Below are 115,343 nucleotides of genomic sequence, written 5' to 3'. Positions count from 1 at the left end.
TAGAAAGTGATATGTTTGTTTCGTGTTATTACTCCTCATCAGAGGCTTTCATGTTTGTAAAGACATTTTGCACATCTTCATCTTCTTCCAGCTTCTCTATAAGCTTATCCAGTTGCTCGCGTTGTTCCGGAGTAACTTCCTTTTCATCGTTAGGAATACGAGTAAACTCTGCGGAAGTGATCTCAAAGCCTTTTTCTTCCAAGAACTTTTGTATTGCACTGTTTTGGGCAAACTCTCCGTAGATGATTACTTCTCCCTCATCTTCTTCCAGCTCTTCCACGCCGTAGTCTATAAGTTCAAGCTCAAGTTCTTCAAGATCGAGTCCGTCCGGCTTATTCACATGGAATACACACTTGTGGTCAAACAAAAACTCCAAGCTACCTGTTGTTCCGAGACTGCCTCCAAACTTATTGAAATAGCTTCTTACGTTTGCCACGGTACGTGTTGTGTTATCGGTAGCGGTTTCTACGAAGATGGCTATACCGAAAGGTCCGTATCCCTCATAGTTCATCTCCTTATAGTCTGTAAAGTCTTTGGATGATGCTTTCTTGATAGCCCTGTCCACATTTTCCTTAGGCATGTTCTCTTTCTTTGCTGTTTGCACGAGAACACGCAGGCGAGGATTGGTTTCGGGATCAGGTCCGCCGGCTTTCACGGCAATAGTGATCTCTTTTCCCAATTTCGTAAAGACGCGAGCCATATTGCCCCATCTCTTCATTTTTCTCGCCTTTCTGTATTCAAAAGCTCTTCCCATGATTTTATTTGTATGATATAAGTTTTACGTTTTTCTTATCTGAGTGATGCACCCAACTCCTTAACCAATGCAGCATGTATGCGTTCCATTGCCGACTCTATAGCTTTATCGCTAAGAGTCTTTTCTTCATCCTGCAGTTCAAAAGCAACGGCATAAGACTTCTTTCCCGGAGGAAGATGTTTGGGATCTTCATAAACATCAAACAGAGTAATGCCTTTCAAAAGTTTCTTCTCCGCTTTGTAGGCCACTCTCTCTATATCCACCAAAGAGACACCATTGTCTATCAGTAAAGCAAAGTCTCTACGGACGGCAGGGAATTTGGAGATACTCTTCATCTTGATCCCCGACGAATGCGCAATCTTATACAGCTTGTCCCAGTAGAGTTCGGCATAGAACACCGGGAAAGCTATGTCCGCATCGGACAACACTGCTTTGGATAGACGACCCCATCTCGCCAAAAGCTCGCCTTTAACATCTCGGATCTCCTCGCATACAGCAAACAGAGGACTATCACTCTTGCTCTCATAGCGGACATGATAAGGAGCAATCCCCAAACGTCTCATGATATTATAGACATAAGCCTTAAGATGGAATACGGTAGAGACACTATCGTTATTGGTTGCCCAGTGATCGTTCCACTTGTCTCCGCTTATCCACAAAGCCAGCATGCTGTCTTCTCTGTATCCCTTCGTAGGGCTTTCCAGCTGCTGATCTATTCGATGATAAACAGAACCGTACTCATACAGAGACAGAGGCCCGCTCTTTCTCTTGGAGTTGAAGTCTATCACTTCCAATCCTCCTTTTACCATGCTCGGACGCATCACGTTAAGATCCGAAGAGAGCGGATTCACAAGCGTTACTATCTCATCTTCTCCCACGAGAGAGTGGTCAAGGAAAAACTTGGATGAGGTCAAAGAGTTGTTCAAAATCTCTGCAAACCCTGCGCCTGTGAGCATTTCGGCTATGATGCGTTGTGCTTCGACACTCTTGTCCGTCTCGGTAACATGGTTGAGAGAAGCCTTAAGGGTATAGGACATGGGGATATTGTTGTATCCGAATATTCTCATCACCTCCTCTATCACATCTATCTCTCTGGTAACATCCACACGATAACGAGGGACATCCAAAGCCCATATCCCATTGCTTTCTTTTGCAATGTTGATGTCCAAGTATTTCAATACGGTACGTACCGTAGCTTCGGGTATTTCGTATCCGGCGGTGGATGTGAGCTTTTGGAGAGAAAAATCAACCCGATAAGGCTCTTTCTTTTCCGGATAATAGTCCGTAAGCGGAGAAGCTATCTCACCTCCGGCGATCTCTTTGAGAAGCTCTGCCGCCATGACAAGAGCCGGCAGAGTGGCTTCCGGATCCAATCCACGCTCGAAGCGGAAAGAGGAGTCCGTATTGAGTGCATACCTGCGTGCGGTCTTCCTGACGCAAGTGGGGTTAAAGTTGGCACTCTCCAAAAAGATTCGAGTGGTGGATTCGGATACGCCCGAATCTTCTCCTCCCATCACGCCACCCAAACAGAGCGGACGCTCTGCATCTGCAATGACCACATCTTGAGGCACAAGTTCGTGTTCTGCTCCGCTAAGGAGAAGCAGCTTCTCCCCTGCCTTGGCACTGCGAACGGATATGGTATGTTGGGACAGCTTGTCGAGGTCGAAAGCGTGAAGCGGCTGACCGATGCTGTGAAGCACATAGTTGGTAACATCCACCACGTTATTGATCGGCTTTTGCCCTATTGCTTCCAATGCTTTTCGGAGCCATTCGGGGCTTTCTGCCACTTTCAGATTATCTATTACAATGCCGGAATATCTCACCACGGCACTCTCCTTATCTATCGTTACGGTAACAGGATTTTTCATACTTTGCTTCTCGTGAAGAAGCTCCACACTCTTCATCGGAGGAGTGAACGATACAATCTTCTCCGGTGCATGGGTTTTCAGATAGGCATGAAGCTCTCTTGCCACACCATAATGGCTTGTGGCATCCACCCTGTTGGGCGTTATGTCCACCTCTATGATATAATCGCTTTTGAGGTCAAAAAGTTCGGCTGCCGGCGTACCTGCTTTCACATCGTCTGCCAACACCATTATCCCATCCGAATCTTGCCCTACCTGAATCTCTTTAGCCGAGCAGATCATTCCGAAAGACTCTTCACCACGTATTTTGGACTTCTTTATGGTAAAGCTGTCCTCTCCGGAGTAGAGAGTTGTTCCCAATGTGGCTACCACAACAGTCTGTCCGGCAGCAATATTGGGAGCACCGCAAACGATTTGTGTAGGCACTCCATCGCCCAGATCAACCGTTGTGATATGAAGGTGATCGGAGTTCGGGTGGTCTATACAAGTAAGTACCTTTCCCACGACCAAGCCTTTGAGGCCGCCGCGAACCGACTCATGCTCCTCCACTCCGCCTACTTCGAGACCGATGGAGGTGAGTATTTCAGACACTTCCTGTACATCCAATGTACTCTGGATATAGTTATTTAGCCATGCTAACGAGATGTTCATAATACTTTATATGTGTTATATCTATTTTCTGACCTACAAAATTACGATTTTTTCCCCATTCATTACTTGAGTTATCATTCTCCACTCTCTGCCCTCTCTTTTTTCACTCTCTTTTGTATCGGTTTCATCTGAAAAACAACCCGATGGAGATCTCAAAATAAACCTGTTCACAACTTCTCTTTAACACGTTCGGAAAAAGCTTTGATGCCTTATAAAATATCAAATCAAGGCTTGAACCTCACAAACCGGGTCTTAATCTTTAAGAATCAAAGCTTGATTTCCATACATAAAGGCTTGATTTTTAATTTTTAATACGTTTGGCAAAAGATACAAAGCTATTCGGAGCATCTTTCTAACAGGTTCGCAAAGCTTTTGCTGCTTTCAAACAGAGAGACTCTATCTTGAAGGCAGACTTAAACGACTCTTTTGCCGATTATCTTGACCTCCACTCCCTTAAATATCTTAAACTTTGCAGATACTGCACAAAAGGGGTTTCTCATCTCGTTACAATTGGTTATCTTTGCATGCTAATAGTATTATATACTCTGTAGAACAGTCATGCACAAAACATATAAAATAGTACTTGCTTCCCTTCTAAGCATCTTTCTACTCTCTTCTTGCGGAGAGTATGTTCGGGTACAAAAGAGCAATGACATCATGGAAAAGCTCTCGTATGCCAAGAAGTACTATAACACAAAAAAATATAGCCGCACCATAGAGTTGTTGGAGGAGATTACCCCCTATTTCAAAGGGCGTAATGAAGCGGAACAGGTGGATTATCTGCTTGCGGATTCTTACTTCCAATCCAAGAACTACGACTTTGCGCACCAGTATTTCAAGAAATACTACTCCTCTCATCCCACGGGCGAATATCAGGAGTATGCCAGATACATGAGCGGCTATGCACTTTTCCTGCACTCTCCGGATGTGCGTCTGGATCAGGCGATGAGCTTGGAGGCGATTAACGAACTGCAACTCTATCTGGACTACTATCCTACGGGGACTTATGCCGATGAGGCTAAGAAGATACTTTTCGAACTGCAAGAAAAACTTGCACAAAAGGAGCTTCTTGCTGCCAAACTCTATTACAACCTCGGCAACTACCTATTCAACAACTACCTTTCGTGCATCATCACCTCCCGTAATGCCATAAAGGACTATCCCTACTCCAAGTACAAGGAGGAGTTTAGCTACCTCATACTGGCTTCTCTGTACGAAACGGCTTACAACAGTATCGAGTCGAAGAAAGGAGAACGTGTGAGAGAACTTCGGGACGAATATTACAGCTATCTGAACGAATACCCGGATGGAGCATTCTTGAAGCAGACCGTCAAGTTCAAAAACTTTATAGACAAGATGCTTCCTCAGGATGAAGATCTGGTGGAGACAGAAGAAACAACTAAAGAAGATACCGCCGAAGAAAAGGCGTAACAAGAATATAAAAGTACAAACCAATAAATATCAGGTTCTTTCATAATGGACTATAAGAAAATCAATGCCCCTCTGACTACGGCAACACGCGATGTGGTAGAACTCTCTAAGCCTACCGGCAATATCTATGAGACGGTAATGGTGATATCCAAACGTGCCAATCAGATCTCTCAAGAGATGAAGAAAGATTTGGAAACAAAGTTGCAAGGCTTTGCTGCCGTATCCGACAGCTTGGAAGAGGTCTTTGAGAACAGAGAGCAGATAGAGATCTCTCGTTACTATGAAAAGCTTCCTAAGGCATCTCTCATAGCAACAAAAGAGTTTGAAACAGGCAGTCTCTATTTCCGCAACCCGGTTAGAGAAGCAGAGACAGCAATAGAGAGAGACGACGATTGATGTTCACCCCTTGTGGATAAAAGGGAAAACAGACAACAAAGCACTCTTTACAACCTTATACAGTCATGATTCAACGTATTCAGACCATATATCTGCTGGTAGCCTCTATCCTTATGGCGATGTTGTCGTTCATACCTGTGGCTACCGTTAATCTCTCAGGAGATATTTTCTTACTTGACGGAACAGGATTTATGTCCCTTGACGAGTCTCTGTTTGAAGCCAAGTGGGGATTGTTGTTTCTTCTGATTCTTTCTGCTCTCATTCCGATGATTGCAATATTTCTCTACAACAGAAGAGTATTGCAGATGCGCTTGACAATGTTCTCCGCGCTTATCACATTGGGCATGATCGGGGCATTCCTGTTCTATGGCTACCAAGCTTTGGGCGGAACATTGGAAGGATTCAAACCGACATACGCCTTCTCATTTCCGATCGTAGCGGTTATCTTGGAGCTTCTTGCCTATCGAGGCATAGCAATAGACCATAGAACCATAAAGTATGCAGACAGATTGAGATAATATCTAAGCAACTCCTCCGAAACATCATAAAAAAAAGATTCGCATATTTCTATGCGAATCTTTTTTTATTTCTCTGCAACTGTATTGCCCACGGATCTACATGGATCTGTCCGACAAATGCAGTAAAAACCACTTCCCATCCTTACAGATAAAGACGGCTTCAAGGTTTATGCCATTGTTTACACCTTGAAAGTGTACTATCGTAGTATCTTTCCGTTCTATAATCTCCCTGTCGTAAGCATCGGTTTCTCGTGTTTTATAGGATGGATCCCAACTTAGATCCACTTCCTCCCACTCCTCTTCCGGTATCTCTTGAAGCATCAAAGAGTCCGTTTCAATATCATACCCCTCGTATTTAAGAGGAAAAATCACCCGGCTTTTTTGAAACGAAAGATCCTCGTTGAACTGTTTCATGAAGAGGTCAAACTCCTCCACATTGTTTTTATTACAAGCCGCAAAGAGAATAGACAGAAATAACCCGAAGAATAAAAAATGTCTCATAAATAGAAATGTTTGATAGAAAGCCAAAGTTACAAATTACAAGAAAAATGAAGTAAAGAGAATATGGTTACTCCCAAACAATCTGCGCACCGAGATAAAAAATAAAAACAAAAAAGCCTAAAGCAGTAAAACAAATACCATAAAGGAAGCATCCGCCATAAAGCTCTTATACTCTATAGACGGATGCTGCAATTCTTTGAAAACACGCACTATTTGACAACTATTCCATTCGCTTCATAACTTTCGATGTAAGAGTCTCCTCAAAATATCGGACTCTCTCAGAAGGATTCTTGCGTTAGCTATTCATTATTCAAAGCTCGATAGCTCTTGAAGCCGACCTTAATAATTGACTTGTTTTTACACTACAAATGTAGATCTTTAGCCGGCTTCGACTCTTCACTATATCTGCACACTTCTACATTTTCAGGGCATTAACAGTTGTGCCTATCTGTACTATTCAAGCATAAAAAGCATATAAAACACTTACTGCCAATAAAATAAAAATATAGACAAAGAAGAGAAAATAAAACAAGGAAATCGTGTAAGAATAGATGACTTCCTTGTTTTTTATTGAAGAATATGCTTTTTACATACTATGTGTCAAGCGTCATTTTCTGATATTGAGAGGGAGGAACACCCACTTCCTTCTTGAAAACACGAGAGAAATAGTTCGGATCGGAAAATCCGCAAGCATCGGAAATCTCTACGATGGAGAGAGATTCTTCTCTCAGCATCTTCTTTGCTTTGGAGAGTCTGATCTGAAGAACATAAGATATTGTAGAGTATTCGGTCAAGGCATTCAGCTTTCGATTCAGTTGAGAGGGGCTCATAGCCATCTTGTCTGCCAAGTATGAAGCATTCATTTCAGGATTTCTCAACTGAGAATATATGAGATCGGTAACTTTCTGTAAAAACTTCAAATCTCTATCGTTAAGCTCTCGAAGCTCGGATCCGTTCTCTTTATCTATAACCTCCTTATACTTCTGTTTCAAAAGACGTCTGTTTTCAAGGATATTCCGCATCCTTATCCGAAGCTCTTCCGGGCTGAATGGTTTATGCAGATATGCCTCTACACCCAAGTTCAAAGCCTTTAATCGATCCGGATCGGAAGCTTTTGCCGTAAGCACTATAATGGGAATATGATTGAGTAACATACTCTCCTTCATCTTTTTACAAAATTCAAATCCATCCATGACAGGCATCATAATATCCGTTATAACAATGTCGGGAATATGCTTTTCTGCCAACTCCAATCCCTCTTCCCCATTCTGAGCAAACAACAGATTGTAATGCTCTCTTAGCATAGACTTAAGATAGAGAGAGACATCATTGTTATCCTCGACAATAAGAATCATCGGCTGTATGCTGTTAAGCTCCGAAGACTCTACCGGATCGCTTTCCCTATGATCTGCAATAACAATATCCGATGGAGCCGGAAGAGAGTGGGAAGTCTCATCAACGGCTATCGCCTTAAATGGAGTCTTACTCTTCACAGGAAGAGATACCGTAAACGTAGAGCCTTTACCCGGCTCGCTCTGAACGGAAATCTCTCCATTCATTTTTTCTACCATCATTTTACAGAAAGAGAGACCTATTCCGGAGCCGGTCTCATTCTTGGTATTGGGACTCTGATAAAAGACTTCAAAAACCTTATCCAGCTCTTCTTGCGGGATCCCTTCGCCTGTATCCGACACTTGTAATTGGATATTTTTCTCTTTTCGTCCCTTAGTAAGCACAACGTTAATGAATCCTCCCGGCGGAGTATGCTTGATGGCATTGGAAAGAAGATTGCTGAAGATCTTGTCTATATAGAATGGAATAAAATCCATTTCAAGGACATAAGCCCTGTTGTAGAAGTTGAGCGTAACTCCTTTATCCGCTGCGTATAGCTTGAAAGTCTCTACTATCATCTGAAGATAAGAGACAATATCTCCTCTTCTCCAATCCGGCTCATATCCTCCACTTCTCAGCTTCGCAATATCAAGTAGCTGATTCACCAGCTTTAACAAGTTGCTCCCCTGCCTGTCTATGGCTGAGTGATAGACTTGTCTCTCTTTCTCGGACAGATTTCTTGCTTCTGCAAGTTGTCTGTTCAGCCCTTTTATGACCGTCAAAGGTGTCCGAAGTTCATGCGTAATATTGGTAAAAAACTCCGTCCGACGACTTTCAATCTCTTTCAGAAGTCTATTACTCCGAGTCCGTTGCCTGTATGCGTAGTAAAAAAGAGCCGAGGTCATGAGAGCCACTAAAATCACTGCCCACAGCGTATATATGGCTCTCTCTTTTTCGGTTTTCTTCTTTTTCACCTCAGTTTCTATCTCTTGAAGTTGGCGAAAAGCCTGTTCGCGTTCGTAGTTTACCTTCAGTTCTATATACCGATCTGCCTTCTGAACACTCAAGATACTGTCTTTAATGACCTGACCTTTCTTGTAATGGTTGAGAGCGGAATAAAAATTTCCATCCTGAAAATCCCGCTCATGCCTCAACATATATATGGTTGAGAGGTGCTCCGGAGCATTTATCTCCAAAGCCGTTTGCTCTGCTTGGCATATGTAGCGTTCAAATTCGGACTTATTACCAACAAGATGATTGATCTCGGCAATAGATATACAGGAAGTAAGCCAATGGAATCTATCGCTGTGCTCCTGCATTATATCATAAGACTGTCGGTAGTATTCCTTGGCTTGTTCGTAGCGTTTCTGCTTCTTATAGATATCTCCCAAATAGGAGAGACAAAGCCCTTCCCCAACATAGGATTTGCCCAGCCGATTCTGTTCCAAAGATTTCTCGTAATACTCTTGAGCAGCATCATACTCTTTCCGAGCCTCATATACTGCTCCCAGATTAGCCAAGTTGATCGCCTGCCCGATATTATTTTCAAGTAAGACTTCCCCCTCCAATGCTTGCTTAAAATACTTTTCAGCCTCATCGTAATGTCCAAGAGTCAGAGAGATGTTCCCGATACCATTCATGGAGGAAATCTTACCTTTCAATCCTTCGGGAGTGTCTACTTTAGAAAATGCTTCGGAATAGACCAATGCCCGGTAGTGATACTCCGATGCTTGAGAAAGTGCTCCTATACGACGGAAATCGGTACCAAGATTATTCAATCCCTGTACAATAAAAATAGTATCGCTTAATTTAAGGGACATCTCAAGTTCTTTTCCATGAAACTCTATTGCTTCCGAAAAGGAGGAGTTTGCTCTATGAAGATTTCCAAGAGTCTTATAACATAACATTGCCGCTCTGTCATCTCCTCTATCCAAACTTCTATTCAGTAAATAGAGAAGAGAGTCTTTGTTTTTTCTATTTCGAAACAGCTCTTTTGAGATAGCATGAGAAGAGAAAGAGCTACGTGCATCTTTACTCTTACGAGAACAGGATACTAAAAAAGACATACCCCAAAACAGCACCATTAAGAGCAGATAAAATCGGAGAGGTCTATATGTAGAGAGTCGAATCATGACTCATTGCTTCGTTTAGATTATTGTACCAAGTTTTCAACAAAGATAAGATATTCCAGAAAATAAAGGAAAATGAACGAATTTCTTCATCTACTCTGCTGGTCGTTCTCTACCGACAGAAAAAGTGCTGACTGAACTTGCCTTGTTTCCGAACAAAATTCACTTGTCAAATTCACCTAAAACTCAAAAGGAGAAAAATATTTTTTATATATTCCATACACCTCTTCCCATTCCGTTTTTTAGAGTTTCTATTTTGATCGAAGAGGTTGTTTTCAGAGCATGAGCAAACTGTTAAATTTATGCAATTTCATTAACACTAATTTCAATACCTATTAAGCGAAAACGCTAAACGAGCATATTGTTTCGGCTTAACGTGTTTAATTTTTCAATGAACACGTTTACTGATTTCATTTAATACGTTTACCGGATTCGATTAACGTGTTTAGAAATTTCACTTATAGTACTGACAGTTAGAGGATTGAGCGTTTTGCGCTCTTTTTTGCTGCTTTTAGGCTCAAAATCGCATTAGGTTTCATTCACAAACATAGGCGTTAAAATTCACCTATACTAACGCGAAAACAGCCCCTGAATCCGACCAAGAGGAAAAATTTTCCGAATTTCCACTTTTTCGTATTTCCCTTATAGTAAGATATTTATATAGTTCGCCTCTTTATGTCTTGAGTGAAAATGATTTGAAACAAGAAGGTCTCGGAAAAGAAAAGAGTCCACTAACGGAATCCGTTTTTATATAAAAAGACACGCCATGATCCCCTTTTCTCCTCTTGGCATTCCCTCTTGGCATAGTATATGTATGTATAAACTTCGGAAGGTTTTACCAAAGAACATGACCGATATGAAGCAAAACAGATACAATACTGTCTTTACAGACGAAACAACCGATAGCCCATTCATGACAGCTGTCATGGAAGAGGTAGTAGACTCTGCCCTTACAGAGCAGCCCTCTTCCGAAGAAGAGGGAGAGTCTTGGGACGAACTACTGACCGGAGAAAACGACAAAAGCAGTGCCGCAAAAACCTCTTCCGACTCCGGAAAAGGCAAAGGGAACAAAAGCCGTACACCTAACCTCGATCTCTATGGCATATCTCTCAACAGAAGAGTAAGGGAAGGAAAGATAGATCCGGTATATGGAAGAAACAAGGAGATAGTGCGCATAGCACAGATTCTCCTGAGAAAAAAGAAGAACAATCCGATTCTGCTCGGTCTGCCGGGAGTGGGAAAGACCGCAGTGGTAGAGGCTCTTGCACAACGCATAGAGCATGGAGAAGTGCCTCCTTTCCTTATGGGCAAAACCATATACTCTCTCGACCTTGCAGGCTTACTCGCAGGAGCGGTGTACAGAGGTCAGTTTGAAGAGAGACTGAAAAAGCTCATAGAAGAGGTGCAGAGCAATAGCGACATCATCCTGTACATAGATGAGATACACACCATCATGGGTGCGGGAAACTCTCAAGGCAGTTTGGATGCTGCCAATATACTGAAGCCGGCATTGGCTCGTGGGGATATTCGCTGCATCGGAGCCACGACTCTGGATGAGTATAGAAAGTCCATCGAAAAAGATGGTGCCATGGAACGAAGATTCCAAAAGGTAATGATAGATCCTCTGACAGAAGAGGAGACCAAAAATGTCTTGCTCGACCTGAAAGAGACCTACGAAAAGTTTCACCACGTTCAGTATGAAGAAGAGGCTCTCGAAGCATGTGTCTCTCTTACTGCCCGATATATAACAGACCGCAACTTCCCCGATAAGGCGATAGATGCAATGGATGAAGCGGGATCTTATATTGCAATCCTCGAACAGAATAAACCAAACAAGCTGGACTCCCTAAAAGAATCCCTTAAAGAGATCAGGCTGAAAAAAGATGCCGCTGTAAAGGAGAACAACTACGAACTTGCAGCGAAATACAGAGACCGGGAGTCTGCCACAAAAGAGGAAATAGAGCGTTATCTGGAGGCTTTAAAGAATAAAGACTTCACTACTCCCCCTCCTGCCGTGACGGTCGAGGATGTCGAGCGCACGGTCTCTCTCATGTCCGGAGTACCGGTCTCAAACATATCGGCGGATGATCTTACCAAGCTATCTACTCTTGCTCCTACGATCAAGTCCAAAGTGATAGGGCAAGATCATGCTGTGGAGACACTTATAAAGAGCATACAACGCAATAAAATCGGACTGAGAGACCCTAAAAAGCCTATCGGTTCGTACCTGCTTTTGGGATCTTCCGGTGTGGGAAAGACTTATCTCGCAAAGCAGATAGCAATAGAACTTTTTGGAACCGAAAAAGCTCTCATCAGGGTAGACATGAGCGAACTGATGGAGAAACACACCGTTTCTCGCCTTGTGGGAGCTCCTCCGGGATATGTAGGATACGACGAAGGAGGACAGCTGACCGAAAAAGTGCTACGCCGCCCCTACTCCGTGGTGCTCTTTGATGAGATAGAGAAAGCTCATCCCGATGTGTTCAATATCCTGCTCCAAGTGTTGGATGATGGTATCTTGACCGATGGTAATGGCAAGACCGTGAACTTCAAGAACACGATCATCATCATGACTTCCAACATAGGTACTCGCCAGCTAAAAGACTTCGGCGTTGGGATAGGCTTCCGCGACACATCCGGAGACCTTAGCTCTCTCTCCCAGCAAGTGATACAAAAAGCTTTGCGCAAGACTTTTGCTCCGGAGTTTTTGAACAGAATAGATGACATCATCACCTTTAATGCGCTGGGTACAGAGTCTATACTTAAAATAGTAGACCTCGAACTTGCATCTCTTCTTAAACGTATCGCAGAGATAGAAATATCGGTGCAAATCTCTCCAGAAGCAAAGTCTTTCCTCGCAAAAGAGGGATACGATGCCACCTATGGTGCTCGTCCTCTCAAAAGAGCCATAAGCAAGTATATAGAAAACAAGATATCGGATGGTATGATTTCGGGAGAAGTACAGAAAGGAAAGTGCTATCTGATAGATGTTGTCAAGGATGACAACGGCAATGCAACCGATACAATCGTGAAGGAAGTGTTCAGTATGGAAAACCTGAATATCGAACCTCAAAAAAAGGTACAGGAATAACATCCGCACTTCAACAGACAGGACATAAAACAACAATAAATGATATGAGTACAAAACAAGGAAACATTGGTGTAACAAGCGAAAACATTTTCCCTATTATTAAGAAGTTTCTCTACTCCGATCATGAGATCTTTCTAAGAGAATTGGTTTCTAATGCAGTGGATGCTACGCAAAAGCTCAAGACTCTCAGTGCCAAGAACGAGTATAAAGGAGAGCTGGGAGATCTTACCATACGTCTGCGTATAGAGGATGACAAGCTCATCATATCGGATAGCGGTATAGGTATGACTGCCGAAGAGATAGAGAAGTATATCAATCAGATAGCAATCTCCGGAGCAGAAGAGTTCATGGAGAAGTATAAAGACGATACCGCTGCCATCATCGGGCATTTCGGTCTCGGCTTCTACTCCTCTTTTATGGTGGCTTCCAAGGTAGAGATAGACACTCTAAGCTATAACGAAGGAGCAGAGCCTGTTTTGTGGAGCTGTACCGGTACTCCCTCTTTTGAAATGCAAAAGGGTACTCGCACGACACGAGGTACAGACATTATATTATATATAGATGAAGAGAATAAGGAGTTTCTGAATCCGGACAAGATAAAAGCCCTGCTCAAGAAGTACTGCCACTTCCTTCCCGTACAGATTGCATTCGGATACGAACAGGAGTGGAAGGATGGCAAATATGTGGACACAGATAAAGAACTTATTATCAACACCACAGAACCTGCATGGACCAAGAAACCTGCCGATCTGAAAGACGAAGATTATCTCTCTTTCTATAATGAGCTTTATCCCTCTGCAGGTTTCGGCGGTATGGATGAGCCTCTCTTCTGGATCCATCTGAACATTGATTATCCGTTTAATCTTACCGGTATTCTCTACTTCCCTCGTATAAAAGATAATATAGACCTCTCCAAGCATAAGATACAGCTGTATAGCAATCAGGTTTTTGTTACTGAGAACGTAGAAGGTATCGTTCCGGACTATCTCAACATCCTGCATGGTGTGCTCGATTCTCCGGATATTCCTCTGAATGTTTCCCGTTCCTACCTTCAAAGCGACCGGAATGTCAAGAAAATATCTTCTTACATCACAAGAAAAGTGGCAGATAAGCTGGACGAACTGTTCAAAGACAACCGTCCTTCGTACGAGGAAAAGTGGTCTGCTTTAGAGCTATTCGTGAAATATGGTATGCTGACGGAAGAAAAATTCTACGACAGAGCCAAGAAGTTCTTCCTTTTGAAAAACTCGGAAGAGAAGCTCTATACGGAAGAGGAGTACAGAAACCTTATCTCCTCTGTTCAAACAGACAAGGATGGTAAGCTTGTTCTACTCTACTCCACCAATATAGAAGAGCAATACTCTGCCGTAAAAGAGGCAACGGATAAAGGATATGATGTACTTCTTTTGGATGGCAGACTGGATATGCCTCTTGTATCAATGCTCGAACAGAAGTGGGAGAATGTTCGCTTTGCACGCGTCGATAGCGATGCCATAACAAACTTGATCCCCAAAGAAGAGAACAAAAAAGAGGTAGAGAAAGAGCTATTTGCAGGTCTTAACGGACTCTTTGCAGGGGCTGTTCCTAAAGCAAATGGAAAGAATTTCCATATCATTCCTTCTCACATGGGGTCAGATGCAAGACCTATCACTATCGTCAGAAATGAATTTATGAGACGTATGAAAGATATGTCCCAATTCCAGCAAGGGATGAACTTCTATGGGGATTTACCGGACAGCTTCGAGCTTTTGGTAAACGTGGATCACCCGATAGTGAAAAAGGTTTGGGAAGACTTTAATGCAACTCACGCAGAAGAAGCAAAAAGGCTGAACGGAGAGCTGAAAGGATTTGAAGCCAGAAGAGATGTGCTGACACAACAACTCTCTACCGATAAGACGGAAGAGGAAAAGAAAACATTGGAAGCCGATCTTGAAGAAACAAAAAAACAGCTCTCGGATATCGAACAGCAAAGACAAGGTCTGTTTGAAAAGTACGGCAGTCAGGACAAGATAATATCACAACTGATCGACCTCGCACTCCTTGCCAATGGACTATTGAACGGGAAGCAGCTGGACAGCTTTATTTCTCGCTCGCTCGAAATAGTTGGGAAATAAATGCTATTTTTGTATAGGTGGAATCTTATGTTAGGTTCCACCTGTAACTTTTTTGAAGAACGGACTAAGAGACAAAGTAGCTTGTCGCTGCGCTAAGGTTTCAAGGCGGAGAGGAAAGTCCGGGCAACGTAGAGCACCATACTTCCTAACGGGAAGCTGCCTGTCCTTTCATGCGTGATAGAGAAAAAGGCAGACTAATGCAACAGAAAAGAACCGCCATTGGAGTCTTGACTTTAATGGTAAGGGTGAAAAGGTGAGGTAAGAGCTCACCGGAGGCATAGTGATATGTCTTGTCCGTGTATGTTATGGGTTGTAAGATCATGTATACCGACGTCTAAGTGTTGCTCGCACAATGTCGGGGGGTAGATCGCTAGAGATTGCAGGCGACTGCAATAGTAGATAAATGACAAGCACCTGATCTTCGGAGAGGGCACAGAACCCGGCTTATAGCTTTGTCTCTTTCGTTCTTCACACTTTATATTCGATATATGACAGACTCTGCTCCAAAGAAGAAGCCTGACGGGCAAAGAAAACCCAAGAAGAGCCTTGCAAAATGTATGTCTTACTCCTTCCGGATGGCGTACAAATTTATCACTGTAGATATGTGGCGCATATTCCCTGACGAGACTACCGGAGTGAAGGGAAAGATGACCAATACTCTCAGGGTGCTTTATATCACCATAGCGGAGTTTATTGAAGGTAACACGATGCGCAAGTCCGCAGCTCTGACCTACTCTACCATTCTGTCCATTGTCCCGTTATTGGCTATTCTTATCAGTATTGCTGCCGCATTTGGTGTACAGGAAACCGTACAACAGCAGCTGTATGAATATCTCCCTGCACACCGCTTAGAACTGTCGCAAGGGCTGGAATTTGCTCAAAAGTATATCGCTGAAACAAAAGGAGGAGGGCTGTTCATCGGTATTGGTGTTATCTTTCTTCTATGGGCGGTAATCTCTTTGCTCTCCTCGATAGAAGATACTATCAATGATGTCTGGCAGATTAAAGAAGCTCGAAGTTGGAGCAGACGTATTCTCGGATACCTTGCTGCCTTTATCCTTCTTCCTGTTCTGATGACTTTAAGTTCCGGTATCAACATCTTCATTTCATCCTTAGGCAACGTAAACATAATAGATAGCATCAGTCTCACACCCATTGTTACACTTCTTCTTCACGCTGTTTCTTTCTGCATCGTTATAGGTATATTCACGACCCTCTTTCTCATCTTTCCCAATACAAGAGTACACTTCTCCAGTGCGCTCATAGGGGGAACGGTTGCGGGTATTGGTTTTTCCCTATTCCAGTGGGTGTATATCTCCGGGATGCTTTGGGTTACAAAATATAATGCGATATATGGAAGTTTTGCAGCTATTCCACTTCTACTCATGTATATCAACTTTTCATGGGTCATCTGCCTATTCGGTGCGCATCTGAGCTATGCCATAGAAAACACATCGCTATATCTGTTCCGAGCAGAAAAAGATAACGTATCCAGAAGATTCCAAGACTTTGTTGCCTTGATACTAATGAAGAAGATCGCCACGGCATTCAAGAATGAGAGAAGCAAACCATACTCTATCGAAGGTCTTTCAAAAGAGAGCCGCATCCCAATCACCGTTGTAAGAGATATGTTAAACAGGCTTGTTGCCACAGGGCTTATACGTGAGATCCCCAATATTGATCTCCCAAGAACTCTCAGATACATGCCCAACGTAGATATTCATACCATCAGTGTGCAGAAAATATTACACGCGTTGGATACCTTGGGCTTTGAAAATCTTTCACAAGAGACCTATAAGCGGTTCGATCAAGAGTGGCAAACCATATTGGCAACAAGGGATATCAGAAAAGACGAAGCCGTAATGCAGCAGAATATTCTCGATATTTAGTTGATTCCCAATTATTTCTTCCGGAACAAAAACAGATAGTACACATTCAAGAATAAAGATATTCTATTAAAAATCACAAATCAAAATCATGAAACTAAAAAGAGTTTTGTTAGGAACGTTCTTCGCCACGATTGCTTGGAGCGGTGTTGCTCAAGAACGTCCCTTATGGATGCGCTATCCGGCAATCTCTCCTGATGGAAAAGAGATTGCGTTCAGCTACAAAGGAGACATCTATAAGGTATCTGCTCAAGGCGGTCAGGCTGTCCGTCTTACTACAAACGAGGGGTACGAGAAAAGCCCTGTCTGGAGTCCCGATGGCTCAAAAATTGCTTTCACCAGCACTCGCAACAATGCCGGTGTAAACATCTATATCATGTCCTCAACGGGAGGAGTGGCTAAGCAGCTTACTACTCACTCTACAGCTGAGACCCCATGCACATTCACTCCGGATGGCAAAAGCGTGGTATTCAAAGCGCACATCCAAGACCCTCATACCAGTGCTCTTTTCCCCACAGGACGTTTATCCGAGCTTTATGCCGTGTCTGTCAATGGAGGAAGACCCGAGCAGATTATCTCCACACCTGCTGAAGCTGTATCATACTCCAAAGACGGTAGCAAGTTCTTGTATCAAGACCTCAAAGGATTCGAGAATGAGTGGAGAAAGCATCACACTTCCTCTGTTTCCAGAGATATTTGGGAATATGACCTCAAGAGTGGAAAGCACAGATTTGTAGTCCAACATGACGGAGAAGACAGAGATCCGGTATACAGTTCGGACGGGAAAAAGGTCTATTTCCTGAGCGAACGCAAGGGTGGCTCTATGAATGTATATGAAACAGACATCAATGGTAATGGCGAGACTGTCAAGGCTCTGACATCGTTCAAAGGGGATCCGGTTCGCTTCCTTTCCACATCCAAAGACGGAAAGCTATGCTTCGGATATGCAGGAGAGATATATACCATGACTCCGGGACAAAAGCCCCAACGGGTCAATATATCTGTTGCAACAGACATCTCCGATGTTCAAGACAGACGTCTTTTTCTACAAGGCTATCAGTCTGCAAGCATCTCTCCCGATGGGAAACAGCTTGCTTTCGTATCCAGAGGAGAAGTGTTTGTAACATCAGTGGATTACAGCACAACAAAGAGAATAACCAACACCCCTTCCGGAGAGCAAAGTGTAACCTTCGGAGCAGATAACCGCTCTATCGTATATGCAAGCGACAGAAGCGGCAAATGGGATCTCTACAAAGCAACAATAGTAAACAAGAACGAGCAGAACTTCCCCAATGCCACCATTATTAAGGAAGAACTTCTCATTCCGGGCAATAAAGTAGAGAAGATGCATCCCGCATTCTCTCCCGATGGAACAGAGGTAGCATTCGTGTTGGGACGTAAAAAACTTGCCGTGTACAACCTCAAAAGCGGAAAGATAAGAGAGATCACCGATGGTTCTACACAGCATGGAGAAGATGGCGATATGAACTTCGAGTGGAGTCCGGACGGCAAATGGTTTGCCATTTCTTACGTTGCCAGAAACCACGCACCCTATTATGATATAGGTATCGTTAGTGCCAAAGGCGGAGAACCGATATTCAATGTAACCAACAGCGGATACTTCGACATGAATCCGCATTGGGCTATGGACGGCAATGCCATCATCTTCCACAGCGAACGTTATGGTATGCGCAATCACGCCTCTTGGGGTTCTCAGTCCGATGTCATGATCGCTTTCATGAACAGAGAGGCCTACAACAAGTTCAAGATGAACGAAGAGGAGTTTGAACTCTTCTCGGAAGAAGAAAAGAACATCAAGAAAGAGGCAGAAGAGAAAGAGAAGAAAGAGAAAAAAGGAAAGAAGGAAGAGGATAAGAAGAAAGCTCCCGAAAAGAAAGATCTCAATATCGAGTTCGACAACATGGAGGATCGCATCATTCGTCTTACACCGAACTCTTCTGCCTTGGGAGACGCTATCGTCACCAAAGATGGCAAGAAGATGTACTACCTCTCTGCATTTGAAGGCGGATACGACCTTTGGTCTTATGACTTGAGAAAACGCTCCACAAAACTGCTAAGAAAGATGGATTCGGGAGGAGCACAGTTCCAGATGGACAAAGAGGGCAAGCAGATCTTCATCCTTGGGGCTCAACCTCAGAAGATGACCGTGGCAGGAGAGACCTTTAAGCCGATCTCGTACCAGGCTGAATGGAAGACAGACCTTGCCGCTGAGCGCGAATATATGTTCAATGTCGTTAAACGTGAAGAAGGTCTTCGCTTCTACGATGCCGGCATGCACGGTGTAAAGTGGGACGAACTTACCAAACACTACTCTCGCTATCTCCCTTACATCTCCAACAACTACGACTATGCCGAAATGCTGAGCGAATTGCTTGGAGAGCTTAATGTCTCTCACACCGGATCCGGTTACAGAGGAAGCGGAGCTTCCGAACCTACTGCGGAGCTCGGACTATTCCTCTCTTGGGAAAAGGGCAAGGATGGTCTGCTTGTGGATGAAGTGATAACAGGTGGTCCGTTTGACAACTTCAGAAGCAAGGTTAAAGCCGGCGACATCATCGAGAAGATTGATGGTGAAGATATCAAGGCAGGCGAAGACTACTTCCCTCTCCTTAATGGAAAGATCAGACGCAACATTTCCGTATCATTCTACTCCCCTAAGAGCAAAGAGCGTTGGAGCGAAACCGTGAAAGGTATCTCCTCTTCACAGCTCGAAGATCTGCTATACAAGAGATGGGTTAAGCAGCGTGCCGATGAGGTTGATAAGCTATCCAAAGGACGTTTAGGCTATGTACACATCCCTTCAATGGGAGACCCAAGCTTCCGTACGGTTTACTCCGAAGTGATGGGACGCTATTACGACCGCGAAGGCATCGTTATAGATATTCGTTACAACGGTGGCGGACGTCTTCATGAAGACTTGGAAGTATTCTTTACCGGAAAGAAATATCTGCAACAGCAGATTCGTGGAAAAGATTACTGCGAAATGCCGTCTCGCAGATGGAATCATGAGTCTGTCATGGTCATGTGTGAAGCGGACTACAGCAACGCTCACGGAACACCATGGGTGTATAAACACCTTGGTATAGGTAAGCTCGTCGGTATGCCTGTTCCGGGAACCATGACGAGTGTCAACTGGGTTACGCTTCAAGATCCGAGCTTGTACTTCGGTATTCCTGCCGTTGGTTACAAGACCGCAGAGGGTATATATCTCGAAAACTACGAGCTGCACCCTGACGTTAAAGTGCGTCTCGACTTTGATAAAGCCCTAAAAGGCAAAGACACACAGATGGAAGCAGCAGTAGAAACATTGCTAAAAGAGGTCGGTAAAAAAGAGTAACCCCTTCCGTCCATAATATTGGAGAAAAAGCTCCGGTGTGAAGATTGAAAAATCTCATACCGGAGCTTCTTTTTTATGTCTCTCTTTTCTGCTCCTTTTGCCCCAAAATATAGGGGGATTTTGCGTGCACTTTTATATAAAAACAGAGTGCAGAGAAGAGCCACCGCTCTCTTCCACTTTTGCTCTCTTTTCCCTCAACCAAATCGCAAGAAGAGGATAATCCCCTAAAAATAAGGCAAATATAAATCAGCTCGAATTTGGAAAAAATTTTTTCTCAGTCCATTTCATGGGCGTTTTTCGCGTTAACAGGTGTGAATTTTAACACCCATTTCTGTAAACGTTTCCTAATAAAGAAATCTGCCTTTTTGGGTACTTTTTAGGGTAAAAACACATAAAACACTGGCATATAGCATTTTATCAATTTCGGCTAAACACGTTAATCGAAATCGGTAAACGTGTTCAATGAAATCGGTAAACGTGTTTACTGAAAAATTAAACACGTTAAGCCGAAACAATATGCTCGTTTAGCGTTTTTGCTTAACAAGTATCGGAATTTGTGTTAATAAAACAGTCCTGATTTAACAATTCGGTCGTGCTCTGAAAACAACCCCTCCGATCAAAATAGAGAGACCGAAAAAAGTGAGCATTTTTCGGGATGGAATATATAAAAATCCACTCTCGCCAAAACATCCGAAAAGCAATAAAAACTTGTAGCTTTGCAAACAAAATCGGGAGTGGAAACAGTGCATAAAACTGCCTTGCACCATCCGCCCCGGTTACAATACCCTAAAACAATATTGTGGACAAGAAATTTCATCTCAAACAGTTCAGCATCGCTCATCACAGAAGTGCCATGAAAGTGGGTACGGATGCGCTTATCCTTGGAGCCGTTGCTGGCAGCACAATGCAGTTTGAGCCGGATACCATACTGGATATAGGCACCGGATGCGGCATTGTGGCACTGATGCTGTCTCAGAGATTCGGCAGTAGCAACGTTGTGGGAGTGGATATACACGAAGAGAGCATTGCGGATGCGGAGGAGAACAGAAAGGGTTTTCCTTATCCGGACAAACTGCAGTTTGTCCATGCCGATATAGAACATTTTTCTTCGGAACGCTTCCCCCTCTATGACCTTATTGTCTCCAATCCTCCCTACTTTACGGCTACACACAGCTCTCCATCCGAGTTAAAAACTCTTGCCAAACACGCCATCACACTCCCGGCAATCACTCTGTTTCGGAGGGCAAAGCAGATGCTGAGCCGACACGGAGAGGTTGCCATCATATATCCTGCATCTATGGCACAGGAGTACGAAGCAGCCGCCCAAGAGTGCGGACTGATACTACACCGGAGAGTAGCCATACGAGGTCGACAGGATCTTCCGGTAAAACGCTTTCTAAGTACATGGAAAATGGAGGAGAGAGAGGGTTTAATAGAAGAGTCCGAGCTGGTCATAGAGGTAGAGAGACACAGGTACACAGCGGAGTACAAAGCTCTTATGATGCCGTTTATGCCGGATTCGGTCTTGAATAAATAGCACTATTTTCTTGGCAGTCTAAAATAAATTGACTATCTTTGCCCGACCAAAGAAAAGAAGACAAATCAAAACAGCATAAAAAGTTAAAAAGCAATGAAAAGAACATTCCAGCCTTCTAACAGAAAGAGAAGAAACAAACACGGCTTCCGCTCAAGAATGGCAACGGCAAACGGACGTAGAGTTCTCGCAGCCAGAAGAGCTAAAGGCAGAGCTAAGCTAACTGTTTCTGACGAGTATCCAAGATAACAAGAACAGATGCTCCCTGCGGAGCTGTTATCATAGACTTCCCTTACAGTTTCAGACTGCAAGGGAAGTTTTTTATTGTACAGACAGAAAGCTTCAAGCAGATACCTTGACCTCCTCACCCCAAAATGGTTCTCTTCCGGGGCAGAAAGGTTGAGCTCTCTGCCTTAAGAAATCACAATAGACAAAAGAGGGAGATAGCCCGATTCGGAATTGGCTATCTCCCTCTTGTTGTGAAATAATATTGCTAACTTTAGAGGTCAAAAAAGTCAATAAAAAATGAACAAAAATATAGTACGAATAGCGCTCACGGGAGGGCCTTGCGCCGGTAAGACCACAGCAATGGCGAAGATCATAGAGCGATTTACCATAAGAGGATATTTGGTGTATGCCTTACCCGAAATCCCCACGATATTTACGGCGGCTTCCGTCAACTTCCTTACGGACGATAAGACCTACTTCTACAATGCGGAAAAAGCGGTCTTGAAGTTTCAGCTCCAAATGGAAAACATCTTCTATGAGCTGGCAAAGTCTGTCAATAAACCGGTACTGATCATATCCGACAGAGGTACCATGGATATTTCTGCATACATGGACCCAAATATGTGGCAAGCCATGCTGGACGAACTCTCCCTTTCGGAAGTGATGCTGAGAGATGCCCGATACGATGCGGTAATACACATGGTAACAGCGGCAGACGGAGCGGAAGACTTCTATACCATCGAAAACAATGCGGCAAGAACAGAGACGGTAGAATTGGCTCGCGAGTTGGATGGTAAGATTCTAAGTGCCTGGACAGGGCATCCGAACCTGCGCATCGTCCAAAACAATAGTGATTTCGATGCCAAGATAGAGCAGACCATCCGTGAGATTGCCTGCGTTGTGGGAGATGAAACAGCCGATGAAACCCGAAGGACATTCAAGGTAGAGGTAACCGGTGATGTACCTTATGGTATAGAGACAGAGATATTCGAGTACATGCTCAATACGGACATAAAAGGAAATACAAAGATCAAGAAACGCGGAACAGCCGGCAACTTCGTCTATTTTCACTCTTTCTTCCGTACCACTTCGGAGGGTAAGAGTGCAGAAGTAGAACGCCTTATCACACCGGAAGAGTTCGTTATATATCTCAGACATATAGAGCCGGATGCTCCCGTTATACACAAAAGGAGAAAGAGCTTTGTCTGGAGAGGACTTGCCCTCGAAGTGGACACCCTCTTGTCTCCGCAGTACAGCTACTCGCTTCTACACACCATGACCTCCAAGCCTATATCCGAAATCAAATTTCCGCCGTTTATAAAGGTATTGGAAGAGGTGGATAGAAGCGTAATGGAACATCCGCAATAATAGAGAAGAAACAACCTAAATCAATCCATTATATGAGAAAGAATCTATCTTTAATACTTTCCATCCTGCTTGTTACGCTGGGTGGATCTGCATTTTCTTCATGTTCTAAGTCCGGAGAGAAGAGTACGGACTCTGCTCTCTTCCCCAAAAGCATTCTTGATGAAGCCATCAAAAGCTATCAGGAGAAATGTTCCTATCTGGGCTTACCTGTTTCCGACCATGTCCCCACAGGCGAAGTGTCCCAACCGGTACAAGAAGCATTGGACTTTTTGTATGGCTATATGATCACCCCGGATATGCTCGATTACAGCACGGCATTCTATGTAAAGAACATAGAGACCAGTTACAAGGCAAGAGAGGAAATGCCTTGGGGGAAGTCTGTTCCGGCAGATGTTTTTCGTCATTTCGTACTTCCCGTTCGGGTCAATAACGAAGCTCTGGACAATAGTAGAGAGCTGTTCTACGAAGAGCTAAAGAACAGAGTAAAAGGTCTATCCATGATGGATGCCGTGCTGGAAGTGAATCACTGGTGCAACGAACACGTAACCTACGAGCCATCCGACGGACGTACCTCTTCACCTGTGTACACTCTGCAAAATGCTCTTGGACGTTGCGGTGAGGAGAGTACCTTTACCGTTGCCGCACTGCGTTCGGTGGGTATTCCTGCCAGACAGGTCTATACTCCCAGATGGGCGCATACGGACGACAACCATGCCTGGGTAGAGGCTTGGGTAGATGGCAAGTGGTACTACCTTGGAGCGTGCGAGCCGGCACCGGTACTCAACAACGCCTGGTTCGATGCCCCTGTACGCCGTGCCATGATGCTGCATACCAAAGCATTTGGTGCTTATAGCGGATCGGAAGCATCCTTGAAGCAGTTCCCGACATACACCGAGCTCAACCTCACTTCTCTCTATGTGCCGACAGCTCCGGCGAGAGTAAAAGTGTTGAAAGACGGTGTTCCGCAAAAAGATGTGAAGGTATCGTTCAGACTCTACAACTATGCGGAGTTTTTCCCTATCACGAACATTCTTACGGATGAAAAGGGAGAAGCCGCTCTCGAAACCGGCATCGGAGACATGCTTGCCACAGCGGAGCACGGAATAGAAGCCATGGCGATGGGCGTGGTACGCGCAGGAGGCGAGACATTGGAGCTGAACCTCCAACCATTTGCGGAGATGCCTTCGGAGCTTCACTGGGTCATCAACCCTCCGGAAGCGGTAACACCTTCCAACACTATCGACAGTACGGCTATCAGGGCTTGTGCTCTCCGCATCGTGGAGAACGACTCCATCAGAAAGGCCTACCTCGCGACCTTCCCCGGCTCTCTCCGGGTGGAAGAGACATTTAAGTCGCTCGGTCTGAAAAACAAAGAACTTTGGAGCAAAGTTTATATCGAAAGCAGAGGACACCATCATACTATCCTGAAGTTTATGGAGAACCTTGCTCCCGAACAGAGGGAACTCGGACTTCTGCTTCTCTCTTCGCTCACAAAGAAAGACCTGCATGACGTTCCGTACGATGTGCTGACCGATGTCATGAAACATTATAAAGGCGGAACATCCGACAAAGAGGTGAAGTATCTCCTCTCTCCTCGTGTCGGCACCGAACAGCTATTCCCCGTACAAGAGACTCTCAACGAAGCCTTGAAGGTCATCTTTGCCGATAACGCCACAGAAAGTTCGGAGAAAGAAGCATCTTGGACTGCTCTTTCCGCAACAGAGAGAGCCGAGAAGATAGTCTCTTATCTTCGTACATTCAAAGTGGACGAGCAGTATAACCCCATCCGTCATCCGCTTTCTCCGGCAACGGTACTCTCTCACAAGGTGGGGGATGTCCGCAGTTTGGCATTTACCTTTGTGCGCTTGTGCCGTGCGGCAGGCGTGCTTTCGGAATACGACGGCACCATCGGCGTCTCCAAGATCTACACCGAAGATGGCGGCTACAAGCTCTTTGCCATAGCTCCGGAAGAGGAGAGCAAAGTGAATCCGGACAAAGCGGGCACATGCAAGATCAGGCTCGACTATACACCGCTGCCCTATCTTTCAGATCCGAAGTACTACTACAACTTCTCTCTTGGCTACATCTCGCCATCCGGTGCGCCTGTTACTTATGACATGGCAGACGGTCTGAGCTACAAAGAGACCGTAAAGAATCCTTTGGAATACGAAAACAACTACATCATCACCGGGACACGTCTTGCTTCCGGAGGTGTATTGGTTGCATTCCGCAAGCTCACTTGTGGAGACACTCCCAATATAATGGCATTCGACAGAGACACCACGGCAATATCCGTCATCGGCAGCATGAATCCGGAAGCTCTGTATCACGACCTCAAGACAGACAGCAAAAAAACGCTGCTAAGCTCTACGGGAAGAGGCTACTATGTACTGGTGCTGGGCAAGGATCACCATGAGCCTACCGACCACATCTTGAGAGATCTTCGCAAGTCCATGTGGAACGAAGAGAGCAAGAGCCTCACACTTCCGGTCGTTGTCCTTCAACAGATGCAGGGAGACGGAGCACCTTCTGCGATGGATCTGCTTCCGGAAGCATTCTGGGGCAAAGACACGGACGGCTCCATACTGAAGCTCCTCACCACCGGTACGGAGACCGCCATTCCTTTCGAGTATCCTCTGCTTGCCGTTTGCGATACGTTCGGACGTGTCGTGTTCGTATCCCAAGGTTATACCATAGGCATAGGAGACAGAATATCCAAGGTCGTTTCAGAAGTCAAGTAACATTCATCTCAAATACACTACATCAATGAAAATAAGACTCGCCCTCAAATCTGCGACAGCGGTTGCTGTCTGTGTTCTTTCCGTATGGGCATCCTTTCCGTCGGCAGCTCAGACCACCAACGGAAAACCTGTGAAGCAAGCCAAGAACGTCATCCTTATGATTGCCGACGGCACCTCACTCTCTGCTGTGTCGGGAGCGCGTTGGTATCAGAGGTACATGGATGCGGAGAGCAAGCATCTGCATCTGGACCCTTACATGAGTGGGACCATCATCACATTCTCTTCGGACGCACCCATCGGGGACTCCGCGCCCACCACTTCCTGCTACATGACCGGGATGCCATCGAGAGCGGGATACATCTCCACTTATCCCATGAGCACTCCGGGAGCCGACCTTGTTCCGGTGGATACGACCAGATCTTTGAGGCCGCTCATGACGCTGCTTGAAGCTACAAGGATCAAGCACAACAGAAAGACCGGGCTGGTGTTCACCTGCGAGTTTCCGCACGCCACTCCGGCGGACTGCGCGGCGCACTCTTATTCGAGGAAGAGGTACGATTGGATCGTGCCGCAGATGGTACACAACCGGCTCGATGTCGTCATCGGAGGAGGTGCCGGTCTGCTATCCGAGCAGCACCGCAAACATCTCACCGAGTCGGGCGTGAGTGTCTTTCTGAACGACAGAGAGGGAGCCTCCAAAGACACCAATCCGAGGATGTGGCAGCTCTACGAGAAAGCCGATGTCCCTTACGACATAGACCGCGATCCGGCAGAGATTCCCTCTCTTGCGGAGATGACTGCAGATGCGCTGCGCCGCCTCTCTTCGGGAGAGCGTTCGGAGAACGGATTCTTCCTGATGGTCGAGGGCAGCAAGGTGGACTGGGCTGCGCACGCGAACGATCCCGTGGCACTCGTCACGGAGTTTATCGCGTTTGACAAAGCGTTTGCCGAGGCGTTGGAGTTTGCCAAGAAGGACGGCAACACGGTGATCATCGTAACTTCCGATCACGGCAACAGCGGATTTTCTTTGGGACGGCGCGAAGTGCCCTACACGACGGCGAGCGGACAGCACTTGTTCGGGGCTCTGACCGCAGTGCGAAAGACCTCCGAGTTCATTGCCGAAGAGCTGAACAGGCACCCCTACTCCGAAGCTCGCGCCATCGTGGAGAAGCACGCCGGCTTTGCACTCACGGAGGAAGAGCTGGCACTTCTTGCCGATTGCAAAGGGTACAAAAACAGCCCGAAGCCTGCCGAGGAGCGTTCCGAAGAGCAGATAGGCGACGGAGGCTACAAGGGCACTCTTCCGGCACTCATCAACCACTTTTTCCATGCCCGGATACCGCTCGGCTTCACCACCAACGGGCACACGGCGGAAGAGGTGTTCCTTGCCGTGTACACGCCGGAGGAGGTGGACAAGCTCGTGGGCGTGAACCAAAACACGGATCTGCACCGCTACATGGCTACGCTCTTGGGCATGGGCGATGAGCTGCCTGCGATGAGCGACCGCTACTTTGCCCCGCACGATGAGGTGTTCAAAGGGATGAAGTTCCGCCTGACTTCCGACGAAAAAGGGCAAGCCACGCTCACGGTGAAAGGCAAGCGGGGGAAGACGCTGGAGATCGAGGCGTACACGAACATCGCCACGCTGAAGCAGGGGAAAAAGATCCTCTCCAAACGGGAGATGCCCACCGTGGCGGTCTATGTGGACAAGCGCGACAAGCTCTATCTCCCTGCCGACATCAGAAGCTGGATAGAGTAACGAGCCGTGCCCGGAGGGCGCACGAGGAGACAAAAATTCCCGATAGGAGCGAATCTCTTATCGGGAATATTTTTTTGTCCTCATCGGGCAGAGCGGCTGCCTACTTGTCTCTGTCCATGTTCAGGATCTTGATCACGAACACCGAGTGCGGCACCTCGAAAGCGCGCTCCATCGCCTCCGTGAGTATCCTCATCACCGTGCGATACTCCCCGAAGACGCGCGTGGATATGCTTCCCGGCTCCACCTTGATCTCGTCATGCGTTTTCAGGTCTGCGATGAACGCCTTTACCGCCGGTTTGAACTCATTGCCGAGGGGGTAATAACTCAGCTCTACGGAACACTTCATAATGCACATATTTTAACATAGGTTCAACAATAATTTGTTTTTCACGCGAGAAAGTTAGCACATTTTTTCCGGTCCGCCACCCTCCCTTTTCGGAGAAAAAACGGCTTTTTTGCCTGTCTCTCAGAAACGGGATCAGTACTGGGCTGCGAGGGGGTCGGCAAAAAGCCCGGATTTTCGTGCGCACGAAAATATTTTTTTGTGCGCACGAAAATTTTTTTTCTTGCGCACGAAAATTTTTTTCTGTGCGCACAAAAATTTTCTTCCGTGCGCACACCTCTTTTTCCGGCTCCCTCGTAATGAATTTCGGGTGCGCGCTCTGCGTTAAAAATCTCTAATTTTTTGAGCCTTGCTTTCGACCGGAATCTTGCCGAAAAGAGTGCTTTTCTTTCCGCTTCGGAGGCACCGGAGAAGATTGGAAAGCTTCTCGGAAAAACGTATCTTTGCTGCGTTTATTCGGAACACTTTCCCTCCATGAAAGAGCTTGACAAGAGAAGAGATACAGACAGAATAGAACACGGCGTGCTCCAAGTGCGCGGTGCGCGTGTCCACAACCTGAAAAACATAGACGCGGATCTGCCCCGCAACTCCCTCTGCGTCCTGACCGGACTGAGCGGCAGCGGGAAGTCTTCCCTCGCTTTCGACACCATATTCGCCGAAGGAAGCCGGCGCTACATCGAGACCTTTTCGAGCTATGCGAGAGGGTTTCTCGGCAACATGGAGCGTCCGGATGTGGACAAAATCACAGGGCTCAGCCCGGTGATCTCCATCGAACAGAAGACCACGAACAAAAATCCGCGCTCCACCGTCGGCACCACAACGGAGATATTCGACTTCCTCCGCCTCCTCTACGCCCGCGTCGCCACAGCCTACTCCTACAACACCGGCAGACCCATGGTGCGCTACACCGAAGAGCAGATCGTCTCCTCGATATGCTCCGCCTTCGCCGAGCAAAAGATTTATCTCCTCGCCCCCGTCGTGAAAGACAGAAAAGGACACTACCGCGAACTCCTGGAGCAGCTGCGCAAAAAAGGCTACCTCAATGTCCGGATAGACGGGCAGATGAGAGAGATAGAACGCAACATGGCACTTTCGAGGTATCAGATCCACAGAATTGAAGTAGTGATAGACCGGATAAAAGTCTCCGACAGCTCCGAAAGCAGGATAAAGGAGAGCGTCCGCACCGCTCTCAAGCAGGGGAAAGATCAGATGGTGGTCATAACCTTCGACGACCCCGACACGCCACACTACTACTCCCGCTCGCTCATGTGCCCCACCACGGGTCTCTCCTACTCCGAGCCGGCACCCCACTCTTTCTCTTTCAACTCGCCCCGGGGAGCCTGTCCGAAGTGCAAAGGCCTCGGGCAGGTAACAGCCTTGCAGGCAGAGAAGATATTCCCCAACCCGAAGCTGAGCATCCGGGACGGAGGAATAGAGCCGATAGGAAAACTCAAGCGGAACATGATCTTTGCACAGCTCATGGCGATATGCGAACACCACGGCTTCTCCATAGACGACCCCGTGGGAGAGCTGCCCGAAGAGCTGATAGACGATATCCTGAACGGAACAAACTACACGCTGAACCGACCCAAAGAGATCCCCTCCGGGATGTTGCCCGAAAAGCTGCTGGAGTACAACGGACTTGCAGAGTACATCAACCGGTATGCGGAGATGGAAGAGTCGCACGCGGCAAGGAAGTGGGCAGAGCAGTTCAGCACTCATGTGCAGTGTCCGCTCTGCATGGGCAAACGGCTGAAAACCGAAAGCCTCCACTTTAAGATAGACGGCAAAGACATCATGGAGGTATCCTCGCTGCATCTGCCCGACTTCAAAGAGTGGATAAAGTCCCTGAAAACAAAGTTCGACAGCAGACAGTGGACCATCGCAGAAGAGATCATCAAAGAGATAGATGCCAGAACGGACTTTCTTCTTGACGTCGGCTTGGATTATCTGAGCCTGAACCGCTCCTCCGGATCCCTGAGCGGCGGAGAGAGCCAACGCATACGCCTGGCAATTCAGATCGGAAGCAAGCTGGTCAATGTCCTCTATATCCTGGACGAACCGAGCATCGGTCTGCATCAGAGAGACAACGTAAAGCTCATTCACTCCCTCAAGAATCTTAGAGATCAGGGAAACTCTCTTATCGTCGTCGAGCACGACAAAGATATGATGCTGGAGGCAGACTATGTCGTAGACCTGGGCCCCGGAGCCGGACGTAAAGGCGGACGAGTGGTCTTTGCCGGCACGCCGAAAGAGATGCTCGAACAGGATACTCTCACCGCCCAATACCTCAAAGGAACAAAGAGGATAGAAGTGCCCGCCTCTCGCCGAAAAGGTTCGGGGGAACTCTTGGTGCTGAAAGGCGCTACGGGCAACAATCTCAAAGGAGATACCATGCGCCTTCCCATCGGGACATTGACCTGTATCACCGGAGTGTCGGGAAGCGGAAAGTCTTCTCTCATCAACTCTACCCTCTACCCCATTCTAAGCCAACACTTCTACCGCTCACAGACTGCCCCGCTGCCCTATGAGGAGATAGAGGGACTGGAATATATAGATAAGGTAGTCGCCGTGGACCAGAGCCCCATCGGCAGAATGCCCCGAAGCAATCCCGCAACCTATGTGGGGATTTTCACTTTGATACGCAGCCTCTTCGTGGAACTCCCCGAAAGTAAAATGCGCGGCTACAAGCCGGGACGCTTCTCATTTAATATTAAGGGCGGCAGGTGCGAAACCTGCAAAGGCAATGGCTACAAAACCATAGAGATGAACTTCCTGCCCGATGTCTACGTACCTTGTGAAGCGTGCAAGGGAAAACGCTACAACAGGGAGACGCTTGAAGTTCGGTATAAAGGAAAATCCATCTCCGACATCTTGGACATGACAGTCAATAGGGCTGTGGAGTTCTTTGAAAACAATCCGTCGATCCTAAAAAAAATAAAGACTCTGCAAGATGTGGGACTCGGTTACATCAAGCTTGGTCAGCCCTCTTCAACGCTATCCGGAGGAGAGTGCCAACGCATCAAGCTGGCAACAGAGCTCTCCAAAAGAGATACGGGAAAGACGATCTATTTCCTGGACGAACCCACCACGGGACTTCACTTCGAGGATATAAGAATGCTTCTGAACATCCTCCAAAGCCTTGTGGACAGAGGAAACACGGTGGTTGTGATAGAGCACAACTTAGACGTGATAAAGTCCGCAGACTATATCATAGACCTTGGCCCGGAAGGAGGTACGGGTGGCGGAGAAATCATCTTTCAAGGTACTCCGGAAGAGATGACTGCTCCGGAAGTACTCTCCAAATCTCACACGGCATACTTTCTAAACAAAGAGTTATGAATATAGAATCCTCTCTCGAAACTCTCAACAATGAGCAGCGAGAAGCTGTGCTATACTGTCAAGGACACTCCCTGATACTTGCAGGAGCAGGATCCGGTAAGACCCGTGTGCTGACAACCAAGGTGGCATACCTGATAGCACAAGGCTACGCTCCTTACAGCATTATGGCACTTACCTTTACCAACAAGGCAGCCAGAGAAATGCGAGAGCGTATAGCTTCTACCGTTGGCAGGAGTATGGCGCAGATGATACCCATGGGGACATTTCACTCTATATTCTCTCGTATTCTAAGACACTACGCTTCCCATATCGGCTTCACCTCCTCTTACACGATATATGACACGGCAGACTCTCGCGCTCTCATCAAGAGTATCATAAAAGATATGAAGCTGGATGAGAAGCAGTATAAGCCCAATACCGTTCAGAGCATCATATCGGGAGCAAAAAACAACATGGTATCTGCCAAGCAGTATGCCCTTTCTCCTGTTTTGACAGATGCGGACAGAAAGCGTCAGATGCCAAGGATAAAAGATATCTTTCTGCTCTATTCCGAAAGGTGTATTGCTGCCAATGCAATGGACTTCGATGATCTCCTACTCTATACTTACAGGCTTCTCAATGACCATCCGGAAGTAAGGGAAGAGCTCCAAGAGCGGTATAAGTTCATACTCGTAGATGAGTATCAGGACACCAACAGGGTGCAACATCAGATTGTGAAGCTTTTGTGTGGTGAAGACTGTATGGTTTGCGTTGTCGGCGATGATAGTCAAAGCATCTACTCATTTCGAGGAGCTCGGATAGACAACATACTCAACTTCCGGAAGTCTTTTGAGAATGCCGCACTCTTCAAGCTCACAAAGAACTACCGCTCCACTTCCAATATCGTAGATTTGGCAAGCGGACTCATAGAGAAAAACACACAACGCATCCCGAAAGAGGTAGTAAGCGTGAAAGGACCGGGACAGAAAACCACTCTTATTTCATCTTACTCTGCCAACATAGAGGCACAAGCAGTAGGGGCAAGGATACTGCACCTTATACAAAGCGGTGTAGATCCGGAAGATATAGCCATCCTCTACCGTACCAATGCTCAAAGCCGTATATTGGAAGACCAGATAAGAGTGTTGGGCATCAAGCTAAGGATATATGGAGGGATGTCTTTCTACGAACGCAAAGAGGTGAAAGATGTTATCGCATACCTTCGCTTGTTGGTCAATATGGATGATGACGAAGCCTTCCGACGCATCTACAATATGCCGGCAAGAGGTATAGGAGCAACCTCTTTCGAGCAGTTGCACACGTTTGCCAAAGAAAAAGAGTGCTCCTATATGAATGCCATTGTCAATGAGCCCGACTTTTGCAATGCCCTCAAACCGGCCGCCGTAAAGAAGTTTAGAGCCTTTGCCGATATGATTTTGGGATTTAAGACAGAGGCTGCAAGCGCCACCCTGCTGGAATTAACACAAAATATCCTTCACAAAAGCGGACTGTACAGTCTGCTGGAATCCGATAAAACGGCAGAGGGAGAAGATCGTAAGCAGAATATTTCGGAGCTGCTCAATGCGATGGACGAATATACGGCTCTGAAGGAGGATGAAGGTGTGGAAGCACCCACACCGGAAGAGTATCTGCAAGAGGTTGCTCTCTATACGGATAGAGACCAAGACGAGAAAGATGATGCCCCTAAAATAACACTTATGACCATGCACACCTCCAAAGGGTTGGAGTATGACTATGTGTTTATAGTAGGCGTAGAAGATGGACTTATCCCGTCCGAACGGAGCATTGATACCATAAACGGAGTGGAAGAGGAGCGACGACTGCTCTATGTGGCTATCACAAGAGCCAAGATCGAGTGTTGTATCTCTTTTGCATACTCTCGTAGCAGCTACGGCAAGTATGTACAATCTTTTCCCAGCAGATTCTTGTACGACCTTGATGAAAAGTTCATCAACAACGAGAGCGATCTCAAATTCAGGAAAGAGAAACACTCTCCCTCATTTCTTGCAAAAGCCATAACACGAGAGAAAAAGCTGGAACCCCTCAAAAACGTTCCCCAAGCAGCCACTACGCAAGCACTCTCCTACAAAGAAGGAGATCGCGTCAATCATCATATCTTTGGGGATGGTACCGTTCAAGAGATGGTTCAGAGCGATCATGGAATAAAAATAAAAATCATATTTGATACCGAAGGAGAAAAGCTACTCATAGCCCGCTATGCAAAGCTGACTCCGATCGAATAAAACAGACAACACCATACAATGGATACAGCATCTCTATTTCAATGGGCATTAGAGTCTTTGGACTACTTTACCATTACTCTCTTGATGATCATCGAGAGCTCTTTCATACCGTTCCCTTCCGAAGTGGTTATACCTCCTGCCGCATATAAAGCAGCTGCAACAGGTGAACTCAATGTCTATCTTGTAGTCTTATTCGGAACAATAGGAGCTACGATCGGAGCTCTCATCAACTACTATCTGGCTCTCTTTCTCGGACGAAAAATAGTTTACAGATTTGCCAATAGCCGCATAGGAGCAATGTGCCTTATCAATGAAGCCAAAGTACAGAAAGCGGAAAGTTTCTTCTATAAAAACGGAATCATCTCGACCCTTATGGGTAGGCTTGTTCCAGGTATTCGCCAACTCATTTCCATTCCTGCCGGACTTGCCAAGATGAAACTTCCACAGTTCATCCTCTATACTTTTATCGGTGCAGGTGTTTGGAACGCTATTCTTGCAGCCATGGGCTACTACTTTGCTTCATTTGTTCCACAAGACAAACTTATGGACTATGTCATGAAGAACAGCCACCTTTTAGGTTACATCTTCATGGGAATAGCTGCCATAATTGTTGCCGTACTCATCTACAAGGGAAGCAAAAGGCCCTCTAAGTCCTGAATATATCTCGTTGTTGCAAGCGCATCCATACTCTTAAGTATCGTTCTGTACATTGATTGACACAGATAGAACGAAAAGACTTTTCGTATTACGGCAAAGAAACTGTTAAGGGCTGACTTCTTTATGAGAGGTCAGCCCTTAAATTTTATTATACAGAGGACGGAAATGTAAAGTATGAGAAAAGATGAAGTACCACATAAACATCTCATGCTACTTACTCCTTGACTTTACTCCGAAAAGGGTATCAATTACTCTAAAGCCATGATTAGAGAACAATAAAAAATCCAAAACAGAAATGGCAAATGGTAGAAATTAAACCTGCTCCAAATGGGACAGATAGAACTTTGAATACCAAATCTCAAAGACTATATACTTACTCCAATGCTCTCATCAAGTTCAGGAGTAGGCAATAAAGCTAATAGGAGACTATCCTAATATAAAATCATTATCTTTTAACAAAATCATTAGGAACGGAGCAAGTCTCTACTCTTCTAATCTCATATTTCAAGACTTTCTCTGCTATGAACTTCTCATCTTAGACTTAATGGAACAGTTAGGATAGGAGAGGAGTAGTAGAAAGCCCTCAACACTTTGATTGATAGAAGCAAGCTCTGGTAAATGGATGTAACTCAATGTCGGGAGTTGTATTTATTGTTGCTATCTATCAAGAAGTTTCTGTAAAAAAGAATTACATTGATCTGAGTTTATGTCATTGTTGAAATTATTAGCAAGAATAATATCTGAAAGATCGCTTCCTTTGAACTGAGCAACTCCTCTTGTTGCACGTCCAGCCCAATGGAATTGTAAAATTGTTGCATCTATAATTTGCTTATCATATACAGAGCAAAGTACACAATTCACCAAACCATTTTCATTAATACCAATGAGATATAACATAAACACAGAATTCTTTTCGCTCATGCATTCCAAGAACTTATCCACATTATAAGCTTTTGGATTCGAATCAAGATACATTATTTTGGTTTTGATATCTGTGTATGTCTTCCTGTCGGAAAATTCCAAAACATAGTCACCCAAACCATTTCTAGTATCATATACTGGCAATTGACTCTCAATATAACGAAGGTCTTCTAAAACTGTGCTATTCTTAGTTGTGATAATATATTCAATCAAGCGTCCTCGAATGTTTACATTTTCAATACGAGATGCAACAAGTATAGCCTTCAGATTACGCTCAACACGCTTATCTAGATCTTTTTTCAGAATCTCATAATCTTTAGATTTGACAAACTCCTTTGCTCTATTCACAGAAGAAAATAGGTTTTCAATTTGTCTTTCGTTGGGCTTGAATTTCTCTTTATGTGGCTTGATTTCCAATGTCGCCTCTACCAATCTTTCAAGATTTTCATCCCATGTAAAACCTTCATGAATCGCAAATAATTGCCCAACATGCTCCGAATCATTAGGAATGTCGTTATATCTCTTTATAATATCAGACCCATTAAAACTGCCCTTGATATTATTCTTCCTCAGTTCCTGAGAACTGTGGCTGATTTTCTGAAGTAATGAAGAGTTTGCAAGAAATAAGGCACTGTCTTGATTCCCTTTTATCAATACCACAAAGAATGGGATATGATCAAACTTCTGCAGTTTAGACAGAGCAAGTACAGTATTTGAGAAAGACCCATTCTTAGAATAGCAAAATCTAACAGCAAAGTGATTGGTATAATAAACCTTACCATCTTTTGTCATTCCGAAGCGTTGCTGAGTTTCTTGCTGGGCTCTTTCCTTGTTACGTGTAGGCATGTCATTTTGGACATACTCAATAAAGTCAGTTATTATCTGATTCATAATTAGAATAATGTCTCTTTAAATGATTGAGTTATATTAGCTTTCTTTGGTGACTTCGCTCCCTGTTGGGATTTTCTTTGAAAATTTAATGTATTGCGCTCCCAAAAAACACCACCACAGTAGCCTTGAATGTTTTTGTCATTTTCAGCCATGTATAAACGTTTTATAGCTAATAAGGCATACTCCTCGTTGATTTCAATACCGCAATAGTGTCTATCTAGTTTTTTTGCAACGACTGAGGTTGTTCCACTTCCAAGGAAAGGGTCGAGTACGATCCCTCCTTTGGGACAAGAAGCCAGAATTAGCTTAGCAATCAATTTTTCTGGCTTTTGAGTTGGGTGGTCTGTATTTTCTGGCATAGACCAATATGGAATACTAATATCATCCCAAAAGTTAGATGGATAAGTGAGCCGGAAGTTTCCTTCTTCAGTTTCTTCCCAATCTTTAGGCTTGCCTTCAATCTTATAGGGAGCAACCACTTTTCTTTTCTGCATAACAGATTTAACATCAAAGAAATAGTCTTTTTCCTTAAGAACTCCAAACCATATATCCTCCATTGCATTCTTCCAGTTTGTTTTAGCTCCGCGTCCCTTTTCGCGTTGCCATGTAATACGGTTTTTGACAATAGCATACTCATTCAATACCTGATAAATTGCACTAGAACTTTTCCAATCACAACATACATACACGCTACCATTGGGCTTTAAAAGTTCCAATACTTTAGGCAACCAGCTTCTCACATATTCAATATAGCTATTATCATCTGTTGCTTTGAACTTGAACCCTGCAAAATCTTTTGAAAGGTTATACGGAGGGTCAATAATAAGGAGGTCTGCAAAATGCTTAGGAAAGTACTCAATGGCTTCAAATAGATCTTGATTAAACGTTTTATCAAGAACGTCATCAACCAAAGATTTACTTGTTAGTTTAGATAAATCCTGTCTTAACGCTACACGTTCGGTTTCTGATAAAATTATAGTACGATTTCGTTTTGAACGAGCTTTCTCCATATTATACATCAATTTGTTAATTGTATTGAGTCCCTTCTTCGAATTGCTTTTTAAGGCTGAGAACTCACATTTACAAAGGTACAACATCAAGTCCGTTATAAGGAGAAGATAAACTATTTCTTTCTCTGAGAAGACAAATTTCTTTTTGTTTCAGATGTTTTTCATAGAGAATTGAGAGCCTTTTCAGACAAGAAGTAAGCAATATTTGTAATTCCGCAAAACAATGAAGGCAAGAAAACATCGCTCATTTCTTATCCGATCCTTTTACATAAGTTGAATCGATGTTATTCTCTTATTATTAAGTCCTTAGGTTTTATTCTTTTTTTATCCGAAGGTCTATATTTTCTTAAGACAGCAAGCGCCTCTTTTCCGGTGTGAAATATATGTATCCCAACACCATCCCTCCTCCCAAGAGTATCAGGTTGGCGATGTCTCGCATATCGTATCCCATCAGTTCTTCTATCGGACGTACTGAGCCAATGTAAGTATAGGTTGCAAATGGCAGATAAGAGCCAATCGGTTCGTTCGTAACAAAGATTGCAATACCTGTCAAAAGAATACATGAAATAACCGGTAGCGTAAAGTTTCGGAAGCACAAACTGAAAACCAACTCTATCATCCCGACACAGAATGAAGCCAGCAAGATCCTTGAGAGAATTTGTAGCGATGGCAACCAAACAGCATACTCTGCAAATGGATATGCCGGCATAAAAAAACCTAACAGATACCCGCCCAAAATGAAGCCTGCCCACGTAATAACAGACACTATTACGATCAGAAAAAATAGCACAAGCACTTTAGACAGATAGAGCTTCCACTTTGTAACAGGCAGAGAAAAGAGAGACCTGATGTTGTCATTCTGAAACTCTATCTCACAAAGCAGGTAAGATACAACTGTTACAACCAGTGGCAGCATCAACGAAAGGATAGGAAGGCTTTGGCGAGACCAGATCATCATCCATGGATTACCGACATACTGAGGCATCTCATAGTCAAAAAGTCCACTCCGTCCCTTATAGAGCATATAGATAAGTGCAAGCAGGTAGACGAGCAAAGGGGATAACAGACAGGAAACAATGATCCTGTTGTGAAAAACTTTATAGATCTCGGCTCCGCATAGAGCCGAAAGAGAGAGCTTGGATTTCATAACTATCTATTCTGTAAGGTGGATAAAAGCATTTTCGAGAGCAGAGCCTTTGTGGGTTATGTTGTATATAGAGATTCCGTCTTTCGACATGGAAGCTATCAGGCGAGCAAATTCATTTTCGTTCCCGATCTCAAACTCCACATGATTTGAATCATGAACGCCCAGCAAAGAAAAGTTGGAGTCATACCCCAGACGAGTGATGACAGAGGTATCATTGACCTTAAAACTTACGATGTCGGGCTGTTTTCTTGTCAGACCGTCAATATTCCCTTGGTAAAGTATTCTGCCTTCGTGAATGATGGCGACGTGGTCTGCCAGCTTCTCCAACTCCTCCAAGATATGGCTCGAAAGGAATATGGTTACACCCTCTTCCCGGTTCAGCCGCTTCAAGATCAATCTTAACTCATATATCCCTTGGGGATCCAACGCATTGAGAGGCTCGTCAAGAATCAACATCTTCGGGCGATTGAACAGACACATGGCCAGACCAAGACGCTGCTTCAATCCGGATGAAAGAGAAAGGGCTTTCTTGTCGGCATGATCACTGAGCCCCATTAGGGACAATACCTCCTCTTTTCGTTGTTTGCCCATCCCGAATATAGTATCAAGGTAGTTCAGATTTTCCGATACGGTCAGAAATGGATAAAAAAATGGGTGTTCTATCATACTACCGGAGAAAGAGCGCAGAAGGAGTGGAGACTCTTTAAGATTAACACCTCGAAAAAAAATCTCCCCTCTCCCTATCGGAAGCAACCCCAATAACAGCCTTATGGTGGTAGATTTTCCCGCTCCGTTTTTTCCCAGATAGCCAAACACGGATCCTTGAGGCACTTCCATATCGACTCCTCGAAGGACTTGGTTGCCTTGATAAGCAAAATGCAACCCTTTTATAGATAGTATGCTATCCATAGAACTAAATTTTTAATTAAACCATGCATCAAAGGTATATAATATATCTGTTATTATCAAAATCCAACGAAGGCTATTGTATCAGAAAGTAAGCTTTAGATGGTTTATCAATACTTTCTACCCTTTTATGAGATAGCTTTGTGTTTTCTCTATTTCTAACTTAAACACGAATGAAAAGTGTTCCATACACGTATAAAAGAAAGATTGATGCCTTACAGAAGTGTAGTTCAAGGCTTGATAGGTAAAAACCGAGCTTTGAATATTGGAAAGCAAGGCATGAAGTGGAGAGAGCAAAGTGTGAAGCGAAGAGAGCAAGCCTTGCTTCTAACTTTCTAACCTATTCAAGAAAGAAAAAGACCATGTTTAGCAGATAATCTAAACATGGTCTTTATGATTATGATAGTGGGATAACAGTGAGGGCTGCCTTTATCTTAAATGAGAGGCAATTTTCTACCGATAATCTTTCTACGGCTCTACCCTATCGAACAGAAAGGAGTATATGATGTAGTTGTCCAATCCAAACTTGGTTTTCCACTCAATGGGCGGAACTTTGCTATAATTGATGGCGCAGTAGGAACCGAATCCGTCCTCCATATAGAGGGGAGGAATGAAAACAAATAAAGGTGTAAAGACTCCGCGTTCAAACTTCGGATAGGCATGAGCGACGGAGAAAAAGATATAGTCTTTTGCCTGCTTTTCGTCAACTTTCAGTTCACGAGTGGCATCTTGCTTGAGTATGGGCAGATTGAAGCTCACTTTTAACGTGGCTTTTCCATCTTTATTCTTTGAAATCTGCCCAAGTCCGGAAAGAGGGTAAGATGTATATAGATCATTTTGGGAACGATGTGCCAAAATGTCGGCGAAAGAGATCGTGTCTCTCGCTACCGAGCCTCCTTCGATCTTCTCAATAAGTATCGCCTTGGGATGAGTCAGGGGCAAGGAGGAAGAGATTTTCAGTTTGTAGAGACGGACACCCAGAAAGTCCAACAGGTCGGACATATCACCTTCGGGAAGAGTATCGGTAACGGATAGAGTGTCGTCCTGCTCCCGGCTCTGCGCATTAGAAAGCAGAGGAAAAGAAAGAAGGAGTAGAAAGAGTAGAATTTTGTTCATAACAAATAAGTAGAATAAGGGTATAAAAAAGGGAATCTTCGATCAGGTAAGCTGATAAAAGATCCCCTTTCTGTTTTATCTATGTCTTTATTGCTGTTTAATAGAAGCGTACTCTATTGTCAACAACATCCATCTTAGACATGAGCAGTCTCAAAGCCTGCATTCTTACCTTAGACTGAAGGTTGGCTTGGATAAGATCTCCTGCGCTTGCGCCGGTTAGAGGAGAGTTGATATTAGGTACTCTCTCTTCAACCTTCACTACATAAACGCCGTTCATACCCTTTACAGGAAGAACCTTATTGAGCGGAGCAGAAGCTGCCACAGCATTAAGAGCAGGTTCAAAACCGACACCGTCTATTCTGGTACTTGCAAAGCCCAAATGTTTCAAAGTGTCTGCCGGAAGAGAGTGAGCAGCTGCAAATGCTTCCAAAGACTGAGGATTTTCAGACTTCAACTGTGCGAAGAGCTTTTCAACCTTCTTTTCGTTCAACAATACCGGACGAATCTCTTCTTTCGATTCTTCAAACGGCTTGTAACCTTGAGGTATCTCCTTGCGTACAACAGCCATTACGAACTTATCGTCATAGTCTTTAATGTCGGAGATAGATCCCTTAGGATTATTGAATGCCCAGCGCACCAGCTCTCTACTGCTTTGGATATTTTGAGCAATAGCAGAAGATGATGGGTAAACTTCCATGTTGTAAAGCACTTGATAACCCTTGTTGATGGCAGCTGTATCTATACCTTCTGCCTTATTGTAAGCAGCCTTGAATGAGCTGATATCGTTGTATGCCTTAGTATATGTCTCTGTTCCGGGCTCTACACTCTTTGAAAGATATGCCACCTTATACTTATTGACCGGAGCTGTAGCCTTATCGACCAAAAGGATGTGCTCTCCAAAACGAGATGTGAACTTGAATGGCTTATTGATCTGAGCAGAGAAAAGAGCATCGCGGAACTCTTCACCGAACGATTGCAAGGCTTGTACCTCTGTTACCCAACCAAGTTCGCCTGCGTTGTCTTTAGAGCCGGGATCTTGAGAGAACTGTGCTGCAAGATCCGAGAAAGCTGCCGGAGTAGAACCCAATACATTCAAAAGGCTGTCTATAACCTTAGTGCCTTCGGCTGTTGAAGGTTGTAGAATATGGCGGATGAATATTGAATCCGGAGCCACTTTCCTGCCAACAAGCTTTGCCACTGCGTATGTACCGCTGTTGTGATGTACCGGCAGTACGGCACCAACCTCTGCACTCTTCAGCTCGTCCAACATTCCAGTGTAGAAGTATTCCGAAGAAAGGAGACCTTCTGAAAGGTATGAGTCGATATACTTCATATCTGAATAAGAAGAGATGATATCGTCATAGTTGTCTCCTTGAGCAAGTTCTGCCGCAGCATCTTCTATATCTTTCTTTGTGTCTTCCTTATCTTTTTCACTCGGAAGAAGAGTAGAGTAAATCACGTCAACCACTCTATATGCAGGCACTTTGAACATCTCTTTGTGAGTGTTGTAGTACTCTTTCATCTCTGCATCAGAGACAGAAACAAGAGAGTCCGCCATTGCAAAAGAGTTTTGTGCAACATAAGCGATGGTTGCAATCTCTTTTTCTTCTGTGGTTGCAGCTGCTATATCCAGCTTATTTGCAACAATTCCTTTGGTCAAAAGAGCATCGTACTTCTCATTCAAGCGAAACTCTTTGACTTGATTTTCTATGGACAACCAGTAAGCACGGTATTGTAGCAACTGCTGACGAAGTTCGGGAGATGCTTCATTTACTTGCTTCTCTCCAATAGACTTTCTAAACTCGATAAATCCATTTCTGTCAAAGTTGCCCTGCTCATCCTTAAACATCGGAGATTGTAGGATAAGAGGAGAAATGTTTTCACCTTGAACAAGATCGTAAACCTCTTCCGGAGAGATGGTAAGACCTATCTTTTCGGCTTCGCTATTCAAAACATTCTCCATGATGATCATAGAGTAGACTTGATTGCGAATCTGTTGGTAGTCTGCCTCTGTGAGCTCTCTGTTTCCACTGAACATCTTGTAGTTCTCAGTAGTCTCTTCCACCCTCTTTTCAAAATCTTGAATCTTGACATTCTCACCATTTACACTCAATACAACCATCTGGCTGTCTTGAAACAAAGCAGACCCTCCTCTGAAAAGGTCTCCAAGTACAAATGCAAGCATAGCCAAGCCCAATAGTACAACGAGCAAGATTGCATACTTACTTCTGATTTTCTCTAATGTTGCCATATAATGATATTATAGTTTTAATTTACATGATTTACGAGGAACAAAGGTACATATTTTTTACTGTATAGCTACACTATTCAGGGGAATTAGCTATGGTCAAACGTACCAACATTATTTTATTTTTTGTCGCTCTTATAATATTAAACTTAAAGCTTGGTTCCAAGAAGATAGCATCTCCTCTATTGGGCAGGGATTGATGATGATCCAATATCAATCCGGCTATGGTAAGATAGTCCGGAGAGGTAGGCAGATCAAGATCAAATTTATCGTTAATGTCATCAATCTCGGCACGCCCCGAAAAGATGTATTCGTTATCTCCGATCTTCTTCATCACAACCGATAGAGTGTCGTGCTCATCCTCTATATCACCAAAGATCTCTTCCAAAAGATCTTCGAGTGTAACTATTCCGGCTGTGCCTCCAAGCTCATCCACAACAACGGCAATGCTCATCTTTTCCTGCATGAGCTTCTTCATCATCTTCTGAGCAAGTACACTTTCTGGAGCGTAAAGCGTAGATCGGATGCTCTCTCTCCAGTCTCCTCTCTGCTCGGAAAACATTTCCACCGAGTGTATATAGCCGATGATGTCGTCTATTGTATCTCTATAAACTATTATTTTGGAGAATCCGGAAGAGATAAACAACTCTAAAAGCTCTTGCCTTGTGGTGTTTTCTTCCACAGCAACAATCTCGTTGCGAGGGATCAGACAATCTCTTAGGTGAATGTCGGAAAAGTCTATCGCATTCTGTAGTATCTTTACTCCTCCTACCGTAGTCTCTTTACCTGCAGAGGTGTCGCCTTGATTTATCTCTATATAATTGTCCAAATCTATTTTGCCGAGCTTTACCTCTGCACTCATGTCCTTTCTTATTCCGAACAGGAACAGCAACAGATTGGACAAGAGAGCGGAAAACTTTGCGATAGGATAGAGGATGATGTAGATCAGAGCAAGGGGGAAAGAGAAAAATCTCAAGCTCCAGTTGGGATTGATTTTAGCAATAGCCTTAGGTATAAACTCTGCTGTTACAAGAATGATCGCCGTAGAGATAAGTGTCTGAGCAAGGACAACAAGGAACGGATTGGAAATAAAACGGGAAAGAGGAGGCTCCAAAAGCTGAGCCATAAGGAGACCAAAAACGACCAAAGCGATATTATTCCCCACAAGCATTGTGGTAATAAACTGTCCCGGATTGTTAAAGAAAAGTGTTTGCAGCCGTCCAATACGGTTGGAAGAAGATTTGTCTAACTCTATACGTAGCCTGTCCGATGAGACAAAAGCAATCTCCATCCCGGAGAAAAAGGCTGAAAATAAGATGCAAATAAAAATGTAAAGATAAATCATGGCTCTTCCTGATAAGTCTTGACTTAATTGGTCGTCGTGTTAATATCGGACTTATGTTTAAGTTTTTTCTCCTCTTTCTTTTTAGGAAGAGAGTCCGTAGGAGTGGTAGAAGCAGAAGATGTTCCGGAAGAAGCCTTTGAGTTGACCATCTCTCCGTCTTGCAGTAAAAAGTTTGCCATAGACTTCTTAAACTCAAACCGGGTCATCTGTTCGTTACTCTCAAATCCCTCGATACCTTCTATCTGATTTCCATTGGCGAGATCTACCCTCACATATTCATCGGAATATATAAGTTGTCTTGTTCTATTCCAAAACATTCTATTGGTTGTAAACCTATCTCCCAATAGATTGATGATCTCAACATTTCCTATCAACTCCCAAGTATCTCGTCCTACATAGTAAAAAGCAGTATCGGACTTTACGGTAGCTTGCGGTACAAACAGGGTATCAAACTGCTCCAGATATATTCCTTTCGGGAAGCTCCACTGATCCAAAGTATCGTTATTATAAATATACCATTCGTCTGCCTTTAGCTTATATTTCGTAACACCGGAATCCGAAATCAATGTCTCCACTCCACGAGTATAAACGGTATATGCAATGCTGTCCGAATTATCTTTTATCGCATCCGTCTTTGCGCCTCCGCAAGATGCCAGAATAGATGAGAGACATAATGCAACAATAACACAACCCCATACTTGAGGTTGTGTTATTGTATTTATAAGGGTCTTAAAACCTTGTTTATGATCTTTGTCGTTGTCCACGTTTAGCTATTACTTCACACGAATAGTGGTACTTTCACCTATCCATCCACCGATAGCCATGCTTTGTCCCTCTTTAAGATCAGGGTGCATAAAGACATCTTCCTTGCTTGGATAGTAAGATCTGTATCTTGCGATCAATCTTCCTGCTTCCGCTGCAATGGATGGGTCTATTGCTCTTGCTCTTTCAAGCTTATCCACTGCAAGGCAATAAACGATGCGAGACTTCACTGAGTCATCCGGGAAGATTGAGTTGGCTGTTGCTGCATAAGCATTAGCAATCAATACCAATGGTGCTCCAAAGCCCGACTTTTCTTCCATAGCCTTGTTGGCATATTGTCTTGCACGAGAGTATTGACCTTGTTCGTATGCAAGCTGAGCGATGATATAATATATATCTCCCTTTTGGTCTGAAGAGGTAGAAAGAGATGCAGCTTCCTCAAAGAGTTGATTTGCTCTTACTCTATCCTTATTCAAGTGAGCTCTTTTAGCAAGACCCAAAGCAGCTTCAGCTGAAGGAGAGATAGCGTAAGCAAACTCAGATGCACGGAAATAGACATCACTTTCCTGGCAGTTTACTCTACGAAGAAGAGCGATAACATTATCCAAGTACTCCTTGTTGTCTTTGTTCTCTTCTATCTTACTACCATATATCTTTTGAAGCATATCGCAACTTGCAGCTCCACTTGAAGCAAATTGTGTATCTGCTGCAGTTTTAAGGTCTGTGTAGAGCTGTTGTCTGTCTGCATCACCACTTTCTTGAGCTTTCTTGAGAGCATCTTCGTAGTACTTGGAGATAGTCAGATACTCATTTATATATTGCTCTTTGTGATCTGCATTCTTAATCACCTTCACCATGGAAGAGTAGAGGTAGAAGTTCAGAGCCATGTAGTCTGTTTTTTCTTTCTTCTCTGCCACGATATCCTTAAGCCAGTTGTAAACCATTTCATAGTCTGCCTTTTCAGCCATTACCTCTATATAGTCTGAAACCTTAGAAGCTAAAATATAGTCAGGACCAAATTGCGGATCGTTTGCGAAATACTTCATTCTTGTATCGTAAACCTCCATAAGCTGGTTGATGAACTCTGTTTTCTCTTGTGGCGTTTTTGCTTGTGCCACTTTCCATTTCAAGATTTGAGGACCGACGATATAGATATCCTTAGTCATATCGGGGCAGTTCTTGTAAACCTTCAACCAGAAATCGTAAGCATCCTGAAAGTTGTTGGTCTTAGCATGAATCTTGAAGTAAGACACATTCTTACGACACTCTGTTGTATCAATAGCAGCATTCGGAGTAGAGTCTGCTATCACAGAAGCAACATTGTTAGCCTTAGAAGACCATGCACTCATTGCGATCATGGCAATGGTGAAAAGTAGTGTTTTTTTCATCTTATATTCTGTTTTGCTATTTTACATTCTTTGTTATCTATCACAAAAGACCTTTACAGTCGTTATCATCAATATATCTTGAGTTTACGGAACCACGTTTCACTGAAGTTTATACTCACGGAAAGCTTTATCGCGTCCTCTTTCAAGATAGCTTGTTTATCATTCAGACTCTTAACGTACTCCAAGCTCAGATTAAGGAGAGAAGCTCTCTCGTCATTAACATATACAGGAAGTCCGAGACCGAGAGATAGCCCTAAGGTCGAAGACTGTCCCCATTTATGATGTTGTATATAAGGTGTTGCATAGTTGAGCCCTGCACGATACACTATGTTGTCCGAATAGGTTCGAGAGAAAGGATTGGGAGTATAAGAAGCACCCAAAGCAACCTGCCAAGCATCCTTATATGATACATTCTGCTTTTCAAACAGATTGGGAACGCTTTCCCAATTTGTATATTTGACGTCCAAAGCGGTCAAAAGTTTATTCTTATAATTAAAACTTCCACCGACTCCTATCTCCATAGGCAACTTGCCAACGTAAGACTCTTCTTTGGTGGTAACATCGGGAGTAAGGACTTTACCAAAATCTCTATCTTCAAAAAGTACCATCTTAGGCCTATGACCCAAAGAAGGAGAAAATGTAGCTCCCAACACGGACTCCCACTCTTTGGTGCGATGATGATACTGTGCTCCAAACGCAGCCGACCATGTGGATGTATGCCATGTTTCTCTCACAAAACGTGTATTGATCAACGATGAATTGGGTTGAGAAAGCACTTCGTGTATCGTAGAACCGAAAAGGTAATTGACCTTTGCTCCCAACGATAACTTCTCAAACAACTTGAAACCAACTCCCATGTAAGCATTTTGCAACGATCCCTCACCCTTGAAAGTCTGTTTATAAGTTGCATTGGGGAATCCTTCAATATCTCCGGAAGTTTGTGCCAAATACCCCACTCTCGAATAAGGGATAACGCCAAGGCTCAGACCCACAGAGTTGAAAAGAGACATCTGAAACGCCAGATAGTCTATGTTCGCCTGGAATGTACTCTTTTTAAGCTGATTCTCTCTGAACATCTTATAGTTTGAGGTGAGTCCTATATCAAAGACAAAAGATAGAGAATCCACCACAGAGAAGGCTGCCGGATTTTTGAAGTTGATCATACCATCTTGACGCAACCCTATACCGACACCTCCCATACCTCTGTACGAAACAGGGGAAGGATCTACCAAAGAGCCGTAACCATAACGAGAGAGGGGCGAAGTCTCAATATTTTGAGCCTTAGCTACTCCCACGAAACAAACCATTGCCACTGCAAACATTGCAGCAAGCCTTTGTACTATCTTTCTATACATTCGCTATCAATATCTCATTTAGTCCTGTCTGAACAAGACAACCATCTGCAAAGATGGTATTTTTCGCTATTGTTTCAAAATAAATTCGGTCTCCGCCCGTTAAATAAATCAAAACAGGAGCGACCTCTTTCGTTATCTTCTCCACCCATCCAGCCACTTCCAACACAGCGGAAGAGACGGTACCATGATAGATACACTCTTCGGTGTTCTGTCCTATGAGAGACCCCGGATTCAATTTCTTGGATACCAAAGGCAGTCTGTGCGTGTAGTCGTGAAGAGCTTTCAGCCTCATATCCAGTCCGGGAGCTATGACACCTCCTTCGTAAACTCCATTCCGAACAAGATCTATCGTAATTGCCGTTCCGCAATCTATGACCAAAAAGTCTTTCCCCTCAGCAAACAGATAAGCTCCTACACACGCTGCAATCCGATCCTGCCCCAGTTGCTCCGGAGAGTTGTAGGCAATCTTGAAAGGCAGACGAAGTGTCGAGAGGTTGAAAGGAATGGTTTTCAACCCTATTCCATTCAGCTCGGCTTCCAAGACCGAACAAGATACCGACGTCGATATTACCATGCTCCTGACACTCTCTTTCGGTATATCGAGATATTCCAAAGCCTGTTGCAATGGTAGAATAAGCTCCTTTACGGAAGAGGAAGAGTGTTCCCAGAGAGCGACCCGTCCGTGGTATAGAGTGGCTTTTAAGGCAGTATTACCGCTATCTATGGTCAAGAAAAAAGAGCCGACCAAAGATGTTCCTGCCGGAGACTTCCAGCAGTCGGTAAGGAGCGACAACTCCCTTTCCAGCACCTCTGCAACCACAAAATTGCTTCCGCAAACCAGAACGACAGACTCTTCAGGGGCTATCATTGCTGCCGAGTATGCCTGTTCCAAAGCTTTCCACACCGGCTTAACCACAGTGTGGTCAAGCGCATTGGAGGATGCCAGATCCGATAGTTTCTCTGCCGCACAAGCACGTTCACCCCTACTTTGGGTGATGTAGTAGCGTGCACGTTTGGGCAGCATATCAAAGACGGCAGAGACATCCTTATCTTCCGCCATACCTATCACGATATGGAGCTTTTTCCCTTTATCGAGCACGGACTCCAGGTAAGGGCTGAGATGAGCCCATGCTCCGACATTGTGCCCGGTGTCTATATAAAGATCCGGCATGCTGCTCAGCTTCTGCATCCGACCTGCAAGCCCTACACTCTCTACGTTCCAAAAACCTTTCCGGACAGCGTCCGAGTCTATTTTCGATCCCTTCAAAAGAGTTTCAAGAAGCCCTAAAGCGGTCAGCACCGTAGTGGCATTCTCCAGCTGATGAGCACCCTTGAGAGGGAGCCTTATCTCTCCAAAATGACAGCTATCCAGCTTGTATCCTCCCTCCGGATCCTCTTCGTAAGAGCGTAGGACGGCTTTTCTATCGCAGAGATAAAGCGGAGCACTCTCCTGCCGAGCCTTATCTTCCACCACCTGTCTCACCTCTTCACTCTCATGGTTACCCAATACAACGGAAATGCCGGGCTTTATAATACCGGCTTTCTCACCGGCTATCGCAGCCAATGTATCTCCCAAGTAGGTGGTATGATCGAGGCTGACATTGGTGATAATACTCAAAACAGGCGTGATGACATTGGTACTGTCCAAGCGTCCTCCCATTCCGACCTCTATCACGGCAATATCCACTTTTTTATGGACGTAGTAGGCAAATGCCATTGCCGTGGTAAGCTCGAAAAAAGAGGGAGAGAGCCCAAGCTCCCTGCACCATTCTCTGGCAGAGTTGCAGAAATCTATAACAAACTCTTGCTCTATCACTTTGCCATCTACACGGATTCTTTCGGAAAAATCTACAAGGTGAGGGGATGTGAACAAGCCTACTCGAAGTCCGCTTTCATTCAGCACCGAGGCAAGAAGAGAAGAGGTTGATCCCTTCCCATTGGTACCTGCCACATGAATGGTAGATATTTTCAGATGAGGATTGCCAAGCTTCTCGAGGAGTTTTAAGACCGTTTCCAATCCCGGCTTATACGCCTTCCCTCCCACGTTTTGAAACATAGGAAAGCTATTGAAAAGATAAGTGGTTGCTTCTGAATATGTGGATATTCTGTCCTTCATTTTTCTATTCAAGGGGCAAAAATACACATAATTTTTCTTCCTTAATAGCTTTCAGACAAGTTATTTTATACTCCTCTCCGATGCTCGTTCAAAGAACAGCTATGCCACCCGACAGCACAAGAGAAAAAGAGAGCATTTCAAGACAAAATGGCAGTACTCTATTTTTATATATTCCGTACCGAAGCCTCTGCCCGATTTTCCCTCTCTCTATTTTGATCGGAGGGGTCGTTTTCAAAGCACGACCGAATTGTTAAATTCACCCCGGTTTATTAACACCATTTTCGATACCCGTTCACCCAAAACAGTAAACGAGCATATTCTTTCGGCTTAACGTGTTTAATTTTTCAATGAACACGTTTACCGATTTCATTAAACACGTTTACCGGATTCGATTAACATGTTTAGCCAAAAACATCAAACTGCTAAATATCAATAGATTAACTATTTTCGCCCTAAAATGCCCCTGAAAAGGCAAATTTCTTTATTAGGAAACGTTTACAGACAAAGGCGTTAAATTTCATGTTTATTAACGCGAAAAAGCCCCATCAAACGGACTGAGAAAAAAATTTTTCCAAATTCGCGATTTTCTGTATAACCCTAAAAATCAATACTCTAAGCCACCTCTTTGTGATCATGAAGTGCAACATCGGAAAAAAAGAGAGCAGATCGGAGAGAAAATCGGGAGATTCATTTTTATATAAAAGCACCACCAAAATGCTGCTTTTTTGAAGTTCGGATTGTGGAAAAATGCGGCATCTTTTTCTACCTTTATACCCTAAAAAGAAAAAAGATGGAAGAAAAAAAGATTGCACTTATAGAGACTTCGGATGGGAGTCATACCATTCTCATTGATGGTGGTAATGAAAGCTATCACTCGACCAATGGGGCAATAACCGAGTCCAAACATGTTTATATCCGTGCCGGACTGGAACATTTTCTGGAACAGACCTCAAGCAGAGAGGTTCGGATCGGGGAGATAGGGTTTGGTATGGGGCTGAATGCAGTGTGTGTACTGGAATACGCCCTTGCACATCCGGAACTGTCTTTTGAGATGCGGAGCATTGAGTACGAGCCTCTACCCACCGACGTTCTTCTCTCTCTGAACTATGCGGAAAGGCTCGGTATGGAAAAAGAGCATGTCGAGCAGATTTTCCGTGCAGAATGGAATGCCCGAACCGGGATTCTTTCCAATCTGACCCTGATAAAAGAACACGCCGATGCTCTTGATTTCAACTTTGAAAACGAGAGCATCGACGTGCTGTTTTTTGATCCTTTTGCGCCTGACAAAGTAGAAAGTCCGCTTTGGAGCGTTCCTTTCTTCAAGAAAATGAGAGCCTGTCTTAGGAAAAACGGCATCCTCACAACCTATTGCGCAAAGGGCATTGTAAGAAGAGGGCTTCAAGAAGCCGGGTTCAACGTGGAAAGACTTCCGGGTCCTCCGGGAAAGAGAGAGATACTCCGTGCCACAAAATTGTAGCTCTACTCTGCTGCTTTGGTACTCTTCTTTGTTGTCTTTTTCTTGGCTTTCAGTTCGGAAAGCTCTTTTTCCAGTGCCACGATCTGCTTATCCTGATTTTGTATGGTAAGCACCAACGCACTCAGTTCTTCGTTTTCGATGGAAATCGGATACTGTGCCTGAATACGGAGAACCACATCGCTAAGAACATTCATATAGTTGTTGAAAGCATCGTAAGCATTATCATACGGACTGAAAGGCCTTACATCCTGATAGAGTGTAGTCATATAGAAGAAGTGGTCGCAAGACTGAAGATGCAACCAGTCCAGGAACAGCCTTCGGTCTGTACTTAGTCTCAACCGTTCTCCCCACTCGCCCAACTTTCTGAATGCTTCTTGTTGTAACACATTGCCAAGCCAGGAAGTGATACCTTTTTCCTCTTCCGACCAAGAGATAGGAGACGGAACAGAGAGCGGTGCAGCCACTTCTTCCTGCTGAAGGATCTCGGATGGCAGTGCCATGGATATGCCTCTGCTTTCCAACGTAGTAGGCAGAGCCTTGAGAAACTCAAAGATTCCGGAAGGACGCTTGTGGATATGACCGAATGTTTCCAATGGGATATCTATGTAAACAAAGCTTTCTACCTCGGGAAGATTGGCAAACCAACCGGCAAGCTTCTCTGTGGTAAGAGGATACTCGGACCAGTGCAGGTTAGAGAAGTGTCGTACAAGATCGGAGCTGTATGAGGCATTGCGCAACATCAGTTTAAGCTCCGGAGCTTCTGCCGAAGAGTACAGATAGTTGGGACTTTTCCAGCCAAGAACGTGCTTTGCCCCTTCCGTCATCATCGCCTTAAAGCCCATCTTTTGAGCCGTAAGAGCTATATCGTCCGAGTAGATCAGCTCTGTGTTTCTCAACACTCTCGGAGAGACTCCGAAAAGAAGTTCGATCTTCTTGGAAAGCACCCCGACCTCTCTCTCAAACTCTGCGGTATCTCCCAATGAAGAGAGGGAGTAAGAGTATGGTGCGGCGATGAACTCTATCTGTCCGGTAGAGTTGATGTCCAAAAGAAGATCCAACAACTCCGGAGCATACAGCTCTATCTGCTCGAATGCAGTACCGGATATGGAAATGGAGAATCGGAATGGCACCCTGTCCTGTATGATAAGATCTCTTATTGTTCTAAGTGCAGGAAGGTAAGACTCTTCTGCTAACAGACGAAAGACTTCTTCGTTCTGAAAATCGTCGAAATAGTAGTGGTCATTCCCTATATCAAAGAAGCGATATCTCTTAAGCCTGAAAGGCTGATGCAAGTTTAGATTGAGACATATTCTTTTCATGACTTTATCTTTGATGTGAAAATATTCTTAGTTAATGGTTATTCCGTAAAAGTGCTGCAATGCTACCTCAAAAGCCGGTCGTAAATATGCCTTACTTTGAGCCCTGCATCTTCCCACTTGATATTGTTTACCTCTTTCAAGCCCTCCTCTTTGAGGAATGTGTGAAATGCCGGATAGGTTACCAGACCGTGTATAGCGTCCGCCAAAGCATCCACATCCCAGTAGTCCACTTTGATGGCATAGTCCAAAATCTCGGCACAACCGCTCTGTTTGGAGATAATGCTGGGGACACCGCACTGCATGGCTTCGAGAGGAGAAATACCAAAAGGCTCGGAAACGGAAGGCATCACATATACATCGCTTGCCTTGAAGACTTCGTACACCTGATTTCCTTTCATAAAGCCCGTAAAGTGCATCCGATCGGATATGCCTCTCATGGCACTCAGACGGATCATCTGATCCATCATATCTCCGCTTCCTGCCATTATAAAACGGACGTTCTTCGTTTTAGCCAAAACTTTTGCAGCTGCTTCAATGAAAAACTCAGGACCTTTCTGCATGGTTATTCTACCAAGAAAGGTTACGACCTTATCCTTTACGCCCTTCTTATCCCTTATACTCAAGATAGAGGGGCTAAGTGGTGTTACGGCATTGTGAACGGTAGTTACCTTTTTGGGATCTTGGTGATATTTCTCTATCACGGTATTACGGGTAAGATTACTTACAGTGATAATGTGATCGGCGTAATCCATTCCGTTCTTCTCTATAGCATATACCTGTGGATTAACTTGCCCTCTTGACCTGTCGAAGTCCGTAGCATGAACATGGATGACCAAAGGCTTTCCGCTAACGCTCTTGGCGTGTATGCCGGCAGGATAAGTGAGCCAGTCGTGAGAGTGAATAATATCATAGTCAAGCTGTCTGCTCAATACCCCTGCCATTATAGAGTAGTTGTTGATCTCCTCCATCAGGTTATCCGGATATCTTCCGGAGAATTCAAGGCATCCGAGTTCGTTGGTATGCAGATAGTTGAAATCGGTATAAATCCCTTCACGCAAATGGAAGTAGAGTTCCGGAGACATTAGTCTTCCTATCATTGTATCCACTTGTTCTCTGCTCACATTACGATACACGACAGGAACTTGAGATGCTCCTATGATACGCAAAAAGGACTGATCCTCGTCTCCATGCGGTTTAGGAATAACGAATGTGATATCCATATCCTCCTGCAAACTCATACCTTGAGTGAGTCCGTAACTTGCCGTTCCGAGTCCTCCAAGTATATGCGGTGGGAATTCCCAGCCAAACATCAATGCTTTCATATTTTATCTATCAAGGTATTTCTCTGATTAGAAAATATCGAATATATCATCACCTCTGCGCATATCATCATCCAGCCTGTTTTTGATCCTGAGTATCGCGCTGATACTTGTGGCATAAGAGATCTCCCCTCTACTATAAAAAGGAGGAGTGGCATCGTATAGCTCGGAAATGGTACCGATTCCGTGATTGGAAAGCTCTCCTTCAAACGGTATCATCATGCGCTCCACGAAAGAATAGCCTGCCCTTCGGAAGAGATGAAGATATGCACTCAGGTAAGGATACATAAGCCAACTCCAGACACCTCCATTGTAGTATGATAGAGACCTGTCCCTCAAACTTCCGTTACAATATCCCTTATAAACTTTTCCCACAGGGCTTAGTGTCCGTAGTCCTAATGGTGTCAAAAGCTCCTTCGTTACGATGTCGAGCACCGATCTTTGAAGCCTTCGGGAGAGTGGTGAGTACATCAATCCTATTGCAAACAACATATTGGGTCTTACACTCCAATCTTGAGGCAGGTTGGGATTAACGTAATCGAAGAGATAATTATGCTCATTCACGAAGACACGAACAAAAGATTCGGAGACTCTTGCGATCTCGTCTTCCAATCTGTCGTTATCGGGTTCAAGCAATGTTTTATAGAAGCACAGAGCATTATACCACAAGGCATTAAACTCCACGATATAGCCTTCTCTCTTGACAACCGGTTGGAAATCCCACTCTGCATCCATCCATGTAATGGGGCGGTTATCCTTGCTCCATGCGTAGAGCAGTCCGTTGTTTTCCAGCTTCATGTTCGGATGCCTGCTGGACGAAATATAATTTATGATGTATCGCAATGTCTCTCCGAACTTTTCGCGAGTGTCTTCCGGACTTGTCCACTTGGAGTAATCTATTATTGTATTCACCGCCCAAAGAGGAATATCCGGCTTATCTATATCCATTATGACAGAATCCACCTGTCCGGTTTCCATAAAAAGCTTAAGGGCGGGCCAGAATGTATTCCAGATTCGATGGAATCTTTCCGGCTTTCCTATACCGAAACTACAACCGGTAAGTGCAATAAGCATATTTCTTGCCTTTACTCCTCCCCATGGATAACCGGACATCAGGTAAGCACGCTCCTCGTTCGGCTGGTAGTAAAACTGGTCTGCGGCATTTACAAGACAGTTCTTAAAGCTTGTTCTTGGCGTGCGCTCCTCGACGCTTTCATCAAATAAAGAGGAGATCTTTTCGGGTTCCAAAGGAGAGAGACCTGCGGAAAAAATGATGGATTCTCCGGTCTCTATTTCAATTTCAAAGTATCCGGGCATCGGAAGATCCTCGGTACAGGCATGACCTCTCTCCCTCTCTTTATCGTACAAAAAGTGTTTGTACCATGTGGGCTGAGAGATATACTCGTTCTCTTTAGTCATTTGGAGAGCAAGTTTAGGGAATCCGGGATAGAGGCAAAACTCTTGTCCGTTTATCACCGGAGAGGCATTAAGGTTGGCATCTTGCGTTTCAATGCACAACTCTTTCACGCTCCTAAATCCTAAGAGAGGACGAAAACGAAGGGTTGTCTTCGCTTGAGACTCCAAAAGAGTGTATCGGATAAGCACCCGATCATCTTCACGAGAAAGAGCAATCTCTTTACATAGAATCACACCACCTACTCTGTATATCGTTTTAGGCACGCCATCCAGATCGTACTCACGGATATACTTATGACCATTAGGACTAAAATGCTCCCCCTCATACTTATGCACGGCAAGATTGAACTCCGCTCCATGCTGTATGACGGTCTCGTCCAAAGAAGAAAGAAGCACATAGTTGTGAGGTCCTAAATGTGTAATAGGAACGACCAATAACCCGTGGTATTTTCTTGTGTTCAGACCTATTAAAGTGGAACAGTGGTAAGCACCTCGTCTATTTGTACGCAATATCTCTTTGTTGAGTACCTCTTCGAGGTTACTCATACTACTTCTGTCAAATTTCAGATAGCTCATAACAGGCTAATTTTAGTAGATTCATTCTCTCTCAAATATAGCATAAAACCACTTATCTACAATATTTCTGCCCTTGGAATAACCCATTTTCTCTCATATATGATACAAGTTTGAGAGTAAAGTAGTAGTTTTTCATTCCCCATTGAGGAGCTATGACCATGTGAGGAGGACTTGATGAAACAAAACGATCGACATACATATCGGGACGAAGATGGCATAGAAAGTCTGCGACAAGTTCCAGATACTCCTCATAAGTAAATAGAGGCAGATCATTAACCTCCCCCTTTAGAAAGTCTGCTCCGAGCTTAGTACCTCTGAGGACTTGAAGTTGATGAATCTTTATCGAATTCAAAGGAAGAGAAGAGATTAAAGCGGCACTCTTCACAATGGCATCCCGATCCTCTCCGGGAAGACCGAATATAAAGTGTCCGCCTACCGGTATATCGGCTTCTGCCGTTCTCTGTATGGCTTCCACACTTTCCTCGAACGTATGTCCTCGGTTTACTCTTTCCAAGACGGTATTAGAGGTACTCTCCATACCGTATTCCACGGCAACGTAAAGCTCTTTATCTCTCTTCAGACTCTTGAGATAGTTAAGAATCTCATCGGGCATACAGTCCGGTCTTGTTCCTATAATCAGTCCCACAACATCGGGATAGGCAATAGCCGTCTCATACTTTCGGATCAACTCATCCACATCACCATAGGTATTGGTGTAAGACTGAAAGTATGCCAGAAACTTCATATCCTTATACTTTCTTCGGAAAAAGTCTATCCCCAGTTGTAGCTGCTCGATAATGGGTTCGGTCTTCAGTGTATATTGGGGAGTGAACGAACTATTGTTGCAGTAAGTACATCCGCCAAAACCTTTTATGCCGTCCTTATTGGGACAGGTGCATCCCGCATTAAGGGAGATCTTCTGCACTTTGTAGTGCGGAAAGATCTCCCTTAAATGTGATGCAAAATCTGCGTAAGGAAGAGGATACTTCATCGTAAAGATTCGGTAAGAAGCATACCTCCTGCCACCATGTTTGCGGTCTCTTTATCCAATAAATACTCCACAATGGCAAGAGCAAAAGGGAATGAATAGCCCGGTCCACGCCCTGTGATGATATGACCATCCACTACAACGGGTTCTTTTTGGCTATACTGCCTGCATGCCAACTTCTCTTCAAATCCGGGATAAGCGGTAGCCACTTTCTCCTTCAATAGCCCCATGGAGCCATACACAACGGGAGCGGCACAGATGGCAGCAAGTAGCAATCCTTTCTTATCTGCTTCCACTATCATCTCTCTCAAGGGTTGAGAAGCCTCCAGATTGGTAGCACCGGGAAGTCCGCCCGGTAAAACGATGGCATCGGTTTCCGTATGTTTTACGTCTGCAATACATTTATCTGCCATTACAGGCACGCCATGCGCGCCCACTACTTCTCTATCGGACGTGATAGATACTGTTGTAACATCCACTTCTGCCCTGCGCAAAATATCTATTGTAGAGATAGCTTCGATCTCCTCAAAGCCTTCTGCTAAAAATACAAATACTCTTTTCATACCCAACTTTATTGTTTGATGTTAGACTCTGCCTCGTCATGAATCTCCATCATGAACGGAGCTTATAAATATAAGTTATCTTTCCCTCCGCATTTTTTATGTCTTCCACTGCTGTAAACTTAGCCTTTTTGGCTGCCTCCAATGCACTCTGCTTGATAGCATGATTGTCAATGTTGGTTCCCTGATCGATTTTAGCGTCTATAACGTCACCTTTTGGATTAACCGTGATAGCAACAACAATACGACCTTCAGTCTGACCTATATATTGAGGTACAGGCAATTTCCCTCCTATAAGTCCGCGTCCGGAAAGATTCCATGAGCCGTATCCACCATTCCCCGAACCTGCACCGCCGGAAGAGACATTACCCGTAGGAGAACCCTGCATACCGCTTCCGGATGTACCTGTTCCCCTTGAACCTTCAGAATTTTTGGCTCCCTGAAAAGCGTTGGCTACGCGACTCTGAGCCGCTTTACGCTTCTGTTCTTCCTGTTCTCTAAGGGCTTGTTCGGCTTTCAGACGAGCTTGCTCCTCTGCTTTTATCCTTGCCTCCTCTGCCTTTCGTGTATCTTCCACCTTGGGTGTAGGAGTCTTTGGTGCAGGTTTAGGCTTAGGTTCACTCACCTTAGGCTTTTCCGGCTTCTTCTTTGGAGGTACCGGAGCCATAGCCGGAGCTTCTTCATGCTCTTGCGTCAACAGCTCTTCCGGCTCTCCTTTTTCCGGAGCGGGGGCAGGCTTGGGCATGGCTCTGCGAGACTTTGGAAGTGCTTGGCTCCAACTCTCCATATCGCTACCCATTGCAACCTCTATGTTCCCTATATCCACCGGAGCGCTACTCTGTTCGTCCTGAGCACTCATCGTCATATAGACGAAAAAGAGCAGCAGAACCAGCAAAGCGTGAGCAACGATGGTTACAACTATGGCTATGAGTTTCTCTTTACTATTGCTCATAGATAACTATCTCCTATTATCTTTTTTCATTAAGTCAGAGCGGCCTTGTCGCCATTACCATCTTAAACTTCTTCTCCACCGCAATGTTGAGGATCTTCACCACTTCTCCGTAGGGAATGCTCTCGTCTGCATAGAGTGCGACAAAGAAATCCGGATCTTCCGAAAGCTCTCCGTCGATGTATGCTTTGAGTTCGTCGTAGCCCACTTCCCTGTCTTCTCCATTCTTCATGGTTACATAGTAGCGCAGCTCTTTGTCTATGGTTATTCTTGTAGGAGTCTTCACAGCTGTCTGCTGATTGCTCTGCGGCAAAAGCACTTTGAGAGCATTGGGCATGACAAGCGTGGAAGTAACCATAAAGAATATCAGTAGCAAAAAGATGACATCCGTCATGGAAGCCATGCTAAATATCTCTACGACCTTCGCTTTTCTTTTTAGTTTCATGCCATTACTTGATAGGTTCGTTCAGCATATCCATAAACTCAAGAGCCTGAGTCTCGCTCTTGGTTACCACGTGGTCTATTCTATACACGAGGTGATTGTATGCAAACAGACAGATGATACCGACAATAAGACCACCCACAGTGGTTACCAATGCTTCGTAGATACCGGAAGAGAGAAGAGATATATTCACATTATTTCCGGCAGAAGCCATATCAAAGAAAGCGTGAATCATCCCTGTAACCGTTCCAAGAAAACCGATCATCGGAGCTCCTGCCGCTACCGTGGCAAGCAGTGGAAGTCCCTTCTCCAGCTTCGCAATCTCGATGTTGCCGACATTTTCCACAGCAACGGAGAGGTCCTGCATCGGTCTGCCGAGACGCTGTATTCCTTTCTGAATCATTCTTGCACCGGGTGTTCCCTCTGCTTCACAGAGCGAAAGAGCGGAAGATATCTTACCCTCTTTCATATAGTCCCTTATCTGGTTCATGAATGTATGGTTGGTGCGTGCGGCTTTGCGTATCACCAAGTATCTCTCTATGAAAAGATAGATAGCCAATATAGAGAGCAATAGAAGAACGATCATGATAGGACCGCCTTTCATAGCCAGATCGAGAAGACTCAAAGACTCCGGAGCCACCGGCATGGCTGCTGCAGCTCCTTCGGTTGTACCGGACAGATCCGGCATGGAACCCGGCTGTACTTGTGCTAAAATAGAATAAATGTTCATCCGATTTATCTTTTATTTTGTAGTTGTTTTATGATTACTGTTTCTTTTGATTGCAATAGTGAGAGGGCTTAAACTTTAAGACACTCCAAGTATGAAGCAATACTCTTCTCCAATCCCAGATACAAGGCATCGCAGATAAGAGCATGACCGATGGAGACTTCCACCAAATGAGGCACCTTTTGAGCAAAAAACCTGAGATTCTCAAGGCTTAAGTCGTGTCCGGCATTCAGCTCCAAACCCACTTCGTGAGCCACTTTTGCCGCTTCGACAAAGGGTTGCACCGCAGCGTCTCTATCTTTTGCATAGCCGGCGGCGTAAGGTTCTGTGTACAGCTCTACCCTGTCTGTTCCGGTCTTGGCGGCTTCCCGAATGTTGTCCAGGTCCGTATCCACAAATATGGAAGTGCGTATGCCCAAAGACTTAAAGTGTGCCACCACCTCTTTTAGGAACTCCATGTTTTCTGCCACACGCCATCCGGCATTGCTGGTGAGTGCTCCCGGCGGATCCGGCACCAATGTTACCTGCGCCGGACGAACTTCGGAGACAAGACGGACGAACTCCGGTGAGGGATAACCCTCTATATTGAACTCCTCCGTAACGATCTTTTTAAGATCATATACATCGCGGTATCTGATGTGTCTCTCATCCGGACGAGGGTGAACGGTAATCCCTTCCGCTCCCCATCTTTCCACATCCTTGCACACTTTCAACAGATCCGGATTATTACCGCCTCTCGAATTTCGCAGAGTTGCTATCTTATTGATATTTACACTTAGTCTGGTCATCTTATTTCTTTTCTATAAAGCCGATACGGAGCCACGCTCTTCCCTTTTAGCATCGGAAGAGCAAAGGCATCCTGCGATCCATACAAAAATACTCTTTATATCTCGAATACTCATCACTTTCAAGCTATTTTTATGGTCTTCATCACATTTTCATTCTATTTTTCGGATCCCAAAGAGCGAAAATGAGAACAAATTTTACCGACTCTTTTCGTGCACTTTTATATAAAAACGGATCTCCTCCCGACCCTCTCCGGAAGGGTAAGAAAAATGTCTCATCATCGGTTTTCCTCTTCCTTAAATCTTGAAACCACTCATAATCAACAGAATAAAAATCAGCTCGAATTTGGGAAAAATTTTTCTTCAGTCCGTTTGATGGGGCTTTTTCGCGTTAATAGCTGTAAATTTTAACACCCATCTCTGTAAACGTTTCCTAATAAAGAAATCTCCCTTTTTAGGGGCATTTTAGGGCAAAAACAGGTAATCCACTGATATTTAGCAGTTTGATGGTTTTAGCTAAACACGTTAATCGAATCCGGTAAACGTGTTTAATGAAATCGGTAAACGTGTTTACTGAAAAATTAAACACGTTAAGCCGACAAAATATGCTCGTTTACTGTTTTTGATGAACAGGTATCGAAAATGGTGTTAATAAAACAGCCCAAATTTAACAATTCACTCGTGCTCTGAAAATGACCCCTCCGATCAAAATAGAGAGAGCTTCGGAGCATGGGATGGAATATATAAAAACGACCTCTTTGCCGGGCATAAAAAAACGACCGATCCCCATAAAGAGATCGGTCGCATAATACTCCTTTTTCTCCGTGAATGAGTACGGAGTTTTTATTTGGTCTTAGCAGGTCCTACCAAGAGTCGGTCTCCGGCATTCTCTGCAATGGCTTTGTAGAAGTTAGGATCGTATCCCGGTTGGCTTGGAGATACGGGATAGTTGTCCGCCGTACGCTCAAACTTACCATCCTTTTCCTTCTTCACGTTACCGTCGATATACTTCACTACAAGATATTCACCCAGCTTTCTCCAGCGAGCTGTTGCGCCATTTGCCTCAGTTGTAGAGTAATTGGTCAAAAACTCTACCGCATCCTTTTCAGAGCCGTTCTTGGCAAGCTCCATCGCATATTTCTCGATCATCGGCTGCATTGCAAAGAATTTGTTTTCGAGCTCACCCTGAACCTTGCGAATATCCTTTATCATATAACTGTACTTGTGATAAGCCATGTTTGCCACCCAGTTGTGCATCCAGAAAGCAGATGTCCACGAAAATTCGAGAAGATCACCATTGCCCACCTTGAAACATTCCGGTACAGATGTGATAGAACAATACTGTGGGGTGAACACACACATATCGGCATCGTCCACGCCGAACCAAAGCACACCACCTACATAGTCGGGAAGATAGTTGCGAAGTTGTGCTACAAGCACAAAGCCTGTCTGCTGTGTGGCGATGGCTCTTTCGTTAAGATACTGCTTGCCATCCACTTCAAAGTGCATAGGTCTCCAGCGATAAGGACAAGCATAAGGGCCTGCACCCACATCCTTGGTCATATCCATAGGAGTGTCTTCATAGTGGTCGCGCATCATGTTTTGCACGTCTTGTACGGACACTTTGCGGTTAGGCTTCATGTATAGAGGCATTGGAGTGGCATCCATCTCCTGTCCCATCACGAAAGGAAGATACTTATCCATTCCGTCCACAAAGCGGTTAAAAAAGCTCCAAACACGTGCTTCACAACCACGAAGAGCACCAAAGTCGTAAGGTGCATATGCCTTTTGGAAGCTGAACTCGCTATCTTTTCCCTTGAAATAGCCTTTTTCACGAGCGAAAGAGACTACATCCTTCGAGTACACACAGTTTTCTTTGTCTGCGAAAGGAATGTTTTGGATACGTGCTTGATTGGCATGTCCGGAGATACAATCGTCCGGAATGCGAATGGCAACCCATACTGCGCCTTTGCGTCCGGGACCTTTACCGATCATCTCCATCACCCACACTTCGTTCTTGTCTGCGATAGAGTAGCTCTCTCCACTACTGCAATAGCCGTACTCTTCCACAAGCTTACCCATAATGTCTATGGCTTCGCGAGCAGATGCGGCACGTTGAAGCGTTACGTAGATAAGGCTGCCGTAGTCCATGATTCCCTCCGGATTCACAAGCTCTTCGCGGCCACCAAAAGTACTTTCCGTGATGGCAACCTGCTTTTCATTCATATTACCCACAACGTTATAAGTCTGAGCCACTTGCGGGATACTGTGTCCCGATGGTTTTCCGGTATCCCATTCCACAATGTTTAAACGTGAATTGGGCGCCCATTTACGAGCATCCCAGTGGTAAAGTTCACCGTAAAGCACATGGCTGTCTGCCGAATAGGAGATGATGACAGAGCCATCCGCCGATGCTTTTCGCCCTACAATAAGTCCGGTACACGCTTCCGCAATGTATGACCCGGATGTACAAGCCAAGACCGCAACAAGGGTCAGTAGTTTTGATCTAAAGTTCATAAGTATCTGTATATGGTTACTAAAATGCCAAATAAAGGTATTCAAACCGAGATTTTCACGGTTATTACCCGAAAATCTCAGCCTACAAACATACCAAAAAAAGTCCAAACGGGGTAAGAAAAAAGGGTAAAACGGTCTGTTAAAACCATTTTACCCTCTGTTTATAGAGATCGCTCTACTCTATCAGATCTTGTTGTTGGATCCGAGAACGTTTTCGATCTTGTGCTTGTAAAGCTCTTTCAAACTGTCACGAGCAGGTCCGAGATATTTTCTTGGGTCAAACTCAGCCGGAGATTTCGCGAATACTTCTCTCACTGCTGCTGTCATTGCAAGACGACCATCGGAGTCGATGTTGATCTTACATACGGCAGAACCTGCAGCATGACGCAACTGATCTTCAGGAATACCGATGGCATCCTTCAGCTGACCGCCATACTTGTTGATAGTGGCAACCTTATCTTGTGGAACGGAAGATGATCCGTGTAGCACGATAGGGAATCCCGGTATGCGCTTTTCAATCTCTTCAAGAATATCAAAACGGAGAGGAGGAGGGACCAAAAGACCATCTTCATTGCGTGTACACTGCTCCGGAGTAAACTTGTTGGCTCCGTGAGATGTTCCGATAGAGATGGCAAGAGAGTCCACGCCTGTCTTTGTTACGAAATCTACAACCTCTTCGGGACGAGTATAAGTGTGATGCTCTGCAACGACATCATCTTCCACTCCGGCAAGAACACCAAGCTCGCCCTCAACGGTTACGTCGAACTGATGAGCATACTCTACAACCTTCTTGGTCAGAGCCACATTTTCTTCGTAAGGAAGGTGAGAACCATCGATCATGACAGAAGAAAAGCCCATCTCGATACAGCTTTTGCACAATTCAAAAGTGTCTCCGTGATCAAGGTGAAGAGCAATCTGAGGATTCTTACAACCAAGCTCTTTTGCATATTCTACCGCACCTTGAGCAAGATAACGTAGTAGTGTTTGGTTGGCATATTTGCGAGCACCGCTGGATACTTGCAAGATTACCGGAGAGTTTGTCTCTGATGCTGCTTGAACAATAGCCTGAAGCTGCTCCAGATTATTGAAGTTGAAAGCAGGTATAGCATACCCTCCATCAACGGCTTTAGCAAACATTTCTCTTGTATTTACCAAGCCAAGATCTTTGTAATTTACCATGATATTTTAATGTTTATGGATACATACTCGAATAGCATTACTATTCGAGTACAAAAGTAAATATTCTTAGCGAACTGTACTAATCTTCATAAGCTCTATTTTTTTCCCGCTTTCAAGGAGAAAGAACCAGGGAAATCCGGGAGATTTCCTGCTGTCGCTCTTTCGCATTGCTTGATCCCAGATACTTGTTTATGACTTTTACCTCCTCCTTGATAACCTCCTTGGTTTCAATATCTATCAGTGAGATTTTTGCCTGTCCGAACAACACTTCTGCGTCTTTCTGGTAGACATATCCGTTAATAATGATGGGTTGAGTAATATTTAACCTCACAGTCTTATCAACAGGCAGGGCAAGCCCGTCGTATGTTCTGCGAACGAATAAGCCGTTTTCATCTAAAGCGGTCAGGTCGGACATATCTCCGTAAAACATGAAACCCTCTCCGTGCATCCATATCTCTATACGGACATTGTAAGACCTGTTGTTGGAAGAGAGCTTTTCATCATAGACGGTATTAGAGGAACACCCAACCAAAATCAGATTGAGCAATAAAAGCCAAAAGGCTATCGGCATCCTCCATCTGTTATGAATTATTTCTCTTGACATTGTCGTATGCTCACATTTTGCAATAAAGCGGGAGAAGCCTTCAGTCTGTCCGTTCCTTCCAACCGGATAAAAGAGGTTGGAGAGTCCGTCAAAACTTTCTGTTGCAACAGAGAGACATTTTCAGGAATATTCCATCTGAGGACAGCGGCTTTTCCAAACCTGTTATACACTTTGAATAAGAGTCGGTGAGTACCTTTAGGAATCCTTAAAAGCAATAAATCGCTAAAAGGTTCTGTAAGATCTCTTTTAATATTTCCATAAACGTACTCTCCGTTTAAGTAAACCATCAAACCATCTTTATAAGAAAGGTTTATAGGTAATATGGTATCATCATATACGGTTATCGGTACTTCCAGAGCCACCGCTCTTCTTGGGCGTAGAGGATAATTCATATCCATAACCTCTTCGACCTCTTCCCATTCACCTTTATCCGTTACAGGTGCACCGAATACACCATAAGCTATCTTTCTTCTTGCTTTACCAAGCAAATATTTTGGTGTGGAAACGGAAAGGCTTTCTCCTCCTGCCAAAACAATCTCCTTTGCTCCTTTTGAAGTAACAAGACGAATGCTTTTGCCTTTATCTTCAAGAGGATATGAAAGCAATAGACAACTTTCTTTCTTATTCAGATAAGGAGTATTCCATTTATAACCGATGACACTGCGGTATCCGCAATAGTAGTCCAATGACGAATGGCTGTTGAGATACTCGGCATTGGCATAAGAAAGTACTTCTTCCGGTTGTCGTATAGAGCTTTTCGGAGTATAGTCATAACCTCTCTTATACTCTACTTTAATCACCATCACCGGATATTCTAACGGATGAAGAGGAGCTCGTAAAGCCAATCTTACCGATCCGTCTTGAAGACGAGAATAAGAGAGACGCTCTTCTTTCCCTTCACCATTAAGCAGTGTAACCCTCTTTATATCTCCTCGATGAGCAGGAAGAAGAATATCCTGCATCCGCTTATCTCTCATATCCGAAGAGGTCGGGACAAACAGATAAATGCTCTTTCCTCCTTTTGCAGTAGCCAAATAAGACTTATCCTCCAAAGAAAAAGGAGCTGCCTGAACACCATACAGAGCTTCTTGATAAACGGCAGTGCGCTTTCCCATCTCTTTCAAGACCTCTACTTCAAAAGGCACTAAAGATCCGCTTCCCATAGGTCCGATATTTAGCAGATACTTTCCTCCTCTTGCGAGCACTTTTACCAAGGAGAGAAATTTCTCACTAACCTTATCTGCGACCTCTCCTCTCTCTTGCCACGAACGGTATCCCCATGTTTCGTTGAACATGGATGCTGCCGTCTGCCATGGTTTCACTATGGAGTAGTTGGGGTATTCATTGTCTGCCATTACGGAAAAATCCGCTTGGTCGTTCCCCACTCTACCGCTAACCATACACTCCGGCTGCAGTTGATGTACAAGATTATATAGTTCGCGACTCTGTTCTGTCGTTAGTGAACCCATGTCGAACCAGAGTTCATCCACCTTTCCATACTTGGTCAGAAGCTCCGTTACCTGCTTTTTATTGTACTCGTGATGCGAGGTGGTAATAGGATCTGCATTGTGTGAAGAGATGGGCATAGCACCGGGAAAGTTCCAGTCTATAAGAGAAAAATAGATGCCGAAACGCATTCCCTGCTTATGACATGCCTCTGCAAGCTCTCCGATAAGATCTCTCCTTGCCGGTGTGGCATCCATTACATCGTAAGAAGTGCAGTCTGAACCGAACAAACAAAACCCGTCATGATGTTTTGCTGTAATCACTATGCTTCTCATGCCTGCAGATTTAGCCAGCCGGACTATCTCGTCCGGATTGAAATCTTTAGCATCGAACTGTTCGGCGAAAGCCTCATACCAGTCCGAGAAATGCACTCCAAAACTTAATATCTGCTCGGAATAACCGGACTCTACCCTCTCTCCATTCCAAACTCCGGCAGGTATAGAGTAAAGTCCATAGTGAATAAACATGGAGAACGCATCATCTTTCCATTCCGTTTGAGCCTTAACAACGGAAGAAGAAAAAGAGAGCAACAATAATGATAATATGGCAAGGTTAAAACGCATCACTCTATCTGTATTGAGATTCAAGCTCGTATATTCCTCCGGGCTTGCTTCTAAGATATCCATTAAGTTCGAGTTCAAAGAGTTCGGCAGACGCTACATGGATTGGGATGCCCAGTATCAAAGAGATATCTTCCATTGTACACCCCTCTCTCTCTTTGAGTAGAGAGTAGTATCTGCTACTCTTTAACTCCTCCGGTATATCTGCAAATATACCAATAGATTGTTGAATAACTTTACTTTTACCTTCCTTTAAGCTATCCCAACCTATTTCTGTCAGCATCTCTTCGGCTGAACAAAAGATCGAAGCTTTCTGCTGAGAGATAAGTTCGTTACAGCCTGAAGATAGCATATCTCCCACTCTGCCGGGGACGGCAAACACAGAACGCGAATAAGAGAAAGCCAAGTCTGCCGTAACCAAAGAGCCTCCTTTCGCTGCACTTTCAACGACAACCGTAGCATGAGACAAGCCGGCAATGATCCTGTTACGAGCCAAAAATCTTGCAGGTAAAGCCTTTGTATAGTACGGATACTCGGTTATCACGGCTCCTCCTGCCTGTATTATATTCTCGGCATCCCGTCTATGGACTGCCGGATAAAGAGTATGAAGCCCATGCGCAAGCACTGCCAATGTTTTAAGACCATATTTAAGAGCTGCCCTGTGTGCCAAAATATCGATCCCGTATGCCAGTCCGCTTACAATGACAGCGTTCGGATTGCTTTCGGCAACGGCTTTTACGATCTTATCCACCATGCTCTCTCCATATCCCGTACAGCTTCTACTCCCCACGATGCTTATCCATGGGGCATTCTGTTCGGGGAATTTACCATAATAATATAAGAGCAGAGGAGCATCCACGCACCCTTTCAAAAGAGCAGGATAAACATCATCGCTACTGAAGCAGAGGTTTATCCTGTCATTTTTCCGAAGCAGATCCAGCTCTTCTTGAGCCTTGAGAAGCGCTTGACCATCGTATATAGCGGATGCCAACTTCGGTCCTACTCCATCCAGACGAAGCAGTTCCTCTTTCCCTTTATTCCAAATATCGGTAGCCGATCCGCACAGATCGAGCAGGGAGTGAGCTATCACCGGTCCTACCCCATCCACACAGCTCAAAGCCAATAAAGCTTTCTGTTCCTCCGTCAGTATCATCCGAACAAGGTATCAAAATACTCTCCGCGAGTAAGTCTTCCATCCTTTACGATAGCGACATGTACTCTCCCTTTGGAGTGTATTACAGAGCCGTCCAAAGATGTAATATCTTGATAGAAGATCATCTGAGCGCCGGATCGTTCTTTACGAAGAGTTACCTTGAAATGATCTCCACTCCGAAGAGACTTTTTGTATTCCACCTCTATCTTCACCACGAAAGCGTCCAATCCTTCATCGTGCATCCGGCTAAAACTTTCTTCAAACGTCTCCAGATATTCATGCCGGGTATGCTCCATATAATGAAGATAACGTGCATTGTTTACCACGCCTTGCAGGTCGCACTCGTAGTCTCTGACCTTAAACTCCAATTCGTAAACGATTTCGCTCATGACTTCTACTGTTTATTTGAATCGGGAGCCGGAATCCTGCTTCATTCTCATGGCATACATTCTGTCTCCCGGACGTACCTTTTCCGGTACTTTTATACTGAAACGTTCGCCTTTCTCCGCTTTGTCAACACTCTTGAGATCTACCCTTATATCTTCAGCCACGACAAAGACGGCACCTGTCGTAGGTCCGGTGATCACCAACTCCTCTCCGACAGAGACGGCGCTGCTTTCCACCTCGACCTCCGCAACGGAAAGATTGCTGAAATACTTGGTTACTTTTGCCACATAGACCTTTACTCTTGTGGCGGAAGAGCCGTAAGAGTGTGTCCACTCTCCGAGCTTCTGTCCCAGATAGTAACCATCCCAAAATCCTCTGTTGAAGACTTGTTCCAATCTGTAATCCCAGCCATCTATCTTCTCTTGCGTAAACTCTCCGTTGCAGTAAGCCTGTAACGCTTCACGATAACACTCGGTCACGGTACGGACATACTCCGGACCGCGTGCGCGTCCTTCTATCTTAAAGACTCTCACTCCGGCGTCTATCATTTTGTTCATAAAGTGGATGGTCTTCAGGTCTTTTGGGGACATGATATACTGATTATCTATATCCATCTCGATACCATCCTCTTTATCTTTTACGGTGTACTGCCTGCGGCAAATCTGATTGCAAGCTCCTCTGTTTGCGGAAAGGTTTTTCTCATGCAGGCTAAGGTAACACTTTCCACTCACAGCCATACACAAAGCTCCGTGTGCAAACATCTCTATGCGGACAAGCTCGCCTTTGGGACCTCGAATATCCTGTCTTATGATCTCATCGTAAATATGACGAACTTGGTCCAGATTGAGCTCTCGCGCCAATACGACCACATCGGCAAAATGGGCGTAAAACTTCAACGCCTCCACGTTGGTGATATTGAGCTGAGTGGAGAGATGCACCTCCACTCCTTTTGAAAAGGCATACTGCATGGCCGCGACATCGGAAGCGATGATGGCAGAGACATCCGCCTCTTTCGCTGCATCTATTATGGAGTGCAGCAGATGCATATCCGAGTCGTATATGATTGTATTGACCGTGAGATAGGTTTTCACTCCTTTCTCCTTGCAAAGGCGGACAACCTCTTTCAGATCTTCGTTCTGAAAACTTCGGGAAGAGTTACTTCTCATATTCAATCCCTGAATACCGAAGTAGACAGAGTCTGCTCCTCCCTGTATCGCAGCGTGAAGAGCTTCAAAGCCGCCCACGGGAGCCATTATTTCTAAATCCTCCAAACGAGGTCTTATATCTGCATTCATATATCGCAAAGTTACTAATTTTTAGGGTTTCTTTCCAGACCACATACCAAAGAAAAAAGCCTTACAGACAGTATTGTCTATAAGGCTTTTGTGAGCTCTTCCTCTTGGACTTGAACCAAGGACCCTCTGATTAACAGTCAGATGCTCTAACCGACTGAGCTAAGGAAGAGTTTCAAGAATTTATCGGAAAGCAGGTGCAAATTTAGTACAAATTTTCGTTCCTGCAATAGCAATGCTCCTCCTCTGCCCGAAACAGAAGATTTTTTCACTGCAATAGGAAAAGAAAGAGCTGTTTTTCATGCCCGGATCTTTTCCTGATCTCTCACAGATTTTCCGGTCTGTCAAATAAAAAATCAAAGAGGTGAGACAAAAAGAATTTCTCTATAAAACAATCGCAGCCGAGAGGAGCTTTTATATAAAAACAGAATGACTATAAATCTCCTCAAAGAGTCGTTTTGATATAAAGAATTAAAGCACCAATTCCACTTGAAGCGCCTTAATAAGTTAATAACAAAAGAGATACAAGAAATCTCGAATTTGAGAACTTTTCTCCTCTTGGTCGTTTTCATGGGCTGTTTTCGAGTTAATAAAACTCAAAAACAAGCCGGTCGGATGTAAACAAAACCTAACTCAAAAAGAGCCACAAAAAGCACGAAACAGACCGAGAAACAGATAAAACACTGATAAACAAAAGACTAAAGAAATATTCTTAATACTTTAATTGAATCCGGTAAACGTATTAAATGAAATCGGTAAATACGTTTACCGATTTCGTTAAATACTTTAAGCCGACAAAATATATTGCTTTAGCATTTCGAGTGAACAGGTATCAAAATTTGTGTTAATAAATCACCCCGATTTAACAGTTCTGTCACGCTCTGGAAATGCCCCCTTCAAGCAAAATAGAGAGCGAGAAAAAAGCCCTTTTTTCTCGGGATGGAATATATAAAAACAGCTTTTTCGGAATTATAGGTTATGACTTCTCGATGACACCGTTTTCGTGATTTTTTTGGTAAGTTCCCTATCCGAAAGCAGCTCTTCAAGTGTGCCGGGTATCCGGTAGTCCCACACATGAGACGCATTTTCCGGGAAGTTTATCTGCTCTTTATCCGGAGAGATATGATCATACTTGCCTGTCAATGCCCACCAATCCTGTATGGGAAGAATCACGGCAAGAGCCGGCATCTTCACAAGCATATTTACCACTCCGCTCATCTCCATCGGCTCTTGGAAAAGATAGTTCAGCCCCTGCGGCGGAGTCATGGAAAGAAAGAGCTGCGTGTACTCTTGAGGCGATAGGGTTTCCCACCATTTCCGAAGGCTTGGCATATCATGAGTTCCGGTGGAAAGAATATTTCGATACTCCACATCCGCAGAGGTCATAAACGTTTCTTCGGGTTTACGAGAAATGCGAGGCAGATTGAGCGACAAGATGTTATACTTCTTCAAGACATGAGGAACAGCATTGCTCATAAAGCCTAAATCTTCTCCGCAAAGCAGCATCCTTGAACTTTTTGAAAGCCGATCCAGTCTCTCCTGCGCCGTCTTGTACCAAAGCTCATCATTTCTTTCGTAATAGTAGTGGTAGTGAAGAGCCGAAACAGCCCTCTTCTCTTCACCGGACAGTGAAGCGTAACGCATTGTAAGCTCCGGCAATACCCTCGGATGCAGACCGTTGTTCATGTCTCTGATAAACAGCGCCTCTCCTCTGATCTTTTCGGCTAACGAAATTGCCTTGCCGGAGAGAGTGGCAGAGGAAAGAGAACATTTGGGATCGGGCATTACAAGATTCTGCCCTTTTCTCTTCAAGACACCGGATGCAACAAGTTCGTTTACCACCTTTTTGGACGACATCGAAAAGGCTTGCTCTTCCGAAACGACCGGTAGGGTAAGAGCTTCAATGTCTATATCGGGGATATACTGCGCTATGGTGTGGCTGTCCAAAGGGATGGCAGGATCGAAGTAACCACAGCAGGCATTCTCCGTATATTCGGGAACAGACCAGATGCGAAAGAATCCCAAAACATGATCTATCCTGATGGCATCATAGATGAGAGCCATACACTGCATCCTGTTAGTCCACCATCTGTACTCCTCGGAAGCGATACTCTTCCAGTCATAAGTAGGAAAACCCCAGCACTGTCCCTCTGTGGCAAAAAAGTCGGGCGGTGCTCCCGCTTTGAGGTTCATATTGAGAAGATGAGGTCTTACCCAGGCATCCACACTATCGGGTGCAATCCCGATGGGCAGATCTCCCTTTATGGCTATGCGATTTTCGGCTGCATAAGTCTTGGCATCCAGCAGTTGATCATAGAGAAGATATTGAAGATAGATGTGGTAATGCAGCTCCAAAGGCAGGCTGAGACACTCCGTTCGTCCCTTTGTCTTCTCTTTCAGATAGGTGGGATAGGCACACCATTCGGCAACAGCCCTGCCCGGATGTTCGGAAGAGTAGAGCTTGAACAAGGCATATTCCAGAAGATCTTCGGAATGAGCATCATAAAAGGAGAGATATGCCTCTGTCATCCATTCTTTTGAGGAGGTAAGCTGCTCGAAATAGTGCCGGTATGCTTCCATTTTAAGAGACAAAACAGAAGAATACGCCACTTTATCTTTTTTGTCGAATCTCTTCAACTTCTGCAACAGACTCTTGCCGGCCATTCCCCTAAGCGATAGATAAACCGGGTTCAGAGCAAATGTGCTGATGGCATTATAGGGGTAGTTCCTATCGTCTGAACAGGAAAAATTGGTATCGTAAATGGGAAGAAGCTGTATCACTTGCTGCTTGGTCTGCTTCACCCAATCGATAAGAGTTTTGAGATCATCAAAGTCCCCGATACCGGTAGAGCTTTCTGTGCGCAGAGAAAAAAGAGGAACCACCGTCCCCGAAATGCGTGGAAGGGATAAGGATTGAAACGTTGGGAGTGAGAGATTTACAAGAACAGGAGCACGATTTTCCTCCGCTCTGAAGATTCTGTTTCCATCTAAAAGTTCCCACTCGACCCTGCCAAAAGGATCTTTTGCAATCAATTTGTATTCAAAAGGTTGCCCTCCTCCTCTGATTTGTGCCATAAGCCGCCCCCCAACTTGCCGAAAAGGCAGAGCCTCTTCCGGATTCCAACAGCCCAATTCTTCTATACTGCCTGCGAGATACAGACTTTCGTTCAGTGGCGAAAAAAGCAGCGGCAAAGTGAAATAAACGCCATCGTCCTCCATTTCAAAAGAGGAAAGAAGAGCGTTCGGACGCAGTATGACATCGAAAAGTTGGTTATCAAGAAGCCCCAAAGATGTGGAACAACGCCAGTCGTCTCTCACTATAAAGCTCTTGATGTCTCTCTTGAGTGGGAGTCTTAATTCGTGAACTCCGGATGTTTCACTATCGACCAATGACTCATTTCGATAAACTCCGTAGCTGTATTTAAGCACTATCTCCGTGGCTGATGAACAGGGATTTATGGTAAGAGTTCTCGTCCAAAAATCAAGGTCTAAAGGAGAGAGCATAAACAACAAAGAGGTAGCATCCCGGTTCTGAACCGAACTATTAACTACCTCAATAACACGCAGACGAATATCTTCTCCGTCTGCCACTCTCTTGGAAAGCTCAAATTTGATATGAATAGGGTGCATGAAATCTGTTTTTCTTCCGTAAAGATACCTTTTATTCACGATTTCAGCGTGGAGAGACCAGAAAAACAGATGAGACAGGAAGGAGTCTTGGAACACTTGAGGATATTCCTTTGGAAGAAATATTTAAGAAGACAGATGTAATAAATATTTGAAGACTCTTTCCGAACTCTGATTTTGCAGATTGAAGTATTGGAAAAACAGATGTAATAGATATTTGAATACTCTTTCCGAACTCTGATTTTGCGGATTGAAGTATTCAGAAAAACAGATGTAATAGATATTTGAAGACTCTTTCCGAACTCTGATTTTGCGGATTGAAGTATTGGGAAAAGCAGATGTAATAGATATTTGAAGACTCTTTCCGAACTCTGATTTTGCAGATTGAAATATTGGGAAAAGCAGATGTAATAAATATCCGGTCTGCGACATTTACACAGCTTTCTCTGAAAGAATACCGGAACAATAGATGTAATAAAATGCCTGCAAAAGGGCTATAAACAAGAAAAGAGCCTTTCTGCACTTGGCAAAAAGGCTCTCTTTATATCAGCATATTGGACAAAACAAGATGTACGCAGAACTTCTGTAACCTCTATCTTATATCCTACATAAATAACACGCAGAATATCTCGTAATACTTCGCTCCAGAAAGGAGGTGTTCCAGCCGCACCTTCCGGTACGGCTACCTTGTTACGACTTAGCCCCAGTTACCGGTATTACCCTAGNAATACTTCGCTCCAGAAAGGAGGTGTTCCAGCCGCACCTTCCGGTACGGCTACCTTGTTACGACTTAGCCCCAGTTACCGGTATTACCCTAGTACGATCCTCGCGGTGACGTACTTCAGGTACTCCCGACTTCCATGGCTTGACGGGCGGTGTGTACAAGGCCCGGGAACGTATTCACCGCGCCATGGCTGATGCGCGATTACTAGCGAATCCAGCTTCACAGAGTCGAGTTGCAGACTCCGATCCGAACTGAGATGAGGTTTGGAGATTCGCACCCTGTCGCCAGGTAGCTGCCCTTTGTCCTCACCATTGTAACACGTGTGTCGCCCCGGATGTAAGGGCCGTGCTGATTTGACGTCATCCACACCTTCCTCACGGCTTACGCCGGCAGTCTCGCCAGAGTCCTCAGCTNTAGTAACTGACAATGTGGGTTGCGCTCGTTATGGCACTTAAGCCGACACCTCACGGCACGAGCTGACGACAACCATGCAGCACCTACATACATGCCCCGAAGGGTATAAACCGTCTCCGGTCTACGTCATGCACATTTCAATCCCGGGTAAGGTTCCTCGCGTATCATCGAATTAAACCACATGTTCCTCCGCTTGTGCGGGCCCCCGTCAATTCCTTTGAGTTTCATCGTTGCCGACGTACTCCCCAGGTGGATTACTTAACGCTTTCGCTGTAGAACATACATTATATCGCATACTCTTAGTAATCATCGTTTACGGCGTGGACTACCAGGGTATCTAATCCTGTTTGATACCCACGCTCTCGTGCTTCAGTGTCAGTTGTAACTTTGTAAGCTGCCTTCGCAATCGGAGTTCTGCGTAATATCTATGCATTTCACCGCTACACTACGCGTTCCGCCTACAGCATCTACACTCAAGCTCCTCAGTTTCAACGGCAAGACTATGGTTGAGCCACAGCTTTTCACCACTGACTTAAAAAGCAACCTACGCACCCTTTAAACCCAATAAATCCGGATAACGCTCGTATCCTCCGTATTACCGCGGCTGCTGGCACGGAGTTAGCCGATACTTATTCTTAGGGTACTTGCAAATTGCCTCGCAAGGCAAACTTTAATCCCCTACTAAAGAAGTTTACAACCCATAGGGCAGTCATCCTTCACGCGAATTGGCTGGTTCAGGCTCTCGCCCATTGACCAATATTCCTCACTGCTGCCTCCCGTAGGAGTCTGGTCCGTGTCTCAGTACCAGTGTGGGGGTTTAACCTCTCAGTTCCCCTATCCATCGTCGCCTAGGTGAGCCGTTACCTCACCTACNTTAGTCCGAATTTCTCCGGGTTATCCCCCTCTGACAGGTAAGTTGCATACGCGTTACGCACCCATCCGCCGGTCGCCATCCAAATCAGCAAGCTGACTCTATGCTGCCCCTCGACTTGCATGTGTTAAGCCTATCGCTAGCGTTCATCCTGAGCCAGGATCAAACTCTTCTTTGTCATTTTGTTTTTTTTACTTTATTCCTATGCTCAGTATCCTTACTCTATTTCCCAGGTAATAGTTGACGGGTAAACACTAGAAAGTTGTAAGATGCCAAAACATCTATCTACTTCTGTTTCCCTTGTACTACTTTGTTGATTTTTGTCTCAATATGTCTATGACCTCTTTTGTTGTCCAAAGAGCATTACTCTTCTCCTGCAAAAGTGGCACAAAGTTAAGTAGAATATTCTATACCACCAAACTTCTGCAATCTTTTTCTAAACTTATGAGTATTCTCGTCGGAAGTAAAATCACAAAATAGAGATGGCCACTCCTAAAAGCAGCCATCTCGAAAATGGATCTAAATCTTCCATGAAAATCATATATCCAATATGTCTTTCTCTACTTGTATTTTTCTTAGAAAAGACTTAACTCCTGGTATATGAAACACTTCCTTTTGCAAAATACTCTGCAGATACCTCAACAGTCTCCACGTCTGATACAGAGTTGGTCTTGAAATGTACCTCCTTTGTACCCGGAGAAGTTACCCTAAAGATATGATACATATTACTTCCCCTGGTAACAACTTGCACACCTTGTTGTACGGGATAGAGTGTATTGGCTTTTATCTCTACATATAGAGGAAAAAGGTCTGCAGGAAAATCTGATGGGATATTGAAATAGACCTTAGCTACTTTTTCCTGACCAGATGGTACGGTATTGGAAGTATTGATCTTAACAGTTCCAAAACTATACGGCATTCTCAGTACAACCCGAATAACTCTTGCAAGAAAATCCCCTTTGGAAACTATAATACGAGCTTCCCTTGGTGAAGGAGGCAACTGATTTATGGCAACTCCCCTAATCTCGCCATTATTCGTGTTAAACTGAAGAGATCCGGCAGCTAAAACTTCCTTACCGGTCTCCTGTTCTATCCGGCATGTTACTCCCTCATTATTGAAAGTAGGGTTGTTAAGATCGGGATAGTACTTCGCCCAAGTGATCAGATCTTCAGATGCTTTGGTCAAGATAATCAAGGTACGCTCAACCTCAAGTTTGCTCACTCCATCACTTATAACAGGATACTTCTCTACTGTCGGGTCGAGAGCCGTATTATTATGAGAGGCAACCTGCAAAGCTGCTGCGAAGGTAGGAGAACCTCCTTTGTGTACATTCTTGATGATAATCTTATAATGATAGTTCCTTTCTATATCATACCTTTTCCTATCAGCATCTATGAGGTCTATCTTGTAATATGTAGAAGGACCTCCCTGATACTTACCTTTTATAATAGCAGTGGTAATATCTTTAGCACTTCCGTTTTTGCGCTCAAAGAGGAAACGCTCTCCCATACCCAGATTACTTTCAACTGCAGTATTAAGAACTATATCAAGTGGTTCATTCAAAGATCCCTCTTGGAACTTAAAAGTTGTCGTATTGTACGGGGCGACTGTTCCCTTCGTAAGCGTATTGTGAAGAGTAAAACCCTCGAAAACAAAATTTGCCGCCTGACTTTCAACAGTTACTTTCGCCTGATTTCGCAATAGAGATACACTTCCTTCAAGGTTGCCGGCATCAATACCATTCGGCAACTCCTTTCTCGACCAAAAGACTCCTCTATCTGTTGTCATAAGAGCTACAACAGAGGCTTCATCATGTCCTAAGATATGAGAGTCGTCCACTGTTGCCCAATCATGATTGGCGATAAAGTGAATAGTCCTAATGTCATCAGATTTAGGCAAGAGAGCTGAGAAGCGATACCCTTCTCCGGACAGGCCTTGTAATGAAGCTACTCGACGTGCGATAAGAATACCATACTGATTAAAAACCAACAGATTCAGATTCTCAACGCCACCATTATCTCTTAGCTCCACAGCCTTGAATCCGGGGATAACAGCACCAAACTCAACCAATACATCGCCCGTATCTCCCTGTTTTTTCTCATCTGCAATGTCTGTTCCCAATCTTGAACAGCCCGCAAGAGACAATATCAAGTATCCAATAAGTGTATAAATTATCTTTTTCATAAGTGTACTCCTTATTAGTGTTATTTAATATCACGGATACAACGCACGTGAGCTCTCGTCGGGGAAGAGCCCGAGGTATTATTGTTCACAAACAGGTAAGCATCATTACCGCTGTATGAATCCCAATACCATCGCCCCGTCATCAAAAGACCTTGAAGATTTGCGGGTAGATGTTGGAGTTGTTCGATATACTTCAACTCTGCTTCAGTCGGCAATCTCCATCCTTTCTTTTTCACTCCTGCTTCACTTTCTTCCCAATATAGAGCACAGTGTCTCTTGGCATCATTATATCTTTGTGCAACTGTTGCACCAAACTGAGAAGCCATCTCAAAATTAGGAGAAACCATCTTGGCGACATCCGCATTGTCAAGAGTATTGCCATCTGAATCAACCGGAGGGAATCCCAATATCAGTTCTTCATTGCTACTCGGATATTTTGCTCCTGAAGCGGAAGTTGTTACCTTATAAGTATAGGCATTACGAAGACCATTTCCCGAATTTACCATATCACTATAAGAATTGAACTGAGAAGATTTCACACTCTTTTCATTGGTAAAATAGACCCCCGGCGTCTGCTTTATATTAACCACTTCCGTAAGTGCCCCATTTGTAACCTTGAACTCAATATCTTTAGGCACCAAGTTCACAGGTATCGGACTTGTGATGGTAATATTTCCGGTTCCCACTCCCGAAGCTACAACTACTGTCGGCATCTGTGCAGGAGTAACAGGAGTAGTAACAGGAGAGCTACCATCAGCAGGCACATAGGTATATGTAGCCTTCAAGGATCCGGGCACAAGCCTGACATCGGGTTGGGAAGAATTGAAGGTTAAAACATAATCGGTGATATTTGGCATATCCACACTATTCTCGGAAACAACGAGATAGTCGGATGCTTTAACCTCAGCAAGAATAGTTCTTGTGCTCCAATCCTTAATGGTATAAACCCCGGTCAATGTTACAGGTTCTTCCTTGAGAGCACCAAGAATATTGACCGTAACCCCTACATCATAAAGCAAATTACGCTTAAAGCAAGAGTTATATACCGCTTCTTCTCCCACAAGATTCTTGGGAACCAAAGGCAAGATATATCTATATGTACGTACAGTTCCAGTCTCTTGTTTCTTTAGAGGAAGCAACAGTTCGGCATACGCTCTGCTTTCAATATTGTTTTTCCAATCTTGTTCATAAGCATAAAATGGAGCCGATGTAGTGTAGACTCCTCCCGTTAGAGCCAAATCACGTGCAGACGTCTCTTCAAACTCGGTAGGAGTATAAGTACCTCCTTCCAAAAGAGCGGACTTAGCGACAAAGTGCTTAAACTGCACCGTTCCTGTATTAGGCGTATATTCATATCCCGGAACGGAAACAGAGTTTATCTTGATCCTGATCTTGGAGGCTGCTCTCTTAAGTTTAACCAAACCCAGATCACAATCCTGATAAGTGAGCACCTTAGAGACAAAACCTTCCATCACGAAATCCGATTGAGGTGTCTCTCCGCCATTTGCTTTGAAGTCTACTGCCTGAATCACCAGATTACGAAGAGCCTCAGGAGTATTGTTAGATCCTCCGGGCGAAACATTGCTAAGGTCCGCAGAGCTATTAGCAACAATATACAGATCGTAAGAGTTTGTATTTTTGAAAAACAGATAACCGTGATTGGACGGTATCGGAATCACTACACTATTCCCCGTGATCTGCATATCCGACGGCTTGATGTGCCACTTAAGCACTCCGGCGTGATAAAGAAAAATATCCAGTTTGTTTATTGTATTTTCATTCAAAGCATCTTCTCCATCCTCTATTGTTCGAGGAGAGATATCACTGGCAGCCAACCGCAACACTAAGGAGTTCTCCCGATCCGGTTCCATCCCCTCTTCTCTTTTACAAGAAGAGAGAGATATTGCCCCTGATAGTGCAACAACACAAGCCACCATCGTCAATAAAATCTTTTTCATAAGAGTATCTCCTTTATTTACTGAACGGCATAAGAGCCTTCTTCTGCTTAATAACTATTCTGTTACCAGGTCCTATCGAGGTATTTCCCTTGAGAAGAGGAATCTCAACGTCATCCACTATGATGAACAGTTCGGTAATCCGTTCTTCAGGTCCTTGAGGATTACGAGGTCTTATCTTGATAGTGTATTCCTGACCCGCATCTCCCGACGATACAGCACCGCCTTCCTCTACAAGTTCAAAATCGATTGGATTGGGTAATATCGCTCTCCAAGTAGCCTCAACAGGATTCTTCAACTCAAATTTAAACTCAACCACATTAGCGGGAGACTCAACCTCAATGGTCTTCTCATCGAATGTGAGATGAGGAACTATCCTGAATACTCTCTTGAAGACAAGATCCTCTTTAATAACATTCCACGGAAGGACATCTGTACGTAGAGTCAGATTATTTGTTTCTCCAAGATTCTTTAGCTCAGCCGTCAAGTTGTATTGATGATTTCGCTTTATGGAGTAATGATGATCCGTAGCATTGGAACTTTCATCATTGACATACCCCACATATTGAGTTGGGATATTATTATAATGAGCATAAATTGCCAGATATGTCGCCCTCGAAACAGTGTCCGCAACAGAGCCGAGATTCTCAAAGACATAGGCAGCATTCTTGCTACCGCCCCAGACATCTACACCCTCGTTCGTTACGGGTATAAAACCATTATATCCGGAAATAACATCCCAAAACTGTACACTTCCTCCCGGCACACCTTCCATCAAAGGTGTGGAGCCGGTATTCCGATAGAGTTTTACTTGAAGAAGCTCTATCTCCGCTCCGGCACTTGCATTCTTCACCTTAAGGGTTACTTTCGCCACGCACCTCTTCAAGTCCACTGTCATCAGTAGCGGAGTGGATTGAGAAAGAATATTTACTGTTGCCTTGCCTACCATTGTCAGAGGGACAGGCAGGAAGGTCGTTGTTGTCAATCTAATATTATCCAGTTGATCTATCGTTTTGATAGCATCCAACTGAGCAGATATACCTGCCGGTTCATTTGCCACTACCAAGATTGTTTTCTCTCCGGTAGTACTTTTAATTCTAAAAGGATTGGAAAATGTCATTTCTCCTGCAGAGAAAACATCAATAGACTCAACGTGAGATCCATTAAAAACATAAACTCTGACCTTATTTATGGCATCATCTCCGGAAAACAAGCTCCCGGCTCTCATTTCCGATCCCCAAAGCATGAGAGAAATTACGGCATTCTTCTCAGAGGGAATGTCGGATAACAATGCATCTTTGCAACCCGTAAGAAAAAAAGAACCAATCAGCACGAAAAGCAAACAAACCTTTTCTGTTATAACTTTCATTTCTCTTATGTTTTTAATATTCAACTTCCTGATACACCACTCCCCAAGGAGTTACCACCACCTTAACGGAAAGATCTGCATCCACGTCTATAATAATATTGAGGAGTCTTCCGAGCTGTGGAACCAAAGGAGTGCCATCGGTACCATGAGTAAATGCTTTCTTAAGTTGTCCATCCCAATACATTTCAAGAGTATATGTCTTTCCTCCTGCATTGGGGAATGTATTGAATATTGGTGTAACCCACTGACCTGCGCCATCAAAAGCAAACGTAGGTTTGTATGAGACTACACCTCCTGTAAGTTCTCCATTTGAATTGTATGTATCCGGCGACTCTTTCAATACGAAAGATACCGATGATACTACTTCGGGCGATAGCTTACGTGCCACAATGCGCACAGAAGCCACCTTATGCTTTATCACTACGGTATGAGATTTTCCGGGTTCCAAACCACCGAACTCTACCGGTACATCCAACGATCCGGAAAACAATTCTCCGGGATAACCGGCGATTCCTTGTTTACTTTTCAGTTTCACATAAAGATCCTGTTTTTGCTTCACGGTTGCCATAGCCGGAAACTCTACAGACTCATCCAGATTGCCCCACGCGGTACAAGTAAGTGTCTTGGAGCCCGGAAATGGGATCTTTACATGCATAGGCTGCTTCTTTTTGACCTGCTCTTCGGTAAGCTTAAAGGCCTCCATCACCAATCCTTTCTCGTCAAACACAAACATGACGACATCCTTAACAGCACCTGATGCAGTAATATCATTACCATCCGCATCAAGAGCTTGCACCGTTAGCTGGAAGGGTCGAGGACAGTCTGAGAGATCTTCTTTAATACATGCTGAAAACAAGGTCATCATCAGCACAAATAGGAACCAGCGTTCTACTCGATATGTGTTTGCACGATTCATACTCTTGCTTTTTTTAGTTTAACAGAGAATGTGGGCAGGCAGATTGCCTGCCCACATTAGTTTTAGGTTTTACGGAAGATCTTTCCGTCTGCTGTTCGGCTCAATATGTAACGTTTTGATTAACTACATTCCATGGAGCTACTTTAACCTTAACGTCAAGAGTTGCAGGATCCGATGGTATAATGGTAGGATCATTGTTGCCTGGACGCTTGATAGTTACGTGAAGCTTATACTCTGTGTTACGTTTAACCTTTCCGTTGCCACCGGCATCTCCTTCATAGGAATAACCCTGCTTTGTTACATTTACCAAAATAGAGTAGTAGGTAGTTCCTTCTGCATCTGTATAAGGAGAATTTTTAACAAGCTCACCGTCAGCATCTTTAAGTAGACCCTTGATGGTCAGAACCACAGGATGAGCTGCATCCTCATTTTCATAAGTGTAGAAGTAAGCAGGAAGCTTTGGAAGCTCTTCGAATGAAGAAATCTCATCTTGCAAAGAGTTGTGCTTTTCAGAAGCAGCCGGTCTTAGATCTCCTGAGAAAGTACCCAAATCTACCCCGCTATAGAAAGGAGCATCCGCCATGTAAAGATTATCTCCAAACAGTTTGGATTTACCACGAACGTTGAAAACAAAAACTTGTTGCGGTTCAAGAGTCCAGCCTTCGAAAGTTCCGGAAAACTCGGTCTTTGCTTCTTGCAATACTACGCGAGCAGGTACTCTGACAAGAGCAAGAGGATCTGCGGAGATTTCGTTTTCATCACCGGTCTTAGTGTATCCATAAAGATTCTTTCCTGCCTTTATGGATATCTCTTTCATTTCCGAAGTCATCAGAAGACCTCCTGCATCTTCTATAACACCTTCTTTTACTGCTTCTTTCAGCTCATCAAGCGTAAATGCTTTACCAAGACCTTCTCCTCCGGCATTTGCCACAACAGCCAATGTAGCATTTCCTGCAGAGACTTCAATTTCTTTTGCTTCCATAGCGCCTTCGACTCTCTTGTATCCTTCCAAGACTTGTCCTTTGAAAACATAGACTTCAAAGTTCTTTACAGGATCAGAATCATCGGGAGCACCGAGAGCACGTAACGTACCGGAATTGATTTTAACAGATAGCGTTGCTTGCGCTTCTTCTTGAGGTACATTGATGTCCTCATTCTTGTTACAAGCCATAAAACCTAAAGCAATGGCTGCAACTACGAAAATTTTACTCGTTTTCATAACCAATTAGAATTAAAAATGTGGATAAATATTGTATAACAAGTTGTCAGTTCGAGAGTATATAAATACTATCGTAAATGGATATATTACATCACAAAGTTGTTAGTCCATGCCACTAAACAATGGCAGAGAGAGGGTGGGGATGTAAAAAACATCCCCGTTAAACCATTCTAAAAGTGTAATCTTACTTACTTAATGAGCTTCTTACTATTTACTATAAGAAGAAGACATAGGATAGCGACAAGCCGGTAAGCCCGAAATAGTGGTACACACCCTTTTCCATGAGAGTTCCGCACTTTACACACTTAAACTTCTCATAGTCGAAAAGGACATACCCTAAGTCCAAACCGAGCTCCACTCCACTCCGAGCACCAAATCTCCAGAGATAGTTATACCCGACTCCAAGTCCGTAGCCCATCCCTTCGTAGCGGTGATCTCTAAGATTTTTATAGAGACCGAACGGAGGTTTTACCCCACCGAAGTTGTACTGTGCTACCATTCCTTGAAGGGCAAACGAGTGTCCCGTGAAACTTCCTTGAGGCCAATATCGGACCTCAGGCTTCACCATCCAATGCTTCATTCGTTGGTTCTCTTTGCTCCAAAACCAATTGTAGCTACCTTTTATGCCAACAGAGTAACGAAGAGCAACCGCCTTCTCGACCGTAAGATTAGGAGATGCACCCAAAGCCCAGTTCGCAAGATTGGTCTTGAAAGCCCAAGATTGCGCTAAACCTCTTCCTGAAAAAGTAAGAGAAAGAGCAAGAAGCAGAAAAAACATCAAGCACTTAATTTTCATTTTCATTCAAGTTTAAAAGCGTTCTCTCCTCCCTTAGGAGATATACATTCGTTTTTTATATAAGTTACAAGTTCTATAATCTCATCCGGACGGCACCACTATCCCATGGTACAATATTCCTTATCACAATCCGGAAGTACAACAATCCAATAATAAACCGGGATGAGGTGTTTGTTAAAGGTAACAAGCCAAAAGTCAACGTTCAAAATCTTTACCCCAAGGGTCACTTCCAATAGCAAACCTCCCGTGTCTCAAATGTAAGCATCTTTTTTGAAACAAACAAAGAATTGCACAAAAAAGATGCTTTTTTCACCTAAAACAAACTAAGAGTAAGTTTTCAGGGGAATATGTTTAGAGCTTTGCTCCGCTGATTCGGCTCTCTTTGCGATAGCTCGGCACTGTCTTAATTTCACGAAGATAATCTATAAGTCCCTCAGCAGTAGTCCTGAAGAGAGATTTTCCTGCATCCGAGCGTTCGTACTTATAGGTTACGTTCATGTAGCTGCTCATAACCACCTTATAGACTCTATCCATATCGAAATCGGATCCATCAGGATTAAAAATCCGTACATCCTTAACATTTCTTTCGGCATCAAGTGTATATTGCAGTTTAAGTCCGGAAGGAACCATCGGGCGTTTCTCGTCCATTTCAAAGCCCGAAAGCATCATAGCGCGTATCTCATGCCCGGTAAGATTTACCAGCACCATTTCATTTCCGAACGGGTCAAGTGTGTAGACATCCATAAGAGAGATATCCCCCTTGCTCAGATTATCCATTCGGATACTGCCAGGATTGACCAAAGCGATCTCCGCACCCGCACTCTTTCTGAAAGCGTCCGCCATAAGGTAGCCGAGCTGCTCGGATGACGTAAAGTGGTCTCCGGCTTGTGCCACAACCTCTTCCAAAGGAGAAGCAGCCAGATAGCGTGCCACCATTTCCTGAATCTCCGGTCTCACATTGCCACTCTTTCCTACCGGCAAGAGCTTCATACTCTTTTGCACCTTGCCATCGGGATGCAGAGCCATGGTGATAAGCGTAGCATATTTGAGCTTGCTTGCCGCCTGCGTGATAAGGATGTCGTTATGAACCTGCTCGGTATCTATCTTTGTATGAGAGTGCCCTCCTATGATAAGATCCACCTTTCCGGCAGGAAGATTTTTTGCCAACTCTACATCGTTTTCAAACCCATAGTGATTGAGATAGATGAGAATATCGCAGCTATCTTTCAAGAAGGTCATATCTTTCCCGACCTGCAGCGGATCTTTGAACGAAAACTCCCTTACTCTGTCCGGGTGTGTATCCGGAATGTTTCCGCTGTTGATATCCAAAATAGAGGTAAAACCGACCCTCACGCCACTCGGCATACGGAGTATCTTGTAAGCCTTGAAAGGGAAGTCGGCATGAGGCAGTACCACATTGGCGCACAAATAGTCGAAGTTGGCTCTTCGGATGAGTACCTCCAGCGGGTTATCCTTACCGTTTGTGTCGAACTCATGATTACCAACGGCAGAGAGGTCAAACTTCAAAGCATTCATCAGCTCTACCATTGGAAGCCCTTTCGGAACATACTGGTCGTTCAGAGGATTACCGGTCTGATTATCGCCACCTGAGACCAAAAGAAGCCCCGGATAGATTCCTCGCAGGCTGTCTACCATGTATGCAAAACGAGGAAAATTGGGCAGAGTGGCATGTATATCATTAACGGCAAGAATATTTACCACTTGTGATTTGGTCTCCGTCCTTGCTATCTTTTTGGAAGTACCACAACCTACCAACGAAGCTGCAAGAAGCAAAAAGGACATCGGTAGAAATAAATAGTTTCTCTTGATTGTTTTCATAGCTTGTCTCCTGTTTTTTCACTCCTGCTCAAACATTGCCATATTTTGCGCCCTCTATTTTTCTTAAAGACGCGAAGCAGGCAAAGCAAACATCCCTTTCAAACTCTTTCCCATACAGGATACTCTATTCTACAAAATGATACGCAACTTCTGCATCTGCAAAAGCACGACATCTTTTCAATGAGAGATCAAAAAGAGATTTTTTTGCCAAAGCAGGATCTTCTATTATACCTATATTTTGCAAATGTATACGACAAAGGTAAATATTTTTTAAGCACGATTCACATTAAAAAGAACAAATAAAAGTTATGACAAAATCGCCTCCTACAAATCCTATTTTCATATATCCGGCTCCGGATGAAGATGAAAAACATTGCAGACAAGCGTACTCTCTTTTTTATTCATTCCTATTATTCTTTTAAGCGCAACAGAATTATTAAATCAGGCCGATTATTTTGACACTATTTAAAACAACCATTACCCCTAAACTCTAAACAAGCATATCCTTTCGGCTTAACCTATTTAACTTCTTAATAAATACGTTTATAGTTCTCTTTTGAGACATTTATCCGACCCTATTAGCGTTTTAACATTGTATTATAACACTTGCAAACAACATCTTATTAAATGTCTTCAAACTTCAACAGCTGTTTTTTTGCAAGAACTTTGAGCTAAAATCCTCTACCACTATTCTCTTATATCTTAAATCAAAAAAAATTACAACAAGCAAAACAGATTAGGTATTGGACTTTTATTTTTTTTATCTACCTTTGCGAGCAATTAGGACAAACAAGAAATAAAAACAACGAAATGAACAAGAATATGTACATGATGGCTATGATGATGCAAATGAGGTTTGCATCGGTTGTCTTGTACGCATAAGTTCCGAAATATACTTTGCAATATATAGACAGACCGCTGCAATCTTAAGACTGCAGCGGTCTTTTTTTGTACAATATCACAATTATATAATAACCCTAAAAACTTTAAGATCATGGCTACAAAAGCAACAACACAAGCACTACACGCCGCCTACGAACCCTCGGCAAACAACGGCTCAACGGCTATCCCTCTCTATCAGGCTACCGCTTACACATTTGAAAGCAGCGACCACGCCGCAGGCGTATTCGACCTGCAAAAACCGGGATACATATATACTCGTCTCAACAATCCTACCACAGATGTTCTGGAACAACGCATCGCTGCTCTCGATGGAGGTATAGGAGCCATAGCCACAGCAAGTGGAATGAGCGCCATTACCACTACTCTTCTCACACTTCTTAAAAGTGGAGACCATATTGTTGCTTCGTCCAGCATCTACGGTGGCACCTATAACCTGCTCAGCGTTACACTCCCCCGCCTGGGTATCGAAACCACTTTTGTAGACCCCGAAAACCCTAAAGCTTTCGAGGAAGCCATACAACTCAATACGAAGATTGTCTATACGGAATCTTTGGGTAACCCAAAATTGGACTTCGTAGACATAAAAGAAGTAGCAAACATAGCGCACTCGCATGGTCTTCCACTTGTTGTGGACAACACTCTTACCCCTATTCTCTTCAAGCCCATAGAGCATGGAGCAGATATCGTGATCTACTCTCTTACGAAGTTTTTCTGTGGCAATGGCACAGCAATGGGCGGTGCAGTGGTAGATGCGGGAAGATTCGACTGGAGCAATGGTAACTTCCCGGACTTTACCGAACCAAGTCCCGGATACCATGGACTTATCTATAGCAAAGTGTTCAAAGAGGCTGCATTCATCGTGCGTGCAAGGGTGGAAGGGCTCAGAGACTTCGGTAGCTGTATCAGCCCAACCAACAGCTTTATCATACTACAAGGGTTGGAAACACTATCCCTGAGACTCAATCAGGCATGTAAAAACGCCCTTGAGATCGCAGAATGGCTCAAAGAGCATCCTTTGGTAGAGTGGGTACACTATCCGGGACTTGCTTCCGACAAGCATCATGAGATATGCGCGCGCTACCTGAATGGAGGTTTTGGCAGTCTTGTTACGTTCGGACCAAAGGGTGGATACGATGCTGCCAAGTGCGTAGTGGATAACACAAAGATCTTCCGTATCGTAGCAAATCTCGGAGATACGAAGTCGCTTATCATTCATCCAAGCAGCACGACACACCGTCAGCTAAAAGAGGATCAGCAACTAAGTGCCGGAGTAACTCCTGATCTTATTCGTCTCTCTATCGGACTCGAAGATGTAGAAGATCTTAAAGCCGATCTTCATAATGCACTAACTCAATCTGCACAGAAATGCTAAAGGAAATAGTCATAAAAGATTTCCGTTCGGAGAAAGGGGTGGAGCACTCTGACATAACTCTAAGCTACGAACTGGCAGGACCTTCACTTGGTTCGGCTCCTATCGTTGTAGTGAATCACGCTCTGACCGGAAACTCTTCCGTCACGGGAGAAAAAGGGTGGTGGAACAAGCTGATAAGTGATGAGGGAGGTATTCCTCTCTCTCACTACACCATTATTTCCTTTAATATCCCCGGTAATGGATACGATGGAAGAGAGAGCACAGACCCTGAAAGTTTTTCTCTTAAAGACATTGCCTCCTTGTTCATAAAAGGTATAGAATCTCTTGGCATCACGGAAGTCTATTGTATCATAGGCGCTTCAATGGGAGGTTCACTCACGTGGCAGATGGCGCATTTACGCCCTCAGCTGGCAAAAAAGATATTCCCTATCGCTTGCGATTATCGGGCTTCGGACTGGCTTCTGACTCAGACACTGATACAAAAACAGATACTTGCCAACTCTTCAGACCCTTTACGAGATGCCCGCATACACGCTATGTCTTGCTATCGGACACCTCAATCGCTCAATGTTCGCTTCAATAGCACACAGGAAGAGCAGGAACAACTCTACGATGTAGAGAGATGGTTGCTCTATCATGGCGATACTCTGAAAAAGCGCTTTAAGCTTTCCGCTTATAAGGTAATGACGCATCTCACCTACTCTATCGCTGTTTGCAAGACAGCTTTAGAGCTTGCACAGATCCATTCGGATATTCACATGGTATCCATAGACAGCGATCTGCTCTTCACGCACGACCGTGCAGTGGATACTTATAACGAACTATCGGATATAAAAAACAATATCACGCTCGACACCATAAACTCCATACATGGGCACGATGCATTCTTAATGGAGTATGAACAGCTGAACCGTATTGTCAAACCTTACTTTCCCACATTGTAATGAAGATATTAAAATTCGGAGGCAAATCTCTTGACAACGGGCTTGGAATAGCCAAAGTATTAGAGATCATCACAGACAACCATAAGCAGGAACTCTCCCCCGTCGTGGTGGTATCTGCTCGAGGTGGAAGCACAGATACCCTTCTTGCTCTTATAGATAAAGCCCGAAAAGGAGAACCATTCAAGGAGGAGTTGTCTCTTTTCTGGGAACATCAGACAGAGTGTTCGGAGATAAAGTTTGAACAAGAGCAGGAACAGCTCCTAAGACTACTCACCGGAATTTCTCTCGTAGGCGAGTGCAGTCTGAAGCTGGAAGACGAAATCGTAAGCTACGGAGAGCTACTATCGGCCAAGTTTGTAGCTAATGCGCTGGAGCGACAGGGGTATAAAGCCGTGGCTATAGACTCCGGAGACTTTTTCGTAACCGACTCACAGTTTGGCTCAGCCTCCGTTCACGTAGAAGAGTCAAGAGAGAAATGTCTCCGGCTGTTCGGTCAGTTGCCTTCGTCTTGCATACCTATCGTTACGGGATTTATTGCACGGGACAGAGAGGGAGTCCGTACCACACTCGGAAGAAATGGCAGCAACTATAGTGCAGCTCTCCTTGCCAATTTTTTGGATGCGGAAATCATGGAAAACTTCACCCATGTAGACGGTATCTATACAGCCAATCCGTCCGTAGTTCCGGAAGCTCGAAAGATGGACGAGCTATCTTACTCCGATGCGGCGGAGCTATCTCAGTTCGGAGCGGAAATTCTTCACATTAAAACCATAGAGCCTTTGCAGGATAAAAATATCCCATTGAGGGTGCTCAACACTTTCGGATACGGCTCCGGGCAGAACGGGACTCTCATCACATCCAGTCCGAAAGCAAAGTCGGTACGAGCCTTGGCATCTCTTTCACAAAAGGCACTGATCCACTTCGAAGGACGCAATATGCTTGGGCGTTCAGGAATAGATGCTCGAATCTTTGGCGCATTCAAGAGTGCGGATGTCAGTGTCAGCCTTGTCTCCCAAGGCTCCACAGAGCGCGGTATAGCCATAGTGGTAAGCGAAGTGGATGCCGATAAAGCGGTGGAAGCCCTGCACCAAGAGTTTCGCCAAGACCTTTTGGAAGGGAAGACCACCAAGATCTACGCAGAAAAAGGGCTTGCCATCGTTGCCATCATCGGTCTCAATCTGGCTGAATTTGACCGTCCGTACAGAGCGTTGGTACGCAACCGCATTCTACCTGTCCTGCTTAACAACGCCGTTCCGGACAATACTCTCTGTCTGCTTGTCCGAGGAGAAGAGGAGCGCATCAAGGCTCTCAACGTGATTCATGGAGAGATGTTCGAGCGTCCCAAGCGTGTCCACCTTGCCATTATCGGGCATGGCACGGTGGGAGGTGCTCTTATAGAGCAGATCATACACCAGCATACACAGCTGAAAGAGCAGAAAAACATAGACCTCCGAATATTTGCCATTGCCAACTCTCGGCAGTTGCTTCTCTCTCATACAGGCATCGGAGAGGGGTGGCAAGAGGAGTTGAAACAGTCGGCATCCGTAAACAGTCTGGCAGAGACCATCGTCGAGTATGGGCAGAAGTTCGCTTTGGAGAATATGATTTTGGTGGATAACACCTCTTCCGAAGCCATCGCTGCGAAATATCCATACTTTGCAAGCAACGGCTTCGACATTGTCTCTTCCAACAAGAAATCGAATATAGCACCTTACGCAGACTATATCCACCTGAGAGAGACACTCAAGAAACACAGACGAAGCTACCGCTACGAAACCAATGTTGGTGCCGGTCTTCCTCTGATAGATAACCTCAAACTGCTCCATTTGGCAGGCGAACGCATTACACGCATTCACGGACTTTTCTCGGGAAGTTTGAGTTACATTTTCAATACGCTTACCGAAGAGCCTTCTCGCTCTTTCCGTGAAATCGTAGAGGAGTCTGCCCAAAGAGGACTCACCGAACCCGATCCTCGTGAAGATCTTAGCGGAGAAGATGTGGCAAGAAAGGTTCTGATTTTGGTGCGAGAACTGGATGTGGCGGCAGAGCTTTCGGATGTAAACTGGAAAAATCCTGTACCCGAACAGCTGAGAAAACTCTCTTTGGATCAGTTCTGGACGCGATTCGGAGAACTGGAGAAAGAGATAGAAGAGCTTCGGGGAAGCTGCTCTCCGGACGAAGTTCTCAGATATGTGGGAGACATCGTTTGGGACAATACAAAGCAGGAAGCCACTCTTACCGCAGCTCTTAAGCGTGTATCCAAAAACTCTCCTTTGGGTAGAGTGAGCGGCGCAGACAGCTGTTTTGAAATCTATACCGAAAGCTACGGTAGCAGACCTATTGTAATACAGGGAGCGGGAGCCGGTGCCGTGGTAACGGCAAGAGGTGTGTTTGGCGACCTCTTAAGGCTGGCAGAGGGCTACGAAAGTTAGACCGCTCTCTCCTTTAGACGAATGGTAGCAAGTGCGATCCGGACAAGAGTTGGGATATATCCTTTTTCTGTCCGGATCGCACTTCTTTTACAGATGAAATCATCTCCTCTTCCCCTCCCGGTATGCTTTCTCTTTTTCTTGTGGAGTGCATGATTCATAATCATGATGTCCCGAGTTCCGGTTTCGGTATGCTTGTTTTTTCTCTGTTCTAAAGCTGTTCAGAGTTTACGTTATTCACTTTTATATCTTACACTAAACCTATTCACTTCTTTAAGCCAAGCTTCAACTTCTGAAAATCGAACCTTGACTGCTCCAAAGCGAACCACAACTTCCACTCCTCGAACCCTGATTTTGAAATCTTATAAGGTTCGGAAAGTTTTCTAAAAGTGTTCGACAGATTTTTTATCCACGCTAATGAACATTTCTATTCTTGACCTAAGCGAATGCTCTCCGGCTTATCCGAATGAAGGAATCCGATGAACGACAATCTTTAACCCTCAGACGGAGAAAAAAGAGACAAGGAAGAGCAGAGCCAATCGGGAGTAAAATAGCAAAAGAAGAGGTAACATTTTTTCTTTGAGCTATTGCAGGATTAAAAAAAATGCCTAAATTTGCATCGTCTAAGAGATAAGACAAACACTCTTCCTTAGCTCAGTCGGTTAGAGCATCTGACTGTTAATCAGAGGGTCCTTGGTTCAAGTCCAAGAGGAAGAGCGAAGCAAACAAAACGAAAACCTCTCTATTTGGAAACAAGTAGAGAGGTTTTTCTTTTTCTAAACAAGAGCACAATCTATACTAAACAGCAAACGAAGATAAAACAACACGAGGTTGCCTCTATTCGGGACAACCTCGTGCTTTTTATTTTTGGTTTTATTATTCCGCTTTACTCTCTCCAATTTTTCCTTGCACACTCTATAAAGGTGAAAGGAACATCTCCCGGCTCTCCTGTTTCATGATTAAAGCCGTAAAAGTTTATGGTCAGCACTTCGCTCTCTTCACCATTACCCAAGTCGTAGGTCTCGATATACCATTTGCGTCTTAGCTGCCAGCTGTACTCATCGTCAATGTTAGGAGGCAGCTCATCGAACTCTATTCTGAGCTTATAGCCCTGCACTATTCCCTCAAAAGAGACTTGCCAAGGCTCTCCGGTGCCAGGAGCGAACTGGAAAACACCTTTTACAGAGCAATCGGAAGCGATGTTCATCTCTATCGTGGTGATATCTCCTCCCTCATCGCTATTGGTAAAACAACGCTTACCCACAGGCAGAAGCAATGGCTGAGGCTCCGGTTTGATATACTTGCAACTCATCTCGTCTATGACAAACTTATCTCCCTGCTCTATAAGTCGGACTGTGGAGAGTATGGGACCTCTCCATTCGTACTCGACAGTAATGTTGTAGCGAAGATCTCCCAAGGGTACCACTTTGACGTTTTCGATAGGTTCCATATCGTCATCCCCTGCTCCGAACAATCCTATTGCATCTTCTTTCGCAGGATAGATACCGCTCCACTTCTCTTTATAGTGCGCTTTGGCTTGTTCGAGCTCAGCATCGCTCATCTCGTTTCCCGAGCGAGTGTCGTAGAGCATATATGCTTCTTGGAAAAATTCATGCAGGCGAGGCGTAAAATCATTCTCATTGGAAGGTTGCGAAAATTTGCCATCTTCGGAGCCGGCAAAAAGGCTGAGAATCCAACGACCGCCGTTATCGAGCGATTCGTAGTCTGTTGTTTGATCGTTGTTTTCTGTGGAGGATTTGCCCGAACTGCTGCAAGAGAAAGATGCAAGGCAGATCGCCACCAAAAGGAGTAGATGTTTCATACTATTGATACGTTTTAGATAGATACTTGTGTATCTTTTTGGAATTTTATTCTACCGATCTTCACTTCACCGTCAAGAGAGAAACGAAAAAGAAAAACTATTTTGAGGAGGGCTCCAACAGGTTATTATCCCTCGCCCATGATACCGTAGCTGCAAGACCTTTTTCGAGATCATATTCGGGTGTGAAGCCTAAGCGAAAAATCGGGGAAGCATCACATCGCCAGTTGCGTTGGGCAAAGATAGTGTATTTGTCTCTATTGAGAGGTGTGAGAGAACCGGTCAGATTGCCCCAAAGTTGCCCCACGGCACAGCCGATATAAACCAATGGCAAAGGGAGGGCAAGCTTTAATACAAACTTCTTTCCCAATGTTTTCTGAATGAGTCTGCCGAACTCTTTGTCGGTATAACTGCGTCCGTCCGAAACAATGTACTTCTCCCCCTCCGCCTCCGGAGCTTCTGCTGCAATGAATGTAGCACGGGCAAGATCGGAAGCGAATACAAACGTCAGAGTCTGAGAAGATATTCCGGAGCGGACATACAGCCCCTTGGAGACACTTTTTATAGCCATGAGATAGTCTTGGTCATACGGCCCGTAAACGCCGGTAGGCTGTATAATGGTATAAGGTAATCCGCTCTCCTGCACATACTGCTCGGCAAGCAGCTTGCTCTTTCCATACTCCGTGCCGGGATGGCAAGGGTCAGAGGAACGAAGAGGCTCGGTATCATTCGGAGGCGGACCGTAGCTGCCCATGCTGCTCATAAGGAGAAAACGTTCGGGCGGACACTTTGCCTGCCGGAGTTGAGCCACGAAAAGAGCCGTCTGTTCGCTATTGATGCGATAAAACTCTTCTGTTTGCTTCACCTTCGTTACCCCTGCATTGTGAATAACCAAGTGCCATGCAGGCTCTCCTTCCGGGGCTAAACTGTTTGCCAAGTCGGTAATCTGAGTGGGGTCTGTGTAGCTTAATTCCACAAAGTGAATACCCTTGTCACTGAGACGAGAGCGGTTGCTCCCCTTTCGGACAGCCGCCCAAACTTCATAGCCACACCGAATGGCTTCGTCTACCAAATAGCCTCCGATAAATCCAGTTGCCCCTGTTATAAGAACTCTTTTCCTGCTCATACTGTAAAACAAAAGTCCGCACGACAGGGGAAAGACCCAAACACGTGCGGACTCGTATGTTATATCAGGTCCATAAGACTCTGTTGGAAGAGATTAGTCTATGTTGTCAAGCTCTCCTTTAACGTATTGCTCCATAGCTGCAACACTCATTCCCATGGAAGAGAATCCGCCATCGTGGAAGAGGTTTTGCATGGTAACCTTCTTGCTCAGATCGGAGAACATCAGCACGCAATAGTCTGCACACTCATCGGCATTGGCGTTACCGAGAGGAGAGAGCTTCTCTGCGAAGTGGCGGAGATTGTACATACCATCTACGCCACTACCGGCTGTGGTTACGGTTGGAGACTGCGAAATGGTATTGACACGCACTCCCTTGTCTCTACCATAGATATGACCGAAACTTCTGGTGATGCTCTCCAACAAGCTCTTAGCATCTGCCATGTCGTTGTATCCGCAGAAAGTGCGTTGAGCAGCTACGTAAGTAAGAGCAAGGATACTGCCTCCCTCTGCCACTGCATCCATTTTCTTTGCCACCTGCATCATCTTATGGAAAGAGATAGCCGAGATGTCCAAAGTCTTTTCAAGGAATCCGTAGTCAAGATCATCGTATTCGCGTTTCTTGCGAACATTCGGACTCATTCCTATGGAGTGAAGAACGAAGTCTATCTTACCGCCCAACGCTTCCATACTTTCTTGAAAAACTTTTTCCAAATCTTCAAGAGAAGTGGCATCGGCAGGGATAACTTTTGCTCCGGTCTCTTCTGCCAAAGCATTCAACTCGCCCAAGCGAAGTGCCATAGGGGTATTGGTAAGTGTGATGGTAGCACCTTCCTGTACAACTCTCTGTGCTACTTTCCAAGCTATAGATTGTTCGTTGAGAGCACCGAATATGATTCCTCTCTTACCTTTTAATAGTCCGTATGCCATGATAATTCTGTTTTTTTGATGTTAAAGCTGAACAAAGATACTAATATCCCCTTAATATTACACACAATAAGAGGATAAGTGCAATTTTACACCTATCCTCTCACTGCCGTTATCCCCCTAAGGGAACTGTATTATAATGTATGCTTATTCGTTATCGAGCAAGATCTCCAACAACTGAACGGCTGCCTTAGCCACGGAAGTACCGGGACCGAAAATAGCGGCAACGCCTGCCTTGTAAAGGAAATCGTAGTCTTGAGCAGGGATAACACCTCCGGCAATCACGATGATATCTTCACGGCCGAGCTTTTTCAACTCTTCGATAACCTGAGGAACAAGAGTCTTATGACCTGCTGCCAAGGAAGAGACACCCATGATATGCACATCGTTCTCCACAGCTTGGCGTGCAGCTTCTGCCGGAGTCTGGAACAATGGTCCCATATCCACGTCAAAACCGCAGTCTGCATACCCTGTCGCCACAACTTTAGCCCCACGGTCATGACCGTCTTGACCCATTTTGGCTATCATGATACGAGGTTGACGTCCCTCTTTCTTCGCAAATTCTTCGGCAAGCTGACAAGCTTTAACGAAATCTGCATCCTTATTTGTTTCTGCTGAGTACACCCCTGAAATAGTTCTAATGATTGCTTTGTATCTTCCCACTTCACACTCACAGGCATCGGAGATTTCCCCTAATGTTGCACGGACAGAAGCTGCTTTCACTGCAAGATCAAGGAGATTACCCTCTTTGGTTTTCACGCAATGAGTGATGGCTGCAAGAGCTTTTTGTACCTCCTCTTCGTTACGTTTCTCTTTGAGTTGAGAGATACGTTCGATCTGTTGAGTACGAACAGCGGTATTGTCCACCTCCAGAATTTCGATAGGATCTTCCTTTTCAAGTCTGTACTTATTCACCCCAACGATAACCTGATTATTGCTATCAATGCGAGCCTGAGTACGTGCCGCAGCTTCTTCGATACGCAGTTTGGGCAAACCGGTTTCTATCGCTTTTGCCATACCACCCATCTGTTCGATCTCCTGGATATGCGCCCATGCTTTATGAACAAGCTCGTTGGTCAAGCTCTCTACATAGTAGGAACCCGCCCAAGGGTCTATCTCCTTACAGATCATTGTTTCCTCTTGGATATAGATCTGAGTGTTACGAGCGATACGTGCAGAGAAATCTGTCGGAAGAGCGATAGCTTCATCGAGCGCATTGGTATGCAGAGATTGGGTATGCCCCAAAGCTGCCGCCATCGCCTCTATACAGGTACGTCCGACATTATTGAACGGATCCTGCTCTGTAAGAGACCACCCTGAAGTTTGAGAGTGAGTACGCAAAGCAAGAGACTTAGGATTTTTAGCTCCGAAGTCGTTCAGGATCTTAGCCCAAAGCATACGTCCAGCTCTCATCTTGGCAATCTCCATAAAGTGATTCATACCTATCGCCCAGAAGAAAGATAAACGGGGAGCAAACTTATCCACATCAATACCTGCGTTGATACCGGCACGCAGATACTCCATACCGTCAGAGAGTGTATATGCCAACTCTATATCTGCCGTTGCACCGGCTTCCTGCATGTGGTATCCGGAGATAGAGATAGAGTTGAACTTCGGCATATTTTGAGACGTATATTCAAATATGTCCGCAATGATACGCATCGAGAATTCAGGCGGATAGATATAAGTATTACGCACCATGAACTCTTTCAATATATCATTCTGGATAGTACCTGCCATCTCTTCCAATAAAGCTCCCTGCTCAAGACCGGCATTGATATAGAATGCCATTACCGGAAGCACTGCTCCGTTCATTGTCATGGAGACAGACATCTTGTTCAACGGGATACCATCGAAGAGCACCTTCATATCTTCAAGCGAGCAGATAGATACACCGGCTTTACCAACATCGCCTACAACACGCTCATGGGTAGCATCGTAACCACGGTGAGTAGCCAAGTCGAACGCTACGGAAAGACCTTTCTGACCGGATGCAAGGTTACGGCGATAGAAAGCATTGGACTCTTCCGCTGTGGAAAACCCGGCATACTGACGGATGGTCCATGGTCTCATGGCGTACATACCGCTATAAGGTCCGCGAAGATATGGAGGAAGTCCGGAAGCATAAGAGAGATGCTCCATGCCCTCAAGGTCTTCTTTTGTATATACAGACTTTACATGGATATGTTCCGGAGTCTCCCAGTCTGCTGTGATATTATTTCTCTTGACATAGTCGGCAATGGAAGATGTACCCCATTGACCTTCATTTATATTGATACTTCTATAATTTGGTTTCATATCTAATATTCTAAAAGTGAGTTTTGGGGTCTGTTATTTCTTCTCTTGAATACCGAGCAGCTTATGGAATCCTTGCAGTGTTTCCAACACATTAACCTTAACGTGGATAAAGTGTTCGATGCCTTTTTCCTTCAACTCTTCCATACAAGCCGGAGCTCCTGCCACCACAAAAGGCACTCTGCCTGCGATAGCCTCATACGCCTGAGGAGCATACTCTGCATACTCATCATCGCTGGAGCAGAGCACTATCACGTCTGCCTTGGCTGCCATGGCTGCATCCACGCCCTCTTGAACGGTGTTGAAGCCCAGGTTGTCCTTCACTTCGTATCCTGCCACGGCAAAGAAGTTGCTGGAGAACTGGCTTCGAGCAAGTCTCATGGCAAGGTTACCTATTGTAAGCATGAAGACCAACGGACGCTTCGGAGCCTCTTCCGTAGCCAAACGAAGCAGTTCAAAGTCCGAACCTCCGCGACGATAATCCAGAGCGGTAATAGTTGCATGCTTTTCGCAGCTGCAAGACACGACATCCTGTTTGGTGATTTTATCTTTTGCCATCTCGGAGAAGTTGGGGAAGATATTTGTTCCCAACAGACTTTCTCTGCGAGTAGCCACATCTTTATGACGCTTTTGGTTGCTTTCGTTCACGGCTGCCTGTATCGCTCCTTCGTTTGCAGCTTTTGCAAAACCGCCGAGATCTTCTTCGATATGCAGGAACAACTTCCACGCTTGCTCTGCAATAGCGGATGTAAGATGCTCTATATAGTACGATCCCGCACCCGGATCCACCACTCTGTCGAAGTGGCACTCTTCCTTGAGAAGAAGCTGTTGGTTGCGAGCGATACGTTCGCTAAACTCATCACTTTCTTTGTAGACGGCATCGAATGGCAATACGGTAAGAGAGTGAACACCTGCAAGTGTAGCAGACATCGCTTCCGTTTGCGTGCGAAGCATATTCACGTATGCGTCGTAGATGGACATATTCCAAGACGATGTCTCGGCGTGTACCACTGCTTTGGCTGCATCGCCTTTGCAATCTTCGCCATGCGTTCCGACTATCTCAGCCCAAAGCCAACGAAGAGCGCGGAACTTTGCAAGCTCCATGAAGTAGTTTGTTCCCACTCCCATATCGAAGCGGATGCGAGGAGCTATTTCGGCGGCAGACCCACAACCTTCTGCCACAAAAGTATCCAGGATGGTAGTGGCTGCACTGAGAGCGAAGCCAAGCTCCTGATACACGAAAGCACCTGCGTTTGCCAAAGAGATACCGGCAACATCCAGCACAGTGAACTTCTTAAGCTCGTAAGCAGAGCACAAAAGCTCTTTACCGATCATGATCCACTCATCGGTTACTACGCCTTTGCTCAGCTGTTTCTTGAATACATCAAAATGGAAAGAGCCGGGGCACGCTGCAAGATCGACACCTTTCTCACGATAGATCTCTACAATGATCTTAGCCACGGCTACTATTCTGGTACGACAGCTCAGATAGTTAAGCTCCACTTTTTCCACATCTATACCATCCAAAAGAGTAGTCAGATGCTGTTTGCTTGCCATCTCCTTGCTCACCTTGAGTCCGAAAGAGGTGATGCCTTTACCCAAAAGCTCTTTCATCTTGGCATTGGCTTCCTCTGCGTTGGTCACGTTGATATCCTGACGGACATACCAGGAGTTGCACACCTTTGTACCTCTAACGTAAGGGAATTCACCGGGTAGCGCATCCGTTGTTTTGAGGTGGGCTATATCCTCTGCCCTGTAAAAGGGATTTACATTGAAGCCCTCGTTGGTTCTCCATACGAGCTTCTTATCAAAAGGAGCCCCTTTAAGATCGGCTTCAATCTTCTGCATCCACTCCTGAGTAGAGATCTCAGGGAATTGTGAAAACAGCTTTTCTTTAGTCTGATTCATAATCGTTACTTATTTGTTCTACTTCTGTTTTTATCCGTTATTATTGAATACATAAAATAATCGCTATTCCGCTTGCAAAGTAAGCAAAATAACTTGAAAAAGAAGCCTTTTCTCTCTTTACTCGATACCGAACAGCGCATATTTTATGACGTGTTTCTCCTACCATGTACCCTCTACAAGAAGAATATTGGCGGCAATACACGATGAGTCTTCGGCATTCTACCCTCCTTTAGACGGAACTACAACATGGTTTACAAATATACGAAAAAGAGATCGTTGCATGATAACATTTTGCTCTCAATATCCTCTTTTATCATCTGCCGCCGGACAGACTTTCCGATGAAGCAAAGAAGAAAAAGAGCTTAACGCTTCTACAAAATCTCCTAAAGCCGTATAAAAACCGCGCTAAAGCCATTAACTTTTCCAAGTCGGGGCTTGAATCTTAAAAATCAGGGCTTGACTTCCAAAAATCGAACCTTGATTTCCAAAAAGCGAGCCTTGACTTCCGGTTCTTAACCCGTTTGGAACAACCTGTAAACCCGATAAAAGAAACCTCCAAACCTGTTCAAGAAAAGACTGCCAAGGCACAAAAAAGAAGAGAGAAAGAGCAATCCGGATCTGCCACATACAATCTCTGCTTTTTTACTAATTTCGCATACAGACGGATATTCAGTATCCGAACCGATGCAAAAACAACCGACAAAAGGCATGGCTATGGAAAATAAAAAAGCCAAAATCGCATTCTTTACCCTCTTTGGGGTTATCCTGCCATTGGGAGCAGTATGGGCTCCTTTTCTGGTCAAGACAACGGAGCACAGCGACAGAAAATTTCGCATGAGACTGGTAAGTGTGGAGATTATTGTGGCGATAGTCGCACTTTCTCTCAGCACTGCTGAATGGATCAAGCAGATAGAACGAATCATGAATGGAGCCGGTGAGATAGAGACCCAAAAGCTCTCCGTGATGCTCTTATACCCGCTGCTTGTGCTCTGCATCGGTTTGGGCGTAGGCTTTTACCGGCTGTACAAAAAGTAGGCTTCGGACTCATCCTCATCTTTTTGCGTTACAGCAACCGGTCTTCGGGTGATATATGCACTGGAAGTATTGTTCCTCTTTTTTTACAAGAGGAACACCTTTCTTGCCGTTCAGCGAGATATCAAACGAAATACACCTGAAGATCAGTTTCTTCGGACACATTCTGACGCTCCGTACCCGGACAAAAAAGAAAGGGGCGACAGCTTATCGCTATCACCCCAAACGGTTGGGCGGACTGCCCCGACCCTACCGACTTATCATTATGAAAGAGTTACTTTTTTTTCGGATCAATACCTCATTTCGTGGTTTTCGGGATAGAGATCAGAACGCAATCTTGTTCCAAGGACTATCGGGCTTGGTGCAAAGCTCTGTCGCATACAGGCGGATCAAAGAGCTATCGGCATTTATTCCGCCCCATAAGTATCGACCTACGACATAACTTTCGGCTAAAGCCTTCCAAGAGTCAAGTTTCTCATGAGCAAGTCGGTCTGCATCTTGCAGATATTTCCAAGCTGTCTCTTCATCTATATACCCGGCATCATAACAGGCACGAGCTATAAACGAGAGCCGTCCGACGTCCCAACCGCCTACGCCTATTCGTTCCAAATCTTCGATACCCGTAATGGTTTCCTCTTTTTTCATGGCCTCTACGGATCCGGACAGATTATTCAAGAAATGCACAGCGCGCTCTATCTCTTCCTCTTCCTCGAAATGAGCAAGAATAACATCCCCTTTAGCCTGATCATCGGGTTGCTTCATGGCTTCCAAGACATAAGGGAAGAAGTAACGATGCCCTTTGTCTCGTAAACCGTCAAGTGTTTCCAAAGCATCTTCGGTGCATCGAATATCCCACCATTCGTCGAGGATCATGCTGCGTTGCTTGCTGTCGATATGCAGTTTAAGAGAGTCGAGCCGTGCATTCTGCTGCGAGGAGAAGATCGCTCCAAGCAGTATATGACGTTGCTTTTCGGTGCTTAGAGGATTATTGGAAGTAACATCGAATTTTCCCGAGATGGCACGGAAAATGTTCGCAAACATTCGCCGCCTGCTTACAAAGAAATAACCCACGAATACGATTCCGATCAAGATCAGAACATACGTTGTGTAGTTGGGAGATGCCGGGCTTTCCACAGGAAGGGTTTCACCTATTCCGGACGGAATGGTATCGCTCTGAGCGAGTGCTTGAAGAGATAATAATAAAGGTTTCATCTGACAATGCTCTAAAATTAGTTTTATACTATACGTTGTTAACTATTCATGTCCATAGTTCCGGACAGTGAAACTATCTGACCCAAATTTAAGAAAAAGATTTCTTTTTTGGAATAAGAAAAAGGCGATAACTATTCGCTATCACCTCTCCGAGTGTTGAGCGAATTGCCCCGAACAACCAAAATCAATTCTCATAGAGTCTAACTTACGACACAAATACAGAAAATAACGTCCTAAATAGATGCGCATAATCTATTCGAAAACAATCATCATCCTGAGCATTTTTCTTTCTCATAAGTCCTTTATTTGTCTCATAAATTAGAGTTTTCAAAGAAAAAGTGCTTGTGAATAGGTCATCTTTTCCCTCATCACTATCACTGCTAACGCTCTTATATAGAAAAATAAAGATGTGAAAACAAAAAAATCACCGCTACATAAAGCAAATAGATCAGCATCAAGGCTCATCAATACTACTAATTGGAATATTTTTCTCTTCAAAATACTTATCCCTTACTAGTATTCCAAGCAGTCTGAGATATAACTGTAAAGGTTTCCCTTGGCTAAAAGCAAAGTCTTTAACCCTTTTAATATCTTCTATATCAAAAAATACGTAAGGATCAACGGCAATACGCTCAAGGCAATACTGCTGTATATCGTATGGAGAAGGACTCTCAAGCTCAGATATCTTATGACAAATGATATCCCAATTTCTAGATATGATTTCTTCTGCTTTTAGTTCTGATGCAACCCTTTTCCCTTCTTCTGTTACGGATATCGGACTCTGACTTTGAAGGAAATTATTCGCTCCATTCTTCATTAAAATATCAAGGGAACCCTTTATATAAGATAAGTCCCGTCGAATTTCCTCTATATTCTTTTCTCCCTTATCTGCTATTTTCGTTAGATTATTGTGATCTGATCTTATCTTTGTCACTACCTGTGTTACCTTATAGACCGCCACAAAAACAATCAAAACAAGGGCAAAGTCCCAACCCAAAAATTCTTTTAAGATCGTTATTACTTCCATTAAATTTCTCCTCCATAAATAATCAAACATCAAGGATTTTTCCTATTTCTTTCTGCATCCATTCGCTCAAAAAAACGACAAACAACTACAATCCCTCAGCATTAGAGCAAAGGAGTGAAAGCCTACACAATTCTCACTAAACCCATTGTTAGTCAATATGTGAATTTTCATCTCCACTAGCGAATAAAAGGTTTTAATTTCCTCCTTCCCCCTCGCAATACTATTTTGCCCATCGCTGAGAATCATCGTCCAACAGCCACCAGACACACCTAGACAGATGAAATTTTATATCTATCTAACCAAAGATGAGTTTTATAAGAACCTCTATCTACCTAAATAAGCACATAACACATTTATTTTACATATAGAAAAATCCTCCTGATATGCGAAGATATCTATTTCTTAGTAGAAACGCAATAGTAATACCTCTTTTCTGCTCTTCCTCCATCCAGTCTATCTCTCTACCTCAAAAAATAGACGTCTTAAATCTGAAAAAGATCTGGTTCATATAACCTTGATCGAAGTCTCTTTTACCCTTACCACCAAACAGAAAAAAAACATCAGTAAATCCATTATGCAAAAAAACACTCCAAAACTTCTGTCTCGGAGCGTTCTTGTGTGTTCAACATCGTGTTCAAAACTTTTTTAATACCGACAAGCAGTATCATTCTGTGGAGATGGAGGGATTTGAACCCTCGTCCAAACACGGAACTAATTTGCTTTCTACACGTTTAGCTTCACTTCTATTGTCGGCGTCGGAAGTATGGACGAAGCTACCTCTTCCGTGCTTAGCCTCTAAAATGTCTCCCTTACAGCAAGGCGATGCAAAGGATAACCCCGATATACCGGCACTACCATGATCGGACCACTTCGGGATAAGAGTATCCGGGTAGTGTCTCGTCCCCGCAGCTTGCAGGGATAAAGCGTTAACTTACTGTACTTCGGTTACGCAGCAAGAGCGTAATTATTTGCGCCATTTAAAAGGTCTGAAGTCTGAGATTAAAGTGCCAGGCTACAATGCACTACGTGCTTACAAACCACCTCTACGCGCTGTCAAAACCAGTCATCCCCGTATTGGTCTATTTGTATAGTGGCACAAAGTTAGTCATTTCGCCCCAAATGGCAATTTCTATTGCCCACTCTCTCGCATTGCCAATAGAGATAAAAGAAATACTTTTGCAAAAGCAATACTTACTTATGATAGTAAAACCATGAGCCAATCACTATTCGGGAAAATCTGTGGTACGCTTTTCATCGTTCTTTTTGCCACGATCTTCTCTCATTCAGAAGCACAGACAGAGCCGGCTGCTTCTGCTGTTTCCATCTCCGGAGTCATTAAAGACAAAAGGAGCAACAAGGGTATTCCCCACGCGACACTCTATATCAAAGAGCTTCAAAGCGGTGTCATCGCAAACGAGAGCGGACTCTTCAAACTGCATCTCAAGCCCGGCACATACGCTTTAATCGTCAAGTCGTTAAGCTATAAACCGCTTCACACCTCTCTTTCCATCCATGAGGGAGAGAACAAGAGTGCAGAGTTTGCGCTTGAACCGGCAACATACAACATTGCCGACGTGGTCGTAAAGCGCGACAAACGAGCCGAAGACCCTGCCTATGCCATCATGCGCAAAGTAATGAGCCGTACTCCGATATATGAGAAGATAGTCAAAAGCTCTGTCTCACACACCTATACCAAAGGAAGTATGAAGCTTGAAGATCTTCCTTTCTTCCTTAAAAATGTCAAGGATGAAGGAGTGGCGATGAAAGAGTACATCGGCAAAAGATTTGTCGTAGAGGGAGAACTCGAAACCGCTTACACCTCTCCGAACAGCTACAAATACCATACGTTGGCGATGCGATCCTCCATTCCGGAGAAGCTGACCAAGTCCAGCGCAGCTGCCGTACCTACCATAAACTCCATGATGAGCAATATCTATGGTGCGTACATAGGCTTAGGGAACAACGGTTCGATACCAAGTCCGATCCGCCTGAACGGGTTGCGCCTCTACTCTTACAAGCTGAAGAGTGCCACCACAGAGGGTCAAGAAACCATCTATCACATATCTTATGGCAGCAGAGAAGATGGAACCACGAAGGGAGAGCTATCCATATCGGACAAGACATGGGCGCCCACACATCTCACTGCCCACGTATCCCTTGCAGGGACAATGCGACAGACGCTCAACGTAACACTCAATCCCATTCAGGATGGTCTGCTTCTGCCCACCTCTTATGCCTTGAACATGTATCTGAATATGCTGGGTATCAAGATGGATTTTACCCTTTTCTCCGCCACTTCATACAAGGAAGTGGTGCTGGACGGCTCCATAGACAAGATCAAGGAAACCAGGCTCTCCGAAGAGGAGAAGAGTATGCCGGATGATGCAATCTTCTTACCTCAAAAGCGCGGACAGAAAAGAAAAATAGAGAAAAGCATTGCCGCACTGGAGCATAAGATGGACACACTTGGTCTGAATGTCAAAGACCCATACCTCATCCCCGAAATCAAGAGAACAATAAAGGTATCGTCCGACTCTCTTGCACTCCAAAGAGATTCTCTCTACTGGCAGGAGATCTCCACGCAACCGCTGTCCGCAGAAGAGAAAGAGAGCTATGCAAAACAAGATTCACTGGCCAAAGTCTTTGAGAAGAAGCGTGCATTGGCTCCCAAGAAAGAGGGTGAGCGCACCGGCGCAGACCCTTTGGATATTCTGTTTTGGGGATATGACCATATCTCCAAGAACAAAAAATGGGTAGTGGGAATCAACGGACTTTTAGGAATGACCCTGAACAACTACCGGTACACAGACGGCTTCTGGCTCGGCCCGACACTCTTCTTGCGCTACAACAACCGCAGCAAGGAAAACCCTTTACGGCTCGACATCAAGCCAAGCCTGTACTACACCACTCATCGAAAAGAGTTGTACTGGCGTGTGGAATCTTATCTGGAGTATGCCGGAATGCGTAGAGGACTCCTCACACTAAAGGCTGGACATCACAGTGATGATATTAGCGGACAGCAGCTCGGCCTACTCACCAATCTCAACAACGCCTTCTTCACCCTCTATGATGGCCGTTACACCAACATGCTGTACGATAGAAGCTACATACGTGTACAGAATAAGATAGACCTCTTCAATGGTGTAAAGCTCTCTTTGGGAGCAGAACACCGAAGAAGCCAACAGCTTCCGGACAAGCGGATATGGGGGGTTGTAAAACCGGGGCAAGAGAGTTTCGTCAACTTCATGAATGCGGAAACGCACTACCCTTACCCCAACTATTACAGCATGGAGAAGCACCGCTCCAACACGATAGACGTCGCCCTCTCTTTCAACACATCGCCCTATTACAGAGTGATAAACGGAAGAAAAGAGGTGGTGAACGAGATCAACATGGATAAGATCCTCTCCGACAACTTCTCCATACAGCAAAGTGAAGACGGCACAAAGCGTGTGGTTACACTCTCTACCGGGAGTAGCAGTGCGCCCGTTTCAGCAAGTTGGACTGCAAGAAATCCGCTCTTCTTCTCCTTGAGATACAAGCAGGCAATCCCCTCTCCGGGTAGCAACGACAGCGACTTCAGCTTCGTCTCCGGCTATGTAAAGGGACTCTATCACATCACGCGCAGCTATCCCATACTTTATGAGGCAGAGGTGGGCTACTATCCACATCTGAAGCGTATGTATGCAGATGACAGAAACTATCTCAAGTACGAAAATACCTCTTTCGTATCTCCTCAAGACTTCCTCTTCCATACGATGCCGCCTTACACCTATGCCGGCAAGCTGTACGGCAAAGCCCAAGTATCCGCCCCTCTGCCACGCATACTCGGCAATCTGTTTGGGAAGCGAAAATATCTGACACAGGAGAGGCTGCTGTTGAAGTCTTATTGGGACAAAGCTCTGCCGGAAAAACCATTTTTTGAAGCCGGTTACAACCTTTCTCTGTTAGGCGGATTCAATATCGGCGTGTACTATGGAGGGTACAACTTCCGGGAAAATCCGGGAGTCGCCGTAAGGTTCATTTGGAGCCTCTAAACGAAGGCGGTTTTGAGGGTGCACTTTTATATAAAAATAGATTTGGAGTGCGCCCTCAAAACAGACCTTCTCATCCTGTCGGTTTTTCAGTCTCTGTTTGAATAAAATCCATAACACACTATCAATCAAACGGATATAAATATCTCGAATTTGCGTTCAACTCTCCTCTTGGTCGGTTTTATCGCCCGATTTTGCGTTAATAAATATAAAATCTAAGCCGTTCCATTGTGAATAATTATTAATAGAGAAATAGTACCAAAAAGCACCTTTTTGGCTCAAAAATCCATAAAGCACTCTATACCAACGCAGTAACCAAAAATTCTAAACACGTTAATTGAATTCGGTAAACGTATTAAATGAAATCGGTAAATACGTTTATTGATTTCGTTGAATACTTTAAGCCGACAGAATATACTGCTTTAGCGTTTTGAGTAAACCTGTATCGAAAATGGTGTTAATAAAACAGTCCGGATTTAACAATTCGGTCATGCTCCGGAAACGACCTTTCCGATCAAAATAGAGAGACCGAAAAAAGTGAGCATTTTTCGGGATGGAATATATAAAAATGACGCTCTGAAAATCGCCTCAAAAACCGAAAAACGGATACGACAAACAGGGTCAAAGGGGAGCTTCTCTGTTCAGAGGTCTCAATATAATTTGTATCTTTGTATGCTACGAGATACAGCTCTCTTGTCGCGAAGAAAGATTGAACAAATAAAAGATATATAGATCAGAGGATGAAGCATATCCGCAACTTTTGCATCATAGCCCATATTGACCACGGGAAAAGTACACTGGCAGACCGTCTGTTGGAGTTTACCAATACACTCGACAAGAGTAGTATCACTTCGCAGGTGTTGGATAACATGGACTTGGAAAAAGAGCGTGGGATAACCATTAAAAGCCATGCCATACAGATGAACTACGTTCACAACGGCACGGAATACACCCTCAACCTGATAGATACTCCGGGACACGTGGACTTCTCATACGAGGTCTCCCGTTCCATTGCTGCCTGTGAAGGTGCTCTGCTTATCGTGGATGCCGCTCAAGGTATTCAGGCTCAAACCATATCCAATCTGTATATGGCACTGGAGCACGATCTGGTCATCATCCCGGTTTTGAACAAGATAGACTTGCCAAGTGCGCTTCCGGAAGAGGTGTCGGACGATATTGTGGCTCTTCTCGGCTGCGATCGTTCCGAAATCCTGAGAGCAAGCGGAAAGACCGGAGAAGGCATCGAAGATCTCCTCAATGCCATTGTGGAGCGTGTGCCTGCACCTACGGGCAGTCCGGATGGTCCGCTTCAGTGTCTCATCTTCGACAGTGTGTTCAATCCGTTCAGAGGCATCATCGCCTACTTTAAGGTCTGCAATGGTGTCATCCGAAAAGGCGACCTCGTGAAGTTTGTCGCCACCGGGAAGGAGTACGATGCCGATGAGGTGGGTATCTTGAAGCTGGATATGGTGCCACGTCAGGAGATTCGCACCGGCGATGTAGGCTATATCATCTCCGGGATCAAAAGCTCCAAAGAGGTCAAGGTGGGAGATACCATCACTCACGTGAAAGGCGGCGCACAGGAAGCTATTGCCGGTTTCGAGGAAGTGAAACCAATGGTCTTTGCCGGAGTTTACCCGATAGAGGCGGAGGATTTTGAGAATTTGCGCGCCTCTTTGGAGAAGCTTCAGCTCAACGACGCATCACTCACATTCCAACCGGAAAGCTCGGCTGCGCTGGGCTTTGGATTCCGTTGCGGATTTTTGGGACTGCTTCACATGGAGATCATACAAGAGCGTCTCGACAGGGAGTATAACATGAGCGTCATCACCACAGTGCCTAACGTGTCGTACATTGTACACGATAAGAAAGGAAAGGTAACGGAGGTACACAACCCTTCGGGGCTGCCCGACCCGGCATTTATAGACTATATCGAAGAGCCTTATATCAGAGCATCCGTCATCACGGATGTGGCTTACATCGGACCTATAATGACTCTCTGCCTTGGCAAAAGAGGTATATTGGTACGGCAAGACTATATCTGGGGCAATCGGATAGAGATCATCTTCGACATGCCTCTGGGTGAGATCGTGATAGACTTCTATGACAAGCTCAAGAGTGTGTCTAAAGGATACGCTTCCTTCGACTATCATATCCACGATTACCGGGAATCGAAGCTGGTAAAACTGGATATACGACTCAACGGAGAGCCGGTGGATGCCCTCTCTACACTGACTCACGCAAGCAACAGTGAGGCATTCGGTCGTCGTATGTGCGAGAAGCTGAAAGAGCTTATCCCAAGACATCAATTCGACATTGCTGTTCAGGCAGCAATCGGAGCAAAGATCATTGCTCGCGAAACCATCAAAGCCGTCCGCAAAGACGTAACGGCAAAGTGTTACGGAGGGGATATCTCGCGTAAGAGAAAGCTACTGGAAAAACAGAAGGAAGGTAAGAAGCGCATGAAGCAGATAGGTTCGGTGGAAGTGCCACAAAAGGCATTCCTTGCCGTTTTGAAGCTGGACAGCTAACCTCCCATCCTTTCAAACAACAGAACCATCAACAGATAAGATATGGACTCTTCCACAACACAAACACAAGCATCCGGGCATAGAGGCAGAAAGTCTCCTAATGTCCTCTTGCCGGCAACGATGAAACCGCCACAAAATCTACAAGCGGAGCAGGTCGTATTAGGGGCTCTTCTTCTGGAGAAAGATGCTTACACAGAGGTGGGAGAGCTGCTTCGTCCCGAAAGTTTCTACGATCCGCAGCATCGGGTCATCTTTGAAGCGATAAGGGATCTCATACTTGAGCAGAAGCCTGCCGATGTTATCACCGTCATCCGAAAGCTGAGAGAGAAAAAACAGCTGGAGGCTGCCGGTGGAGACCACTATGTAACGCTTCTGAGTACACAGGTAACGAGTACGGCGCACTTGGAGACTCACGCCCGGATCATGCACGAACATGCAATCCAGCGAGAACTGATCGGATTTTCCAACGAGGTGATCAAGTATGCCTATGATGACAGTATAGACGTCAAGGATACCATGCAGATGGCGGAGAGCCGACTGTTTGAGATCACCCAGCAAAACGATAAAAACGAAGTGGTACCCGTAAGCTCCGTCTTGCAGGATGCCATGAGACAGATAGAGGCTGCGTATATCAGGAAAGACGGTATAAGCGGTCTCAACTCCGGATTTACCGATATAGACGCCCTAACATCAGGTTGGCAAAACTCCGACCTTGTGATCATCGCAGCCCGTCCGGCTATGGGTAAGACAGCCTTTGTGCTTTCCATGGCTAAGTCTATGGCTATGGACTTCAATCTTCCGGTAGCCATATTCTCCCTCGAAATGAGTAAAGTGCAGCTGCTGAACCGTCTTATCGTGAATCATTGTGAGATAGAAAACGAAAAGATTAAACGTGGAGACCTTTCGGCTGACGAGTGGCGCATATTGACGGAGCGCGTCAGCGACCTCTATCAGGCACCTCTCTATCTGGACGACACCGCAGGTCTTTCTGTCTTTGATCTCCGCTCCAAAGCAAGAAGACTTGTGCGGGAGCATGATGTGAAGATGATCATCATAGACTATCTTCAGCTCATGACCGCAAGCGGAATGAAGAGCAACGCAAACCGGGAACAGGAAGTGAGTATGATCTCTCGCTCTTTGAAGCACCTTGCAAAGGAGTTGAATATCCCCATTATTGCTCTTTCTCAGCTCAACCGGGGGGTAGAAAGCAGAACGGGAGAGGCTAAAAGACCTCAACTTTCAGACCTTCGGGAGTCGGGAGCAATAGAGCAGGATGCGGATATGGTCTGCTTCATCCATCGTCCGGAGTACTACAAGATCTTCGAAAGTGAGGATGGAAAGATAGATTACAGAGGCATGGCGGAGTTCATCATAGCAAAACACCGTAACGGTCCTACGGATATTGTGCTGCTACGTTTCAGGGGCGAACTTCTGAAATTCTGTAACGGGCACGACCTCGATATTCACCGCAACAGTTCGATGAGAACGGTACAAAGCGGTATGAACAATCACAACAGAAGGGAAGAAGAAGATCTTCCTCCACATTAAAAGATGTCCGGCAATGAAGAGATTCTTTTACCTTGTTTATCTTATCATAATAGCCCTTCCTCTATTTGCTGTTACAACGATCTTATGTGCCATCTTTGCAGGAGTAGGATCTGCATTCATCAATGAGCGGATATTCAGTTACTATCCGGGGCGTATCTGGTCGCGTATAGCTTTGGCTCTATTCCTCTGTCCGATAGAGGTGCATGGAAAAGAAAATATCCCAAAGAACAGAGCAACAATAGTGATATCGAACCATCAGAGTTCTTTGGATATCTATATGCTCTATGGTTACATGGGAATCCCTTTCAAGTGGGTACTGAAAGGAGCCCTAAGGAAAGTGCCGTTTGTGGGATGGGCTTGCGAAAAAAGCGGCTTCATCTTTGTGGATAACAGTAGTGCAAGAACCGCAGCACTAACGATAAAACAGGCAGAGGAGGCAATAGAGAAAGGCTACTCGATATTCATCTTTCCGGAAGGCTCTCGTACCAATAATGGGGTACTGCAACGCTTCAAAAGAGGTGCTTTCAAGATAGCTCTCGACACGCAGGCTACGATTCTGCCGGTGGCAATAAAGGGTGCTTATGAGGCTCTTCCTAAGAATGCGCTGTTTGTAAAACCTCGTCGACTTGTCTTGGAGATAGGTCGCCCGTTTGAATCCTCTGCTTTTGAGCAGTCGCCGAGAGGACTGATAGAGCTGACCCAAAAGGGAGAGAATGAAGTACGAACACTCATAGGGTAAAAGGTATGAGATCCAAAAAGAGATTCTATTATATCATTTGTAATCCGGCTTCCGGCAAAAAGAGGGACAAGGATGGTGTACTCGCTTCTCTTGAAAAAGCGATTAAAGAGAAGAAGGGCAGATACGAATCTCATAAAACAAACCATAGAGGACATGGTGCCGAACTATCTAAAGATGCCGTAGAAAAGAGAGCAGACATCGTGGTGGTTATTGGTGGAGACGGGACTGTAAACGAAGTGGCAAAGTCGCTTGTAGGAACAAACACTATTTTAGGTATCATTCCGATGGGTAGCGGAAACGGTCTCGCGAGAGAGTTGGGCATTTCTCAAAATCCGGAAGAAGCAATCGCCACCCTTTTGGAACACAAATGCCTCCGCATGGATGCCTGCACGGTGAATGACGAATACTTCTTCTGTACATGCGGTGTAGGCTTTGATGCCGAAGTCTCTGCCCGGTTCAGTCAACGTACTCAACGAGGTCCGGCAGGATATGTACAAGAGGTAATAGATACGTTCTTCAAGCATGAACCTCTTCGATGCGAGATAGATGTAGACGGGAAAAAGAGTACAAACTCTCTTTTCCTACTAACCTGCGCCAATGCTTCCCAATACGGCAACAATGCGTATATCGCTCCTCAGGCAGACATAACGGATGGAATTATTGATGTAACCATGATTGAGGAGTTTTCTTTAGTACACTCAGGACAGATTGCATACCAGCTTTTCTCCAAAGGTTTGGACAAAAATCCATACACCAAACAGCTTCGCGGCAAACGCATAGAGATAGAACTCCAAGATCCGGTTCATTTCCATGTGGATGGAGACCCTAAACCCAAAACCGATCATCTCCTTATAGAGATGAAGCCACAAGCTCTGAATGTCATACATGGGCCGTATGATGAAAGAGAACAGACGATATTGGATATATTCTTTACCCATACCAATAACTATTTGGAGTGGAAAGATGGAATCCTTGAAGAGGTCGTCTCCACACTGAAAGGGATAGGAAAGAAAAAAGAGGAGAACGAAGACGAAGATAACCCGAAAGAGATAGAAAAATGAGTGTGATGCCCCATTTGCAGGAACAGACTCCGGAAACAGTTCTTAGAGAACAGTTTGGACTCTCTGAGTTTAGACCGCTCCAGAGAGAAGCGATAGAGGCTGTTCTTAACGGGCAAGATACTTTTGTACTGCTGCCGACAGGCGGAGGGAAGAGTCTCTGCTTTCAAATACCTGCCCTTATTCTTCCCAAGTGTACAATAGTGGTATCTCCTCTGATCTCCCTGATGAGCGACCAGGTCAAAGCTATTTCTCATAAATCTTCAGACCTCACAGCTGCCACTCTCAACAGCAGCATGAAAGAGTCCGAACGGAGAAACGTCTTGGAGCAACTCTATTTCGGAAAACTCAAACTCCTTTACCTTGCTCCGGAAACACTTCTCAGCCCACTCGGCCTACAGCTTCTCCAAGAGAAATATATATCTCTTATTGCCATAGATGAAGCACACTGCATATCCCAATGGGGGCATGACTTCCGTCCGGAATACGGCAAGCTCTCCATCGTAAGGCAATATCTGCCGAATACTCCCATCATAGCACTTACCGCAACAGCGGATGAGACAACCAGGAAAGATATTATAGAGAGATTGGATCTCCGTAATCCGACAGAGCTGATTGGAGATTTTGATCGCCCCAATCTTACTCTTACCGTCCGGAGAGGATACAAAAAAGATGAGAAGATACGTGCCATACAACAACATATAGAAGCCCACGAGAGGGGATCAACCGGAATCATCTACTGCACTAAGCGAGATGATACGGAAGCACTTGCGAGCAGACTCAACAAGATGGGTTTTCGGGCGATGCCTTACCATGCCGGACTCCCGGCACGATCTCGTGATCTGGTTCATCAGATGTTTGTCGGAGATCAGATAGACGTCATCTGCGCCACTGTCGCATTCGGTATGGGCATAGACAAGTCCAATGTCAGATGGGTCATTCATTACAATATGCCTCGCAACATAGAGAGTTATTACCAAGAGATAGGCAGGGCAGGAAGAGATGGGAAACCAGCTTCCACGATCCTCTTTTACTCTTATGGGGATATTTTTATACTCGACAAGCTGTTAGAAGAAGGGGGACGCACAGAGCTGAATCAGCAGAAGATGGAATACATGAAAAGATTCTGCGAAAGCTCTATCTGTCGAAGGAGAATATTGCTAAGCTACTTTGGGCAAGAAGCTCATCACAACTGTGGCAACTGCGATGTATGTCTCTCTCCCCAAACAGATCTGTTCGATGCTACGATTATTCTTCAAAAAGCACTCAGCACAATCATTCGTGCCGGAGAGAAAATCAGCATAGACACAACCGTGGAAATCCTTCGAGGATCGAGAAGATACGAGATTCTAAACAGAGGTTACCATCTTCTATCCACTTACGGTATAGGGTTAGACCTTTCTTATAGAGAGTGGAAAGACTATATTTTTCAAATGGTACAGCTTGGGCTCTTACGTATAGACTACTCCCAAGGATACAGTTTACAGGTAACTCCATCCGGTCGTATTGCTTTGCGAGGAGAAGAACCCACCATGCTGCATCGCGTAGAAGTTCAGCCTTTCACAAAGGTTAAAAAGAGTTCCAATCAAAGTAAGACAAGGAAATGAAACGCATAGGGTTACTATCCGATACCCATTCCACTTGGGACGAAAGGTATAGAGAACACTTCTCCGGCTGTGATGAAATATGGCACGCAGGAGATATAGGAGATATAGAGATCTCTGATAAACTCTCGGAGATAGCACCTTTACGCGCTGTGTTGGGTAATATTGATGGTGGAAAGTTAAAAGGAGAATTTCCTCTCGTACAAGAGTTCACCATGGAGAGCATTCCGGTTCTCATCACTCATATTGGAGGTTATCCCGGAAAGTATGCCCCAACCATTGCGACCACCATACGCAGAAAAGGGATAAAGCTATTCGTTTGCGGACACTCTCATATCCTGCGTATCATGTACGATCACTCCTTAGATTGCCTGGTGGTGAACCCCGGAGCTGCCGGCACGTATGGGCAACAGACAGTTAGGACATTGGTTCGCTTTACAATGGATAACGGAATAATATCCGATATGGAAATAATAGAACTTGGCTCGTGAAACTTTTACAACAAATAGCCGATCACTTTGTCTCGGCACATCGTTCGGATTTATACCGCTACACATTCATCTTTCCCAACAGACGTAGCGGAGTGTTTTTTCGGCACTACATACGCCAACACGCCACGGCGGATCTGCCTATACTCTCTCCTGAAATAGTTACTCTCGAAGAGTTTTTAGGTAAGATGAGCAAGAGTACCAATGCCGACCCTGTCCTCCTTGCATACCGACTCTACATCTGTTATCTGCAACTCTGCCAGGAGCTAGCGGGAGAAAATGAAGAAGATGAGAGCCTTTCCACTCGAAACTTCGATGCTTTCTACTCTCTCTCCTCTCTTATTCTCAGCGATTTTAACGATATAGACAAACACTTGATAGATGCCGGGGCTCTGTTCCGAAACCTGAGAGATCTCAAAGAATTAGAGGGCGACACTTCCTATCTATCCGAAGAGCAGAGAGAAGCATTGAAGCCATTTCTCCACAGTTTGCCGGAATCCGGACAGAGTGATGTCTATCATCGTCGTTTTCTACTCTTTTGGGAGAGAGTCTGCAAGCTCTATTTCAAGTTCAGAGAAGAGCTGCAAGACGAAAATCTTGCCTATGAAGGCATGGCGTTACGGGCATTATTGGAACAGCTCCAAGCCGATCCCACTCCCCTCTCTTCCTCTAAAACGACCTTCGTATTCGTGGGGCTGAATGCTCTTACACCAGTCGAACAGCGGCTCTTATCTCTCTTCAAAGAGCACGCATCCACCATCTTCTATTGGGATTACCGTTTCGAAGCACTTCTTCCCAACGGCAAAGCGCTCTACTTCAAAGAGCAAAATCTGAAACTCTTCCCCTCTCCTTCACCGGGAGATACGGACTATATAGAGTATAAGATCAAGCAGACCGTTCCGGAAGTGTCTGTTTACAGCGTTCCTTCAAGTGTAGCCCAAAGCAGAGTGATAGGACAGTTTTTGGAGCAAAACCCATCGCTCTCATCCGGAGATCAGCTTCACACCGCCATCATTCTGCCCAACGAGTCGCTCCTGCTACCTTTACTCAACAACATTCCATCCTCTGTTCCGGAGTTGAATATAACGATGGGGTACCCTGTCAAAGGCTCATCGTACATCGGTTATATAGAGACTCTTATCCGGATGCACCTGAGAGCAAAACGAAACGAAGCCGGAACAGTGGAATATCACCATACGGATGTCGAACGTGTGCTATCCAACTACATCGTCT

General features: G+C 44.7%; 78 protein-coding genes, 2 tRNA genes, 1 rRNA gene and 2 other RNA genes (2 of these 83 only partly in view). 30 read left to right on the top strand and 53 right to left on the bottom strand.

Translation table 11 applies throughout. From position 1 onward, the window contains the following. The 3 genes in view from HQ43_RS07740 to pheT are tightly spaced (at most 35 nt apart) and all read right to left on the bottom strand, a layout consistent with a single transcriptional unit that may run on beyond the window. Positions 1 to 39: the start of a chorismate mutase gene (locus tag HQ43_RS07740; protein ID WP_081964571.1), read on the bottom strand. Its footprint begins 1,068 nt before the window's first position; the window shows 39 of its 1,107 coding nt (coding positions 1-39); it begins with the start codon at positions 37 to 39; its stop codon lies beyond the left edge, outside the window. Continuing rightward, complete coding sequence (locus HQ43_RS07735) at positions 29 to 754, bottom strand: YebC/PmpR family DNA-binding transcriptional regulator (protein WP_036791837.1); 726 nt, start codon at positions 752 to 754, stop codon at positions 29 to 31. The genes HQ43_RS07740 and HQ43_RS07735 overlap by 11 nt, the downstream gene beginning before the upstream one ends. A gap of 35 nt (positions 755 to 789) precedes the next feature. Further along, positions 790 to 3,270 (bottom strand): phenylalanine--tRNA ligase subunit beta, encoded by a 2,481-nt coding sequence (gene pheT / locus HQ43_RS07730; RefSeq protein WP_036791835.1) that lies wholly within the window; start codon positions 3,268 to 3,270, stop codon positions 790 to 792. A gap of 558 nt (positions 3,271 to 3,828) precedes the next feature. Between pheT and HQ43_RS07725 the strand changes: the two genes are divergently transcribed. From HQ43_RS07725 to HQ43_RS07715, 3 genes are all read left to right on the top strand, one after another. Next, a complete protein-coding gene (locus HQ43_RS07725; protein WP_036791833.1) occupies positions 3,829 to 4,701 on the top strand; it encodes an outer membrane protein assembly factor BamD in 873 nt (290 codons plus the stop codon). Positions 4,702 to 4,746: 45 nt separating this feature from the next. Further along, on the top strand, positions 4,747 to 5,097 hold the full coding sequence (locus tag HQ43_RS07720; RefSeq protein WP_036791831.1) for a DNA-directed RNA polymerase subunit omega: 351 nt from the start codon (positions 4,747 to 4,749) through the stop codon (positions 5,095 to 5,097). 65 nt (positions 5,098 to 5,162) lie between these two features. Further along, positions 5,163 to 5,615, top strand: coding sequence for a DUF4293 domain-containing protein (locus tag HQ43_RS07715; protein ID WP_036791828.1), 453 nt, complete (start codon positions 5,163 to 5,165; stop codon positions 5,613 to 5,615). A 96-nt stretch (positions 5,616 to 5,711) separates the two neighbouring features. Here HQ43_RS07715 and HQ43_RS07710 read toward each other — a convergent pair whose 3' ends face one another. Together HQ43_RS07710 and HQ43_RS07705 are read right to left on the bottom strand one after the other, a co-directional pair. Continuing rightward, positions 5,712 to 6,116 (bottom strand): DUF4348 domain-containing protein, encoded by a 405-nt coding sequence (locus HQ43_RS07710; protein WP_036791826.1) that lies wholly within the window; start codon positions 6,114 to 6,116, stop codon positions 5,712 to 5,714. Positions 6,117 to 6,709: 593 nt separating this feature from the next. Further along, entirely contained in the window at positions 6,710 to 9,514 is a 2,805-nt protein-coding gene (locus HQ43_RS07705) for an ATP-binding protein (RefSeq protein WP_200879551.1), read from the bottom strand. A 919-nt stretch (positions 9,515 to 10,433) separates the two neighbouring features. Here HQ43_RS07705 and HQ43_RS07700 point away from each other — a divergent pair. The 10 genes from HQ43_RS07700 to HQ43_RS07665 all read left to right on the top strand — a co-directional run bounded on the left by HQ43_RS07700 (position 10,434) and on the right by HQ43_RS07665 (position 27,656). After that, a complete protein-coding gene (locus tag HQ43_RS07700; RefSeq protein WP_235305959.1) occupies positions 10,434 to 12,668 on the top strand; it encodes an ATP-dependent Clp protease ATP-binding subunit in 2,235 nt (744 codons plus the stop codon). A gap of 44 nt (positions 12,669 to 12,712) precedes the next feature. Next, positions 12,713 to 14,782 (top strand): molecular chaperone HtpG, encoded by a 2,070-nt coding sequence (gene htpG, locus HQ43_RS07695; RefSeq protein ID WP_036791822.1) that lies wholly within the window; start codon positions 12,713 to 12,715, stop codon positions 14,780 to 14,782. A gap of 68 nt (positions 14,783 to 14,850) precedes the next feature. Next, positions 14,851 to 15,245, top strand: an RNA gene (gene rnpB / locus HQ43_RS09580) — RNase P RNA component class A. A gap of 139 nt (positions 15,246 to 15,384) precedes the next feature. Then, complete coding sequence (locus HQ43_RS07690) at positions 15,385 to 16,671, top strand: YihY/virulence factor BrkB family protein (protein WP_161785897.1); 1,287 nt, start codon at positions 15,385 to 15,387, stop codon at positions 16,669 to 16,671. Between the two features lie 88 nt (positions 16,672 to 16,759). After that, entirely contained in the window at positions 16,760 to 20,026 is a 3,267-nt protein-coding gene (locus tag HQ43_RS07685; protein WP_036791816.1) for a S41 family peptidase, read from the top strand. A gap of 799 nt (positions 20,027 to 20,825) precedes the next feature. Then, on the top strand, positions 20,826 to 21,563 hold the full coding sequence (locus tag HQ43_RS07680) for a tRNA1(Val) (adenine(37)-N6)-methyltransferase (RefSeq protein ID WP_152567507.1): 738 nt from the start codon (positions 20,826 to 20,828) through the stop codon (positions 21,561 to 21,563). A 93-nt stretch (positions 21,564 to 21,656) separates the two neighbouring features. Continuing rightward, the gene (rpmH, locus tag HQ43_RS09715; RefSeq protein ID WP_036845879.1) at positions 21,657 to 21,809 is read left to right on the top strand and encodes a 50S ribosomal protein L34; all 153 of its coding nucleotides are present in this window, start codon (positions 21,657 to 21,659) and stop codon (positions 21,807 to 21,809) included. 276 nt (positions 21,810 to 22,085) lie between these two features. Beyond that, positions 22,086 to 23,156: an ATP/GTP-binding protein gene (locus HQ43_RS07675; RefSeq protein WP_036791811.1), complete on the top strand. Its 1,071-nt coding sequence runs from the start codon at positions 22,086 to 22,088 to the stop codon at positions 23,154 to 23,156. Positions 23,157 to 23,188: 32 nt separating this feature from the next. Beyond that, positions 23,189 to 25,897: a transglutaminase-like domain-containing protein gene (locus tag HQ43_RS07670; RefSeq protein WP_052103150.1), complete on the top strand. Its 2,709-nt coding sequence runs from the start codon at positions 23,189 to 23,191 to the stop codon at positions 25,895 to 25,897. Positions 25,898 to 25,922: 25 nt separating this feature from the next. After that, the gene (locus HQ43_RS07665; protein WP_081964570.1) at positions 25,923 to 27,656 is read left to right on the top strand and encodes an alkaline phosphatase; all 1,734 of its coding nucleotides are present in this window, start codon (positions 25,923 to 25,925) and stop codon (positions 27,654 to 27,656) included. A 100-nt stretch (positions 27,657 to 27,756) separates the two neighbouring features. Here the strand turns inward: HQ43_RS07665 and HQ43_RS07660 are convergent, their stop codons facing one another. Further along, positions 27,757 to 28,002, bottom strand: coding sequence for a thiamine-binding protein (locus tag HQ43_RS07660; RefSeq protein WP_036791808.1), 246 nt, complete (start codon positions 28,000 to 28,002; stop codon positions 27,757 to 27,759). A gap of 471 nt (positions 28,003 to 28,473) precedes the next feature. Here HQ43_RS07660 and uvrA point away from each other — a divergent pair, with 471 nt between their 5' ends. Genes uvrA through HQ43_RS07645 form a run of 3 tightly spaced genes read left to right on the top strand, consistent with a single transcriptional unit; the run spans position 28,474 to position 34,241 of the window. Beyond that, positions 28,474 to 31,341, top strand: coding sequence for an excinuclease ABC subunit UvrA (uvrA, locus tag HQ43_RS07655; protein ID WP_036792788.1), 2,868 nt, complete (start codon positions 28,474 to 28,476; stop codon positions 31,339 to 31,341). Next, entirely contained in the window at positions 31,338 to 33,584 is a 2,247-nt protein-coding gene (locus tag HQ43_RS07650; protein WP_036791804.1) for an ATP-dependent helicase, read from the top strand. Before uvrA ends, HQ43_RS07650 begins: the two co-directional genes overlap by 4 nt. Positions 33,585 to 33,602: 18 nt before the next feature. Then, positions 33,603 to 34,241: a DedA family protein gene (locus HQ43_RS07645; RefSeq protein ID WP_036791801.1), complete on the top strand. Its 639-nt coding sequence runs from the start codon at positions 33,603 to 33,605 to the stop codon at positions 34,239 to 34,241. A gap of 657 nt (positions 34,242 to 34,898) precedes the next feature. On the opposite strand, the gene HQ43_RS07640 is transcribed toward HQ43_RS07645, so the two are convergent. The 11 genes from HQ43_RS07640 to HQ43_RS09930 all read right to left on the bottom strand — a co-directional run bounded on the left by HQ43_RS07640 (position 34,899) and on the right by HQ43_RS09930 (position 49,446). Further along, the gene (locus HQ43_RS07640) at positions 34,899 to 36,053 is read right to left on the bottom strand and encodes a hypothetical protein (protein ID WP_052103149.1); all 1,155 of its coding nucleotides are present in this window, start codon (positions 36,051 to 36,053) and stop codon (positions 34,899 to 34,901) included. 2 nt (positions 36,054 to 36,055) lie between these two features. Further along, positions 36,056 to 37,072: a DNA-methyltransferase gene (locus HQ43_RS07635; RefSeq protein WP_036792785.1), complete on the bottom strand. Its 1,017-nt coding sequence runs from the start codon at positions 37,070 to 37,072 to the stop codon at positions 36,056 to 36,058. 337 nt (positions 37,073 to 37,409) lie between these two features. Then, on the bottom strand, positions 37,410 to 38,210 hold the full coding sequence (locus HQ43_RS07630) for an ABC transporter permease (RefSeq protein ID WP_036791797.1): 801 nt from the start codon (positions 38,208 to 38,210) through the stop codon (positions 37,410 to 37,412). Positions 38,211 to 38,216: 6 nt separating this feature from the next. Then, positions 38,217 to 39,119, bottom strand: coding sequence for an ABC transporter ATP-binding protein (locus tag HQ43_RS07625; protein ID WP_036791794.1), 903 nt, complete (start codon positions 39,117 to 39,119; stop codon positions 38,217 to 38,219). Positions 39,120 to 39,584: 465 nt separating this feature from the next. Further along, complete coding sequence (locus HQ43_RS07620; protein ID WP_036791791.1) at positions 39,585 to 40,232, bottom strand: hypothetical protein; 648 nt, start codon at positions 40,230 to 40,232, stop codon at positions 39,585 to 39,587. Positions 40,233 to 40,329: 97 nt separating this feature from the next. Continuing rightward, positions 40,330 to 42,483 (bottom strand): peptidylprolyl isomerase, encoded by a 2,154-nt coding sequence (locus HQ43_RS07615; RefSeq protein WP_036791788.1) that lies wholly within the window; start codon positions 42,481 to 42,483, stop codon positions 40,330 to 40,332. A 73-nt stretch (positions 42,484 to 42,556) separates the two neighbouring features. Then, the gene (locus tag HQ43_RS07610) at positions 42,557 to 43,825 is read right to left on the bottom strand and encodes a hemolysin family protein (RefSeq protein ID WP_036791785.1); all 1,269 of its coding nucleotides are present in this window, start codon (positions 43,823 to 43,825) and stop codon (positions 42,557 to 42,559) included. 23 nt (positions 43,826 to 43,848) lie between these two features. Further along, on the bottom strand, positions 43,849 to 44,589 hold the full coding sequence (gene lptC, locus HQ43_RS07605; RefSeq protein ID WP_052103148.1) for an LPS export ABC transporter periplasmic protein LptC: 741 nt from the start codon (positions 44,587 to 44,589) through the stop codon (positions 43,849 to 43,851). Positions 44,590 to 44,598: 9 nt separating this feature from the next. Beyond that, positions 44,599 to 45,975, bottom strand: a complete 1,377-nt coding sequence (locus HQ43_RS07600; protein WP_036791782.1) for a tetratricopeptide repeat protein — start codon at positions 45,973 to 45,975, stop codon at positions 44,599 to 44,601. Positions 45,976 to 46,043: 68 nt separating this feature from the next. Then, the gene (locus HQ43_RS07595) at positions 46,044 to 47,330 is read right to left on the bottom strand and encodes a PorV/PorQ family protein (protein WP_036791780.1); all 1,287 of its coding nucleotides are present in this window, start codon (positions 47,328 to 47,330) and stop codon (positions 46,044 to 46,046) included. Then, positions 47,323 to 49,446 (bottom strand): type III pantothenate kinase, encoded by a 2,124-nt coding sequence (locus tag HQ43_RS09930; protein ID WP_052103146.1) that lies wholly within the window; start codon positions 49,444 to 49,446, stop codon positions 47,323 to 47,325. The genes HQ43_RS07595 and HQ43_RS09930 overlap by 8 nt, the downstream gene beginning before the upstream one ends. A 790-nt stretch (positions 49,447 to 50,236) precedes the next feature. On the opposite strand from HQ43_RS09930, the gene mnmD reads away from it, so the two are divergent. Further along, a complete protein-coding gene (gene mnmD / locus HQ43_RS07585; protein ID WP_036792777.1) occupies positions 50,237 to 50,923 on the top strand; it encodes a tRNA (5-methylaminomethyl-2-thiouridine)(34)-methyltransferase MnmD in 687 nt (228 codons plus the stop codon). A 2-nt stretch (positions 50,924 to 50,925) separates the two neighbouring features. Here the strand turns inward: mnmD and HQ43_RS07580 are convergent, their stop codons facing one another. The 26 genes from HQ43_RS07580 to HQ43_RS07455 all read right to left on the bottom strand — a co-directional run bounded on the left by HQ43_RS07580 (position 50,926) and on the right by HQ43_RS07455 (position 85,117). Beyond that, complete coding sequence (locus HQ43_RS07580; RefSeq protein ID WP_036791777.1) at positions 50,926 to 52,242, bottom strand: glycoside hydrolase family 57 protein; 1,317 nt, start codon at positions 52,240 to 52,242, stop codon at positions 50,926 to 50,928. Positions 52,243 to 52,304: 62 nt separating this feature from the next. Further along, positions 52,305 to 53,564: a glycosyltransferase gene (locus HQ43_RS07575; protein WP_036791774.1), complete on the bottom strand. Its 1,260-nt coding sequence runs from the start codon at positions 53,562 to 53,564 to the stop codon at positions 52,305 to 52,307. Positions 53,565 to 53,591: 27 nt separating this feature from the next. Then, complete coding sequence (locus HQ43_RS07570; RefSeq protein ID WP_036791772.1) at positions 53,592 to 55,553, bottom strand: glycogen debranching enzyme N-terminal domain-containing protein; 1,962 nt, start codon at positions 55,551 to 55,553, stop codon at positions 53,592 to 53,594. 52 nt (positions 55,554 to 55,605) lie between these two features. Then, complete coding sequence (locus HQ43_RS07565) at positions 55,606 to 56,544, bottom strand: TIGR01212 family radical SAM protein (protein ID WP_036791769.1); 939 nt, start codon at positions 56,542 to 56,544, stop codon at positions 55,606 to 55,608. Further along, positions 56,541 to 57,104 carry a DJ-1 family glyoxalase III gene (locus tag HQ43_RS07560; RefSeq protein WP_036791766.1) on the bottom strand — a complete coding sequence of 188 codons (564 nt, stop codon included), beginning with the start codon at positions 57,102 to 57,104 and terminating at the stop codon, positions 56,541 to 56,543. The genes HQ43_RS07565 and HQ43_RS07560 overlap by 4 nt, the downstream gene beginning before the upstream one ends. Before the next feature lie 49 nt (positions 57,105 to 57,153). Beyond that, positions 57,154 to 58,053, bottom strand: a complete 900-nt coding sequence (locus HQ43_RS07555) for an energy transducer TonB family protein (RefSeq protein WP_036791763.1) — start codon at positions 58,051 to 58,053, stop codon at positions 57,154 to 57,156. 34 nt (positions 58,054 to 58,087) lie between these two features. Further along, positions 58,088 to 58,495 carry an ExbD/TolR family protein gene (locus HQ43_RS07550; protein ID WP_036791761.1) on the bottom strand — a complete coding sequence of 136 codons (408 nt, stop codon included), beginning with the start codon at positions 58,493 to 58,495 and terminating at the stop codon, positions 58,088 to 58,090. Positions 58,496 to 58,499: 4 nt separating this feature from the next. Continuing rightward, complete coding sequence (locus HQ43_RS07545) at positions 58,500 to 59,222, bottom strand: MotA/TolQ/ExbB proton channel family protein (RefSeq protein ID WP_036791758.1); 723 nt, start codon at positions 59,220 to 59,222, stop codon at positions 58,500 to 58,502. 68 nt (positions 59,223 to 59,290) lie between these two features. After that, a complete protein-coding gene (locus HQ43_RS07540; RefSeq protein WP_036791755.1) occupies positions 59,291 to 60,007 on the bottom strand; it encodes a pyridoxine 5'-phosphate synthase in 717 nt (238 codons plus the stop codon). Between the two features lie 840 nt (positions 60,008 to 60,847). Beyond that, complete coding sequence (locus HQ43_RS07535) at positions 60,848 to 62,521, bottom strand: dipeptidase (protein ID WP_052103144.1); 1,674 nt, start codon at positions 62,519 to 62,521, stop codon at positions 60,848 to 60,850. Positions 62,522 to 62,704: 183 nt separating this feature from the next. Beyond that, positions 62,705 to 63,700 carry a class II fructose-bisphosphate aldolase gene (locus HQ43_RS07530; protein ID WP_036791753.1) on the bottom strand — a complete coding sequence of 332 codons (996 nt, stop codon included), beginning with the start codon at positions 63,698 to 63,700 and terminating at the stop codon, positions 62,705 to 62,707. A 112-nt stretch (positions 63,701 to 63,812) separates the two neighbouring features. Then, positions 63,813 to 64,304, bottom strand: coding sequence for a hypothetical protein (locus HQ43_RS07525; RefSeq protein ID WP_036791750.1), 492 nt, complete (start codon positions 64,302 to 64,304; stop codon positions 63,813 to 63,815). Continuing rightward, a complete protein-coding gene (locus HQ43_RS07520) occupies positions 64,289 to 66,436 on the bottom strand; it encodes an alpha-L-fucosidase (RefSeq protein ID WP_052103143.1) in 2,148 nt (715 codons plus the stop codon). Before HQ43_RS07520 ends, HQ43_RS07525 begins: the two co-directional genes overlap by 16 nt. Next, positions 66,378 to 67,523, bottom strand: a complete 1,146-nt coding sequence (gene dprA / locus HQ43_RS07515) for a DNA-processing protein DprA (protein WP_052103142.1) — start codon at positions 67,521 to 67,523, stop codon at positions 66,378 to 66,380. The genes HQ43_RS07520 and dprA overlap by 59 nt, the downstream gene beginning before the upstream one ends. Further along, entirely contained in the window at positions 67,520 to 67,912 is a 393-nt protein-coding gene (locus HQ43_RS07510; RefSeq protein WP_036791748.1) for an acyl-CoA thioesterase, read from the bottom strand. Before HQ43_RS07510 ends, dprA begins: the two co-directional genes overlap by 4 nt. Positions 67,913 to 67,924: 12 nt before the next feature. Beyond that, on the bottom strand, positions 67,925 to 69,205 hold the full coding sequence (locus HQ43_RS07505; protein WP_235305958.1) for a peptidase U32 family protein: 1,281 nt from the start codon (positions 69,203 to 69,205) through the stop codon (positions 67,925 to 67,927). Positions 69,206 to 69,300: 95 nt separating this feature from the next. Then, positions 69,301 to 69,374, bottom strand: a tRNA-Asn gene (locus tag HQ43_RS07500). A 797-nt stretch (positions 69,375 to 70,171) separates the two neighbouring features. Continuing rightward, complete coding sequence (locus HQ43_RS07495; RefSeq protein ID WP_036791745.1) at positions 70,172 to 72,832, bottom strand: 4-alpha-glucanotransferase; 2,661 nt, start codon at positions 72,830 to 72,832, stop codon at positions 70,172 to 70,174. A gap of 738 nt (positions 72,833 to 73,570) precedes the next feature. Beyond that, positions 73,571 to 75,016, bottom strand: a 16S ribosomal RNA gene (locus tag HQ43_RS07490). 408 nt (positions 75,017 to 75,424) lie between these two features. Then, complete coding sequence (locus tag HQ43_RS07485) at positions 75,425 to 77,023, bottom strand: FimB/Mfa2 family fimbrial subunit (RefSeq protein ID WP_036791742.1); 1,599 nt, start codon at positions 77,021 to 77,023, stop codon at positions 75,425 to 75,427. Between the two features lie 20 nt (positions 77,024 to 77,043). Then, positions 77,044 to 78,981 (bottom strand): fimbrial tip adhesin FimD, encoded by a 1,938-nt coding sequence (gene fimD / locus HQ43_RS07480; RefSeq protein ID WP_036791740.1) that lies wholly within the window; start codon positions 78,979 to 78,981, stop codon positions 77,044 to 77,046. A 13-nt stretch (positions 78,982 to 78,994) separates the two neighbouring features. Next, the gene (locus HQ43_RS07475) at positions 78,995 to 80,347 is read right to left on the bottom strand and encodes a fimbrial protein (protein ID WP_036791738.1); all 1,353 of its coding nucleotides are present in this window, start codon (positions 80,345 to 80,347) and stop codon (positions 78,995 to 78,997) included. Between the two features lie 13 nt (positions 80,348 to 80,360). After that, entirely contained in the window at positions 80,361 to 81,263 is a 903-nt protein-coding gene (locus HQ43_RS07470; protein WP_036791735.1) for a FimB/Mfa2 family fimbrial subunit, read from the bottom strand. Between the two features lie 100 nt (positions 81,264 to 81,363). Next, positions 81,364 to 82,482, bottom strand: coding sequence for a fimbrial protein (locus HQ43_RS07465; RefSeq protein ID WP_036791733.1), 1,119 nt, complete (start codon positions 82,480 to 82,482; stop codon positions 81,364 to 81,366). 214 nt (positions 82,483 to 82,696) lie between these two features. Beyond that, on the bottom strand, positions 82,697 to 83,278 hold the full coding sequence (locus tag HQ43_RS07460; protein WP_160217626.1) for a DUF3575 domain-containing protein: 582 nt from the start codon (positions 83,276 to 83,278) through the stop codon (positions 82,697 to 82,699). A gap of 351 nt (positions 83,279 to 83,629) precedes the next feature. Beyond that, complete coding sequence (locus HQ43_RS07455) at positions 83,630 to 85,117, bottom strand: bifunctional metallophosphatase/5'-nucleotidase (protein WP_081964569.1); 1,488 nt, start codon at positions 85,115 to 85,117, stop codon at positions 83,630 to 83,632. A gap of 994 nt (positions 85,118 to 86,111) precedes the next feature. Here HQ43_RS07455 and HQ43_RS07450 point away from each other — a divergent pair. The 3 genes from HQ43_RS07450 to HQ43_RS07440 are packed head-to-tail and all read left to right on the top strand — an operon-like array spanning position 86,112 to position 90,768. Continuing rightward, complete coding sequence (locus HQ43_RS07450) at positions 86,112 to 87,392, top strand: O-acetylhomoserine aminocarboxypropyltransferase/cysteine synthase family protein (RefSeq protein WP_036791726.1); 1,281 nt, start codon at positions 86,112 to 86,114, stop codon at positions 87,390 to 87,392. Next, the gene (locus tag HQ43_RS07445) at positions 87,386 to 88,336 is read left to right on the top strand and encodes an alpha/beta fold hydrolase (protein WP_036791723.1); all 951 of its coding nucleotides are present in this window, start codon (positions 87,386 to 87,388) and stop codon (positions 88,334 to 88,336) included. Before HQ43_RS07450 ends, HQ43_RS07445 begins: the two co-directional genes overlap by 7 nt. Beyond that, complete coding sequence (locus HQ43_RS07440) at positions 88,336 to 90,768, top strand: aspartate kinase (RefSeq protein WP_036791721.1); 2,433 nt, start codon at positions 88,336 to 88,338, stop codon at positions 90,766 to 90,768. Before HQ43_RS07445 ends, HQ43_RS07440 begins: the two co-directional genes overlap by 1 nt. 13 nt (positions 90,769 to 90,781) lie before the next feature. Here the strand turns inward: HQ43_RS07440 and HQ43_RS09925 are convergent, their stop codons facing one another. Further along, positions 90,782 to 90,919 (bottom strand): hypothetical protein, encoded by a 138-nt coding sequence (locus HQ43_RS09925; protein WP_160217625.1) that lies wholly within the window; start codon positions 90,917 to 90,919, stop codon positions 90,782 to 90,784. Between the two features lie 489 nt (positions 90,920 to 91,408). Between HQ43_RS09925 and HQ43_RS07435 the strand changes: the two genes are divergently transcribed. Beyond that, positions 91,409 to 91,482: transfer RNA gene (locus HQ43_RS07435), tRNA-Asn, on the top strand. A gap of 169 nt (positions 91,483 to 91,651) precedes the next feature. On the opposite strand, the gene HQ43_RS07430 is transcribed toward HQ43_RS07435, so the two are convergent. From HQ43_RS07430 to HQ43_RS07405, 6 genes are all read right to left on the bottom strand, one after another. Next, a complete protein-coding gene (locus HQ43_RS07430) occupies positions 91,652 to 92,587 on the bottom strand; it encodes a hypothetical protein (protein WP_036791718.1) in 936 nt (311 codons plus the stop codon). 97 nt (positions 92,588 to 92,684) lie between these two features. Then, complete coding sequence (locus HQ43_RS07425; RefSeq protein ID WP_036791715.1) at positions 92,685 to 93,710, bottom strand: NAD-dependent epimerase/dehydratase family protein; 1,026 nt, start codon at positions 93,708 to 93,710, stop codon at positions 92,685 to 92,687. A gap of 93 nt (positions 93,711 to 93,803) precedes the next feature. After that, positions 93,804 to 94,637 carry an enoyl-ACP reductase FabI gene (locus tag HQ43_RS07420; RefSeq protein ID WP_036791713.1) on the bottom strand — a complete coding sequence of 278 codons (834 nt, stop codon included), beginning with the start codon at positions 94,635 to 94,637 and terminating at the stop codon, positions 93,804 to 93,806. Between the two features lie 144 nt (positions 94,638 to 94,781). Continuing rightward, positions 94,782 to 96,932, bottom strand: a complete 2,151-nt coding sequence (gene scpA / locus HQ43_RS07415; RefSeq protein ID WP_036791710.1) for a methylmalonyl-CoA mutase — start codon at positions 96,930 to 96,932, stop codon at positions 94,782 to 94,784. A gap of 33 nt (positions 96,933 to 96,965) precedes the next feature. Beyond that, on the bottom strand, positions 96,966 to 98,837 hold the full coding sequence (gene mutA / locus HQ43_RS07410; RefSeq protein WP_036791707.1) for a methylmalonyl-CoA mutase small subunit: 1,872 nt from the start codon (positions 98,835 to 98,837) through the stop codon (positions 96,966 to 96,968). A gap of 414 nt (positions 98,838 to 99,251) precedes the next feature. Continuing rightward, positions 99,252 to 99,464, bottom strand: a complete 213-nt coding sequence (locus HQ43_RS07405) for a hypothetical protein (RefSeq protein WP_036791705.1) — start codon at positions 99,462 to 99,464, stop codon at positions 99,252 to 99,254. A 57-nt stretch (positions 99,465 to 99,521) separates the two neighbouring features. Here HQ43_RS07405 and HQ43_RS07400 point away from each other — a divergent pair, with 57 nt between their 5' ends. Beyond that, positions 99,522 to 99,872, top strand: coding sequence for a hypothetical protein (locus tag HQ43_RS07400; protein WP_036791702.1), 351 nt, complete (start codon positions 99,522 to 99,524; stop codon positions 99,870 to 99,872). 321 nt (positions 99,873 to 100,193) lie between these two features. Here the strand turns inward: HQ43_RS07400 and HQ43_RS07395 are convergent, their stop codons facing one another. From HQ43_RS07395 to ssrA, 3 genes are all read right to left on the bottom strand, one after another. Beyond that, positions 100,194 to 101,081: a DUF1266 domain-containing protein gene (locus tag HQ43_RS07395; RefSeq protein WP_052103140.1), complete on the bottom strand. Its 888-nt coding sequence runs from the start codon at positions 101,079 to 101,081 to the stop codon at positions 100,194 to 100,196. Between the two features lie 454 nt (positions 101,082 to 101,535). Continuing rightward, positions 101,536 to 102,108, bottom strand: a complete 573-nt coding sequence (locus HQ43_RS07390; protein ID WP_036791699.1) for a hypothetical protein — start codon at positions 102,106 to 102,108, stop codon at positions 101,536 to 101,538. Positions 102,109 to 102,777: 669 nt separating this feature from the next. Continuing rightward, positions 102,778 to 103,179, bottom strand: a transfer-messenger RNA (tmRNA) gene (ssrA, locus tag HQ43_RS09705). Between the two features lie 140 nt (positions 103,180 to 103,319). Here ssrA and HQ43_RS07385 point away from each other — a divergent pair. The 8 genes from HQ43_RS07385 to HQ43_RS07350 form a co-directional block, all read left to right on the top strand. After that, positions 103,320 to 106,145 (top strand): DUF5686 and carboxypeptidase-like regulatory domain-containing protein, encoded by a 2,826-nt coding sequence (locus HQ43_RS07385; RefSeq protein ID WP_036791696.1) that lies wholly within the window; start codon positions 103,320 to 103,322, stop codon positions 106,143 to 106,145. Between the two features lie 737 nt (positions 106,146 to 106,882). Next, positions 106,883 to 108,673 (top strand): translation elongation factor 4, encoded by a 1,791-nt coding sequence (gene lepA, locus HQ43_RS07380; protein WP_036791694.1) that lies wholly within the window; start codon positions 106,883 to 106,885, stop codon positions 108,671 to 108,673. Between the two features lie 120 nt (positions 108,674 to 108,793). Then, positions 108,794 to 110,221 carry a replicative DNA helicase gene (dnaB, locus tag HQ43_RS07375; protein ID WP_161781560.1) on the top strand — a complete coding sequence of 476 codons (1,428 nt, stop codon included), beginning with the start codon at positions 108,794 to 108,796 and terminating at the stop codon, positions 110,219 to 110,221. A 13-nt stretch (positions 110,222 to 110,234) separates the two neighbouring features. Beyond that, entirely contained in the window at positions 110,235 to 110,960 is a 726-nt protein-coding gene (locus HQ43_RS07370) for a lysophospholipid acyltransferase family protein (RefSeq protein WP_036791692.1), read from the top strand. 5 nt (positions 110,961 to 110,965) lie between these two features. Next, entirely contained in the window at positions 110,966 to 112,021 is a 1,056-nt protein-coding gene (locus tag HQ43_RS07365) for a diacylglycerol/lipid kinase family protein (RefSeq protein WP_052103139.1), read from the top strand. Then, a complete protein-coding gene (locus HQ43_RS07360; RefSeq protein WP_152567503.1) occupies positions 112,018 to 113,625 on the top strand; it encodes a RecQ family ATP-dependent DNA helicase in 1,608 nt (535 codons plus the stop codon). The genes HQ43_RS07365 and HQ43_RS07360 overlap by 4 nt, the downstream gene beginning before the upstream one ends. Then, positions 113,622 to 114,113 carry a metallophosphoesterase family protein gene (locus HQ43_RS07355; protein WP_036791688.1) on the top strand — a complete coding sequence of 164 codons (492 nt, stop codon included), beginning with the start codon at positions 113,622 to 113,624 and terminating at the stop codon, positions 114,111 to 114,113. Before HQ43_RS07360 ends, HQ43_RS07355 begins: the two co-directional genes overlap by 4 nt. Continuing rightward, positions 114,110 to 115,343: the 5' portion of a PD-(D/E)XK nuclease family protein gene (locus tag HQ43_RS07350; protein WP_036791686.1), read on the top strand. The gene runs 1,931 nt beyond the window's last position; 1,234 of the gene's 3,165 nt are visible here — the first part of the coding sequence; its start codon is at positions 114,110 to 114,112; its stop codon lies beyond the right edge, outside the window. Before HQ43_RS07355 ends, HQ43_RS07350 begins: the two co-directional genes overlap by 4 nt.

The sequence above is a fragment of the Porphyromonas canoris genome (assembly GCF_000769115.1).
In the GTDB taxonomy this organism is placed as follows: domain Bacteria; phylum Bacteroidota; class Bacteroidia; order Bacteroidales; family Porphyromonadaceae; genus Porphyromonas_A; species Porphyromonas_A canoris.
The sequence above is the reverse complement of the archived record's forward strand: the minus strand, read 5'-3'. Positions and strand labels throughout refer to the sequence as shown.

Bases quoted from the DNA above. Each gene is read 5' to 3' on its own strand.
- HQ43_RS07710 (WP_036791826.1), bottom strand. From the start codon at position 6,116: ATGAGACATTTTTTATTCTTCGGGTTATTTCTGTCTATTCTCTTTGCG.
- HQ43_RS07620 (WP_036791791.1), bottom strand. From the start codon at position 40,232: ATGAACAAAATTCTACTCTTTCTACTCCTTCTTTCTTTTCCTCTGCTT.
- HQ43_RS07475 (WP_036791738.1), bottom strand. From the start codon at position 80,347: ATGAAAGTTATAACAGAAAAGGTTTGTTTGCTTTTCGTGCTGATTGGT.
- HQ43_RS07705 (WP_200879551.1), bottom strand. From the start codon at position 9,514: ATGTCTTTTTTAGTATCCTGTTCTCGTAAGAGTAAAGATGCACGTAGC.
- HQ43_RS07735 (WP_036791837.1), bottom strand. From the start codon at position 754: ATGGGAAGAGCTTTTGAATACAGAAAGGCGAGAAAAATGAAGAGATGG.
- HQ43_RS07430 (WP_036791718.1), bottom strand. From the start codon at position 92,587: ATGAAACATCTACTCCTTTTGGTGGCGATCTGCCTTGCATCTTTCTCT.
- rpmH (WP_036845879.1), top strand. From the start codon at position 21,657: ATGAAAAGAACATTCCAGCCTTCTAACAGAAAGAGAAGAAACAAACAC.
- HQ43_RS07700 (WP_235305959.1), top strand. From the start codon at position 10,434: ATGAAGCAAAACAGATACAATACTGTCTTTACAGACGAAACAACCGAT.
- HQ43_RS07575 (WP_036791774.1), bottom strand. From the start codon at position 53,564: ATGAAAGCATTGATGTTTGGCTGGGAATTCCCACCGCATATACTTGGA.
- mutA (WP_036791707.1), bottom strand. From the start codon at position 98,837: ATGAATCAGACTAAAGAAAAGCTGTTTTCACAATTCCCTGAGATCTCT.
- HQ43_RS07570 (WP_036791772.1), bottom strand. From the start codon at position 55,553: ATGAGCTATCTGAAATTTGACAGAAGTAGTATGAGTAACCTCGAAGAG.
- HQ43_RS07355 (WP_036791688.1), top strand. From the start codon at position 113,622: ATGAAACGCATAGGGTTACTATCCGATACCCATTCCACTTGGGACGAA.
- dprA (WP_052103142.1), bottom strand. From the start codon at position 67,523: ATGATACTGACGGAGGAACAGAAAGCTTTATTGGCTTTGAGCTGTGTG.
- HQ43_RS07425 (WP_036791715.1), bottom strand. From the start codon at position 93,710: ATGAGCAGGAAAAGAGTTCTTATAACAGGGGCAACTGGATTTATCGGA.
- HQ43_RS09930 (WP_052103146.1), bottom strand. From the start codon at position 49,446: ATGAAGGACAGAATATCCACATATTCAGAAGCAACCACTTATCTTTTC.
- HQ43_RS07725 (WP_036791833.1), top strand. From the start codon at position 3,829: ATGCACAAAACATATAAAATAGTACTTGCTTCCCTTCTAAGCATCTTT.
- HQ43_RS07565 (WP_036791769.1), bottom strand. From the start codon at position 56,544: ATGAAGTATCCTCTTCCTTACGCAGATTTTGCATCACATTTAAGGGAG.
- HQ43_RS07595 (WP_036791780.1), bottom strand. From the start codon at position 47,330: ATGTATAGAAAGATAGTACAAAGGCTTGCTGCAATGTTTGCAGTGGCA.
- HQ43_RS07360 (WP_152567503.1), top strand. From the start codon at position 112,018: ATGAGTGTGATGCCCCATTTGCAGGAACAGACTCCGGAAACAGTTCTT.
- HQ43_RS07400 (WP_036791702.1), top strand. From the start codon at position 99,522: ATGCAAAAACAACCGACAAAAGGCATGGCTATGGAAAATAAAAAAGCC.
- HQ43_RS07365 (WP_052103139.1), top strand. From the start codon at position 110,966: ATGAGATCCAAAAAGAGATTCTATTATATCATTTGTAATCCGGCTTCC.
- HQ43_RS07640 (WP_052103149.1), bottom strand. From the start codon at position 36,053: ATGAATCAGATAATAACTGACTTTATTGAGTATGTCCAAAATGACATG.
- HQ43_RS07600 (WP_036791782.1), bottom strand. From the start codon at position 45,975: ATGAAAAAAACACTACTTTTCACCATTGCCATGATCGCAATGAGTGCA.
- HQ43_RS09925 (WP_160217625.1), bottom strand. From the start codon at position 90,919: ATGCACTCCACAAGAAAAAGAGAAAGCATACCGGGAGGGGAAGAGGAG.
- HQ43_RS07615 (WP_036791788.1), bottom strand. From the start codon at position 42,483: ATGGCAACATTAGAGAAAATCAGAAGTAAGTATGCAATCTTGCTCGTT.
- HQ43_RS07645 (WP_036791801.1), top strand. From the start codon at position 33,603: ATGGATACAGCATCTCTATTTCAATGGGCATTAGAGTCTTTGGACTAC.
- HQ43_RS07675 (WP_036791811.1), top strand. From the start codon at position 22,086: ATGAACAAAAATATAGTACGAATAGCGCTCACGGGAGGGCCTTGCGCC.
- HQ43_RS07660 (WP_036791808.1), bottom strand. From the start codon at position 28,002: ATGAAGTGTTCCGTAGAGCTGAGTTATTACCCCCTCGGCAATGAGTTC.
- HQ43_RS07485 (WP_036791742.1), bottom strand. From the start codon at position 77,023: ATGAAAAAGATAATTTATACACTTATTGGATACTTGATATTGTCTCTT.
- HQ43_RS07625 (WP_036791794.1), bottom strand. From the start codon at position 39,119: ATGGATAGCATACTATCTATAAAAGGGTTGCATTTTGCTTATCAAGGC.
- dnaB (WP_161781560.1), top strand. From the start codon at position 108,794: ATGAAACCGCCACAAAATCTACAAGCGGAGCAGGTCGTATTAGGGGCT.
- HQ43_RS07385 (WP_036791696.1), top strand. From the start codon at position 103,320: ATGAGCCAATCACTATTCGGGAAAATCTGTGGTACGCTTTTCATCGTT.
- HQ43_RS07465 (WP_036791733.1), bottom strand. From the start codon at position 82,482: ATGAAAACGAGTAAAATTTTCGTAGTTGCAGCCATTGCTTTAGGTTTT.
- HQ43_RS07665 (WP_081964570.1), top strand. From the start codon at position 25,923: ATGAAAATAAGACTCGCCCTCAAATCTGCGACAGCGGTTGCTGTCTGT.
- HQ43_RS07445 (WP_036791723.1), top strand. From the start codon at position 87,386: ATGCTAAAGGAAATAGTCATAAAAGATTTCCGTTCGGAGAAAGGGGTG.
- scpA (WP_036791710.1), bottom strand. From the start codon at position 96,932: ATGAAACCAAATTATAGAAGTATCAATATAAATGAAGGTCAATGGGGT.
- HQ43_RS07670 (WP_052103150.1), top strand. From the start codon at position 23,189: ATGAGAAAGAATCTATCTTTAATACTTTCCATCCTGCTTGTTACGCTG.
- HQ43_RS07495 (WP_036791745.1), bottom strand. From the start codon at position 72,832: ATGCACCCTATTCATATCAAATTTGAGCTTTCCAAGAGAGTGGCAGAC.
- HQ43_RS07555 (WP_036791763.1), bottom strand. From the start codon at position 58,053: ATGAGCAATAGTAAAGAGAAACTCATAGCCATAGTTGTAACCATCGTT.
- HQ43_RS07715 (WP_036791828.1), top strand. From the start codon at position 5,163: ATGATTCAACGTATTCAGACCATATATCTGCTGGTAGCCTCTATCCTT.
- HQ43_RS07610 (WP_036791785.1), bottom strand. From the start codon at position 43,825: ATGATTTATCTTTACATTTTTATTTGCATCTTATTTTCAGCCTTTTTC.
- HQ43_RS07420 (WP_036791713.1), bottom strand. From the start codon at position 94,637: ATGGCATACGGACTATTAAAAGGTAAGAGAGGAATCATATTCGGTGCT.
- HQ43_RS07510 (WP_036791748.1), bottom strand. From the start codon at position 67,912: ATGAGCGAAATCGTTTACGAATTGGAGTTTAAGGTCAGAGACTACGAG.
- HQ43_RS07545 (WP_036791758.1), bottom strand. From the start codon at position 59,222: ATGAACATTTATTCTATTTTAGCACAAGTACAGCCGGGTTCCATGCCG.
- HQ43_RS07525 (WP_036791750.1), bottom strand. From the start codon at position 64,304: ATGTCAAGAGAAATAATTCATAACAGATGGAGGATGCCGATAGCCTTT.
- HQ43_RS07685 (WP_036791816.1), top strand. From the start codon at position 16,760: ATGAAACTAAAAAGAGTTTTGTTAGGAACGTTCTTCGCCACGATTGCT.
- HQ43_RS07405 (WP_036791705.1), bottom strand. From the start codon at position 99,464: ATGTGGCAGATCCGGATTGCTCTTTCTCTCTTCTTTTTTGTGCCTTGG.
- HQ43_RS07580 (WP_036791777.1), bottom strand. From the start codon at position 52,242: ATGAAAAGAATATGTCTCAATCTAAACTTGCATCAGCCTTTCAGGCTT.
- HQ43_RS07650 (WP_036791804.1), top strand. From the start codon at position 31,338: ATGAATATAGAATCCTCTCTCGAAACTCTCAACAATGAGCAGCGAGAA.
- HQ43_RS07455 (WP_081964569.1), bottom strand. From the start codon at position 85,117: ATGAAAACAATCAAGAGAAACTATTTATTTCTACCGATGTCCTTTTTG.
- HQ43_RS07560 (WP_036791766.1), bottom strand. From the start codon at position 57,104: ATGAAAAGAGTATTTGTATTTTTAGCAGAAGGCTTTGAGGAGATCGAA.
- mnmD (WP_036792777.1), top strand. From the start codon at position 50,237: ATGGAAGAAAAAAAGATTGCACTTATAGAGACTTCGGATGGGAGTCAT.
- HQ43_RS07720 (WP_036791831.1), top strand. From the start codon at position 4,747: ATGGACTATAAGAAAATCAATGCCCCTCTGACTACGGCAACACGCGAT.
- HQ43_RS07470 (WP_036791735.1), bottom strand. From the start codon at position 81,263: ATGAATCGTGCAAACACATATCGAGTAGAACGCTGGTTCCTATTTGTG.
- pheT (WP_036791835.1), bottom strand. From the start codon at position 3,270: ATGAACATCTCGTTAGCATGGCTAAATAACTATATCCAGAGTACATTG.
- HQ43_RS07535 (WP_052103144.1), bottom strand. From the start codon at position 62,521: ATGAACTTTAGATCAAAACTACTGACCCTTGTTGCGGTCTTGGCTTGT.
- lepA (WP_036791694.1), top strand. From the start codon at position 106,883: ATGAAGCATATCCGCAACTTTTGCATCATAGCCCATATTGACCACGGG.
- htpG (WP_036791822.1), top strand. From the start codon at position 12,713: ATGAGTACAAAACAAGGAAACATTGGTGTAACAAGCGAAAACATTTTC.
- HQ43_RS07520 (WP_052103143.1), bottom strand. From the start codon at position 66,436: ATGGATATCTTAGAAGCAAGCCCGGAGGAATATACGAGCTTGAATCTC.
- HQ43_RS07395 (WP_052103140.1), bottom strand. From the start codon at position 101,081: ATGAAACCTTTATTATTATCTCTTCAAGCACTCGCTCAGAGCGATACC.
- HQ43_RS07460 (WP_160217626.1), bottom strand. From the start codon at position 83,278: ATGAAAATTAAGTGCTTGATGTTTTTTCTGCTTCTTGCTCTTTCTCTT.
- HQ43_RS07530 (WP_036791753.1), bottom strand. From the start codon at position 63,700: ATGGTAAATTACAAAGATCTTGGCTTGGTAAATACAAGAGAAATGTTT.
- HQ43_RS07540 (WP_036791755.1), bottom strand. From the start codon at position 60,007: ATGACCAGACTAAGTGTAAATATCAATAAGATAGCAACTCTGCGAAAT.
- HQ43_RS07440 (WP_036791721.1), top strand. From the start codon at position 88,336: ATGAAGATATTAAAATTCGGAGGCAAATCTCTTGACAACGGGCTTGGA.
- HQ43_RS07450 (WP_036791726.1), top strand. From the start codon at position 86,112: ATGGCTACAAAAGCAACAACACAAGCACTACACGCCGCCTACGAACCC.
- HQ43_RS07370 (WP_036791692.1), top strand. From the start codon at position 110,235: ATGAAGAGATTCTTTTACCTTGTTTATCTTATCATAATAGCCCTTCCT.
- uvrA (WP_036792788.1), top strand. From the start codon at position 28,474: ATGAAAGAGCTTGACAAGAGAAGAGATACAGACAGAATAGAACACGGC.
- HQ43_RS07390 (WP_036791699.1), bottom strand. From the start codon at position 102,108: ATGGAAGTAATAACGATCTTAAAAGAATTTTTGGGTTGGGACTTTGCC.
- fimD (WP_036791740.1), bottom strand. From the start codon at position 78,981: ATGAAAAAGATTTTATTGACGATGGTGGCTTGTGTTGTTGCACTATCA.
- HQ43_RS07690 (WP_161785897.1), top strand. From the start codon at position 15,385: ATGTGGCGCATATTCCCTGACGAGACTACCGGAGTGAAGGGAAAGATG.
- HQ43_RS07630 (WP_036791797.1), bottom strand. From the start codon at position 38,210: ATGAAATCCAAGCTCTCTCTTTCGGCTCTATGCGGAGCCGAGATCTAT.
- HQ43_RS07635 (WP_036792785.1), bottom strand. From the start codon at position 37,072: ATGTATAATATGGAGAAAGCTCGTTCAAAACGAAATCGTACTATAATT.
- HQ43_RS07505 (WP_235305958.1), bottom strand. From the start codon at position 69,205: ATGAATGCAGATATAAGACCTCGTTTGGAGGATTTAGAAATAATGGCT.
- HQ43_RS07550 (WP_036791761.1), bottom strand. From the start codon at position 58,495: ATGAAACTAAAAAGAAAAGCGAAGGTCGTAGAGATATTTAGCATGGCT.